The organism is Azospirillum endophyticum (assembly GCF_016595245.1).
Classification (GTDB): domain Bacteria; phylum Pseudomonadota; class Alphaproteobacteria; order Azospirillales; family Azospirillaceae; genus Azospirillum; species Azospirillum endophyticum.
Genome location: NZ_JAENHM010000051.1, coordinates 56,225 through 143,945, shown reverse-complemented (window position 1 = coordinate 143,945; position 87,721 = coordinate 56,225). Strand labels below are relative to the sequence as shown.

The 87,721-nt window shown below is 68.8% G+C and carries 80 protein-coding genes, 1 pseudogene and 1 riboswitch (1 of these 82 only partly in view); of the genes and pseudogenes, 37 read left to right on the top strand and 44 right to left on the bottom strand.

The window, feature by feature from the left end; translation table 11 throughout:
- Positions 1–205: 205 nt before the first annotated feature.
- The 5 genes from JHL17_RS17415 to JHL17_RS17400 form a co-directional block, all read right to left on the bottom strand.
- Positions 206–1,117: a metal ABC transporter substrate-binding protein gene (locus tag JHL17_RS17415; protein ID WP_200194886.1), complete on the bottom strand. Its 912-nt coding sequence runs from the start codon at positions 1,115–1,117 to the stop codon at positions 206–208.
- A 62-nt stretch (positions 1,118–1,179) separates the two neighbouring features.
- Complete coding sequence (locus tag JHL17_RS17410) at positions 1,180–2,064, bottom strand: metal ABC transporter permease (RefSeq protein WP_200194885.1); 885 nt, start codon at positions 2,062–2,064, stop codon at positions 1,180–1,182.
- Positions 2,061–2,843 carry a metal ABC transporter ATP-binding protein gene (locus tag JHL17_RS17405; protein WP_425599628.1) on the bottom strand — a complete coding sequence of 261 codons (783 nt, stop codon included), beginning with the start codon at positions 2,841–2,843 and terminating at the stop codon, positions 2,061–2,063. Before JHL17_RS17405 ends, JHL17_RS17410 begins: the two co-directional genes overlap by 4 nt.
- A complete protein-coding gene (locus tag JHL17_RS37660; RefSeq protein ID WP_282189325.1) occupies positions 2,840–2,971 on the bottom strand; it encodes a hypothetical protein in 132 nt (43 codons plus the stop codon). Before JHL17_RS37660 ends, JHL17_RS17405 begins: the two co-directional genes overlap by 4 nt.
- A 428-nt stretch (positions 2,972–3,399) precedes the next feature.
- Positions 3,400–4,209, bottom strand: a complete 810-nt coding sequence (locus JHL17_RS17400) for a helix-turn-helix transcriptional regulator (RefSeq protein ID WP_200194884.1) — start codon at positions 4,207–4,209, stop codon at positions 3,400–3,402.
- A gap of 120 nt (positions 4,210–4,329) precedes the next feature.
- Here JHL17_RS17400 and JHL17_RS17395 point away from each other — a divergent pair, with 120 nt between their 5' ends.
- The 5 genes from JHL17_RS17395 to JHL17_RS17375 are packed head-to-tail and all read left to right on the top strand — an operon-like array spanning position 4,330 to position 11,947.
- A complete protein-coding gene (locus JHL17_RS17395; RefSeq protein WP_200194883.1) occupies positions 4,330–6,507 on the top strand; it encodes a TonB-dependent siderophore receptor in 2,178 nt (725 codons plus the stop codon).
- A gap of 8 nt (positions 6,508–6,515) precedes the next feature.
- A complete protein-coding gene (locus JHL17_RS17390; RefSeq protein WP_200194882.1) occupies positions 6,516–7,448 on the top strand; it encodes an ABC transporter substrate-binding protein in 933 nt (310 codons plus the stop codon).
- Entirely contained in the window at positions 7,441–9,453 is a 2,013-nt protein-coding gene (gene fhuB, locus JHL17_RS17385) for a Fe(3+)-hydroxamate ABC transporter permease FhuB (protein WP_200194881.1), read from the top strand. Before JHL17_RS17390 ends, fhuB begins: the two co-directional genes overlap by 8 nt.
- Positions 9,450–11,174, top strand: a complete 1,725-nt coding sequence (locus tag JHL17_RS17380; protein WP_200194880.1) for a cyclic peptide export ABC transporter — start codon at positions 9,450–9,452, stop codon at positions 11,172–11,174. The genes fhuB and JHL17_RS17380 overlap by 4 nt, the downstream gene beginning before the upstream one ends.
- Complete coding sequence (locus JHL17_RS17375; protein ID WP_200194879.1) at positions 11,171–11,947, top strand: ATP-binding cassette domain-containing protein; 777 nt, start codon at positions 11,171–11,173, stop codon at positions 11,945–11,947. Before JHL17_RS17380 ends, JHL17_RS17375 begins: the two co-directional genes overlap by 4 nt.
- 24 nt (positions 11,948–11,971) lie before the next feature.
- Here the strand turns inward: JHL17_RS17375 and ubiV are convergent, their stop codons facing one another.
- The 5 genes from ubiV to JHL17_RS17350 form a co-directional block, all read right to left on the bottom strand.
- Positions 11,972–12,868 (bottom strand): ubiquinone anaerobic biosynthesis protein UbiV, encoded by an 897-nt coding sequence (gene ubiV / locus JHL17_RS17370; protein WP_200194878.1) that lies wholly within the window; start codon positions 12,866–12,868, stop codon positions 11,972–11,974.
- 13 nt (positions 12,869–12,881) lie between these two features.
- The gene (gene ubiU, locus JHL17_RS17365; RefSeq protein WP_200194877.1) at positions 12,882–13,868 is read right to left on the bottom strand and encodes a ubiquinone anaerobic biosynthesis protein UbiU; all 987 of its coding nucleotides are present in this window, start codon (positions 13,866–13,868) and stop codon (positions 12,882–12,884) included.
- A gap of 6 nt (positions 13,869–13,874) precedes the next feature.
- A complete protein-coding gene (gene ubiT / locus JHL17_RS17360) occupies positions 13,875–14,549 on the bottom strand; it encodes a ubiquinone anaerobic biosynthesis accessory factor UbiT (RefSeq protein WP_200194876.1) in 675 nt (224 codons plus the stop codon).
- Positions 14,550–14,651: 102 nt separating this feature from the next.
- Positions 14,652–15,098: a hemerythrin domain-containing protein gene (locus JHL17_RS17355; protein ID WP_200194874.1), complete on the bottom strand. Its 447-nt coding sequence runs from the start codon at positions 15,096–15,098 to the stop codon at positions 14,652–14,654.
- Between the two features lie 124 nt (positions 15,099–15,222).
- Positions 15,223–15,648 carry a VOC family protein gene (locus JHL17_RS17350; protein ID WP_200194873.1) on the bottom strand — a complete coding sequence of 142 codons (426 nt, stop codon included), beginning with the start codon at positions 15,646–15,648 and terminating at the stop codon, positions 15,223–15,225.
- Between the two features lie 215 nt (positions 15,649–15,863).
- Between JHL17_RS17350 and JHL17_RS17345 the strand changes: the two genes are divergently transcribed.
- On the top strand, positions 15,864–16,016 hold the full coding sequence (locus tag JHL17_RS17345; RefSeq protein WP_200194872.1) for a hypothetical protein: 153 nt from the start codon (positions 15,864–15,866) through the stop codon (positions 16,014–16,016).
- 57 nt (positions 16,017–16,073) lie between these two features.
- On the opposite strand, the gene JHL17_RS17340 is transcribed toward JHL17_RS17345, so the two are convergent.
- Positions 16,074–17,120 (bottom strand): DUF2252 family protein, encoded by a 1,047-nt coding sequence (locus tag JHL17_RS17340; protein WP_200194871.1) that lies wholly within the window; start codon positions 17,118–17,120, stop codon positions 16,074–16,076.
- A gap of 1,015 nt (positions 17,121–18,135) precedes the next feature.
- On the opposite strand from JHL17_RS17340, the gene JHL17_RS17335 reads away from it, so the two are divergent.
- A complete protein-coding gene (locus JHL17_RS17335; protein WP_200194870.1) occupies positions 18,136–18,750 on the top strand; it encodes a hypothetical protein in 615 nt (204 codons plus the stop codon).
- Positions 18,751–18,791: 41 nt separating this feature from the next.
- On the opposite strand, the gene JHL17_RS17330 is transcribed toward JHL17_RS17335, so the two are convergent.
- From JHL17_RS17330 to JHL17_RS37655, 7 genes are all read right to left on the bottom strand, one after another.
- Complete coding sequence (locus tag JHL17_RS17330) at positions 18,792–19,490, bottom strand: response regulator (protein ID WP_200194869.1); 699 nt, start codon at positions 19,488–19,490, stop codon at positions 18,792–18,794.
- Positions 19,487–22,240, bottom strand: a complete 2,754-nt coding sequence (locus JHL17_RS17325) for a sensor histidine kinase (RefSeq protein ID WP_200194868.1) — start codon at positions 22,238–22,240, stop codon at positions 19,487–19,489. The genes JHL17_RS17330 and JHL17_RS17325 overlap by 4 nt, the downstream gene beginning before the upstream one ends.
- Positions 22,241–22,653: 413 nt before the next feature.
- Positions 22,654–23,274: a K(+)-transporting ATPase subunit C gene (locus tag JHL17_RS17320; protein ID WP_200194867.1), complete on the bottom strand. Its 621-nt coding sequence runs from the start codon at positions 23,272–23,274 to the stop codon at positions 22,654–22,656.
- A gap of 11 nt (positions 23,275–23,285) precedes the next feature.
- The gene (gene kdpB / locus JHL17_RS17315) at positions 23,286–25,394 is read right to left on the bottom strand and encodes a potassium-transporting ATPase subunit KdpB (RefSeq protein ID WP_200194866.1); all 2,109 of its coding nucleotides are present in this window, start codon (positions 25,392–25,394) and stop codon (positions 23,286–23,288) included.
- Positions 25,395–25,408: 14 nt separating this feature from the next.
- Positions 25,409–27,118: a potassium-transporting ATPase subunit KdpA gene (gene kdpA, locus JHL17_RS17310; RefSeq protein ID WP_200194865.1), complete on the bottom strand. Its 1,710-nt coding sequence runs from the start codon at positions 27,116–27,118 to the stop codon at positions 25,409–25,411.
- 13 nt (positions 27,119–27,131) lie between these two features.
- Positions 27,132–27,221 (bottom strand): K(+)-transporting ATPase subunit F, encoded by a 90-nt coding sequence (locus JHL17_RS17305; protein WP_042698952.1) that lies wholly within the window; start codon positions 27,219–27,221, stop codon positions 27,132–27,134.
- A gap of 13 nt (positions 27,222–27,234) precedes the next feature.
- Positions 27,235–27,360 (bottom strand): hypothetical protein, encoded by a 126-nt coding sequence (locus JHL17_RS37655; RefSeq protein WP_282189324.1) that lies wholly within the window; start codon positions 27,358–27,360, stop codon positions 27,235–27,237.
- A 665-nt stretch (positions 27,361–28,025) separates the two neighbouring features.
- Here JHL17_RS37655 and JHL17_RS17300 point away from each other — a divergent pair.
- From JHL17_RS17300 to JHL17_RS17285, 4 genes are all read left to right on the top strand, one after another.
- The gene (locus tag JHL17_RS17300) at positions 28,026–29,744 is read left to right on the top strand and encodes a sensor histidine kinase (protein WP_200194864.1); all 1,719 of its coding nucleotides are present in this window, start codon (positions 28,026–28,028) and stop codon (positions 29,742–29,744) included.
- 757 nt (positions 29,745–30,501) lie between these two features.
- The gene (locus JHL17_RS17295; protein ID WP_200194862.1) at positions 30,502–31,212 is read left to right on the top strand and encodes a LuxR C-terminal-related transcriptional regulator; all 711 of its coding nucleotides are present in this window, start codon (positions 30,502–30,504) and stop codon (positions 31,210–31,212) included.
- 300 nt (positions 31,213–31,512) lie between these two features.
- Positions 31,513–31,872: a response regulator gene (locus JHL17_RS17290; protein ID WP_200194861.1), complete on the top strand. Its 360-nt coding sequence runs from the start codon at positions 31,513–31,515 to the stop codon at positions 31,870–31,872.
- Between the two features lie 681 nt (positions 31,873–32,553).
- Positions 32,554–34,830, top strand: a complete 2,277-nt coding sequence (locus tag JHL17_RS17285) for a PAS domain-containing protein (RefSeq protein WP_200194860.1) — start codon at positions 32,554–32,556, stop codon at positions 34,828–34,830.
- Between the two features lie 43 nt (positions 34,831–34,873).
- Here the strand turns inward: JHL17_RS17285 and JHL17_RS17280 are convergent, their stop codons facing one another.
- Entirely contained in the window at positions 34,874–35,710 is an 837-nt protein-coding gene (locus tag JHL17_RS17280) for an IclR family transcriptional regulator (RefSeq protein WP_282189323.1), read from the bottom strand.
- A gap of 180 nt (positions 35,711–35,890) precedes the next feature.
- Here JHL17_RS17280 and JHL17_RS17275 point away from each other — a divergent pair, with 180 nt between their 5' ends.
- The 7 genes from JHL17_RS17275 (at position 35,891) to hpaI (ending at position 41,806) form a co-directional block, all read left to right on the top strand.
- Entirely contained in the window at positions 35,891–36,502 is a 612-nt protein-coding gene (locus JHL17_RS17275; protein WP_200194858.1) for a flavin reductase family protein, read from the top strand.
- A gap of 73 nt (positions 36,503–36,575) precedes the next feature.
- A complete protein-coding gene (locus JHL17_RS17270; RefSeq protein WP_200194857.1) occupies positions 36,576–37,949 on the top strand; it encodes an MFS transporter in 1,374 nt (457 codons plus the stop codon).
- 51 nt (positions 37,950–38,000) lie between these two features.
- Positions 38,001–38,876 carry a fumarylacetoacetate hydrolase family protein gene (locus JHL17_RS17265; protein WP_200194856.1) on the top strand — a complete coding sequence of 292 codons (876 nt, stop codon included), beginning with the start codon at positions 38,001–38,003 and terminating at the stop codon, positions 38,874–38,876.
- A 3-nt stretch (positions 38,877–38,879) separates the two neighbouring features.
- Positions 38,880–39,683, top strand: a complete 804-nt coding sequence (gene hpaH / locus JHL17_RS17260) for a 2-oxo-hept-4-ene-1,7-dioate hydratase (RefSeq protein WP_200194855.1) — start codon at positions 38,880–38,882, stop codon at positions 39,681–39,683.
- Between the two features lie 48 nt (positions 39,684–39,731).
- Positions 39,732–40,115 (top strand): RidA family protein, encoded by a 384-nt coding sequence (locus JHL17_RS17255; RefSeq protein WP_200194854.1) that lies wholly within the window; start codon positions 39,732–39,734, stop codon positions 40,113–40,115.
- Between the two features lie 30 nt (positions 40,116–40,145).
- Entirely contained in the window at positions 40,146–41,036 is an 891-nt protein-coding gene (locus JHL17_RS17250; RefSeq protein ID WP_200194853.1) for an amidohydrolase family protein, read from the top strand.
- Entirely contained in the window at positions 41,033–41,806 is a 774-nt protein-coding gene (gene hpaI / locus JHL17_RS17245) for a 4-hydroxy-2-oxoheptanedioate aldolase (RefSeq protein WP_282189322.1), read from the top strand. The genes JHL17_RS17250 and hpaI overlap by 4 nt, the downstream gene beginning before the upstream one ends.
- A gap of 55 nt (positions 41,807–41,861) precedes the next feature.
- On the opposite strand, the gene JHL17_RS17240 is transcribed toward hpaI, so the two are convergent.
- Positions 41,862–42,947 (bottom strand): alcohol dehydrogenase catalytic domain-containing protein, encoded by a 1,086-nt coding sequence (locus JHL17_RS17240; RefSeq protein ID WP_200194852.1) that lies wholly within the window; start codon positions 42,945–42,947, stop codon positions 41,862–41,864.
- Between the two features lie 102 nt (positions 42,948–43,049).
- Here JHL17_RS17240 and JHL17_RS17235 point away from each other — a divergent pair, with 102 nt between their 5' ends.
- Positions 43,050–43,820, top strand: a complete 771-nt coding sequence (locus tag JHL17_RS17235) for a helix-turn-helix transcriptional regulator (RefSeq protein ID WP_200194850.1) — start codon at positions 43,050–43,052, stop codon at positions 43,818–43,820.
- Between the two features lie 43 nt (positions 43,821–43,863).
- Here the strand turns inward: JHL17_RS17235 and JHL17_RS17230 are convergent, their stop codons facing one another.
- From JHL17_RS17230 to JHL17_RS17195, 8 genes are all read right to left on the bottom strand, one after another.
- Positions 43,864–45,414 (bottom strand): DHA2 family efflux MFS transporter permease subunit, encoded by a 1,551-nt coding sequence (locus tag JHL17_RS17230; RefSeq protein WP_200194849.1) that lies wholly within the window; start codon positions 45,412–45,414, stop codon positions 43,864–43,866.
- The gene (locus JHL17_RS17225; RefSeq protein ID WP_247893610.1) at positions 45,407–46,576 is read right to left on the bottom strand and encodes an HlyD family secretion protein; all 1,170 of its coding nucleotides are present in this window, start codon (positions 46,574–46,576) and stop codon (positions 45,407–45,409) included. The genes JHL17_RS17230 and JHL17_RS17225 overlap by 8 nt, the downstream gene beginning before the upstream one ends.
- A complete protein-coding gene (locus tag JHL17_RS17220; RefSeq protein WP_200194848.1) occupies positions 46,569–47,045 on the bottom strand; it encodes a MarR family winged helix-turn-helix transcriptional regulator in 477 nt (158 codons plus the stop codon). The genes JHL17_RS17225 and JHL17_RS17220 overlap by 8 nt, the downstream gene beginning before the upstream one ends.
- A gap of 489 nt (positions 47,046–47,534) precedes the next feature.
- Positions 47,535–48,437 carry an SDR family oxidoreductase gene (locus JHL17_RS17215; RefSeq protein WP_200194847.1) on the bottom strand — a complete coding sequence of 301 codons (903 nt, stop codon included), beginning with the start codon at positions 48,435–48,437 and terminating at the stop codon, positions 47,535–47,537.
- 143 nt (positions 48,438–48,580) lie between these two features.
- Entirely contained in the window at positions 48,581–49,111 is a 531-nt protein-coding gene (locus JHL17_RS17210; protein ID WP_200194846.1) for a DUF2249 domain-containing protein, read from the bottom strand.
- A 109-nt stretch (positions 49,112–49,220) separates the two neighbouring features.
- Positions 49,221–49,721 (bottom strand): hemerythrin domain-containing protein, encoded by a 501-nt coding sequence (locus JHL17_RS17205; RefSeq protein WP_200194844.1) that lies wholly within the window; start codon positions 49,719–49,721, stop codon positions 49,221–49,223.
- Positions 49,703–49,954, bottom strand: coding sequence for a DUF1858 domain-containing protein (locus tag JHL17_RS17200; protein WP_200194843.1), 252 nt, complete (start codon positions 49,952–49,954; stop codon positions 49,703–49,705). The genes JHL17_RS17205 and JHL17_RS17200 overlap by 19 nt, the downstream gene beginning before the upstream one ends.
- Before the next feature lie 101 nt (positions 49,955–50,055).
- A complete protein-coding gene (locus JHL17_RS17195) occupies positions 50,056–50,772 on the bottom strand; it encodes a Crp/Fnr family transcriptional regulator (protein WP_200194842.1) in 717 nt (238 codons plus the stop codon).
- Between the two features lie 121 nt (positions 50,773–50,893).
- Between JHL17_RS17195 and JHL17_RS17190 the strand changes: the two genes are divergently transcribed.
- On the top strand, positions 50,894–52,042 hold the full coding sequence (locus JHL17_RS17190; RefSeq protein ID WP_247893609.1) for an NnrS family protein: 1,149 nt from the start codon (positions 50,894–50,896) through the stop codon (positions 52,040–52,042).
- Here the strand turns inward: JHL17_RS17190 and JHL17_RS17185 are convergent.
- The 4 genes from JHL17_RS17185 to JHL17_RS17170 all read right to left on the bottom strand — a co-directional run bounded on the left by JHL17_RS17185 (position 52,007) and on the right by JHL17_RS17170 (position 55,438).
- Positions 52,007–52,678 carry an alpha/beta hydrolase gene (locus tag JHL17_RS17185; protein ID WP_200194841.1) on the bottom strand — a complete coding sequence of 224 codons (672 nt, stop codon included), beginning with the start codon at positions 52,676–52,678 and terminating at the stop codon, positions 52,007–52,009. The two genes, JHL17_RS17190 and JHL17_RS17185, sit on opposite strands and share 36 nt — an antisense overlap.
- 28 nt (positions 52,679–52,706) lie before the next feature.
- Positions 52,707–53,708 carry a glutathione S-transferase family protein gene (locus JHL17_RS17180; protein WP_200194840.1) on the bottom strand — a complete coding sequence of 334 codons (1,002 nt, stop codon included), beginning with the start codon at positions 53,706–53,708 and terminating at the stop codon, positions 52,707–52,709.
- 248 nt (positions 53,709–53,956) lie between these two features.
- Positions 53,957–54,541 (bottom strand): YceI family protein, encoded by a 585-nt coding sequence (locus tag JHL17_RS17175; RefSeq protein WP_200194838.1) that lies wholly within the window; start codon positions 54,539–54,541, stop codon positions 53,957–53,959.
- 42 nt (positions 54,542–54,583) lie between these two features.
- Positions 54,584–55,438 carry a hypothetical protein gene (locus tag JHL17_RS17170; RefSeq protein WP_200194837.1) on the bottom strand — a complete coding sequence of 285 codons (855 nt, stop codon included), beginning with the start codon at positions 55,436–55,438 and terminating at the stop codon, positions 54,584–54,586.
- A 123-nt stretch (positions 55,439–55,561) separates the two neighbouring features.
- On the opposite strand from JHL17_RS17170, the gene JHL17_RS17165 reads away from it, so the two are divergent.
- A complete protein-coding gene (locus JHL17_RS17165; protein ID WP_247893608.1) occupies positions 55,562–56,536 on the top strand; it encodes a LysR family transcriptional regulator in 975 nt (324 codons plus the stop codon).
- Positions 56,537–56,595: 59 nt separating this feature from the next.
- On the opposite strand, the gene JHL17_RS17160 is transcribed toward JHL17_RS17165, so the two are convergent.
- Positions 56,596–58,443, bottom strand: a complete 1,848-nt coding sequence (locus JHL17_RS17160) for a DEAD/DEAH box helicase (protein WP_200194836.1) — start codon at positions 58,441–58,443, stop codon at positions 56,596–56,598.
- 301 nt (positions 58,444–58,744) lie between these two features.
- Here JHL17_RS17160 and JHL17_RS17155 point away from each other — a divergent pair, with 301 nt between their 5' ends.
- The 6 genes from JHL17_RS17155 to JHL17_RS17130 all read left to right on the top strand — a co-directional run bounded on the left by JHL17_RS17155 (position 58,745) and on the right by JHL17_RS17130 (position 66,037).
- On the top strand, positions 58,745–59,800 hold the full coding sequence (locus JHL17_RS17155; RefSeq protein WP_200194835.1) for a LacI family DNA-binding transcriptional regulator: 1,056 nt from the start codon (positions 58,745–58,747) through the stop codon (positions 59,798–59,800).
- A gap of 25 nt (positions 59,801–59,825) precedes the next feature.
- Positions 59,826–61,277: a xylulokinase gene (gene xylB, locus JHL17_RS17150; protein WP_200194834.1), complete on the top strand. Its 1,452-nt coding sequence runs from the start codon at positions 59,826–59,828 to the stop codon at positions 61,275–61,277.
- The gene (xylA, locus tag JHL17_RS17145) at positions 61,274–62,596 is read left to right on the top strand and encodes a xylose isomerase (protein ID WP_200194832.1); all 1,323 of its coding nucleotides are present in this window, start codon (positions 61,274–61,276) and stop codon (positions 62,594–62,596) included. The genes xylB and xylA overlap by 4 nt, the downstream gene beginning before the upstream one ends.
- A 239-nt stretch (positions 62,597–62,835) precedes the next feature.
- Positions 62,836–63,906, top strand: coding sequence for a D-xylose ABC transporter substrate-binding protein (gene xylF / locus JHL17_RS17140; protein WP_200194831.1), 1,071 nt, complete (start codon positions 62,836–62,838; stop codon positions 63,904–63,906).
- Positions 63,906–65,228, top strand: a complete 1,323-nt coding sequence (locus tag JHL17_RS17135; protein ID WP_200194830.1) for a sugar ABC transporter permease — start codon at positions 63,906–63,908, stop codon at positions 65,226–65,228. The genes xylF and JHL17_RS17135 overlap by 1 nt, the downstream gene beginning before the upstream one ends.
- An 11-nt stretch (positions 65,229–65,239) precedes the next feature.
- Positions 65,240–66,037, top strand: coding sequence for an ATP-binding cassette domain-containing protein (locus JHL17_RS17130; protein ID WP_200194829.1), 798 nt, complete (start codon positions 65,240–65,242; stop codon positions 66,035–66,037).
- A 19-nt stretch (positions 66,038–66,056) separates the two neighbouring features.
- On the opposite strand, the gene JHL17_RS17125 is transcribed toward JHL17_RS17130, so the two are convergent.
- On the bottom strand, positions 66,057–66,695 hold the full coding sequence (locus JHL17_RS17125; RefSeq protein WP_200194828.1) for an MSMEG_1061 family FMN-dependent PPOX-type flavoprotein: 639 nt from the start codon (positions 66,693–66,695) through the stop codon (positions 66,057–66,059).
- A 113-nt stretch (positions 66,696–66,808) separates the two neighbouring features.
- On the opposite strand from JHL17_RS17125, the gene JHL17_RS17120 reads away from it, so the two are divergent.
- Positions 66,809–67,459, top strand: coding sequence for a TetR/AcrR family transcriptional regulator C-terminal domain-containing protein (locus tag JHL17_RS17120; protein WP_200194826.1), 651 nt, complete (start codon positions 66,809–66,811; stop codon positions 67,457–67,459).
- Between the two features lie 4 nt (positions 67,460–67,463).
- Here the strand turns inward: JHL17_RS17120 and JHL17_RS17115 are convergent, their stop codons facing one another.
- From JHL17_RS17115 to JHL17_RS17100, 4 genes are all read right to left on the bottom strand, one after another.
- On the bottom strand, positions 67,464–68,384 hold the full coding sequence (locus tag JHL17_RS17115; protein WP_200194825.1) for a hydroxymethylglutaryl-CoA lyase: 921 nt from the start codon (positions 68,382–68,384) through the stop codon (positions 67,464–67,466).
- A gap of 41 nt (positions 68,385–68,425) precedes the next feature.
- Positions 68,426–69,811, bottom strand: coding sequence for a tripartite tricarboxylate transporter permease (locus tag JHL17_RS17110; protein WP_247893616.1), 1,386 nt, complete (start codon positions 69,809–69,811; stop codon positions 68,426–68,428).
- The gene (locus JHL17_RS17105) at positions 69,811–70,290 is read right to left on the bottom strand and encodes a hypothetical protein (protein WP_200194823.1); all 480 of its coding nucleotides are present in this window, start codon (positions 70,288–70,290) and stop codon (positions 69,811–69,813) included. The genes JHL17_RS17110 and JHL17_RS17105 overlap by 1 nt, the downstream gene beginning before the upstream one ends.
- 332 nt (positions 70,291–70,622) lie before the next feature.
- Positions 70,623–71,999: a hydroxymethylglutaryl-CoA reductase, degradative gene (locus JHL17_RS17100; RefSeq protein WP_345773829.1), complete on the bottom strand. Its 1,377-nt coding sequence runs from the start codon at positions 71,997–71,999 to the stop codon at positions 70,623–70,625.
- A 171-nt stretch (positions 72,000–72,170) separates the two neighbouring features.
- On the opposite strand from JHL17_RS17100, the gene JHL17_RS17095 reads away from it, so the two are divergent.
- Positions 72,171–73,541 (top strand): aminotransferase-like domain-containing protein, encoded by a 1,371-nt coding sequence (locus JHL17_RS17095; protein ID WP_247893607.1) that lies wholly within the window; start codon positions 72,171–72,173, stop codon positions 73,539–73,541.
- Positions 73,542–73,550: 9 nt separating this feature from the next.
- On the opposite strand, the gene JHL17_RS17090 is transcribed toward JHL17_RS17095, so the two are convergent.
- The 5 genes and pseudogenes from JHL17_RS17090 to JHL17_RS17070 all read right to left on the bottom strand — a co-directional run bounded on the left by JHL17_RS17090 (position 73,551) and on the right by JHL17_RS17070 (position 78,492).
- Positions 73,551–74,654 carry a TAXI family TRAP transporter solute-binding subunit gene (locus JHL17_RS17090; RefSeq protein ID WP_200194820.1) on the bottom strand — a complete coding sequence of 368 codons (1,104 nt, stop codon included), beginning with the start codon at positions 74,652–74,654 and terminating at the stop codon, positions 73,551–73,553.
- A 35-nt stretch (positions 74,655–74,689) separates the two neighbouring features.
- Complete coding sequence (locus JHL17_RS17085; RefSeq protein WP_200194819.1) at positions 74,690–76,348, bottom strand: hypothetical protein; 1,659 nt, start codon at positions 76,346–76,348, stop codon at positions 74,690–74,692.
- A 281-nt stretch (positions 76,349–76,629) separates the two neighbouring features.
- A pseudogene (locus JHL17_RS38000) lies at positions 76,630–76,782 on the bottom strand (DapH/DapD/GlmU-related protein); the annotation flags it as partial.
- Positions 76,743–77,153 (bottom strand): maltose acetyltransferase domain-containing protein, encoded by a 411-nt coding sequence (locus JHL17_RS17075; protein ID WP_425599629.1) that lies wholly within the window; start codon positions 77,151–77,153, stop codon positions 76,743–76,745. The gene JHL17_RS17075 and the pseudogene JHL17_RS38000, both read right to left, overlap by 40 nt.
- Before the next feature lie 148 nt (positions 77,154–77,301).
- Entirely contained in the window at positions 77,302–78,492 is a 1,191-nt protein-coding gene (locus JHL17_RS17070) for a plasmid replication protein (protein ID WP_200194817.1), read from the bottom strand.
- Positions 78,493–79,748: 1,256 nt separating this feature from the next.
- Between JHL17_RS17070 and JHL17_RS17065 the strand changes: the two genes are divergently transcribed.
- From JHL17_RS17065 to JHL17_RS17035, 7 genes are all read left to right on the top strand, one after another.
- A complete protein-coding gene (locus JHL17_RS17065) occupies positions 79,749–80,462 on the top strand; it encodes a helix-turn-helix domain-containing protein (protein WP_425599627.1) in 714 nt (237 codons plus the stop codon).
- Positions 80,463–80,488: 26 nt separating this feature from the next.
- Complete coding sequence (locus JHL17_RS17060; protein WP_200194814.1) at positions 80,489–81,154, top strand: hypothetical protein; 666 nt, start codon at positions 80,489–80,491, stop codon at positions 81,152–81,154.
- Positions 81,155–81,242: 88 nt separating this feature from the next.
- Complete coding sequence (locus JHL17_RS17055) at positions 81,243–82,313, top strand: apurinic/apyrimidinic endonuclease family protein (protein WP_200194813.1); 1,071 nt, start codon at positions 81,243–81,245, stop codon at positions 82,311–82,313.
- A 73-nt stretch (positions 82,314–82,386) separates the two neighbouring features.
- Positions 82,387–83,946: a PAS domain-containing sensor histidine kinase gene (locus tag JHL17_RS17050; RefSeq protein WP_345773827.1), complete on the top strand. Its 1,560-nt coding sequence runs from the start codon at positions 82,387–82,389 to the stop codon at positions 83,944–83,946.
- Positions 83,936–84,649, top strand: a complete 714-nt coding sequence (locus JHL17_RS17045) for a response regulator transcription factor (RefSeq protein ID WP_247893606.1) — start codon at positions 83,936–83,938, stop codon at positions 84,647–84,649. The genes JHL17_RS17050 and JHL17_RS17045 overlap by 11 nt, the downstream gene beginning before the upstream one ends.
- A gap of 124 nt (positions 84,650–84,773) precedes the next feature.
- The gene (locus tag JHL17_RS17040; protein WP_200194812.1) at positions 84,774–85,196 is read left to right on the top strand and encodes a response regulator transcription factor; all 423 of its coding nucleotides are present in this window, start codon (positions 84,774–84,776) and stop codon (positions 85,194–85,196) included.
- A gap of 163 nt (positions 85,197–85,359) precedes the next feature.
- Positions 85,360–86,097: a helix-turn-helix domain-containing protein gene (locus JHL17_RS17035; RefSeq protein WP_200194811.1), complete on the top strand. Its 738-nt coding sequence runs from the start codon at positions 85,360–85,362 to the stop codon at positions 86,095–86,097.
- A gap of 47 nt (positions 86,098–86,144) precedes the next feature.
- Here the strand turns inward: JHL17_RS17035 and ribB are convergent, their stop codons facing one another.
- Positions 86,145–86,807, bottom strand: a complete 663-nt coding sequence (ribB, locus tag JHL17_RS17030) for a 3,4-dihydroxy-2-butanone-4-phosphate synthase (protein WP_200194810.1) — start codon at positions 86,805–86,807, stop codon at positions 86,145–86,147.
- A 133-nt stretch (positions 86,808–86,940) separates the two neighbouring features.
- Positions 86,941–87,093: riboswitch (FMN riboswitch) on the bottom strand.
- Positions 87,094–87,329: 236 nt separating this feature from the next.
- Here ribB and JHL17_RS17025 point away from each other — a divergent pair.
- Positions 87,330–87,721, top strand: the start of a protein-coding gene (locus tag JHL17_RS17025) for an HlyD family secretion protein (protein WP_211113448.1). It continues 760 nt past the right edge of the window; the window shows 392 of its 1,152 coding nt (coding positions 1–392); it begins with the start codon at positions 87,330–87,332; its stop codon lies off the right edge, out of view.

The following is an 87,721-nucleotide window of genomic DNA, read 5'->3' as shown; positions in this document are numbered from 1 at the left end:
TTTCTCAACCCTGTGCGAGGGCGCTGCCCTCGCACGGTACTTGTGTTGATAGATTAGCCCCCCAGGGAGAGGGTTAGGGTGAGGGGGTCGCAAGGCGAGGATTCTCGGGATAGCCACGCGATGCATCCCCCTCACCCCGACCCTCTCCCCGGGGGGGAGAGGGGGATTCTCCTCCCCTGGACGAGGGCAAGAATCCCTCCCACCCTCACGAAGCAGGCGCCAGCGCCCTGGTGAACTGCTGCAGATTGTGGCGCATCATGTCGATGTAGGTCGCGGCCGGCCCGTCCGCCGCCGACAGCGCGTCGGAATAGACCCGGCCGCCGATGCGCGCGCCGGTCTCGCGGGAGATCTGCTCCAGCAGGCGCGGGTCGGCGATGGTCTCGACGAAGACCGCCTTGATCTTCTCCTTCTTGATCTGGCGGATCATCCTGGCGATGTCGCCGGCCGCCGCCTCCGCCTCGGTCGACATGCCGACGGGCGCCAGGAAGGTCACGCCGTAGGTCTTGCCGTAATAGCCGAAGGCGTCGTGCGAGGTGACGATCTTGCGGTCCTTGCGCGGGATCGGCTTCAGCGCCGCCTTGATCTCGGCCTCCACCGCGTCGAGCTTGGCCTCGTAGGCGGCGTGGTTGGCGCGCAGGGTGGCGGCCTTGTCCGGGGCGGCGGCGACGAGGCCCTTCAGGATGTTGTCGGCATAGATTTTGGCGTTCGCGACCGACTGCCAGGCATGCGGATCGAAGGCGCCGTGCCCGTCATGCCCGTGCTCCTCATGCTCCTCCGTGCCGGCGATCGGCTTGACGCCGCTGCTGGTGACGGTCACCGGCCCCTTGTAGCCGGACGCCTTGACCAGCCGGTCGATCCAGCCCTCCATCCCCAGACCGTTGACGACGACGAGGTTGGCGGCGCCCAGCGCGCGGGCGTCGGCGGGGGTCGGCTCGTAGACATGGGCGTCGCCGTCGGGGCCGACCAGGGTCGTCACCGCGACCTCGTCGCCGCCGATCTGGCGGACCATGTCGCCGAGGATGGTGAAGGTGGCGACCACCTTCACCGGTTCGGCCAGGGCGGGAAGCGCGAACAGCGCCAGCGCCGCCGTCACGGAGACGGCAAACAGACGTTTCATCGGTGATGCTCCTTGGGACGATGGAAAGCGGGGGAGGGGGAAAGCGGGGAAGGGGAGGGGGCTCAGGCCGCCGGATGGCGGCCGGGGAACCAGCGGGTCCGCAGGCTGCCGACCGGCCCCAGCGCCAGCGACAGCAGGTAGGCGGCCCCGGCGGCCAGGACGATGGACGGCCCGGACGGCAGGTTGAGGTGGAAGGACAGCAGCAGCCCGCCGATGCCCGACGCGAAGGCGAGCGCCATGGCGGTCAGCGCCAGCGTGGCGATCCCCTCCGCCCAGAAGCGGGCCGATGCCGCCGGCAGCATCATCAGCCCGACCGCCATCAGCGTGCCCAGCGCCTGGAAGCCGCCGACGAGGTTGAGGACGACCAGCACCAGGAAGACGAGGTGGCACAGCGCGCCGAGCCGGCCGCGCGATCCGCCGACCGCGCGCAGGAAGCCGGGATCGAAGCACTCCACCACGAGCGGCCGGTAGAGCAGCGCCAGGACCAGCAGCGTGACGGTGGCGATGCCGGCGACCAGCAGCAGCCCGTCGTCGTCCACCGCCAGGATGGTGCCGAACAGCACATGCATCAGATCGACGTTGCTGCCGCGCAGCGAGACGATCAGCACCCCGCCGGCCAGCGAGATCAGGTAGAAGGCGGCGAAGCTGGCATCCTCGCGCAAAGCCGTCACCCGCGACACCAGCCCGGCGAGCAGCGCCACCGCCAGCCCGGCGAGAAAGCCGCCGATCCCCATCGCCCACAGCGACAGCCCGGCGGCGAGGAAGCCGATGGCGGCGCCGGGCAGCACGGCATGGGACAGGGCGTCGCCCATCAGGCTCATCCGCCGCAGCACCAGCAGGACGCCGACGGGACCGCAGCCCAGCGACAGGGCGAGGCAGGCGGCGAGCGCCCGGCGCATGAAGGCGAACTCCAGGAAGGGATCCACCGCGAACTCATACAGGGTCATGGCTCTGCTCTCCGGCAGGGTCCGGCCTTGTCGTCCCCCTTCTCGGGCCAACCTTCCGCCATCGCGCGGGCGCGGACCAGGTTCGCCGGAGCCAGGGCGTCGACGGTGCGGCCCCAGGCGATGGGCTCGCGCGCCAGCAGAAGCGTGTCGGGGAAATGGCTGCGGACCTGCTCCAGATCGTGCAGGACGGCGATCACGGTGCGCCGCTCGCCATGCCAGCGCCGCACGACGTCGAGCAGGTCGGCGGTCGTCCGGGCGTCGATGGCGGTGAAGGGCTCGTCGAGCAGGATCAGCCGGGCGTCCTGCACCAGCATGCGGGCGAACAGCACGCGCTGGAACTGGCCGGCCGACAGGGCGGCGATCGGGCGCCGTTCGAAGCCGGACAGGCCGACCACCGCCAGCGCCTCCTCCGCCCGGCGCCGCAGCGCGCCGCCGATGGACCGGAAAATCCCGACCCGCCGCCAGTGCCCGAGCAGCACGGTGTCGAGCACGTCGATGGGGAAGTCTCGCTCGACCTCGGCCTGCTGCGGCAGATAGGCGATGTCGGCGGGGGTCAGGCCGTGCAGCGTCACCCGGCCGTCGAGCGGGCGCAGGGCACCGACCATCGCCTTCAGCAGCGTGCTCTTGCCGGCGCCGTTCGGGCCGACCACGGCGGTCAGCGAGCCGTCGCGGAAACCGCCGCTCAGATGATGGATCGCCGGATGGCGGCGGTATCCCAGCGTCAGGTCGCTCAGCCTGACGATGGAATCCGCCATTGCGTCGGAAAAGGGCAGGGTCACGCGGGGGCCCCCCATTTCAACGCCCAACCGACCGTCAGCCAGAGCACGGCGCACAGCAGGATCGCCGCGGCGATCCGGGTCGTCGCGGCAGCGGACAGGGGCGAGCGGAAGCGGTCAGGGACCATCATAGTCCAGGCAGCGCCGTCCGCAGGTCGGGGCGCCGGGTGACGGACAACGTGCTGGCCGCGCGGCACCGGGCGACATGCTCGGGTCCCTTCGGACCGCTGGGAGGGAGGGCGGCGGGGACCGGGGATTGGTAAAGGCTGGGCATGCGATCACGGAGAAAGGAAACATCGCATAAGTAATGTTATATCATAACATATAATGCAAGCACGGTTTCACCGCGCCCCGGAGGCAACCACATTCGAGAGGCGGATTCCGGTCGAGGGACTTCCGTCACCCCCCGCGAAATCGGCGACCATCAACTGCGATGCCGACGTGCAGCACGCGAGACGGCCGGCATCGCCGCCAAGGGCATCGGACCGGCCCGAAGGGCAAGAATGAAAACCGCGGGCCGATCGCCCAGCAAGGCGGAGGCGCCCTCCTCCGCCAGCCTTCATCCTGCGCAATGACGCGACGGATCGTCCCGATTGCCGGCGAAACGCGAGGGTGTGATGCCGAAGTGGCGGCGGAACATCGCGGTGAAGGCGCTGGGGCTGTCATAGCCGAGGTTGAGCGCCACCGTCGTGACGGGGGTGCCGGTCGTCAGCATCTCCGCCGCCTGGAACAGGCGCAGCCGCTGGCGCCACGCCGAGAAGCTCATGCCCGTCGCATCGGCGAAGCGCCGGGTGACGGTGCGCCGTGACAGCCCGACCGCGTCCGCCAGCGCGTCGAGCGACCGGTCGTCCGCCGGATCGTCGACGATCATGCGCGCGATCTGCGCCATTGCGCGGTCGGCCGGCATCGGCAGATGTTCGCGCTCCAGCGGCAGCGCCGCGATTTCATCGAGGACCACCAGCCCGAGCCGCTCCTCGCGCGTGCCGGGATCGCCGCCGTCCTGCCAGTGGCTGATGCGGGCGATCCCCTCCCGCAGCAGGCTCGGGGTGGAGGCGCTGCCGAAGCGGTCCGGCAGCCGGCCGCACATCTCCGGCGCCACATAGACGTACCAGCCGGAAAAATTCCCGCACAGCCTCAACGCATGCTCCTGCCCCGGCGGGATCCAGGCGCAATGGCCGCTCGGCACCATCCAGTTCCCCTGGCGGGTGTAGATCGTCAGCAGGCCGGTGGACACCACCACGGCCTGCCCGCGGGCGTGGCTGTGCCAGCGGATCGTCACCGGCTTGGTCACGCGCTCCCGCCCGATCGCCAGCACCGTCGGCTGTTCGGGCGCATCCAGGCTGGCAAGCGAATAATTCAGCAGCCGCATGGCCTCGTCTCGATAGTTCCTGTCCCACCCGCAGGAGCGGGATGCAATGAGGAATGATACTCATTCTCATCAGGAGCCGGTAGATGCTTCCGGCACGCGGCAGGACAAGCGACAGAGGATATGATGGGGCAGACGGTGCGGAACCGGGCGGCGGCGAGCCGGGCAAAGAAGAAGAGTCGGCGCAATGCCGCGATCCCGGCGATGCTGGCGGCGGCGGCGACCGTCTGGACGCCGGCCTGGGCGCAGGACGACGCAACGCTCAGCCTGCCGGCCGTGTCGGTGACGGCGAGCCCCGGCAACCCGGCACTGGCGGCCGACGGCTACGTCGCGCCCGCCGCGCTGGGCGCCACCAAGACCGGTACCACCCTGCTGGAAACGCCGCAGACCGTCACCGTCATCACCCGCGAGGAACTGGACGCCCGCCGGCCGCAGACCGTCCGGTCGGTGCTGCGCTACGCCCCCGGCGTGCAGATCAGCGAGGACGCCGACAACCGATTGGACAGCCTGACGGCGCGCGGCTTCGCGCTCGACCAGTATCTGAACGGGCTGAAGCAGCTTTCCGGCACCTGGGCGGTGCCGAAGACCGAACCCTACCTGCTGGAACGGGCAGAGGTGCTGACCGGCCCATCCTCCGTCCTCTACGGGCAGGCGTCGCCCGGCGGCATCCTCAACATGGTGGCCAAGCGGCCGACCGCCGAGCCGCTGCATCAGGTGGAGATCCAGTCCGGCACCGGCGCGATGATGCAGGGGGCCTTCGATCTCGGCGGGCCGGTCGACAAGGAGGGCCGCGTGCTCTACCGGCTGACCGGCGTCGGGCGGACCGCCGAGACGCAGACCGACCACACCCGGGAGCAGCGCATCGCCATCGCCCCGTCGGTGACCTGGAAGCCCGACGTCGACACCAGCCTGACCCTGCTGGCCGGCTACCTGCATGACCCGAAGGGCGGCATCTGGAACCTGCTGCCCTATTCCGGCACCCTGCAGCCCAACCGCTACGGCAGGATCTCGCCCAGCTTCTACACCGGCGACACCGGGTTCGAGAGCTTCAAGCGTGACCAGACCCAGATCGGTTACGAGTTCGAGCACCGCTTCGGCAAGGCGCTGACCGTCCGGCAGAACGCCCGCTACACCCATATCGACATCGATTACGCCTCGGTCCAGGGCCTGAACCTCCAGGCCGACCAGCGGACGCTGAACCGCCAGACCTACACCGCCGACGAACGGCTCGACAGCTTCGCCATCGACAATCAGGCGGAGCTGAAGCTCGACACCGGGCCGCTGTCGCACACGCTGCTGGCGGGGGTCGACTACCAGCGGATCAACTGGGACAATCTCACCCGCTTCGGCGCCGCGCCGACGCTGGACATCCTGGCACCCAACTACACTCAGGCCATCACGCTGCCCGGTATCTTCCAGAACGCTTACCAGACCCAGAGCCAGATCGGCACCTACCTCCAGGACCAGATCCGGCTGGGCGGCTGGTCGCTGCTGCTGAGCGGGCGCGAGGACTGGGCGACGACCGACAACGAGAACCGTGTCACCAACCGCCGGACCAGCCAGTTCGACCGCGCCTTCACCGGCCGGGTCGGGCTGACCTACCTGTTCGACAACGGCCTGGCGCCCTACGCCAGCTATGCCACCTCCTTCCAGCCGGTCGCCGGCACCAACCGGCAGGGCGCCGCCTTCGAGCCGACCAAGGGCAAGCAGGTCGAGGTCGGGCTGAAGTTCCAGCCGAAGGGCTCCAACAGCTTCGCCACCGTCTCGGCCTTCGACCTGCGCCAGACCAACGTCACCACGCCGGATCCGGTCAACGCGAACTTCAACGTGCAGACCGGCGAGATCCGCTCGCGCGGCGTCGAGCTGAGCGGCGTCGCCAGCCTGACCGACGGGCTGAACGTCCGCGCCTCCTACGCCTATCTCGACAACGAGATCACCAAGGACAATTCCGGCAATGTCGGTCACAGGCTGAGCAACGTGCCGGCGCACATCGCCTCGCTGTGGGCCGACTACACGATCCAGGCACAGGCGCTGAAGGGGCTGGGCTTCGGCGGCGGCGCCCGCTATGTCGGGCCGACCTACGCCACCAACACCAACACCGTGAAGATCCCCGACTACGCCGTGTTCGACGCGGCGGTGCATTACGACCTGGGACAGGCGCTGCCCGCCCTGCAGGGGACGCAACTGGCGGTCAACGCCTCGAACATCTTCGATCGGGAGTACGTGTCGGTCTGCTCGGCCGTCGGCTGCCGCTACGGCCTGGGCCGCACGGTCTATGCCAGCGTGCGTTACTCCTGGTGATGGGGAGCATGGTTCGCGGGGCACTTCCCTGGGCGCCTCCCTTGTCGCGGCGGCGCCTGCTGGGCGGTGCCGTCGCCCTGGGTTTTGGTGGAGGGCCGGGTGCAGGTCCGGCCTGGGCGGAAATTCGAGCGGAGGCGCCGCGCCGCGTCGCCGTGCTCGACTGGGGGCTGGCGGCCTGCTGCGTTGCGCTGGGCTGCGTCCCGGTCGGCGTGCCGGCGCCGTCCTGGTGCACGCGCTATGTCGGTGCCCCGGCGCTGCCGGCCGGGGTGGTCGATGTCGGCCTGCTGTTCACGCCGAACTTCGAGCTGTTGCAGGAGGTGAAGCCGGACGCGGTCCTGATCACGCCGGGGCTGGAGGTGATGCGCGGTCCGCTGGAGCGGGTTGCGCCGGTCTTCACCGTCGCCCTCGACCGGCCGGGAGCCGGGGTGCTGGAGCGGACGGGATCGGAGACGCGGCGGCTGGCCGCCTTCCTGGGCCTGGAAACGGTGGCGGAGGCGCTGACCGCCCGCGCCGAGGCGGCGCTCGCGGAGGCCGCCGACAAGCTGGCGCCGCTGGTGGACCGGCCGGTCTGGCTCGTCAACATTCTCGACCAGCGGCATGTCAACGTCTTCGCTGCATCGAGCCTGCACCATGCGGTGCTGCACCGTCTCGGGCTGCGCAACGCCTGGAGCGGGGAGCCGACGATGGGGGAATTCGTCACGGTCGGGCTGGAGCGGCTGGCCAAGGTGCCGGACGCGCGGCTGGTCAACGTGGCGCTCGGCGGTTTCGGCCGGCTGAAGGCCATGGCGGCCAATCCCTTCTGGCAGGCGTTGCCCTTCGCCCGGGAAGGCCGCACCCACGAGATCGGCTCCGTCCTCGGTTCGGCCGGCCTGCCGGCGGTGGAGCGGCTTGCCCGGCTGCTGGCCGCGGCGCTGGTTCCGGTGGAGGCGGGCCGTGGCTGACCGCATGGCGGAAGGCGGTTTCCGTTGCGGGGCGCAGCTCGCCCTGCTCGCGCTTCTCGCCGCCGCGCTGACGGCGGTGGCGGTGCAACCCTATCTGCCGGGGCCACCCTGGACGGCCGGCACATGGCGCTGGCTGCTGGAGGGCGACGGCGACGTGCGCCGGCTGATCCTGGCCGACAGCCTGCTGCCGCGCCTGTGCACCGGCCTGCTGTGCGGCGGCGCCCTGGGGCTGGCCGGGGTGCTGTTCCAGCAGGTCCTGCGCAATCCCCTGGCCGAGCCGTCGACCCTGGGTGTCGCCGGCGGTGCCCAGCTGGCGCTGATGGCGGCGGCGACGCTCCTCCCCGGCTTCGGCGGCTTCGGCGATCTCGGGCGCGGTCTGGCGGCGCTGGCCGGCGCCGCCGGGTCGGCGGCGCTGGTGGTCGGGCTGGCATGGCGGGCGGCGTTGGCGCCGGCCGTCGTCATCCTCGCCGGCCTCGCCGTCGGCCTGACCTGCAGCGCGCTGGCAAGCGGGCTGATGCTGTTCAACGGTGCCGGCTTCCAGGCCCTGTTCCTATGGGCAAGCGGGTCGCTGAACCAGAACGGCTGGGCGATCCCACTGGCGCTGGCTCCGCAACTGGCGCTCGGGGCCGTGCTCGCCCTGCTGCTGGCACGGCCCCTCGCCCTGCTGGATCTGGGGACGGAGGGCGCCGCCGGCCTCGGCATTCCGGTGCGGACCCTGCGGCTGGCGACGCTGGCTCTGGCGGTGGCGCTGAGCGCGGCGGTGGTCAGCGCCGCTGGCGTGATCGGCTTCGTCGGGCTGGCCGCGCCGGCGATGGCGCGGCTGGCCGGGGCCCGCAGCCTGTCGGCCAGGCTGGCCTGGGCGCCGCCACTGGGTGCGGCGCTGCTATGGCTGGCCGACGCGGCGGCGCAGGTGGCCTCGCAGATCGCCGGCGGCGGCCGCGAGCTGCCGACCGGAACACTGACGGCCCTGCTCGGCGCACCGCTGCTGCTGTGGCTGCTGACCCGGTCCGGCGGCGGGGGCGGTGGCCCGCCGCTGCCGGCCGAGACGCCTGCACGGCGGCTGGCACGGCCCGGCCCCTGGCTGCTGGCGGGACTGCTCGCCCTGCTGCTCGCCTCCTGGCTGGCGCTGGCGGTGGGGCAGGGGATCGGCGGCTGGCGCTGGAGCGGCTGGGCGGATCTGCAACCGCTGCTGTACTGGCGGGCACCCCGCATGGCGGCGGCGATGGCTGCGGGGGCGATGCTGGGCACCGCCGGCGTGCTGCTGCAACGGCTGACCGGCAACCCGATGGCAGGGCCGGAGGTGCTGGGCATCGGCACGGGTGCGGCCTTCGGCGTCATCCTGCTGTATCTCGCGGTTCCCGCCTTCCCGGTGGAGGCGCAGGTGGCCGCCGCCGGAGCCGGCGCGCTGGCGACGCTCTGCGCGGTTCTGCTGCTCGGCCGGCGGCACGGCCACGCGCCGGAACGGCTGCTGCTGACCGGCGTGGCGCTGACCACCGTCTTCGGCGCCGTGGTGGCACTGCTGCTGTCGAGCGGCGATCCGCGCGCCTTCACCCTGTTCCGCTGGCTGACCGGCTCGACCTATCTGGTGACCCCGGCCATCGCCGTCGCCGCCTGGGCCGCCGCCCTGCCGCTGGTGGCGGCGCCGCTGCTCTGTGCCCGCTGGCTGGAGATCCTGCCTCTGGGAGAGGAGGCGGCACGCGGGCTCGGCCTGCGGCTGCCGCTGGTGCGCGGGGTCGTCCTGCTGCTGGTCGCGGCGCTGACCACGGCGGCGACGCTGGTGGTCGGCCCGCTGAGCTTCGTCGGGCTGATGGCCCCGCATGCCGCCCATCTGTGCGGCCTGCAGCGGGCGGTGCCGCAACTGGCCGGGGCGGCGCTGGCCGGCGCCCTGGTCATGGTGCTGGCCGACTGGCTGGGCCGCGTCCTGCTGTTTCCCGCCCAGATGCCGGCCGGCCTGCTGGCGACCCTGCTGGGTGCCCCTTACCTTCTCTGGCTGTTGCGACGATGAACGACTCCGCTCCTTTACCCGGTGGCGATCCCGCCCGGGACCGCTTCGCGCTGCTCCGCGCGGCGCTGCGCCTGCTGCGCCCCTTCTGGCCGGCGACCCTGGCCGCGACCCTGCTGGGGGCGGCCGGCGGCCTTGCCACCGCGGCGCTGCTGGCGCAGGTCAACCGCGGCCTGCAGGCGGCCGACGGGATCGGCGCCGGCTTCCTCCTGGCCTTCGCCGGCCTGTGCGGGCTGAGCGTGCTGGGCAAGGCGGCGGCCGGCATCGGCAACAGCCTGGTCGGCCAGAAGCTGGTCGCGGCGCTGCGCAAGGACATCGCCGCCCGCATCCTGCGCGCACCGATCGCCGCCATCGAACGGCAGCGGACGCACCGGCTGGTCGCCTCGCTGGTCAACGACGTGGAGGCGGTGAGCATCTTCACCTTCAACGTCTCCGGCTACGCCGTGGCTTTGACGGTGACGCTGGGCTGCTTCGGCTATCTGCTGGCGCTGTCGCCCGCCTTGCTGCTGCTGGTTCTGCTGGCGGTGACGGCGGGCATGCTGGTCACCCACCATGCCCGCCGCGCCTGGATGGCGGATTACGCCGATGTCCGCGACGCCCAGGACGATCTGCAGAAGCAGTACCGCGCCATCACGGAGGGCGCCAAGGAACTGCGCGTCGACCGGCCGCGCCGCCGCCGGGTGTTCGGAGACCTGCTGGGCGGGGCGGTGGATCGCATCGCCAGCCGCAAGAGCCACGCCATGCGCCTGTTCTGGACGGCGGATGCCGTCGGGTCCGGCCTGTTCTTCCTGGTCATCGGCATCATGCTGCTGCTGCGCGACCGGCTGGCGCTGGAGCCGGCGGTGGTCAGCGGCTTCGCCATCGTGCTGCTCTACGTCAAGGGGCCGCTCGACCAGCTCGTCGGTGCCTTGCCGGCGCTGGGGCAGGCACAGGTCGCCTTCCGGCGGGTCGCCCGGCTCGCCGCCGATTTCGACGGGCACGAACCGGTGGCGCTGCTGGAACCCGGCGGACCGACGCCGGATCTGCGCCGGAGCATCGTGCTCGACGGCGTGCACTACGCCTACCCGCCGGCGGGAGAGGACGGCCGGCCGGGTTTCGCGGTCGGCCCGGTCGACCTGGAGATCCGGCGCGGCGAGATCCTGTTCATCGTCGGCGACAACGGATCGGGCAAGACGACGCTGATCAAGCTGCTGCTCGGCCTCTACGCGCCGCAGGCCGGCGCCATCCGGCTCGACGGGCAACCGGTCGGGGAGGAGGCGCGCGACGATTACCGCCAACTCTTCGCCACCGTCTTCACCGACTATTTCCTGTTCGACGAGGTCGGCACCCCCGGCGCCGGCCTGCCGCCGGAGGCGGAACGCTACCTGGAACGGCTGGACATCGCCCACAAGGTGTCGCTGCGCGACGGCGTCTTCTCCACCACCGACCTGTCGACCGGCCAGCGCAAGCGGCTGGCCCTGCTGAACGCCTGGGCGGCCGGCCGGCCGGTGATCGTCTTCGACGAATGGGCCGCCGACCAGGATCCCGGCTTCCGTCACCTCTTCTATACCGAGCTGCTGCCCGATCTGCGCCGCCAGGGCCGGGCGCTGGTGGTGATCTCGCATGACGACCGCTATTTCGGCGTCGCCGACCGGGTGGTCCATATGGCGGACGGGCGGATCGCGCGGGTTTGCACGCAAGCCGCGGAAGGCCCGGACGATATCGCAGGGAATGCCGAACGATGAGCACCAGCTTCTTCGACCTGGACAATGTCGGCGCGGCCGTCCCCGGCCGTACCCTGCTGCACCCGTTGAGCCTGGCGCTGGCTCCCGGACGGGTCATCGGGCTGATCGGGCACAACGGATCGGGCAAATCGACCCTGCTGAAGCTGATGGCGCGCCAGCTCGCCCCGTCCACCGGGACGATCCGCTTCGAAGGCCGGCCGCTCGCCGCCTGGGAAAGCCGCGCCTTCGCCCGACGGCTCGCCTATCTGCCGCAGCAGACGCCCGCCGCCCCCGGCCTTCTCGGACGCGAACTGGTTGCGCTCGGCCGCTATCCCTGGCACGGCCCGTTCGGCCGCTTCGGTGCGGCCGACCGCCAAGCGGTGGAAGACGCGATGACGCAGGCCGGCGTCGCCGACTTCGCCGGCCGGCCGGTCGATGCGCTGTCGGGCGGGGAACGCCAGCGGGTTTGGCTGGCGATGATGGTGGCGCAGCGGCCGGGCGCCCTGCTGCTGGACGAGCCGACCTCGGCCCTCGACATCGCGCATCAGGTCGAGGTGCTGTCCCTGATCCGCCGTCTCGGCCGCGACCATGGCCTCGGCGTGGTCATCGTGCTGCACGACGTGAACATGGCGGCCGGCTTCTGCGACGAGCTGCTTGCCCTGCACAGCGGCCGCCTGATCGCCCGCGGCGCACCGGACGACATCATGACTCCGGCGATGCTGGAGCGCATCTACGGCCTGCCCTTCGGGGTGATGCCGCATCCGGTTTCAGGCCGGCCGATCGGCTATGTCTGATGCCGCCCCTCGCCCGCCAGCCCCTCACGCCACCCGCAGCGCCCCGGCGGTGTCGTGGTAGAAGCCGTTGACCAGCGGCGCGTCGATCAGCCCGCCCAGCTCCGCCGCCACCTCGGCCCCGTCGCGCCGGCCGTCCAGCACCGCCCGGAAGGCTTCGGCGACCCGCACCATGTCCATCGCCTGCGGCGACAGGCGGAAGCGGCTCACCCCCATGTCCGCCAGCGCCGGCATCTCCGCCGCCAGACACAGGCAGCCGTGCGACATCGTCTGCGTGCCGTTGACGGTCAGGAAGGGCTGCCCGTCCATCGTCGTCACCGGCATGCCGTCCGGGTCCTTGCCGCAGACGAACTGGCAGCCGTCCTTGTGCAGCCCATGGGCGCGCGCGTGATAGCAGCGGGCCGAGATGGCGAGCGGCGCCCGCCCCCAGACCTGCACCTCGGTCTCCACCCCCAGCTCCCGCCCGGCCTTCGCCAGCACCGCGACGGTGGCGGCCGGCAGCTCCGCCGGCAGCGACACCGCCACCGCGCCGCGCTCCGCCATCCAGCCGAGCGTCGCCTCGTTGTAGACGTTGATCGTCGGTCCGACCGCATGCGGCCGCCCGGCCAGCAGGGCCAGCGCCCCCATGTCGTTCGCCTCCACAAGCCCGGCATCGGCGGTCACCAGATCGCGCATCGCCGCGCGTTCGCGCTCGCTGCCGACCAGGATCGGGCTGGCGAGCCACACCGTCTTGCCGGCGGCGGTCAGCCGTTCGATGACGTCCCCGATCGCCTCGGCGAAGAAGGGCGCCCGCTTGAAGCAGACGATCTCGCCGACGACCACGGTGTCCACCGGCGCCTCGTCGGCGATGCGGGCGTAGAAGTCGCGCCAGCGGTTGACCGGCCAGTTGAACAGCACCGGCCCCAGGGTAAGCGACGCAGTCATTCCGTAAAACTCCTCAGCGCCAAGCGCGGGTATAGGCCCCGGTGGTCTGGGTCCCGCCCTCGACCATCGCCTGCAGATCGATGTGCGGCACCGGCCGGCCGGCGGCGAAGGTCTCCAGCGCCTCGCGATAGGCGCGGACCACCGCGGCGATATAGGCCTTGCCGCGCTGCCGCCCCTCGATCTTCAGCGCCCGCACGCCGGCCGCCTTCAGTTCCGGCAGCAGGTCCATGGCGTTGAGGCTGGTCGGCTCCTCGAACAGGTAGGCCGGCCCGTCTCCGGCAACGAAGCGGCCCTTGCACAGGGTGGGATAGCCGGCCTGCTCGCCCTCGCCGAACACGTTGATGGTGAAGCCGCCCAGCGTCGAGGCCAGCGCGCCGCCGCGCTGTTCGTAGCGGACATGGCTGGCCGGCGAACAGACGCCCTGCTTGTTGGGCGACAGGCCGGTGGCGTAGGAGGACAGCGAACAGCGCCCCTCCGCCATCGGGCAGAGGCCGCCGAAGACGAACACCTCGGTCTCGATGTCGATCTCGGCGTTCAGCTTGGCGATCTCCGGCACCGTCAGCACGCGCGGCAGCACCACCCGGCGCACGCCGAAGGCATCGCGGTACAGCCGGATCGCCTCGACATTGGCGGCCGACGCCTGGACCGACAAATGCAGCCGCAGGTCGGGATGACGCTTGGCGGCATAGGCGAGCAGCCCCGGATCGGCCATGATGACGGCATCGACCTTCAGCCGCGCCGCATCGTCGACCGCCTTCTGCCAGGGGCCGAGATTGCCCGCCTGCGGATAGGTGTTGATGGCGACATAGACCTCGACCCGCCGGGCATGGGCGTAATCCACCGAGTCGGCGACATCCTGCCGGGTGAAGTTCAGCCCTGGAAAATTGCGGGCGTTGGTCTCGTCGCGAAAGCCGAGATAGACGGCATCGGCCCCGGCATCGACGGCGGCGCGCAGCGCGGCCGGCGTTCCCGCCGGGCAGATCAGCTCGAAATTATCCATGATCCCTTACGCCCTCTTATCCGGCAGCGTATCCGGCAATGTCCCGGCAATACGCGCCTCCACCCGCTCGATCCCCCGCCGCAGCGGCGGCGGCAGCAGCCGGCGCGCCGCCTCGATCCGGTCCAGCACCGGCCCGGCATTGCGCCGCAGCACCGGCAGGACGCGGGCCAGCGGCCCGGCGATGGAGGCGGCGTCGGCCACCAGATCCATCTCCTCCTCGCCGTCCAGCGTGTTGCGCAGGGCGAGGATCAGGGCGGTGTCGCCGGAGATGGCCAGCTCGCGCCGGAAGAACAGCGCGTCGCCGTCGATCCTTCCCTCCAGCAGGTCGAGCAGCCGGGCATAGGGTCCGCGGACCACCGCATCGGCTGCTCCCGCGTCGCCGACGCCACCGGCCCCGCGCGGCACGGCATGCAGCGACAGCTGCGGCCCGACGCGCATCAGCAGCGCGACCGGCGCGTCGACCGGCTCGATCAGCACGCGGGCATCCGCCATCTCGCGCAGCGCCGCGAAGGCACGCGGGTGGCGGTCGGCCAGCAGCCGCAACAGGCGGGCGAGCAGCGCGTCGCCGGCCCGCCGGCCCAGCTTGGGCACCAGCCCCAGCCCGGCCCGGCTCAGCCCGGTCTCGAACCGGCGGGCACGCTCGTCGGCAACAGCATTCGGTGCGACATCGGGATCGCGCATGGGCGGCTTCCCTCCTCATCGGTCATTCCGCCGCCCATGAAAGCCGGTAACCGCCTGACGTCATTGACCTCGGTCAAGTTCAAGCTTCAAAAAGCCCTTGCGTCAGGCCGCACTCGCCATCCCGGCGCGGTCGATCAGGTCATACAGCTCGCGGTCCTCGCGGCCGATGCGGTGTTTCAGCGCGGCGACCACGTCGCGGGTCTCGCGGACGAAGGCGGCCGGGTCCTTGGCGACCGCCACCGGACCGGGCCAGCGGGTGCGGTACAGGTCGAAGCGCGCCCTCAGATTGCCCATCTCGGTCTGGAATCGCGCCGCCGTGGCCCGCACCCCGGCGTCGGGATGGGTCAGCAGCCGGGGATAGAGCGCGCTGTCCTCCAGCGACAGGTGGACGGCGAAGATGCCGAACAGCTCGCGCACGGTGGCGATCAGCGCCGCCGGGTCCGATTCCACCGACCGCGAGGCCAGCAGGGCTTCGATGCGGCCGGCCAGTTGGCCGACATTGGCATGATGGTCGCGATAGAGCGCGGTGCTGACGCTGGCATTGGTCATGATGCTGTCTCCAACCGGTGCCGTCCTTGATCGAACGGCGTTGAAGCCAGGATGCCGGCCGCGCGCCGCGGCATCGTTGCGCCACCGCAAACAACTCTTCGCCGGCCGAGTCCAGTGACGGAGTTCAGTAATTGTCCCATAGACCGGGCGTCACCAGCTCGACCAGATGGCCGTCCGGATCGCGGACGTAGATGCTGCGAGCGCCCCGGGGCCATGCGACGATGCTTTCGACGGCGACGCCATGCCCGGCGAGCCTCGCCAGCCAGCCGTCCACATGCTCCGCCGAAATGGCGAAGGCATAATGAAGGCTGCCGCCTCCGCCATGGGGCGGGATCGTCCCGCCGGGCGTGTCGAGAGGCTGGTCGGTCAGTCCTTTTTGAAACAGCAGCAGCACGCTGCCCGGCCCCACGGGATAGGCGGCGAGCCGGTCGCCGAGAAGCATCGACCGCAGCCCCATGACTCCCTCGTAAAAGGCGCGGGCCTTTGCCAAGTCGTCGACATAGAGGCCGGTCTCGACGACGCCGTTCAGGGTGGGGGCGGTATCCGCCATCGGAATCCCTCATGCCGGTCGCAGTCATGGTGCCGGGAGACGCAAGCTTATTATGGGACCGACGGTCGCTCAAGCCGCGGCGAACGGTCCGGATCGGACATGGGATGTGGGGCCGCTCACAGCCTCGGGACGGAAATGCGCTCACGATCGCTGCCACGCCGCGGACGACCTTCGGGCGGTGCCAGGCTGAGACATTCTCCGGACGGAGCGAATCCATGACCGTTCTCTGCATCACCGCCGCCACCTCGATCCTGAGCATCGGGCTGCTGGTCGGCTTCGATCTCTGCATCGATCTACCGTCGGGCATGGCCGGGACATGGGCCGCCCGCTCCGACCGCGACCGGTCCAGCGAGGATATGATGGGGTAGGGGCTGCCGGTCAGGCCTCTCGGCTTCGCAGTCGGCGGCGCAACCGGCATGCCTGGATCAGCGGTAGCTGTGCCATTCCTCGACCGTCCAGCCGGCCACGGCCTGCGCCGTGGCGGCGAGCCAGCCCTCCGGTTGCCGGTGGAGATCGCGCTGGATGGCATCGGTGTCGGCATCGGCGGCATGGACCGCCGCCAGCTCGGCCGCCATCGCGGCGACCAGCTTGTTGCGCCGGGATCTCGCGATTTCGTCGAAGTCGAGCTTGCGGTTATTGGGCGACAGCCGCCGGACGACGTGGCCGGGGCCATGGACGAGCGTCGGATCCGGCGAGCGGTATTGCCCGGTCGCCATGCGCTGCGCCAGCCCCGCTTCACGGCCCATGACCCAGCAGGATGGCATCACGCCCTTGACCTCGGCGGCGACCGGGCCGCCGCGGTGGATGCCGGAGGCTGCGAAGCGCGGCCGCCCCAGACCGCTGGCGCCGGCCGTGCGGGGCGCGATCTTCCGGTCGGACAGCTCGTCCGGCAGCGCCGCGAGCAGCAGCGCCTCGAATTCGGGCGGTTCGACCGGAGCGGGCGGTGCATCGCGCAGCTTGTTCCAGAACTCGACGCGATCGTCGTTCTTCGCCTCGAACAGGTCGCGCAACCAGCCGGTGCCGCCCTCCAGGACGACCGGCTGCGGGGTCCTCAGCGCCGTTGCATAGGAGTCCAGGGCGATACCGGCCACATCGCCAGCGTCCTGCGCGTCGTCTGCCACCAGAATGCTGGCGCACAGCCGGACCAGATCGAGCGCATAGGGCAGGCGGGCGGCTTCGTCGTAATCGTTGATCCCCCAGACCAGCCTGAACTGGGCGTCGCGCCACAGGCCGAAATTGCCGGCATGGGCGTCGCCGACCGAGGCCGCCACCGGTGCCGCCATCAGGTCCGGACAGAGTGCCGCCGCGCATTCGGCCCAACGCCAACAGGTCGCGCGCAGGAAAAGGAAGGCGTTCCTGCGCATCTTCTCATGTTTGAGGTCGAGATCATCCCGGCGAAGAGCGGCGCCGAACTGCCTCCCGAGTTCGGCTTCGTAGCGGTCGATGGAGGTGGTCAGGTCGGATCGGGACATCTGCGCTTCTCCTGTACGAACTCCGAAACGGCACTCCGGACCGACCGGGCCGGAAACGATACCGGCCCAGCTTTGCCATATTGCGCCGCATGTGCATCTTGACGGCAGACAGCAGCGAATGCTTTCAACCATGCGTCGGATGAAAGCGGGCCATCGAAATTTCCGGGCGGCATTTCCATTTTCTCGGTATCTTCAGTAAAGGGCTAATCCGATTCTCAAATCAGCATATTGTGCTTCCGCTGCTTTATATTGTTAATTCAGGGCAAAATTTGGCAAATAAACGTAATATCGGCAATCTATACGGCCATCTAATAATTTGTTTGCAGAATTCTTCAAGACGTTATTGAAAGGAGAGTTCCTTCTGCCCTTGCCGCCCAACCAACAGTCTTACCGCATATGGATCCAAGATCCACTTCGGCAGAACTTACGCGCCATAAGGTTTGCCTGGAGCATTTCGCTCTCATAGAGGGCATATTCCTGCTAAACTCCACCATCGGCTGACAAGGCGAAGCAGAACGGACATGCCGCCGATCCTCCCATGCATGAGCAGTGAAACATCCGACTGTGATTACACGGTGGGCGATGATCCGTCGGAGGTTCTTGATCCGGCCACCGCACTTGCCAGGGGAACGATGGGATATGACAAAACAAAATCAGATAACAGGATTCGGCGAGCATCGATTTCAAAATAATTGAGATGCAATTCGGAAAGGTATCGTCATCAGGAGAATGGAAGCCAATGACCATATCGAAAGTCAACCATAGCCATGGTCATGCAAGAACTGAACTATCATCCTATGCAAGATTTGTCGCAATTAAGGTCAATCGCCTAATTCCTGGAAGACGAGCGTCATCGGATCACATCCATGACCTTATGATATACATATCAATATGGATTGGAGTTGCATCATTAGGTTTAATATTATTGATTGTTCTAGTTTTGCTATATCTACTTTTTGGAGAAACACGACCTCCGCTTAACCTTGCCTTTCTATCTGGATATTTCGGATTGTACATGGCAGCTATAGGATTTATGGTGAAAACGATTGGGATGACGATTGAGAGTGCGACGAAAAGACTTGGCTTTGCCGATATGTTCGTTGCCGACATCCTGGCCATCTGCAACGTTATCGACCAATTTGATCTATGGAAACGCTTTGAAGCTCTGTATGGCGAGTTGGATTACGCGGGCATTGATGCGTCACCTTATCAAGCAAGGTCGGAGAACTACTTTGATCTGTGGCAAAAGCACAGCCATGAGATCGGCGCACTCGACCAGAAATCCATAAAACGCATCACGCGATTTTACACCTACCTCAAAGCCTCAAGAGACGCGACATTGGAGCTCAGATACTGGAATAAAGATACTCCTATTCCCGTCAAACAAATATGCATTAGAAACATCCTGCTTACACTGGCGCTTTCCTTGAAAAATGCCCGATTATCCTTAACAAGCCTCGTTGACAAAAACGAGCTCGAAAAAGAAAATGGATACTCTTACATCAAGAAACAAAATGGCATGGCAACCAGAGTGTTAATCAATATAGGGATTGATCATAGAACAATAAACAATCTTGGCCTGACTTTCGATGAAGATGGAAAAGAAATCACTCTGCATATTCCAGAATAGACGACGATAAAAGCAACATCACCAGCCCCGAATCTTGTCCATCAGTCCGGCCCCCGCAGCCGGTAGCCGACCCCGGTCTCGGTCAGGATGTGGTGGGGGCGTTCCGGATCGGGTTCGATCTTCTGCCGCAGCTGGCGGATGTAGATCCGCAGATACTGGATGTCGGTTTCACCGCCCCACACCTCCTTGAGGATCAGGCGGTGGGTCAGCACCTTGCCGGCATGTGCCACCAGAAGCCGGAGCAGGTCGTATTCGCGCGGCGACAGCTTCACCTCCTCGCCGCGCACGGTGACGATGCGGCGGACCAGATCGACCGTCAGGTCGCCGCTGCGGAACAGCGGCCGTTCCCCCTGCTGCTGCAGCTTGTGGCGCATGGCCGTGCGGATGCGGGCCAGCAGTTCCTCGACCCCGAAGGGCTTGGTCACGTAATCGTCGGCTCCGAGGTCGAGCGCCTCGACCTTGCCGGCCTCGTCCACCCGGCTGGACAGCACGATGATCGGCAGGGAGACACCGCTGCCGCGCAGGCGCCGGATCACCTCCAGCCCGTCGATGCCCGGGAGCCCGAGATCGAGCACCAGCAGATCGGGAGACCGCCGGCGCACCTCCTCCAGCGCCTTGGTCCCGTCCTCGGCCTCGACGATGTCGTATCCCTGGGCGGTCAGGCTGGTGCGCAGGAAACGCCGGATCGGCGGCTCGTCATCGACGACGAGAACGCGCAACGGGTTCGAGTCCGATTTCATGCTGCGGCTTCCTCCTCGTATCCGGACAGGTCGGCGGCCTTGGGAAGGGTCAGGGTGAAGACGGCGCCGCTGCGGTCCCGGCGGTTGCCGGCGGTCACGGTCCCGCCCATCGCCTCGACGAAGCCCCGGCAGATCGCCAGCCCCAGCCCGGTGCCGGCGCGCTGCCGGTCCTGGGCGTGGACGCGGTAGAACTTGTCGAAGATCCGCTCGACATCCTCCGGCGGAAGGCCGCCACCCTCGTCCAGAACCTCGATGCGGACGAAGCCGCCGTCCTGCCGGCCCCGCACGGTGATCAGCGAACCGGCCGGCGCGTATTTTCCGGCATTGTCCAGCAGGTTGAACAGCGCCTGCTCGATCAGCACCGCATCGATGTCCACCATCGGCAGGCCGGCGGCGAGATCGACCTCCACCCGATGGCCGGCGAGGATGCGCGACATCCGCTCCAGCGCGCTGCCGACCACCTCGGACAGGTCGACCGCCCCGGTGCGCGGCCGGATGGCCCCGGATTCCAGCCGCGTCATGTCGAGCAAATTGGCGATGAAGCGGTTGAGGCGTTCCGCCTCCTCCTGGATCGTCGCCGCCAGATCCCGCCGGTCGGCCTCGTCCATCATCGGCCCGTAGCTGACGAGGCTGGTCGCCGAGCCGAGGATGGAGGCCAGCGGCGTGCGCAGGTCGTGCGAGATGGAGGTGAGCAGGGCCGAGCGCAGGCGCTCGGTCTCGGCCGCCAGCTTGGTGCGGTCGACATCCTCGGCCAGCGTCACCCGCTCGACCGCCAGCGCCGCCTGATCGATCAGGGCGTCGAGAAGCCTGCGTTGATCCGGTGTCAGGAAGCCGCCCGCCCGTCCCTTCCCACCGCCGGTGTCGATGCCGACCACGCCGACGACGCCCCGCCCGGTGCGCATCGGCAGGAACAGCCACTTGGCGCCGGGCAGCGTGTCGGCTCCTTTGCCGGTCGGCCGGTTGTTCTCCCACGCCCAGACAGCCGCGGCCAGATCGGCATCCTCGATGACATCCTCCGGCGGATAGCCGGCCCGGACCGCCAGGCCACCCTCCCCGGGGCTGCCCTCGGGCAGCAGCAGCACGACATGGACCTTCAGCATGGCGGCGATCTGATAGGCGGTGGCCCACAGCAGGTCGTCCATGGTGACCACGCCGGCCAGCTTGCGGCTGAACCGGTAGAGGTCCTCCGTCGTCCTGGCGCGCAGCCGCGCCGTCACCGCCTGGGCGCGGACACGGGCGGTCAGGTTGCTGGCGATCACCGAAACGACGGCGAAGACCAGCAAGGCGACGATGTTCTCGGGATCGGAAATGGTGAAGGTGTAGAGCGGCGGCAGGAAGAAATAGTTGAAGGCCAGGACGCTGATGACGCTGGCATAGAGCGACGGCGCCAGCCCGCCGGTGACGGCGCTCGCCAGCACGGCGGTCAGGAAGACCAGCGCCATGTTGTTGAGGGCCAGCACCCGGTGCAGCACATGGCCGACACCGAGCGCCGCCGCGACATAGCCGGTGCTGGCGGCATAGGGCCACCAGGCGAAGGCCCGCTGCCCGGCCGCTTCGGTCCTGACCGTCCTGGCGGGAACCGGCGCGTCGGCACCGGCGGCGATCACATGCACGCTGATGTCGCCGGCCCGGCGGATCAGGCTGTGCGCCACCGAGACCTGCAGCAGTTCGGACCAGCGCGAACGCCCGGACTTGGCGATGACGATGTGCGTGACGTTGTTGGCCAGCGCATGCTCGACCACGGTGTCGGCGACATCGCTGCCGGGGACCGTGACCGCCTCGCCGCCCAGCCGTTCGACCAAGCGCAACGTGTCGGCGATGCGGTCGCGCTCGGCCTCGCTCAAGCGCAGCGCCCGGCTCGTCTCGACATGGATGGCGCCCCAGCGGGCGCGCAGCCGCTCGGCCTGGCGCCGGGCATAGCGGACCAGGGCGACGCCGCCGGCATCCTCGTTGACGCAGACCAGCAGGCGTTCGCCGGCCGCCCAGGGTCCTGGGATCGCGTGCGCCTGCATGTGGGTCAGAAGCTGCTCGTCGACGCGGTCGGCCGTGCGCCGCAGTGCCAGTTCGCGCAGCGCGGTCAGGTTGCCGGGCGAGAAATAATGGCGGATCGCCCGCTCGGCCGTGCGCGGGACATAGACCTTCCCCTGTTGCAGGCGCTGGATCAGGTCGTCGGGCGCGATGTCGACGACCTCGATGTCGTCGGCCCGGTCGAGGATCGAATCCGGCACCGTCTCGCGGACCCGGACGCGGGTGATCTTGGCGACGACGTCGTTCAGGCTCTCGACATGCTGGATGTTCAGGGTGCTGTAGACGTCGATGCCGGCCGCCAGCAGCTCCTCGACGTCGAGATAGCGCTTGGGATGGCGGCCGCCGGGGGCGTTGGTGTGGGCCAGCTCGTCGACCAGCACGATCTTCGGCCGGCGGGCGAGGATGGCGTCCACGTCCATCTCGCTCAGGACATGGCCCTTGTGTTCGATCCTGCGGCGCGGAACGATTTCCAGCCCGGCGACCAGCGCCTCCGTCTCGCGCCGGCCATGGGTTTCCACCACCCCGACGACGATGTCGGCGCCGTCGCGCCGCTTGGCATGGGCGGTCTGTAGCATCTCGAAGGTCTTGCCGACGCCGGGGGCGGCACCGAGGAAGATCTTGAGCCGCCCCTGCGCCTCCTTCGCCGCCTGGCGCAGCAGCGCGTCGGGGGAGGGCCGTCCGGTACGGTCGCCATGGCCGCGGTCAACATGTTCATCGCTCATGGCATCGTCCCATTGCGGCCTCGGCGCCCGTTCGTCCCGTCGGCACCTTTAACTGATAGCCGATTCAGTGTTCGGCCGAAATGTAACCGTGGCCGACACGGCGGTCGCATAGCCTATGTCGCCCTCTCCCGGGGCGGGCTACGGCATGCACAGATCTCGCTTCTGCGAACGAGATGCAACTTTCTCTAGCGAATAGCCCTTCTCCCCTCGCGGGAGAAGGGTTGGGATGAGGGGCCGGCCGGCCGGAGGTCGGTGGAAATCAAACTTGCGCCCCCTCACCCCAACCCCTCTCCCGCGAGTGGAGAGGGGCTGCACGCAATGTTAAGATGCTTTTCCTGCCGCAAGCGCGAGATCTGTGCATGCCGTAGCCCGGGGCGGGAGAGGCCATTTATCGCCGCCCCGTTGACAGTCCGCTACCGGATTCCCGCGGCCTTCCCGGCCGCCCCATCCAGGGCGAGGTTGAGCGCCAGCACGTTGACGGTCGGCTCGCCGAGGAAGCCCAGCCGGCGCGGCGCGGTGGTGTCGGCGACCAGCTTGCGCACGGCGTCTTCCGGCAGGCCGCGGGCCTTGGCGACGCGCGGTACCTGGAAGTCGGCGGCGGCCGGCGACAGGTCGGGGTCGAGGCCGCTGCCCGAGGTGGTCACCAGCTCCACCGGGACCGGCACGCCGGGATTCTCCGCCTTCAGCTTTTCGGCGTCGGCCTGGACCCGGTCGACCAGCGCCTTGCTCGTCGGGCCGAGGTTGGACCCCATCGAGTTCGCCGCGTTGTAGGGGGCGGGTAGGGTCTTGGTGGGATCGGCCGGGTCGGCGCCGGTGGTCGCCGACGGGCGCGGGTGAAAATAGCGCTCGCCGGTGAAATCCTGCCCGATCAGCGCGGAGCCGACGATAGCCCCGTTCCGCTCGATCAGGCTGCCGTTGGCCTGACGGGGGAACAGGATTTGCGCGGCGCCGGTGACGGCCAGCGGGTAGGCGAGCCCGGTGATCGCCGTCAGCGCGACGGTCATCACCAGGGCGGGACGCAGGTCCTTCAGCATAGGGAAGCTCCTCAAACCAGGCCGGCGGCGGTGACGATCAGGTCGATCGCCTTGATGCCGGCGAAGGGCACCACGAGGCCGCCGAGGCCGTAGATCAGCAGGTTGCGGCGGAGCAGCGAGGCGGCCCCCACCGCGCGGTAGCGCACGCCGCGCAGCGCCAGCGGGATCAGCGCCACGATGATCAGCGCGTTGAAGATGATCGCCGAGAGGATGGCGCTCTCCGGGCTGTGCAGCCCCATCACGTTCAGCGCCTGGAGCTGCGGATAGAAAGCGAGGAACATCGCCGGGATGATGGCGAAATACTTCGCCACGTCGTTGGCGATCGAGAAGGTGGTCAGCGCGCCTCGGGTCATCAGCAGCTGCTTGCCGATCTCGACGATCTCGATCAGCTTGGTCGGGTCGCTGTCGAGGTCGACCATGTTGCCGGCCTCGCGCGCCGCCACCGTGCCGGTGTTCATCGCCACCCCGACATCGGCCTGGGCCAAGGCCGGCGCGTCGTTGGTGCCGTCGCCGCACATGGCGACCAGCTTGCCCTTCGCCTGCTCGTCGCGGATCAGCTGCAGCTTGGCCTCCGGCGTCGCCTGGGCGAGGAAATCGTCCACCCCGGCCTCGGCGGCGATGGCGGCAGCGGTCATCGGGTTGTCGCCGGTGATCATCACCGTGCGGATGCCCATCTGGCGCAGGGCGGCGAAGCGCTCGCGGATGCCGCCCTTGACGATGTCCTTCAGATGGATGACGCCGAGCAGCCGGCCGTCGCGCGCCACCGCCAGCGGCGTGCCGCCAGCCTTGGCCACCCGTTCGGATATCGCGAGGATCTCGCGCTCCGCCGGGGCGGCGGCCGGATGCAGGGCCGCGACAGAACGGCCGCCGGCCACCGCGACGCGCTGCGATCCGCCGACATGGGCCAGCACCGCATCCACCGCGCCCTTGCGGATCACCGTGCCGCCGGTGTCGATGCCGCTGATGCGGGTCTGGGCGGTGAAGGGGACGAAGTGGGCCTGCATCTCCTCCATTTTGCGGGCGCGGATGCCGTATTCCTCCTTGGCGAGCACGACGATGGAGCGGCCTTCCGGCGTCTCGTCGGCCAGCGAGGCGAGCTGGGCGGCGTCGGCCAGTTCCTCCTCGCCGACGCCGGCGACCGGCAGGAACTCGGCGGCCTGGCGGTTGCCCAGCGTGATGGTGCCGGTCTTGTCGAGCAGCAGCGTGTCGACGTCGCCCGCCGCCTCCACCGCCCGGCCGGACATGGCAAGCACGTTGAAGCGGACCAGACGGTCCATGCCGGCGATGCCGATGGCCGACAAGAGCGCGCCGATGGTGGTCGGGATCAGCGTGACGAACAGCGCCACCAGCACCAGCACGCCGACCGAGCCGCCGGCATAGGCGGCGAAGCTGGGAATCGTCGCCACCGCGATGACGAAGACGATGGTCAGCCCGGCCAGCAGGATGTTCAGCGCGATCTCGTTGGGGGTCTTCTGGCGCTGGGCGCCTTCCACCAGCGCAATCATGCGGTCGAGGAAGGTCGAGCCGGACGCGGCGGTGATCCGCACCGTGATCCGGTCGGACAGCACCTGGGTCCCGCCGGTGACCGCCGAGCGGTCGCCGCCGCTCTCGCGGATGACGGGGGCGGATTCACCGGTGATGGCGGCCTCGTTGACCGAGGCGACGCCCTCCACCACCTCGCCGTCGGACGGGATGATGTCGCCGGCCTCGACCAGCACGAGGTCGCCGGGCTTGAGGGCGGTGGCGGGCACCATGCGGATTGTGCCGTTCTCCAGCTTCCTGGCGCTGGTCTCGGTGCGGGTCTTGCGCAGGCTGGCGGCCTGGGCCTTGCCGCGCCCCTCCGCCACCGCCTCGGCGAAGTTGGCGAAGATCAGCGTGAACCACAGCCAGACGACGATCTGGACGGCGAAGCCGGAAACCCCGGCTCCGGTGACGGCATCGCGCAGGACCAGCAGGGTGGTGAGCGCCGCCACCACCTCGACGCAGAACATCACCGGGTTGCGGATCATCTGGCGCGGGGAGAGCTTGGCGATCGAGCCGCCGATGGCCGGCACCAGGATGGCGGGGTCCAGCAGGGTGCTGGCTGAAGACCGGCCCAACCGTTTGCTTTTGGCATGCATGGGAGCGTTCCCGATCAGAAGAGGGTGCCGGCGGTCATCGCCAGATGCTCGACCACCGGGCCGAGGGCGAGAGCCGGGAAGAAGGTGAGGCCGCCGACGATCAGGATGACGCCGACCAGCAGCCCGACGAACAGCCCGTCATGGGTGGGGAAGGTGCCGGCCGAGACCGGGGCACGGGCCTTGGCCGCCAGCGAGCCGGCGATCGCCATCATCGGCACGATGACCAGGAAGCGGCCGACCAGCATGGCGACGGCCAGCGTGACGTTGTACCAGGGCGTGTTGCCGGTCAGCCCGCCGAAGGCGCTGCCGTTGTTGGCGGCACCCGAGACATAGGCGTAGAGCGCCTCGGAGAAGCCGTGCGGCCCGGCATTGGCCATCGACGCGGTGCCGGTGTCGAGCACCACCGCGACGGCGGTGAAGCCCAGCATCATCAGCGGCAGGCAGAGGATGGCGAGCATGGTCATCTTGACCTCCTTCGCCTCCAGCTTCTTGCCGAGATATTCCGGGGTGCGGCCGACCATCAGCCCGGCGACGAACAGCGCGACGATGGCGAACAGCAGCATGCCGTAGAGTCCGGCGCCGACGCCGCCGACGATGATCTCGCCCAGCATCATGTTGATCATCGGTACCATGCCGCCCAGCGGCATGAAGCTGTCATGCATGGCGTTCACCGCGCCGCAGGAGGCGGCGGTGGTGACGGTGGCGAACAGCGCGGTCGCGGCGATGCCGAATCGGGTCTCCTTGCCCTCCATGTTGCCGGCAGCCCCGTCGATGCCGAAGGATGCGAAGGCCGGGTTCGCCTGGGCCTCGGCCCAATAGGCGACGCAGACGCCGGCAACGAAGAGCAGGCCCATGGCGGCGAGGATCGCCCAGCCCTGGCGCTCGTCACCGACCATCCGGCCGAACAGGTTGGTCAGCCCGGCGCCCAGCGCGAAGATCGACAGCATCTGGACGAGATTGGTCAGCGCGTTGGGGTTCTCGAAGGGATGGGCGGAATTGGCGTTGAAGAAGCCGCCGCCGTTGGTGCCCAGCATCTTGATCGCCTCCTGCGAGGCGACGGGGCCGAGGGAGAGGGTCTGCTTCGCCCCCTCCAGAGTGGTGGCGTCGACGGCGCCTGCCAGCGTCTGCGGCACGCCCTGCCAGACCAGGAACAGCGCATAGACGAGGCACAGCGGCAGCAGGACGTAGAGGGTGCAGCGGGTCAGGTCGACCCAGAAATTGCCGACCGTGCGGGCCGACGCGCGGGCGAAGCCACGGACCAGCGCCACCGCCAGCGCGACGCCGGTGGCGGCCGAGACGTAGTTGTGGAAGGTCAGCCCGGCCATCTGGACCAGATTGCCCATGGTGGTCTCGCCGCCGTAATTCTGCCAGTTGGTGTTGGTGGTGAAGCTGGCCGCGGTGTTGAAGGCGAGGTCGGCCGGCACCGCCGCCATGCCCAGCGGGTTCAGCGGCAGCACGTCCTGCAGGCGCTGCAGGGCATAGAGCAGCAGCATGCCGGCGGCGCTGAACAGCAGCATCGACACGGCATAGGTCACCCAATGCTGCTCGGCGCGCTCGTCGACGCCGGCCAGCCGGTAGAGCCCGCGTTCGACGGGGCCGAGGATGGGGGAGAGCAGGGTGCGCTCGCCGGTGAAGACGCGCGTCATGAAGCCGCCCAGCGGCCGCGTCACCGCGACGACCAGGGCGAGGAAGACCAGGATCTGGATCCAGCCGTTGACGGTCATGGGATGGGACTCCTCAGAACCGTTCGGGGCGGATCAGGGCATAGACCAGATAGGCCAGCAGCCCGGCGGTCACCAGGCCGGCCAGGGCATAGTCGAGGGTCATGGCGCCGTCCCCCTCACAGCCGGTCGCAGGCATGGACATAGGCGACCGCCGCTGCGAAGAAGCCGACGGTGAGCGCCAGGAACAGGATGTCGAGCATGGTTCGGGTCTCCGGGATTGCGCTCCCCCTGGCCCCGATCATCGCGCCGCTTCGGTGCCGGCGGGATAACATGGGTCAAGCGGAACAGGGCCGGAGCCTCCCCTCGCCATGGCGGCGGCGGGAGGTCCGGCCCTGCGAAGATGAGCCGGAGCCGCGTATAAATTCGATGGGGGGCGGCGGTGCCGGAAAATATACGGCCCCTATATGCCACCGCCCGGCTCGGCGCGCGGCTTGGCCGCCACGCCGCCGGCATCGGGGTCAGCCCCCGAGCCAAAGGCCCAGCATCTGCAACGCCAGAGCGATCAGCAGGAAGACCGCGACGGTCAGGCCCGCTTCGCCGAGGACCTCGCGCGGGGAGGGCGCGGAGGATATCGGACCGGAAGCGGCCTCTCCCGGCCTGTCCGGATGGCCGAACTTCCTTCGTGCCGAAGACCGGACATTCCCGACGGTCGATGCGCGAGCCGGTTTCGCATGCATGGCAGCCTCGCAATCCAGTGCCCGGACCCGATGCCGGGACTGCCGTCAGAAGACGGCCGACGCACATAGGAATGCGATGGGGGACGTGCGGCCCGGAAATATAGGGTTTGCATATGCCGCCAAGGGGCGGCCGGGCCCGGACGTTCCGCCGATGTCCCTACCTTTCGCAGAGAATTCATGCGAAATTGCGGGCTTGCTGAAACGACCTTCGCCAGAGAGAATCGTCGTCCATGGATCAGCGATCCAGACCTTCCACGCCGTTCGCCACGCTCGCGAAGGCGCTCACGCAGATATCGCGGGCCCGGAGCACGGACGAGGTCGTCGCGACCATTCGCGCGAGCGCACGTTCCCTGATCGGGTGTCAGGGCATCGCCATCGTGCTGAAGGACGGCGGCCTCTGCCATTACGTGGAGGAGGACGCGATCGGCCCGCTCTGGAAGGGGCAGAAATTTCCCGCCTCCGCCTGCATCAGCGGATGGTCGATGATCAACCGGAAAACCGCCGTCATTCCCGACATCGCCCTGGACGACCGCATTCCCCACGACCTCTACCGCGCCACCTTCGTGCGCGCGCTGGCGATGGCGCCGGTGCGTGTCGACGATCCGGTCGCGGCGATCGGGGCCTACTGGTCGCAGCCCTACAGCCCGGAAGGCTGGGAGGTCGAAACGCTCGAGGCGCTGGCGGAAGCCGCCGCGACGGCCCTGGAAAACGCCCGGGTGATCGCAGCGCTGAAGACCGCCCAAGCCTATCCTCGGACAGCGGGACACGAAACCACCGCCGAGGACATCGCCGGGACCGTCGGGAAAATCGCCGGCATCGCCGCCGTGCCGACCATCCTCGACGTCGTGCTGCGCATGACCGGCATGGGCTTCGCGGCGGTCGCCCGCGTGACGGAGACGCGCTGGGTCGCCTGCCAAGTGCTCGATCCGCTGGGTTTCGGCCTCAAGCCCGGCGACGAATTGCCGGTCGAGAGCACCCTCTGCACCGAGGTGCGGAGCGATCGCCGGACCATCGTCTTCGAGGACGCCGCCGCGGATCCCCGGTATCGCGACCACCATACCCCCCGGATCTACGGGCTGCGGAGCTACATCTCCGAACCGATCATCCTGGCGGACGGCGAGTTCTGGGGAACGCTCTGCGCCATCGATCCCAATCCCACCAAGATCGACGACCCGGAAGTGCTGGGCGCCTTCAGGCTGTTCGCCGAGCTCATCGCCCACCATCTCGATGCCGATGCCCGCTTCAGAGCGGCGACCGCGTCGCTCGAACGGGAGCGTGAGCTGGCGGAGCTGCGCGAACGGTTCATCGCGATGGTCGGGCACGACCTGCGCAACCCCGTCGCGGCACTGGACGCCGGGACGACCCGCCTGCTGCAGGACGGCTGGACCGGGCAAAGCCCGCTGGTGCTCGAGCTGATGAAGGCCAGCCTCTTGCGAATGACCGGGCTCGTCGAAAACGTGATGGATCTGGCGCGGGCGCGGATGGGCGGCGGGATCGCGCTGGCGATGACGGACGGCGATCTGGCGGCGATGCTCCGGCATGTCGTCGCCGAAATGCGGATCGCCCATCCGGACCGCGAGATCTCCGCGGTCTTCGGCCTGCCCGCCACCGTCGTCGCCGACCATCTCCGGCTCGCCCAACTGGCATCCAACCTGCTGTCGAACGCCGTCACCCACGGCGCCGAAAGCACACCGGTGCGGATCGACGGAACCGTTGTCGAAGGTGAACTGGCCATTTGCGTGACCAACGCCGGCCACCCCATCCCGCCCGACGGGGTCGACGCGCTCTTCCTGCCGTTCAAGCGGGGGGAAGGAACCGCCGGGAGCCAGGGACTGGGGCTGGGGCTCTACATCGCCTCCCAGATTGCCCAGGCCCATGGCGGCAGGATCGACGTGCGCTCCGACGCCGACGAGACAAGCTTCACCTTCAGGATGCCGCTGAAGGCGTGACGGCGGCGGGATAGGCGGGAGGCTCCGGATTTCGGCAGACCTCCCGCACATGCGCTTTGTTGGAGTGGAGCCCGCCTTCGAGTTTGTGAAGAAATCGGGTATTCGCTGAGAGAGGCCTCAAGTTTAAAGCGCTTTGCGTCCATCGCATCGCGTGCTTACCTCGGCCGTCATTCCCGCGAAGGCGGGAATCCAGCCTTTACAAGCACTTGTGTTGGAAATCCTGGTTCCCCGCCTCCGCGGGGATGACGAGTGGGAGATGTGCACGCCTGCCAGATCAGGGCTTTCTCATATAAGTTCGATTTCTTCATAGGCTCCTTTGCGGAAGTGACGGTCGACAGGGCACGCTCTCGGCTGCAATGACGGCAAGCCTGCCGAGGCCAGCGCATAGACGCGAAACTGGGAATTCGGCCGCTTCAAGCCCCTGGACCGTAACCTCGTTTCCTTGCGGCAGCCGGGCTCAAGGCCGCAAAGCAGACAACCCATGCCACAAAAATATCACAAAAGACCTGAAGGCGGATACCAGCGAGAAAATTTTGGCCGACACGAGAAACAGCGCGCTTTTTAAAATAAAAATCCCCAATAGACGAGAGAAGAACGCAGCATCGCCGAACAACTCGTATCGCCGCCCTGCGCGCCTGCGTCGACTTCCGACGGAATAAACCGACGGACCGCACCGTTCCTTTTCCGTTGCCAGCTTGGCTGGAAGGTGCCCCGACATCCGAGGCACGCCCGGCCACCCACCTGAGGACGGCTTCGAATGACGAGTGCCACCGCCACCATCCTCCTTGTCGATGCCAGCCGATTGCATCGCCACATTCTTCGGCTTCTGCTCCAGGGAACGCCGCTCTCCGTCATCGGTGAATGCGGCAATCCTGCGGAGGTGGGGAACCGGATCGCAGAGGCCGGGCTGGTCCCGGACATCATCCTCATGGACATCTCGGCGGTTGCCGACGACGATCTCATCCGGTTCGTCACCATGCCCCCGACCACACCGGCCAGCCATCCGGTCGTTCTCGACGCCGTCCTCTGCCCCCGTCGCCTTGCAACGGCCTTCAATGCCGGGGTGCGTGGATATCTGGTGAAGGAGATTTCTCCCGCAGCCCTGGTGCAATCGCTGGAACTCGTCCTGACCGGCGAGCGGGTCTTCCCGACGGAGTTGGCCCATCTGCTGGTGAAGCGCACGCAAGCAGGATCAGCCGCCGCCGCGGCGTCTCCCGAAGGACTGGGCGACGACGACACGGTGATCTTGGGCCATCTCATGAATGGGCATTCCAATAAGGAGATCGCCAAAAGCCTCCGGACGAGCGAATCCCACGTCAAGGTCATTCTCAAACGTGTCCTGCGGAAGATCAATGTAACCAATCGCACGCAGGCAGCGATCTGGGCCAAGCGCAATGGAGTCTTATCGGAACAATATTCGCATGCGGACGAGATCGCCGATGGCATGGGCCTGGCTCGATCCTCATAGGAAATACACGATCTTTCTCTGCTTTTCCCTCCACACGGAATGTCCGGAGAGATTGCGGCACGAGCTTGACAACCTCATTGACAGGTTTGTTTTTTATGGACTGCATTTAGAAAACACCTGAAGCAGCCACATAGGCATGGATTCGCACGCGGCGCCCCCCTGCGCCGGTGATGCACCGATGCAACATCCCGATTTTTCCGCAGGGCGCACCGGAACGAACCGGTCCGAGTCCCTTCATCGCCTGTTGTGCTCCCCAAGCGGCGGTGGCGGCGATCTTCAAACCCTGTGGAAACGAGTGTCATGGACCGGCAGCCTCACATCCTCGTCGTCGACGATGAAGACCTTGTGGCGTTTGCCCTGTCCCTTGCGCTGCAGGACGAAGGTTTCCGGGTCACGGTGTGCCATGACGGCCGGGAAGCGTTGATCGCGGAGTGCGAGGATCGCTCCGATCTTCTTCTGACCGATCTTCGCATGCCCGGCATGGGCGGCCTGGAGCTGATCCGGGAGGTCCGTCAACGTCGCCCCCATGCCCGGATCATCGTCATGAGCGGATACAGCGAGGGCTACCCGCCGGAAGAGGGCGGGCGCCTGACGGTGCTACGCAAACCGTTTCCGATGCACACCCTGGTGACGACGGTCAAGGGCATGCTGGATGGGTGAGCGGCTGTGATGCAACCGAGGACTCGCTGAGAGAAGCCCCAAGTTCGAACCACGTCGCGTTGGATCGCATCGTGCGCTTCTCTCGACCGTCATTCCCGCGAAGGCGGGAATCCAGTCTTCACAAGCACTTGTGTTGGAAATCCTGGTTCCCCGCCTCCGCGGGGATGACGAGTGGGAGATGTGCACGCCTGCCAGATCAGGGCTGTCTCATATAAGTTCGATTCCTTCACAGCCTCCTTCACGGCACTGACGGCCGGGAGAGGGGCATCCTGGGGTCCGGCGTGCCGCGCCTCGAACGTCGACCCTCGACCCGCAACATCCCCATGGGCTCACGAACCCCGAGCGGCGCCGTCATCGGTCCACTCGGAACCCGGCCTTACGCTTCGCCCCGACCGTTCCCGCCATGGCGCTGAAGCAGGCCTTCCGTCGGAAGCCTTCCGGAGGTCATCGTCCGAAAAGTCGCGCCTTTCCCGGCAGGGCGGTGGACCGATGAAGCCGCGGCCCTGTTGAGACGGCACGTGGGCGCGACCAGGATGGCCCGCTTCGCAGGCTGGCCTCGGCGCCCCGCACATCCGTCCGCTGGCCCGTACCAGCGGGTGCAACCCGCACGAGAGTCGCCGCATGCCGCAAGACGTGTTGACTGCCCATCGTGATCACCCGTGGCCCTGCGGAGGCGGCGCCATGGGTGCGCTACTGCGGGGCGGCGACTGGTCGACGAGCCGCCTCGGGCCTGTCGACGCTTGGCCGCAGAGCCTGCGCACGGCCGTCGATCTCATCCTCGGTTCGCCCAACCCGATGTGTGTCCTGTGGGGAGCCGACCTCGTCCAAATCTACAATGACGGCTTTGCCGCCATGGCCGGGGCCAAGCATCCGGACATCCTCGGTTGTCCCGCCCATGAGTGCTGGCCCGACCTGTTCGCCCTGATCGCCCCGATCCACGAGACCGTGCGACAGGGGGAGGCACGCTCCCGCAAGAGCCAGAAGCTGATCGTGGAGCGCCATGGCGGTCCGGAGGACGCGTGGTTCGATCTGACCTACAGCCCCCTGCGGAACGAAGCGGGGGCCGTCGCCGGCATCCTGGTCACCGCTTTCGAAAGCACGGCGGAATACCAAGCGATCCGCGCCCGGAAAGGTGCGGAGGACCAGCTGGAGAATGTCCGCGGAAGCTATCGTCTGACCGTTCGTGCCGGCCGTCTCGGGACGTTCGTCTGGCATGTGCCGACCGATCGCTTCGTGGCGAACGCCACCTTCTGCGACCTGTTCAACCTCGATCCCGAGCAGATGGAGCGCGGCGTGCCGCTCTCGGTCGTGACGGCGGCCATCCATCCCGCCGACTGGTCCGCCGTCAATGCGGCGATCCAGGAGGCGATGCGCACCGGCGACGACTACGAGGTCGAATACCGGGTGTTCGGGCGGGGAGGGGAGCAACGATGGGTCCTGGTGCGCGGGGCTTGTGAGCTGGATGCGAACGGCCGGCCCCGGCGCTTTCCCGGCGCGGTGGCCGACATCACCGACCGCAAGCGGGCCGAAGCCGCCCTGCAGGCCCAGGCGGTCGCCGAGAAGACCAGGCACATCGACGCCGAACGCCAGCACCTGCGGCGGCTGTTCGCGCAGGCCCCCGGCTTCATCGCCATTCTCGACGGTCCGCAGCATGTCATCGAATTGGTGAACGACGCCTACTACCAAGCCGTCGGCCGCCGCGACATCATCGGCAAGCCGGTCCGCGAGGCCCTGCCCGAGATCGAGGGACAGGGTTATCTCGAGCTCCTCGACCAAGTCTATGCCTCTGGAGAGCCGTTCGTCGGCCACGGCGTCCGGGTGCTGCTTCAGCGGCAACCCGGCGGTCCGCCGGCCGAAGTCTTTCAGGACATCGTCTACCAGCCGATCACCGGTCCCGACGGACGAGTGTCCGGCATCTTCGTCCAGGGCCACGACGTGACGGCCCGCAAGGCGGCCGAGAGCAGCCAGAGCCTGCTGATGCGCGAGGTCGACCACCGGGCCAAGAACGTGCTCGCCGTGGTCCAGGCCGTGATGCGCCTCACCAAGGCGGAGACGGTGGACGGCTTCATCGAGGCGGTTGAACGGCGGGTCGGCGCGCTCGCCCGCACCCACCAGCTCCTCGCCCGGCACCGGTGGACCGGCTTGGCCCTGCGCGAGGTGATCCGGGAGGAGTTGGCACCCTATCTCGGCGGCGAGGCGAGCGGGCGCCTGCGGATGGCCGGGCCGGAGCTGACGGTCGCGGCCGATACGGTTCAGGCCGTCGGCATGGTGCTGCATGAACTCGCCACCAACGCCTCCAAATACGGCGCCCTGTCGCACCCGCAAGGCCGCGTCGAGGTGGGCTGGAGCCGGAGCGGCGACGGCGCCGCCCGGATCGACTGGCGGGAGGTCGACGGCCCGCCGGTGTCGCCGCCGGGCCGCACCGGCTTCGGCACCCGGCTGATCACCGCGACCGCCGCCGGCCAGCTCGGAGGATCGGCGGCCTTCGCCTGGGAGCCGGCGGGACTGCATTGCACCGTCGTCGTCGCCGCCGACCGTCTCATCCACAGGGAACCGGCAAGCGCCCCGCAACCGGCGAAGGCCGCGGCTGCCCCCGCAACCGGCCTGGACGGCTCCCAGGTGCTGGTCGTCGAGGACGACGCGGTGCTCGCCATGGTGACGCAGGACGCCCTGGAAGCGCTGGGCTGCACGGTCATCGGCCCGGCGACCACCGTCGACGAGGCGCTCCGCCTGGTCGCGGCGGAGCCCGAGCTGGATTTCGCCATCCTGGACGTCAATGTGCAGGGCCGGCAGTCCTTCCCGATCGCCGACATCCTGTCGCTGCGCCAAGTCCCCTTCCTCTTCGCCACCGGCTACGGCAAGGACATCGCCAGTGGGCGGGCGGCACCGGTGCTGGAGAAGCCCTTCACGCCGCGTCAACTGGAGCAGGCGGCAAGAGCCTTGCTGCTCAAGTCGTGAGCCGTCGCAGGCGGGCCCGGGTGCCCGGGCTTCGCCCGTGCCCTCACGGCTTCCCACCTCCCAGCCCGGCCATGATCGCCCCCACCCCGTCCCGCAGCCTCTCGACCACGTCCCACTCCCGCCTTGCGGTCAGCCGCCGCTGCACCGCGGCGAGGGTCAAGGCGGCCTGGAGGCTTCCGTCCGGTCCGGTGAAGGCCACGGAGATCGCCTTGGTCCCCGGCACCAGCCCGATGTTGCGGATGCAGAAGCCCAGCCTGCGCGCCTCGGAAACCTCGGCGGCGGCGGTCCCCTCGGTCGCGCGGTAGCGCTTGAACCGCTCACGGTTGCGTTCCAGGATGTCGGCCGCCTGTTCGGGCGGTATCAGGGACAGCAGGGCGATGCCGGCACTGCTGACACCCAGGGGCCGGCGCGTGCCGACCTCCAGCGAAATGACCTGGATCGGGAAAGGGCCGATGCGGCGGGCGACGCACAGCGTGTCCAAGCCGGTGCGGATGGTCAGGAACAGGGTGTCGCCCAAGGCCTGCGACAGCTCGTCCAGGGGACGCTGCGCCGCCGCCAGCAACGGCGACCGCGACGATCTTGCCAGGGCCAGCAGCGGCACCTGCTCGCCGATGGCGTAGCGCCGGCTTCTCGGCTTCTGCTCCACCACCCCCTCTTCAAGCAGGACACGGACGATCCGGTGCACCGTCGGACGGCTGATCTCGGTGACACGCGCCACCTCCGACAACGACACGCCGGCATCGCGACCTTCGGCGATGATCCGCAGGATCGTCAACGCCCGGCGGATGCTCTGCGCGCCGTCGGCCGGCCGGATGTCTACTGGCCGGACATCCGTTGGCCGATCCGCCGGATCCCCATGGCCGTCATCGGGCCCGCCCATTGCCGCACCCCCGCCTGCCTCACGTCGAGTCCATATTATGGACAGTTTTGCCGCTTTTCAATTGGCTGACCCAGCCAAGCGTGGAATCCTGCAATCAGCAGAACAGAATAATCGCAATACAAACAATCTTTCCGCAGCGGTGGCCGGCGGATCGCCCCCCGGTTTCCGCGGAGAAAAACCATGCGCATTGCCGTCGAGGATCTGGATGCGGAACGGTCCTATCGCCTGATTACTGGCCTGGTCGTTCCCCGTCCGATTGCCTGGGTGACGACGATTTCGCCGGCGGGCGGCGTCAACCTGGCTCCCTTCAGCGCCTTCACGTTCGTGGCGCCCAAGCCGCCGATGCTCGCCATCAGCGTCGGCCACAAGGCCGGCCGCTACAAGGACACCGCCAACAACATCCTGCGCACGGGCGAATTCGTGGTCCACATCGCCGACAGTCCGCTGATCGAGGCCGTCCACCGCAGTGCCATCGAATTTCCGCCCGACGTCAGCGAGGCCGAAATGCTCGGGCTGGACACCGTGTCCGGCGAGCGGATCGCGGTGCCGCGCCTCGCCGCGGCGCCGGTGGCGATGGAATGCCGGTTCCGGCACTGCATCGAGTTCGGCGAGACCCGCAGCCGCCTTCTGGTCGGCGAGGTGCTGGTCATCCATCTCCGCGACGGGCTGGTCGTCGACGGCAAGGTCGAGACGGCGGCGCTCGACCCGATCGCCCGGGTCGCCGGTCCCACCTATGCCCGGCTGGGCGACCTCATCCGCATGCCGTCGATTCACCAGACGTCGAAAAGCTGAACCCGGGCAACGAGGTCCGGACAAATCCGCAGCGAATCAAGAACAACACGCTGCAATCGGGAGAAATGCCCTTATGCCGGAGTCATCCGCGAACACCTACACCTCCTTCCAGCGCACGGCCATCATCGTCTCGTGCATGCTCGGCTTCGCGCTGGACCTGTACGACGTGCTCATCATGCCCTACCTGATGCCGTCGATTCAGCACTCCCTCTCCATCTCGCTGACCGAGGTCGCCAGCATCACCAGTTGCACCCTGTTCGGATCGGTCGTCGGCGGGGCGCTTTTCGGATGGCTGGGCGATCGCATGGGCCGCAAGGCGTCCCTGCAATTCACGCTCGGTCTCTTCGCCGTCGGTTCCGTCGCTTCGGCCTTCGCCTGGGACTACTGGTCGCTGGCCATCTTGCGCTTCATCGTCGGGATTGGTCTCGGTGGCGAGTGGGGCGCCGGCATGGTGCTGTTCAACGAGACCTGGAACCCGCGCCGCCGCGGCCTGGGCAGTGCCCTGATCCAGGGATCGGCGGTGGTCGCCTCCTCCTGCGCGTCGATCGTCGGCATCTGGGCGATCGCCAGGTTCGGGCAGGACATGGGATGGCGCGTCGGTCTGCTGACGGGGGGCGCGCCGCTGATCCTGATGATCTTCATCCGCTTCTGGATGCCGGAATCAAAGGCCTGGATCGAGTTCGACCGCAAGCGCAGGAGCGGCGAGGTCCCCGCCGCGGTGCGGACGGCCAACCCGCTGGCGACCCTCTTCCGCGGCCGTCTGGCCTGGGTCACCACCGTCTCGCTGGTTTGGCTGATCGGTTACATGTTCTGCTATTACAGCATCATCGTCTTCATGCCGACTCTGATGCTGAAGGTGCTGGCGACGCCGCCGGAAGCGGTGCAGGTCACCATGGTCGTCGCGTCGGTGGTGGGCGGCGTCAGCTACATCGTGATGGGCTGGTGCAACGACCGCTTCGGCCGCCGCTTCGGCGCGGTGGTTCCCTGCCTGGCATGGCTCGGCAGCCTGGGACTCCTCTATGCCGCCAACGGCACGCACTATGCCGGCTCGCTGCTGTCCTGGCCGCTGCTGTGGATCGCCGTCCTGTTCGCCGTCGGCAACTCGGCCCTGGGCGTGGTCGGCGCCTGGCTGTCGGAACTCTATCCCATCAACGTGCGCGCCACCGCGGTCTCGACCATCTACATGGCCGGCCGCGCCGCCGGCAGCCTCGCCCCGGTGTTCGTCCCGGTCGCGGCCTCGGCCCTGGGCGGACAACTGGCCGACGGCATGCTGATCGCTCTGCCGGCCGCCGTCCTGTTCCTGATCGCCTCGCTGATCCTGCCGGAAACCCGCGGCCGTTCACTGGACGCCGATGCCGCGGACGCGGATTTGGCCGGCGCCCCAGGCGGCATCCCGGATGCGGGCGGGCGGGGCGACCGGATCGCGACCAAGTCCCAGCACGCCTGACCGACCAGGAACTCCCCGGGCACTCCCCAGGCACACAATGGAAAAACCGCCATGAAACTGCTGAGCTTCCTGCCGCCGGGATCTCCGGACGGCCCGGCCCGCTACGGCGCCGTGACCGACCGCGGCATCGTCGACCTGACGGCCCGGATCGGCGCTGACTTCCCGAGCCTGCGCGCCCTGATCGCCGCCGATGCCCTGGAGGCCGCCCGCCGCGCGATCGCCGCCGCGACCGGTGCCGATCACGATCCGGCCGAGGTGACCTTCCTGCCGCCGGTTCCGGAGCCGCAGAAGATCTGGTGCATCGGTGTCAACTACCGCGACCGCAACGCCGAGTACCGCGACAATTCCGACCTGCCGAAATATCCCAGCCTGTTCGTCCGGGCGCCGACCTCCTTCGTCGGCCACGGCCAGCCGGTGGTGCGGCCGCGCCAGTCCGAACAGCTCGACTACGAAGGCGAACTGGTGCTGGTGATCGGCAAGGCCGCCCGCCATGTGACGGCCGAACGGGCGCTCGACCATGTCTTCGGCATGACCCTGGCGAACGAGGGCACGGTGCGCGACTGGCTGCGCCACGGCAAGTTCAACGTCACCCAGGGCAAGAACTTCGACCGTTCCGGCAGCATCGGCCCATGGATCGTCACCGCCGACGAACTGTCGCTCGACCGGCCGCTCGACATCCGCACCAGGGTCAACGGCGAGCTGCGCCAGCAGGACGACACCGGCCGCCTGATGTTCCCGTTCGCCGATCTGCTCGCCTATCTGACCAGCTTCGCGACGCTGATGCCGGGCGACCTGATCCTGACCGGCACGCCCACCGGCGCCGGCGCCCGCTTCGATCCGCCGCGCTGGCTGGTGCCGGGCGACCGCGTGGAGGTCGAGTGCACCGCCATCGGTACCTTGCGCAACGACGTCGTCGACGAGGACTGACCCATGCTGCCTGAAACGACCATCGCCGGGCTGGCCCGGCGTCTCGACGACGCCGAACGGACCGGCACGCCGCTGCGGATGTTCACGCGCGAGCATCCGGAGATGACCCTGCGGGACGCCTATGCCGTCCAGCGCGCCTGGGCCGACCTGAAGATAGCCTCCGGACGCGTGGTGAAGGGCCACAAGATCGGCCTGACCTCGCGCGCCATGCAGATCGCCGTCGGCATCGACGAGCCCGATTACGGCGTGCTGTTCGACGACATGGTCCATCACGACGGCGACGTGATCGCCGCCTCGCGCTACCGCGAACCGCGGGTGGAGGTCGAACTGGCCTTCATCCTCGACAAGCCGCTGCGCGGGCCGGGCTGCACGCTCTACGACGTGCTGGACGCCACCCGCTACGTCACGCCGGCCCTGGAGATTCTGGACGCGCGCATGCACCGCCGCGATCCCGAGACCGGAGCCGGCCGGACGGTGGTCGACACCATCTCCGACAATGCCGCCAACGCCGCCCTGGTGCTGGGCGGCCGGCCCGTCCGGCCGGCGGAGGCCGACCTGCGCTGGATCGCGGCGCTGCTGTTCCGCAACGGCCGCATCGAGGAGACCGGCGTCGCTGCCGGCGTGCTCAACAACCCGGCGATGGGAATCGCTTGGCTCGTCGACAAGCTGGCCGCCCATGGCGAGTCGCTGGCCGCCGGCGAGATCGTCCTCGCCGGCTCCTTCACCCGGCCGATCGACGTGACCGCCGGCGACACCATCCATGCCGACTACGGCCCCTACGGGTCCGTTTCCTGCCGCTTTTCCTGAGGAGCCCGCCCCGTGTCCTCCGCCGAATCCTCCGCCAGATCCCCCGCTATGTCCCGCCGGACCAGCGTCATCGTCCACGGCTTCAAGCACGTCAACCCGATCCCCAACGCCTCGCGCATCGGCAACCTGCTGGTCTCGGGCGTCATCCTCGGGGTCGATCCGGCCACCGGCGCTGTGGCGGAGACGCTGGAGGCGCAATGCGCCCACATGTTCGCCCATGTCCGGGCCATCGTCGAGGCCGGCGGCGGCAGCACCGACGACATCATCAAGATGACGGTCTGGCTGCGCGACCGCTCCCGGCGCGAGGCCCTCAACGAGGAGTGGATCAGGATGTTCCCGGATCCGGCCTCGCGCCCGGCCCGCCATGCCCAGCCCCTGGCCGCCGACGGGCCGTCGCTCGTCCAATGCGATTTCATGGCCGTGATCGGCTGACCACGCCAACAGCTTCATGGGTTCTCCGCCATGCCGGACTATTTTCCGTTCGATCCCAATCCGCGCACCCCGTCCGTAGCGTTGCCGCCGCTCTCCTGCGACAGCCAGTTCCACGTCTTCGGCCCGCGGGAGCGCTATCCGGTCCAGCCGGGCGCCGTCTACGAGATGCCGTCCGCCACCATCGAGCGCGCCCTGGCGCTGCACGCGACGCTCGGGCTGCAGCGCGGCGTCATCGTCCAGGCGACGACCTACGGCGCCGACCATCAGGTGGTCCTCGACGGCCTCGCCGCCGCCGGCCCCAACTACCGCGGCTGCGCCAACGCATCGGTGCTGAAGACGGCGCCGGAGTCCTATCTCGACCGCCTGGACGCCGCCGGGGTGCGCGGGGCACGCTTTTCCCGCGCCGGCCTCGGCATCACGCTGAGCCCGCAGGACATCGACCGCGCGCTGGGCAAGGTGCGGGAGCTGGGCTGGTACGTCAAAGTCCAGCCGCATCCCGACGATTTCCTGACCGCCATCGCGCCCTTCGAGAAACTCGACGTCCCGGTGGTGATCGACCATATGGGGCGTCCGGATCCGCAGCGCGGCCTGGACGATCCCAACCTGCGCAAGGTGCTGGAACTGCTGGATACCGGCACCGTCTGGGTCATGCTGTCGCTGGGCGAGAAGACGTCGAAGGCCGGGCCGCCCTGGGACGACGTCGTCCCGCTGGCCCGGGCGCTGATCGAGGCGGCGCCCGACCGCTGCATCTGGGGCAGCGACTGGCCGCACCCGGTCTCCACCCGCCAGCCGCCCAACGACGCCGACCTGATGGAACTGCTGTTCCGCTACGCCCCGGACGAGGAGCAGCGCAGGCGCATCTTCGTTGACAATCCCGCCGCGCTGTTCGGCTTCCCGGCGGCGGGGGAGGGGGGGCAATGATGGAGAACGGCTTCAAGGCCGCACTGCGCGCGGCGCGGCCGCAGATCGGACTGTGGCTCGCGCTGGCCGAACCCTACTGCGCGGAGATCTGCGCCACCGCCGGCTTCGACTGGCTGCTGATCGACGGCGAGCATGCTCCCAACGACCTGCGCGGCATCCTGGCCCAACTCCAGGCGATCGCTCCCTACCGCAGCCATCCGGTGGTCCGACCGCCCGTCGGTGATCCGGTTCTGATCAAGCAGCTGCTGGACATCGGCGCCCAGACCCTGCTGGTCCCCATGGTCGATACCGCGGAGCAGGCGGCCGGGCTGGTCGCGGCGACGCGCTACCCGCCGAACGGCAGGCGCGGCGTCGGCAGCGGGCTGGCGCGCGCCTCCCGGTGGGGCGGCATCTCCGGCTATCCCGGAAAGGCCGACGGGGAGGTCTGCCTCCTGGTTCAGGTGGAAAGCCGCGAAGGGTTGGACAATCTCGATGCGATCGCCGCCACCCCGGGCGTCGATGGCGTGTTCATCGGCGCCGCCGACCTTGCCGCCTCCTTCGGCCATCTCGGCAATCCCGGACATCCGGAGATTTGCCGGCGGGTCGACGATGCCATCGTCAGGCTGACCGCGGCGGGCTGCCCGGCCGGCGCCCTGACCGGCGATCCGGCCCTGGCACGGCATTATCTCGGACTGGGCGCGACGTTCGTCGCCGTCGGCACCGACGTCTCGGCGCTGGCCGGCAGGACGCGCGAGCTTGCCTCCGGGTTCGGAGTGGGCGGGAAGCGCTGAACGTGGCGGGCGCTTCATCCGCCGACCGCGGAATGCCTTGAAACAGCACGCAGCGCTACGGCGCCGGCCGCAGGACCGTGAGTTTGAAGGGACCGGCGTTGGCCGCCGCATGCGCGACGGCCTCGTTCGCATGCTCCAGGGGGAATTCGGTCACCGCATAATGATCGAGATCGAGCAGGCCGCCGCGGATAAGCCCGACCATGCCCGCAGCGGCGTCCGGCCGGTACATCCATTGCCCCAGGATCGAGATGTTGTTCCGCATGATCCAGGGATATGGCAGCGCAAGATCCTCCCCGCCCAGCATGCCGACGCCTCCCATCAGCACGGCGCGGCCATAAGGTCTCACCGTCATGATGGCGAGACGGGCGACGCTTGCCGGGACGGAAGGAGGGAGGAAGTCGAGAACCGCGTCGATGGGGGCAGGGGCGGCCCGCCTCATCGCTTCGCCGTCGCGGTCCGCCTCGCCGGAGAGCCGTACCGGGACGAGTCGCTCACCGAAACGGCGCCTCAGGTCGTCCAGGATTTTCTCGTTTCTCCCCGGTGCGATGACCGAGCGAGCCCCCATCGCCAGGGCGATCGCAACCGTGGCGCTGCCGAAATTGCCCGTGGCGCCGCTGACGAGCAGCGTTTCGCCGGGCTTGAAATCCATGGCGAGCAAGCCGCCATAGGCGATCATCAGCGTGTTGATCGCGCACCAGCGGCCGGCCTCCGCCGGGTCGAGGTCGCCGACGGGAATGGCGTTTTCGGTCGGTACGCGGATGCGTTCGGCAAAGGAACCATCCCTGAAATACCGCTGGAGCTTCTTGCCACCGTCTCCGCGGGCGCTCCAGCCCTGAAGAGTGATGTCCGGCATCAGGGCATTGTCGCGCGAACGCACCGTCGGATCACAGAAGACCCAGTCGCCGATCTTCAATCTCGTGGCATCGGGACCGGCTTCCCGAACCTGTCCGATCGCCCCGCACCCAGGCACGACGGGTGTCGGAAGAAGATAGTTGCGCGCTCCGCTGAACACCTCGTCGGCATAGGACAGCACCGGCGCGGCCACGACATCGACGATGACCTCTCCCGTGCCGAGCGTCGGATCGGCGATCTCCCCGATCGTCAGCGGTGATCCGAATTCTCTCAGAATGGCTGCCTTCACGATCGATCTCCTCGTTGGTGGTGAAGGAGAGTAAGGGGCGGGACGAGGTTAAACAGAGCCGGTATGATACTGGTACTCATGCGTACCACGCTCGGAGCGGGCATGAAGACCAACCAGGAGCTTGCCGATTTCCTGCGTTCGCGCCGGTCGCGGCTCCAGCTTGACGGCGGCGCGCTGGCGGTCCATCGCCGCCGGCGCACACCGGGGCTGCGGCGCGAGGAGGTGGCCCAGCGTGCCGGCATCAGCGTCGAGTGGTATGTGAAGCTGGAACAGGGCCGCGCCGTCTCGCCGTCGGACGAGACCATCGAAGCCCTGAGCCGTGCCCTTGAACTGGATGCGGTCGAACAGGCGCATCTGCGCTCGCTGGTCGGCAAGGAGAAACGACCTCCCTTCCTGCGGGAGGTCGCGCCGGCCTCGCTCCGGCGTCTGGTCGCAAGCCTGCCGCATCCGGCCTATGTGACGGGTCGGCGCTGGGATGTCCTGGCCTGGAACGATGCGGCCGCCGAGCTCTTCGGCGACTTCGCCCGTATACCGGTCAAGGACCGCAACATCCTGCTTTTCATGCTCACCGATCCGAAGGCGCGGCGCCTGTTCGGCACCGGCTGGACCAAGGAGGCCAAGCGCATCGTGTCGCTCTTCCGGGCCGCGCACGATCATTGGGCCGGCGACGCGGCATTCCGTGATTTGGTCGAGCGGATCCGCGCCGGATGCTCCGAGTTCAGCGCCTGGTGGCAGCTCCATGACATCGGTGCCCCGGTTTCCGGCACCAAGCTGCTGCACCATCCGGTGGATGGACCCGTGCCTTATGAATACACGACCTTCCAGGCCAATGATGACCCGAGGCTGAAACTGGCGATCTATCTCAAGCGTTGAGGGTCGATCCAGGGGGAATTGCCCGGACAGGGAGGCGCCGGTCTCACTCCATCACCGCGCTGTGATCCAGCTGCGCCGGCTTGGCCGGCCTGCGCAGCAGCAGCACCAGCGGCATGACCGCGAGCGACAGCAGCATCAGCAGCTTGAAATCATTCATGTAAGCGATGATGGTCGCCTGCTGGGTGATCAGCTGCTCCAGCGCCGCCCGGCCGCCGGCGGTCAGCGGGCTGAGCCCGGCCGCCGCCGGGGCCTCGAACAGACGGTTGAAAGGGGTGACATGGACGGCGATCTCGGCATGGTTGATCTGAACGTTGCGCGTCAGCAGCGCCGCGACGATCGAGATGCCGACCGCCGAGCCGATGTTGCGCGACAGATTGTAGAGACCGGTTCCGTCCCCCCGCTTCTCCGGCGCCAATGTCGAGAAGGTCACCGTCGTCAGCGGCACGAAGAGGAAACCAAGCCCGGCGCCCTGGATGAAGCCGACCTGGATGATCGTCCATTGCGACACGTCGGGCGTCCACCCGGTCATGTCGTACATCGCCCAGGCGGTGATGGCGAGCCCGGTCAGCAACAGCCAGCGCGTGTCGACCCGGCCGATCAGCTTGCCGACCAGGAACATGCAGACCATGGTGCCGAGGCCGCGCGGCCCCATGACGATGCCGGCAGTCACCACCGGATAGCCCATCAGCGTCTGTAGGTAAGGCGTCATCAGCGCCAGCGAGGCGAGATAAGTGACGCCGACGATGAAGATGAAGAGCATCCCGACCGAGAAGTTGCGATCGAGGAACAGTCCCGGCTTCACGAAGCCGTTGCGGGCGGTGAAGGTGTGGACCAGGAACAGGTAAAAGGCGCTGGCGCAGATCAGCGCCTCGACGATGATCTCACCCGAGGAGAACCAATCGAGCTGCTCGCCACGGTCCAGAAAGAGCTGCAGCGAGCCGATCGCCACGCTGAGAAGTCCAAAGCCCAGCCAGTCGAGCTTGGCGCCGAGGTCGCGCCGGCTCTCCGTGACGTAGGCCGAGATGCCGCCCAGCGCCAGCGCGCCGATCGGCACGTTGATGTAGAACACCCAGCGCCAACTCACGTGGTCGGTCAGCCAGCCGCCGATGACCGGCCCCAACACCGGCCCGACCATCACCGAGACGCCGAACAACGCCATCGCGGAGCCGCGTTCCTCCGGCGTGTAGATGTCGAGCAGGATCGACTGCGACAAGGGCACCAGCGCCGCACCGAAGAAGCCCTGGAGCAGCCGGAACAGCACGATCTGCACCAGCGACTGCGACAGGCCGCAGAGCACCGAAGCGACCACGAAGCCGGCGATCGCGACGTTGAGGATGCGCTTGCGACCGAAACGGGTTGCCAGATATCCGGACGGCGGGGTCATGATCGCCGCCGCGACGATGTAGGAGGTCAGCACCCAGTTGATCTGGTCGGCGCTGGCCGAGACGCTGCCCTGGATGTAGGGCAGCGCCACGTTGGCGATGGTGGTGTCGAGCGCCTGCATGATCACCGCCAGGATCACGCAGGCGGTGATGGCCCCCCGGTTGGGGACCGGGGCCGCCTGCCTCCCGGCGGACACGCCACCGCTACTCATGGTTCTTGGCCTGGGCCATGCCCTTGGCTTCCGCCGTTCCGAACAGCCCGGCGGCGAAGGTCGGCAGGCCGCGCGGGTGACCGGTGTCGACTTCGACGGTGACGCTCATGCCGACGCGCAGCGGCGGCTTGCCGGCCGGGGTGTCGAGATGGACCCGCATCGGGATGCGCTGCACCACCTTCACCCAGTTGCCCGACGTATTCTGCGCCGGCAGCAGCGAGAAGCTGGCACCCGACGCCGGACTGATGCTCTCCACCGTGCCGGTCCATTCCTCGCCCGGGTAGCTGTCGACGGTCACCGTTACCGGTTGTCCGGGCTGGACATGGGTCAGTTCGGTTTCCTTGGGCGAAGCCTCGACCCAGGCATGACCGGTGGCGACGAGGCTGAAGGCCGCCGTGCCGTCGGACAAGTACTGGCCGACTTGCAGGGAGCTGACCTTGGCGACCACGCCGTCCATCGGCGCGCGTACGACGGTGTGGGCAAGCTGACGGGCGACCTCGTCGCGGGCGGCGACGGCGTCGCGGTAGCGTGGGTGTTGCTCCACCGGAGCGGTCGGGTCGCCGTTGAGGTTGGCGGCGATCCCGCCGAGCTGCTGGGTCAGCGACGCCAGCTTCTGCTGCGCGGTCTGGACGTTGTGACGCGATTGGTCGTAGGTGGCGCGCGAGGCGAAGTTGCTGGAGGCGAGCTGCTTCTGCCGATCGAGATCGGTGGTGTAGAAGGCGATGTCGGCCTGGGCCGAGTCGATCTGCGCCTGCATGTCGCGGTAGCTGGCCTGGAGCGCCGCCAACTCGTTGCGAACGATCCCGATCTGCGCCTCGGCGCGCGCCAGCGACAGGCGGAACGGCAGATCGTCGAGCCGGAACAGCACGTCGCCGGCCTTCACCGTCTGGTTGTCGTGGACGGCGATCTCCGTGACGATGCCCGAGACGTCGGTGGCGACGCCGACCATGTCGGCCTGCACATAGGCGTTCTCGGTTTCCATGATCCGCCCGCCGGTCACATACTCGTAGCCACCCGCCACGAGGGCGATCGGCAGAAGCGCGAACAGCAAGCGGCGCAGCCAGCTCCGCCTCGGCCGGCTGCTCCGCATCCCGGACGCATCGTCGCCGTTGCGGGCTCCGACCGCAGAGCCGGGCTCCTTGACCGCCTGTGCGTCAGCCATGTTCCACAGACCTCTTCTGTTCGCCGATCGGGCGATCGCACGCCGCGACGAGGTTGGATTTTATCGTGTTCAGCAGCCGGATCAGCGTCTCGCAATCCTCCGGCGACAGGCCCTCCAGGGCCTCGGCGCGGGTGATCTCGCCCAACTCGCGCGCGGTGACCAGCAACGGGTGCGCTTTTTCGGTCAGGTGGAGCAGGCGCAGGCGGCGGTCGGTCGGGTGCGGCCGCCGCTCGATCAGCCCGATCGCCTCCAGCTTGTCGAGCAGCCGGACCAGCGTGATCGGTTCGAGGTCGAGCCGGTCGGCCAAGCCGCCCTGGTGGATTCCCTCGCAAGTCGAGAGAAGGGCCAGAACCTGCCATTGCGAACGGGTCAGCCCGAGATGGCGGGCGCGTTGCTCGAACCTCTTGCGCAGCAAGCGCGCGGCGTCGTGCAGCAGGAAGCCCAGTGTAGGAACGGATCGCGGCGTCATACAAGCACACCCATAATGAGTTTGCTTATGATACGCTAGCTTTCGAAGACGGCAAGCCCGTCGTGCGACGAACAATGCACCTATGACCGGTCTGCATTCGCATCAATATGAGAAAAATCTAATTTTCCCGCTGCGCGCGGCCGAGGCGTGAGGATCGGGTCCCGCGACGTGGTCGGCAGCGGGAATGCGCGCGTGATCTCCGGCGTGTCTGGCTGGGATGGTCAGGCGGCTATGCCGGGCAGGCTGACGGGGGGATCATCGCCGAGCGAAGCGACGCCTTGCCCAGCTTGGGCATGGGCCGCTCGACGGTACCGGCCCATGCCTCCCAGTCGCGACCCCGACAGCCCCCGCCTTCGCGCATGGACGTCTTTGGGACGGCATGCGGTTTGTGCCGGGTCGACGGTCCCGGACCAAGGTCCGGAACGTCGATTTCCCTCTCGCCCGGACCCCGCGTTAGGTGTCCCCCGGACGACCGCCCGGCTCGCCCCCTTACGGCTGGCCGCTGCCGCCGGCGGCGCCATAGACATGGCCGGTGGTGAAGCTGCCGTCCTCCGCGGCGAGCTGGACATAGATGCCGGCAAGCTCGGCCGGCTGTCCGGGACGGCCGAACGGGGTCCGGCTGCCGAACTGCTTCAGCTTCTCCTGGCTGGCGCCGCCGCTGACCTGCAGCGGGGTCCAGATCGGGCCGGGGGCCACGCCGTTGACGCGGATTCCCTTGTCGGCGAGCTGCTTGGCCAGCGACTTGACGTAGTTCATCGTCGCCGCCTTGGTCTGGGCATAGGCGTACAGGTCCGGCGTCGGGTCGTAGGCCTGTTCCGACGTGGTTCCGATGATGACGGACCCCGGCTTCAGGTGGGGCAGGGCGGCCTTGATGATCCAGAAGGGGGCGTAGATGTTGGTCTTCATCGTCGCGTCGAATTCCTCGCTGCTGATGTCGAGGATCGACGGAAAGGCCTGCTGGCGCGCCGCGTTGCAGACGAGGATGTCGAGCCCACCCAACCCGGCGACGGCATCAGCCACCAGCGTCCGGCAGAAGCCCTCGTCGCGCAGGTCGCCAGGGATCGCCACCGCCTTGCGGCCGGCCTCCTCGATCAGCGCGACGACGTCCTGGGCATCCGGCTCCTCGGTCGGGAAATAATTGATGGCGACGTCGGCGCCCTCGCGGGCATAGGCGATGGCGGCGGCCCGGCCCATCCCGGAATCGCCGCCGGTGATCAGCGCCTTGCGCCCGGCCAGCCGGCCCGAGCCCTTGTAGCTGGTCTCGCCATGGTCGGGCGGCGGGTCCATGTCGCGGGCCAGCCCCGGCCAGGGCTGCGACTGGCCGTTGAAGGGCGGGCGCGGGTATTTGTGGCGCGGGTCCTGCGGCGTGACGGTGTCGTCCTTCCGGTCCATGCCTGTCTCCTTGGTCGGCGCGCTGTGTGCGATGCGGTGAAGCGTCACACACAGAACCGGACAGGCCCGGAATGGTTGCCGCAACCCTGGCCCTCAGTGGTACGCGGGTCCCCAGCGGTATATTTTGGCGGTACGGGGAGGCCTCAGCCGCACATTCCCCCACAGCAGGACCCGTTGCGCCGGGCCAGCAGCCGCTCGTAGGCGATGCTGACCACGCCGGCCGGCGGGATCACGCCCTGCAGCAGCGTCAGCACGTCGGCCTCCGGCGTGCCGGGCGGGACGTCCGTCACCTCGCAGACCGAAGCGCCGCTGCCGTCCGGTCCCAGCCGCGCGTCGGCCGCCGCAACCGTCACGTCGCCGTTGCGGTCGATCCGCACGCGCAGGCTGGTCGCCGACGCCCCTTCGGGGCGGGCGATGCGGACCTGCCAGACCTCGGGCCCCTGCTGCAGATACTCCCAGGAGAAGCCGGCGCCGAACAGGCTGAGCAGCTGGTGGTGCAGCGGACGCGGGTCATGATCGTTGACCAGCGAGAAGCCGTCGCCCGGCGTCAGATCCTGCACCGACTGGAAGATCAGCTGGTGGCGCTGATAGGGCGGGATGGCGCGGAGGTCGAGAACCGGCTCGGCTTGGCTGGTTTGGGCTTGGCTGATGCGGGGGGCGGTGGTGGTCGGCATCGTCGTCCGTCTGGGCTGTGGGGAAGCGGCAGGATCGCCATGCCCCGCTGTACCCCGGATCGCCGCCCCCTTCTTTGCTCCAGCACAAACGCCGGAGCGGGTCGGACGCTCAGCCGGCCGCCATCGCCATCGCGGCGGCGAAGATCCGATCCTCCTCGGCCGACAGCAGGGCGTCGGTCGCCGGCACCAGCGTCGTCTCCTCCTTCTGGATGTGCAGGACCAGAGCCCGGACCAGCTCCTCGCCGAAGCCGCGGAAGACCGGCCAGCTGTCCCAGTCGAACCCCTCCCGCAGGGCGGGCGCGCAGAGCCGGCCGAGCCGGCGGGCGATCGGGCGCATATGCGCATGGTCGTCCAGCAGGTCGGCCGTCCATTCATGCCCACCCGCCGCGGCCAGCGCCGGGAACAGCGCCTCCTCCGCCGCGAAATGGCTCTCCAGCGCGCCGTCCAGCTCGGCCGCCAGGGCGGCGACGGTATCCCGGTCCTCCGCCGTCAGCACCGGCAGGCTGTCCTCGCCATGGCGCGCGAACAGAGCATCGAGCCGGTCCAGCAACTCCATCACCCGGTGGTGGTCGTCATGCAGGATCCGGCCGGTCAGGCTGTCGGTGTGCATCGGACGGTCTCCGTCGAAGAGGCCGGCCGGCCGGCCGCAGCGGCGAGCTCGTCCAGCAAGGCGCAAAGCTCCAGCCCATAGGCCTCGGCCGCCTCGCGCACCGTCATGAAGGGCGCCATGGCGCAGCCGGGACAGGCGAGGCCGTGGCGCAGCAGGACCGGCACCACCGCCGGCCGGCCGCTCATCAGCGCGGCCATGGTCATATCGGAAAGCTCCGGATCGGAAACCTTCATAGCGGCATGCTCCAGCGCCGGGGACAGGCCGCTACCCTAGCCGCCCGGCCGGCGGCGGTCTTTGCGCCACCGCAACCCCCGAACAATCGAATGGGCGACGGTCACTCCCTCCTGGGAACCGGCGGCAGATCCTCGGCGATGGCGACCAGCGCGTGCGGCTTGCGGATCACCACCTGCTGCCGGCCGCTCTCGACGATGCCCTGGCTTTCCCAGGCCGACAGGGTGCGGCTGACGGTGTGCAGCGTCGTCCCCGTCATCTCCGCCACATCCTGCCTGGACAGCGGGAAATCGATCTCCACCCCCGCCTCGACCCGCCGCCCGGCCTGGCGGACGAGGCGCAGCAGGGCATGGGCGATGCGGCGCTCCACCCGTTCGGTCGCCACCTCGCGCAGGCGGTTCTGCAGCTCGCGCAACCGGCCGCCGACGATCGACAGCGCGTTGCGGGCGATGGCCGGATGGCGGTCCATCAGCTCGGTCATGGTGGCCGCCGGCCAGGACAGCTCGACGCAGTCGGCCACGGCCACCGCATCGGCCGGATAGAGCCCGTCGGTGAAGATCGCCAGCGTCCCGAACATCTCGCCGGGACCGATGAAGCGCATCACCACCTGCTGCCCGTCGGGACCGGTCTGCACGATCTTCACCCGCCCGTCGATCAGCGCATGGCCCGCCGCCGCCGGCTCGCCCTGGGCGAAGACGGCGGTGCCGCGGGCATGGCGGCGCGGCCGGGCCAGCGCGACCGCCTCCGCCAGCGCGGCACCGTCCAGGCCGGCGAACAGCGGCATGCCGCGCAGCGAAGCGGGATCGGGGGGCGGGGTCATGGCGGTCGTCCTGGCTCGGTCCGGGGGCTCATACACTCTATCCGGCCCAGTGTAGCCATTCGTGCGCGAATTTGTTGCGGCTCAAAGCGCGGCTCTCCATCCATCGGCGACACTGGCGCGCTTGCCCCTGCCGAAAGCCATCGCCATGCCCGCCGCCTCCCCCGTCACCAGCGTCCACCGGCTGATGTATCCGGCAGCGGCCCTCTACGCGGCCCTCGCCGTCCCGCTGTGGCTGGCGCAGCTCGCCGGCCTGCTGCCGCCGGGCTGGTCCCCGGCGGTCCATGCCCACGAGATGACGCTGGGCTATGCGCTGGCGGTGGTCGGCGGCTTCCTGATGACCCGGCTGACGCGCCGGATGGCAGCGGCGGCCCTGCTGTCCTGGCTGGGCGGGCGGCTGGCGCTGCTGTGCGGCCTGCCGGCGGCATTCTCCCTGCCGATCGGCTTCGCCTATCCCGTGCTGCTGTTCGCCGTCGCCGGCCTGCCCTTCCTGCGCACCAGCCGCAGCGGGCACAATGCGGTATTCGGTCCGCTGATCGGCGCCTTCCTGGTTGCCGAAGCGCTGTTCTGGACGTCGGAACTGGGCCTTGTCCCGACCGGCGGCCGGCCCGTCGCTCTGCTGCTGATCGCCACGCTGCTGCTGACCATGGGCGGGCGCGTCATCCCCGCCGCGACGGCCGGCGCCCTGCGCCGCCAAGGGATCACCCTCGCACACCGCGTCCAGCCGCGGCTGGAGGCGATGGGCATCGCCGGAGCCGGCCTCTGCCTGCTGTCGGCCGCCACCGGCCTGCTGCCGCCGCTCGGCTCCGCCGGGGCGGCGATGGCGGGGGCGAGCGCGCTCCTGCGGCTGGCCCGGTGGAAGCCGCATCTGCTGCTGCGGCAGCCGGAGATCGCCAGCCTGCATCTGGGATATCTCTGCCTCGGCGCTGGCTGGCTGCTGACCGCCGGTGCGGCGCCGTTCGGCCTGCCGCCCGCCGCCGGCTGGCACATGCTGGGGGTGGGCGCCCTCGGCATCCTCGCCAGCACCATGATGATCCGCACCACCCTGCAACGGGAAGCGGAGCCGGAGCGCTTCCCGCCCGCCGCGACCGTCGCCGTCGCGCTGATCGCCATGGCGGCGATGCTGCGCGTGTCGGCCGTCTGCTGGCCGTCGATGACGCTGCTGACGGCAGCGGCGGTCTGCTGGACGCTCGGCCAGCTGCTGACCGCCGCGGTGCTGCTCACCCGGCCGCGACGGTCACGCCGACGGCAGGACGCGCTGCAGGAAGCTTAGGCCGAGCTGCGCCCCGGCGGCGGTGATGGTGTGGGGAACGCCGCGCAGCAGATGCTCCTCCACCGCAAAGCCGGATGAGCGGAGATGCACCGCGGCGGCCTGCACCACGGCGGGCGGCATGATGCTGTCCGCCGCACCGCCGACCATCAGGACCGGCGGACGCCGGGCCGATCCGTCCGGTGTCAGAACCGGCGCGGCGATGCGGCCGGCGAAGGCGAGGACCGCGCCGCATCGCTCCGGGCTGGTCATGGCGAAATGCAGCGCCATGATGCTGCCCTGGCTGAAACCGATCAGCGCAACGTCGGCCGGAGTGACGCCGGCCCGCAACCGTTCGGCCTCGATCAGCCCGGCCAGGGCGGGCAGGGCGGCGGCGACGCGGCCGGGACGGTTCTCCTCCGTCACGCCGGCGATGCTGAACCATTGATGGCCGTTGCCCATGTCGAACGGGTATGGCGCGTCCGGTGCCGCGAAGGCGGTGCCGGGCAGCGCCTGCCGCCAGGACTGGGCGAGCGGCATCAGGTCGGCGCCGGACGATCCGACGCCATGCAGCAGGATGACCAGTCGCCGCGCCGCCGCACCCGAGGCCGGGGCCAGGCGCAGGATATCGTCGGAGCCCTCTGCGATGCTGCTGCTCATGAAATGCGTCCTTCCTGCCGTTGGGGCGTCACCCGCGCTGCCAGATCCCCTTGCCCGGCAGCCGGTCGCGGTCATGGCTGCGGTCGAAGTCCAGCGCCGGCCCCTTCGGCACGATCAGCGTCGGGTTGATTGCCGGGTTGGTGTAGTAGCCGGCCTTGATGTGATCGAGCTTCACCGTGTCGCGGATGCCCGGCCATTGGTACAGCTCGCGCAGGTAGGCCGACAGGTTCGGGTAATCCTCGATCCGCCTCAGGTTGCACTTGAAGGCGCCGTGATAGGCGGCGTCGAAACGGACCAGCGTCACGAACAGGCGCCAGTCGGCCTCGGTCAGATATTCCCCCGCCAGATAGCGGCTGGCCGACAGCCGCTCCTCCAGCCGGTCGAGCGTCGCGAACAGCCCGTCGAAGGCCTCGTCGTAGCTGGCCTGCGACTTGGCGAAGCCGCAGCGGTAGACGCCGTTGTTGACGCTGGCATAGACCGTCTCGTTCCAACGGTCGATCTCCGGCCGCAGCGGCTCGGGATAGAGGTCCAGCCGGTTGCCGGTCAGGCCGTCGAAGGCGCCGTTCAGGATGCGGATGATGTCGGCCGATTCGTTGTTGACGATGCGGCCTTCCTGCCGGTCCCACAGAACCGGCACCGACACCTTGCCGGTGTAGGCCGGGTCGCTCGCAACGTAAAGGCTGTAGTGATGGCGGAAGCGGCCGACGCGCGGTCCGCCGTCCTGTTCCTCGGCACAGACCCAGCCGTCCTCGCCCAGCACCGGCTCGGCGGCGGACACACCGACCACCCCCTCCAGCCCTTTCAGCACGCGGAAGATCAGCGTGCGCGAGGCCCAGGGGCACAAATAGGAGACATAGAGGTGATAGCGTCCGGCCACCGCCGGCACTGTCGGCTTCCCATCGGCATCCGGCGCGCCGTCCGGCGTGATCCGGTCGCGGAAGCGGGTCGGCTCGCGGTGGAAGGCGCCGCCCTTGATCTCGCTGGCCGCGATGTCGCCCTTCACCCAAACGCCGTTCACGAGCTGCGGCATCGCCGGTCCTCCTGTCCATCCTGCAGATATGCGAAGGGGCCGGCGAACCGGCCCCTCCATCCTACGACAATCGGTAACAGCCCTCTCCCGTCCCGGGAGAGGGAGGGGACCCACGAAGTGGGGAGGGTGAGGGGTGGTCCAAGACTCCCGAACCGCATGGCTCCGTGCCTAATCCCTCACCCTTCCCACCGCTTCGCGGTAGGCCCCTTCCCTCTCCCGGGGCGGGAGAGGGAGACATATACAGGCGATCAGGACTTGACCGCTTCGACCTCGATCAGCAGCTGGATGTCGTCGCCGATGGCCGGGGCGCCGTACTTCATGCCGAACTCGGTGCGCTTGACCGTGCCGCGGGCGGAGAAGCCGGCGGTCTCCATCTTGCTGGCCGGGCTGACGCCGTCCTTGTTGAAGGTGACGTCCAGCACCACCGGCTTGGTCACGCCCAGCATGGTCAGGTCGCCGTGCAGCTTGCCGGTCTTCTCACCGGTCTTCTCGATCTTCGTGCTCTTGAAGGTCATCTTCGGGAACTCCTTCGCATTGAAGAAGTCCGGCGAGCGCAGGTGCTCGTCACGCTTGGCGTGGTTGGTGTCGACGCTGGTGGTGTCGATGGAGACGGTGACCGTGCTCTTCTCGACGGCGTCCTTGTCGAACACGACGTCGCCGCCGACCGTGTTGAAGCGGCCGATCACGTTGGAGAAGCCGACATGGTTGACGATGAAGGCCACCGCCGTGTGCGCCGGGTCGATCTTGTAGCTGACCGGGGCGGCGAAGGCGGGGGAAACGGCACCGGTCGCCGTCGCGACGAACAGGGCGGCGGCAAACAGGGTCTTCTTCATGAACTGGACTCCGGAAAACAGGATGGATTGATGGAAGGGGGATCAGTAAGGCGAGGCTTCGCCGTCGGTCAGCGCATAGGCCGCGCCGATGGCGACCAGCGCCGGCAGCACCGCGACCACCGTGACGGCGGCCGTCGAGGCGGCCCGGCCGACGAGACCATGGCCCTGGGGGAGGAAGCGGCGCAGATGGCCGGCCAGCAGGGCCGGCAGCGCCAGCAGCAGGACGGCGGTCTGCGCCTGGGTGAAGAGGGTCAGCACGCCGGCCAGCAGCACGGCGATGCCGGTCGCCACCTGGCCCGACAGGCCCCAGCCATGGCGTTCCACCGGCCAGTTCCACAGCAGGAAGCCGCCGGCCGAGGCCGCCAGCGCCAGCGCCATCTGGGCGATGGAGGCCGAGGAGCCGATCAGCGCGGTGCCGCCGACGGCCAGCGCCAGCGCCAGCAGCGAGGCGGCCGGCGCGGTCGGGCTTTCGCCCCTCTCGGACCCTTGCGTCTGCGAACCGCGACCAAAAGCGACCCACATCGCGGCGGCGAGCAGAAGCACGACGCTGACGGCCGCCGCCAGGGAGTCGAGGGCGGGCAGGGCGATCCACAGCAGCGATGCGGCCAGCCAGACAGCCAGCAGCGCCGAGGCGGCCCGGCCGCGGACACCGGCGGTATCGGCAACGATGCCCAGCAGCAGACCGGCGGCCGACGCCCAGAACAGCTTGCCCATGCTCGACGGCGGCGGCAGGGCCGGCAGGCCGACCACCAGCGCGAAGACCGCGAGGAAGCCGGCCGCGATCCCGGCCGCCGCCAGCGGACGCCGCAGCAGGTGCAGGACACCGACCAGGACCAGGCCGACCAGCAGGGGCAGGATGCTGGATTGGACGAAGGGATCTTGAAGCAGCTCGGACATAAGGGACAGCCGGATTTGGGTGGAGTGGCGCAGGCTGCGCTTGGTTGCGACCCTAACCTGTGCTTTGGTGAGCGCAAATTGGCGAGTTTTGCAAAAAGCATCTGCATGGATGAGCGGGAATAAATGGTAAGCGGAAATAATTGGGACGATCTGCGGTACCTGCTGGCGGTGGCGCGGCACGGCTCGCTGTCGGCGGCGGCCCGCGTGCTGGGGGTGAACCACAGCACGGTGCTGCGCCGGGTGACGGCGTTGGAGCAGGCGATGGGCGCCCAGCTGTTCGACAAGATGCCCGGCGGCTATGTGCTGACCTCGGCCGGCGACGAGATGCACCGGGTGGCGCAGAAGATGGAGGAGGATCTGGCCGCCGCCAACCGGTTGCTGTCCGGCCGCGACACCCAGATCGGCGGCAGCCTGCGCGTGACCACCGTCGACATCCTGACGCTCTACATCCTGCCGCGCCACGTCGCCGCCTTCCGCCGACGCCATCCCGAGCTGCGGGTCGACCTTGTGGCGGCGGAGGCCTCGCTCAGCCTGACCCGGCGCGAGGCCGACGTGGCGATCCGCGCCACCAACCGGCCGCCGGAAAATCTGGTCGGCCGGGCGGTGTCGGGGCTGGCCTTCGCCGTCTACGGCGCAACCTCCTACCTGGAGCGGGCGGGGGGGGCCGGCGCCCCCGGTCCCGGTGATCTCGACCGTCATCCCTGGGTCGGGCTGGACGAGTCCTTCGACCACACCAACCTCGCCCATTGGATGAAGCGCATGGTGCCGGCCCCGTCCGTCGGCTACCGCGTCAACTCGGTGGCGGGTGCGGTGGAGGCGGTGCGGGCCGGGATCGGCCTCGGCCTGTTGCCCTGCGGGGTGGTGGACCGCGACCCCGCCTTCCGCCGCATCGGCGATCCGATGGCGGAGGCCGACGCCAAGCTCTGGCTGCTGACCCACGAGGATCTGCGCCACATGGGCCGCGTCCGCGCCTTCCTCGACTTCATGGCCGACGCGCTGACCCGCGAACGCGACCTGCTGGAAGGACGGTGTCCGTGGCGGGAAGACCGGTTAACGCCCTCTCCCGTCCCGGGAGAGGGAGGGGACCCACGCCGATAGGCGTGGGGAGGGTGAGGGGTAAAGCAAGGCTCCCGAACCGCGGTTCCTTGCACCACCCCTCACCCTTCCCACCGCTTCGCGGCGGGCCCCTTCCCTCTCCCGGGACGGGAGAGGGAGCTATACGGAATGGTCTGCCCCCGCCGCCGGGTGGACCAAGTGAACTGCGGATCGTCAGCGATCAGGTGGCGGTGGTCGGACAGCCGGTTGCGCTCCAGCCAGCCGACCGTCGCCTCCAGCTCCGACAGCGTCATCTCGGAGCGCGCCTTCTTCATCAGCCGCTTCAACACCGCGTTGTAGATGTGGTAGCCGGTCGGCCCCTCGGCGACGAGGTTGTTGTCCTCGTCCTCGATCACTTGCGCGGCGACCAACTGGCCGATGCGCTGGCGCAGGTGATGCTCCGCTGCGCTCGGCGTCAGCGGCAGCTCTCCCGGATCGCGTGCGTGGGACCCGAAATCCGGCCCCGGCGCCACCACGGCGAAGCTCAGCGCGGTGGCGTTGGACTCCAGCGGGATGATCTCCGGTTCGCGCTCCGCCGACCGTTCGAAGGGCAGCTCCTGCTGGGGCCGGCGGGTCTTCACCATGGCGCGGGTGCCCTGCTGGGTTTCCACCATGGTGCGGAACTGCTCGAACAGCGCGTCGGACGGATGGTAGATCAGCGCCCGCTGCCGGTCGTAGGGACCGCCATGCGGGTCCACCCGCGTCGCCCGCGCGATCGCCTGCTCCAGCCAGGGGCGGGAGCGGATGTGGGTCAGGCAGGCGACATGGGTGATCGACGGCGCGTCCAGCCCCTCATAGGCCATGGCGACCGAGACCAGCACCGCCGGCTCGGGCCGCAGGCGGAAGGAGGCCACCACCTCCTGCGCGTCGCGGCATTCCGAGATAGCGAGCCGCGCCATGCGCCCGGCCTGCGCCTTCGGCATCCAGCCCTGCAGCGTCTCCAGATAGAAGCGTGCCGTCCCCTGGTCCGGGGCGATGACCAGCAGCTTGCCCAGCCCCGGATCGTCGCGGCCCGCCGGAAGCTTCAGTTCCGCCCGCCGCTTCGCCCGATGCTCCCGGCAGGAGCGGTAGGCCTCGCGCAGCATCGCCTGGGCGAAACCGGTGCGCAGCGCGGTGAACAGGGCGTCTCGCGTGTTCTCCCCCGCCTTGGACAGGGCATCGACCCAGCGGTTGGTCCGCTCGGCGTCCAGCCAGGAGGCCGACCCGTCCATCGCGCCGAAGGTGACCGGCAGGATCGCCTTTTCCGCCAGGGCCTGCCGGCGCGAATAGCCGACCACCGCCCAGCCCGGCGCCTTGAAGTCGATCTCCCGCACCTTGCGGGTTCCCTGCGGCGCGCGATAGGGCAGCCACAGGATCGGCCGGCCATCGGCCCGCTCCAGCGTACCGCTCATCAGCAGCCGGGCCGAGGCGTTCTCCAGCAGCGGCAGGATCGACCGGCTCCAGGCCGTCTCCTCCTCCACCGCTGCCATCCGGTCGGTATCGAAGACCGCCGGCAGATGGTGCAGCTCGTCCACCGCCAGCAGGTAGCGGTGACGGCGGAACTCCTGCAGATGCAGGTCGGGGGCGGCGGCGACCGCCTGGTAGGTGGTGATGTAGCCCTGCAGGCCCCGGCAGAGGTCGCGCCCGTTCTCCGCCGCGCGCAGGGCGATGGTGTGTCCCAATACCTCGCGCCAGCGCGGATCGACGAAGGCCTCCTCCGCCTGCTGGCGCAGGCTGTCGCGCGGCACGATCCAGCAGACGCGGTCGATCCGCCCGGCCTTGTGCAACGCCGCCGCCATGATGACCGGCAACAGCGATTTCCCCCCGCCGGGCGTCACCGCCGCCAGAACGTCGCGAACTTCCGTCTGCTGCTGGCCGATGGCGTCGGCGATGGCGCTGACCAGTTGCTGATGGGTTCTCAGCTGCGGCATTCCACCCTGCTGCGTGTGCCACGAGGGAGGAGCAAGCCTAAATTCCCGCGAGTTCCCCGGTCATGGGTGCAATCGAAGGTAAAGTGCCCCATCGGGAGTAGCGCGGTGCCCGGTCGGGGGCAGCGATTCGCGCCGCCTAAGCCCATTGATGGCGGCCGGCCGACGCATACTGACGTACGTACCTGAGCGGCTCCGGCAGTCAGACAACTCAACATCCGGGCGGTTCGGCCGAAAGGCGATGCGCGAACTGCACCTCAATTTTTGAGTTGCGCACCTCAAATCGCAGGAATATGTTTGCTGCATGAACAATCATGCCAACGATGCACCCCCGACCCTGCGCGACGTGGCGGCGGCTGCCGGCGTCAGCCTCGCGACGGCCGACCGGGTCGTCAACGGCCGGCCCGGCGTCAGCGCCAAGACCGCGCGCAAGGTGCATGAGGCGGTGCAGCGGCTGGCCTTCCGTCCGCTGGCAGCGGCGGCGGAGCTGGCCCGGTCGCGCTCCTGGCGCTTCGCCGTGGTGCTGCCGGGCGGCGGCAACCGCTTCATGATGGACATCGCCGACAATGTCCGGGCCCAGGCCGACTGGCTCCGTGCCCGGCGCATCGGGGTGGAGATCGTCGAGACCGACGTGTTCGACGCCGACAGGCTGGCGGCGGAACTGGCGGCGCTGCCGGGCCGCTTCGACGCGGTGGCGCTGGTGGCGCTCGACCATCCGCGGATCCGTGCGGCCATCGACGATCTGGTCGAAGCCGGCATGGCGGTGGTGACGCTGGTGTCGGACGCCCCGTCCTCGCGGCGCCAGCATTATGTCGGCATCGACAACATCGCCGCCGGCCGCACCGCCGGATCGCTGGTCGGCCGCTTCCTCGGTCCGCCGCGCGGCAATGAACGGGGCGCCGTCGGCATCGTCACCGGCGCGGGCAGCCTGCGCGACCATGCCGAACGCCGCTTCGGCTTCGGTCAGGTGCTGGCGGAGGAATATCCCCAGCTGATCCGGCTGACCCCGGTGGAAGGCCGCGACGATCCCGACCGCAACCGCGAGCTGGTCCGCCGCATGCTGGCCGACACGCCCAACCTGGTGGCGATCTACAACACCGGCGAAGGCTCGGTCGGCATCGGCGAGGCACTGGCCGAGGCCGGGCTTGCCCGCAGGATCCTCTGCGTCGGGCACGAGTTGACGCCGGCCACCCGCCGCATGCTGCTGGACGGCACCTTCGCCGCCCTGGTCGCCCAGGATCCGGGGCACGAGGCGCGCTCGATGGTGCGGGTGCTCCACGCCCTGGTTGCGGGCCAGGAGATCGTCGCGGCGCAGGAGCATATCCGGGTCCAGGTCATCCTACGCGACAACCTGCCCTGACGGGCATCAAGGAAGGTCGATAGTCATGTTTCTCGGGATCGACATCGGCACGTCGAGCGTCAAGGCGGTTCTGACCGACGCCGACGGGTCCGTCACCGGCAGCGCGTCCCGCCCCTGCACCGTCTCCCGCCCCCATCCGCTGTGGTCGGAGCAGGAGCCGGAGGATTGGGTCGCCGCCGCCATCGCCGCGGTCGACGAACTGGCCGAACGCCAGCCGTCGGATCTCGCCGGCGTGCTCGGCATCGGCTTCTCCGGCCAGATGCATGGCGCGGTGCTGCTGGGCGCCGACAACCGGGTGCTGCGCCCCGCCATCCTGTGGAACGACGGCCGCTCCCACCGCCAATGCGCGACCCTGGAGGAAACCCTCCCGACGCTCCGCGTCCTCAGCGGCAACATCGCCATGCCCGGCTTCACCGCGCCCAAGCTGCTGTGGGTGGCGGAGGAGGAGCCGGAGGTCTTCGCAGCCCTCGCCAAGGTGCTGCTGCCCAAGGCCTATGTCCGCTGGCGCTTCACCGGCGCGATGGTGGAGGAGATGTCGGACGCCTCCGGCACCCTGTGGCTGGACGTCGGCCGGCGCGACTGGTCGGACGACCTGCTGGCCGCCACCCGCATGACCCGCGCCCACATGCCGGATCTGGCCGAAGGCTCCGACGCCGTCGCCCGGCTGTCGCCCGATCTCGCCCGCCGCTGGGGCATGCGGGAACAGCCGGTGGTGGCGGGCGGGGCGGGGGACTGCGCCGCCAGCGCCGTCGGGCTCGGCGCCATCACGCCCGGTGACGGTTTCCTCAGTCTCGGCACCTCCGGCGTGGTGTGGCGGACGACCGACCGTTTCCTGCCCAACCCGGCGATGGCGGTCCATGCCTTCTGCCACGCGCTGCCCGGCGTCTGGCACCAGATGGGTGTCATGCTGTCCTCGGCCGCCTCGCTGGCCTGGGCCGCCTCCACCCTCGGCGCGCCGGAGCCGGAACTGCTGGCCCCGCTGGGCGATGCGGTGGACGGCCCCTCGCCAGTCGCCTTCCTGCCCTACCTGTCGGGCGAACGCACCCCCCACAACGACGCCACCGTCCGCGGCCTGTTCGCCGGCCTGTCGGCGGAGACCGGGCGCGACGCGCTGGTGCAGGCGGTGCTGGAAGGCGTCGCCTTCGCCGCCCGCGACAATCTGGTGGCGCTGGGGGAGGGCGCCCCCACGGTTTTCGACCTTGCCGGCGGCGGTTCCCGCTCGCGGCTGTGGGCGCGCATCTGCGCCGACGCGCTCGGCGTCACCATCCACCGCATCGAGGACGGCGAGGTGGGCGCGGCCTTGGGCGCCGCCCATCTCGGCCGCATGGCGGCGACCGGGGAGGCCCCCGCCACCGTCTGCCGCAAGCCCCGCCGCCTGGAGACCTTCACCCCCGATCCGGCCCGCGCCGAAGCGTACAGCCAGGCCTGGCTGCGCTGGCGCCGGCTCTACCCCCTTGCCAAGGAGTTCGCGTCTTGAGCACCGCCCCATTCTTCGGCGACCTGTCCCCGGTGGCCTATCGCGGACCGGACAGCCGCGACCCGCTGTCCTACCGTTGGTACGACAAGGACCGCGTGGTGCTGGGCAAGCGGATGGAGGAGCATCTGCGGCTCGCCGCCTGCTACTGGCACAGCTTCTGCTGGCCGGGCGGCGATCCCTTCGGCGGCGAGACCTTCCAGCGCCCCTGGATGCGCCCCGGCCAGGACCCGATGGCGGCGGCGCGCGCCAAGGCCGACGTCGCCTTCGAGATGTTCCGCCTGCTCGACATCCCCTTCTTCTGCTTCCACGACCTCGACGCCGCCCCGGAAGGCGCCACGCTGGTCGAGAGCGTCGACAACCTGAAGGCCGTCACCGACCTGTTTGCGGCGAAGATGGAGACCGCCAAGGTCCGGCTGCTGTGGGGCACCGCCAACCTGTTCTCCAACCGCCGCTACATGGCGGGTGCCGCGACCAACCCCGACCCGGACGTCTTCCTCTACGCCTGCGGTCAGGTCCGCGCGGCGCTGGAGGCGACCCATGCGCTGGGCGGCGCCAACTACGTCATGTGGGGCGGGCGCGAGGGCTATGAGACGCTGCTGAACACCGACTTGAAGCGAGAGCTCGACCAGATGGGCCGCTTCCTGGCGATGGTGGTGGAGCACAAGCACAGGATCGGCTTCGACGGCCCGATCCTGATCGAACCGAAGCCGCGCGAGCCGACCAAGCACCAGTACGACTTCGACGTCGCCACCGTCTACGGCTTCCTGGAACGCTACGACCTGCTGGCCGACGTGCGGGTGAACATCGAGCAGAACCACGCCATCCTCGCCGGCCACAGCTTCCAGCACGAGGTGGGATTGGCGCTGGCGCTCGGCATCTTCGGCTCGCTCGACATGAACCGCGGCGACGCGCTGCTGGGCTGGGACACCGACCAGTTCGCCAACGACATCGGCGAGCTGACGGTGGTGATGCACGACATCCTGAAGGGCGGCGGCTTCACCACCGGCGGCCTGAACTTCGACGCCAAGATCCGCCGCCAGTCGCTCGACCCCGCCGACCTGCTGCACGGCCACATCGGCGGCATCGACTCTTGCGCCCGCGCCCTGCTGCAGGCGGCGCAGATGCTGGAGGACGGCGCCCTGACCAAGCCGCTGGCCGAGCGCTACGCCGGCTGGGACGGCGCCGAGGGGCAGGCGATCCTGTCCGGCAAGCGCGACCTCGCCACACTCGCCGACCGGGCGCTGACCTCCGGCCTCAACCCCCAGCCGCGCTCCGGCCGGCAGGAGTATCTGGAGAACGTCGTCAACCGCTACGTCTGAGCCGAAACGGAGTCCTCTCCGGGACAGTATCCCCTCTCCCCCCCGGGGAGAGGGTTAGGGTGAGGGGGTCGCACGGCAAGGATCTTCAAGAATCCCCCTCTTCGCGCTCTCCACCGAATCCACGTTTCGCATCCCCCTCACCCCGACCCTCTCCCCGGGGGGGGAGAGGGGGATTTGGGAGACTTCTCGTCGATCAACAAGGCCGCCGCAACCGGACGGCCACACAGGGAGGAAACACGATGAAGCACCGCCTCACCACCGCCATCAAGGGCACCGCCGCCGGCCTGTTCCTGACGCTGGCCGCCGCCGCCACCATGACCTCGACGGCGGCGCTGGCCGCCGGCGCCACCGTCGGCGTGTCCTGGTCCAACTTCCAGGAGGAGCGCTGGAAGACCGACGAGGCGGCGATCAAGGCCGTGATCGAGAAGGCCGGCGGCAAGTATCTGTCGGCCGACGCCCAGTCCTCGCCGGCCAAGCAGCTGTCGGACATCGAATCGCTGATCTCGCGCGGCGCCAACGCGCTGATCATCCTGGCCCAGGACAGCGACGCCATCCGCCCGGCGGTGGAGAAGGCGGCGGCCGAGGGCATTCCGGTCGTCGGCTACGACCGGCTGATCGAGATCCCGTCGGCCTTCTACATCACCTTCGACAACAAGGAGGTCGGCCGGCTCCAGGCGCGCAGCGTCTTCGCGATGAAGCCCAAGGGCAATTACGCCTTCATCAAGGGCAGCTCGACCGATCCCAACGCCGACTTCCTGTTCGCCGGCCAGATGGAGGTGCTGAAGGCCGCCATCGACCGCGGCGACGTGAAGAATGTCGGCGAGGCCTACACCGACAAGTGGCTGCCGGCGATCGCCCAGCAGAACATGGAGCAGATCCTGACCAAGACCGGCAACAAGGTCGATGCCGTGGTCGCCTCCAACGACGGCACCGCCGGCGGCGCCGTCGCCGCGCTGGCGGCCCAGGGGCTGGCGGGAACCGTGCCGGTGTCGGGCCAGGACGGCGACAAGGCGGCGCTGAACCGCATCGCGCTGGGCACCCAGACGGTGTCGGTGTGGAAGGACGCCCGCGAGCTCGGACGCCGCGCCGCCGAGATCGCCATGGATCTGGCCGGCGGCAAGAAGATGACCGACGTCGCCGGCGCCACGACCTTCGACGGCGGTCCGAAGAAGCAGAAGATGACCTCGCTGTTCCTCACCCCCATCGCCATCACCAAGGACAACCTCGGCCAGGTGATCGATGCCGGCTGGGTCACCAAGGACGTGGTGTGCCAGGGTGTGAAACCCGGCAGCGTCAAGGCCTGCAACTGATGGCGGAACCGTCCACCACCCTGTCCCCGGCACCCTCCTCGGAAGCGCCGGTAGGACGGCGGGCCGGCATCGGCGACGCCCTGCGCGCGCTGGAGCTGGACACCCGCATGGTCGGGATGATCGGGGCGCTGGCCATCGTCTGGATCAGCTTCGACATCCTGACCGGCGGCGCCTTCCTGACTCCGCGCAACCTGTGGAACCTGTCGGTGCAGACCGCGTCCGTCGCCGTGATGGCGACGGGCATGGTCCTGGTCATCGTCACCCGCAACATCGACCTGTCGGTGGGCTCCATCCTGGGCTTCACCGGCATGGTGGTGGGCGTGCTCCAGGCCCGCATTTTGCCGGAGATCTGGGGCTTCGAGAATCCGCTGACCTGGGTGGTGGCGGTGCTGGCGGCGGTCGCCGTCGGCGGGGCGGTGGGGGCGGTTCAGGGCGCCATCATCGCCTATCTCGGCGTGTCCTCCTTCATCGTCACGCTGGGCGGGCTGCTGGTCTGGCGCGGCGCCGCCTGGTGGGTGACGACCGGCCAGACGGTGGCACCGATGGACGGGGCGTTCAAGCGGCTGGGCGGCGGGTTCGAGGGCGCCATCGGCGCCGGGCCGAGCTGGATGGTCGGCATCGCCGCCGTCCTGCTCTCGGTCGCCGCCATCCTGGTGACGCGGCGCCGACGGGCCGGCTTCGGCTTCCCCGTCCGGCCGCTGTGGGCGGAGGGGGTGGTGATCCTGCTGGTCGCCGCCGCCATCGTCGGCGCGGTGCTGGTGGTCAACGCCTATCCGCTTCCCGTCCCGGTGGTCCGCCGGATGATGGAGGCGCAAGGGCTGTCCACCGACGGCGGGCTTCCCTTCGTCGCCCACGGCTTCGCCATCCCGGTGCTGATCGCGGTGGCGGTGGGGGTGGGGATGACCTTCCTGTCGCGGCGCACCCGCTTCGGCCGCTATGTCTTCGCCATCGGCGGCAATCCCGAGGCGGCGGAACTGTCGGGCATCAACACGAAGCGGGTGATGGTGATGGTGTTCGGGCTGATGGGGGCGCTGTGCGGCCTATCCGCCTGCATCGCCACCGCCCGGTTGAATGCCGCCACCAACGCCAACGGCACGCTGGACGAGCTGTACGTCATCGCCGCGGCGATCATCGGCGGCACCTCGATGGCCGGCGGCGTCGGCACCATCCTCGGCGCGATGCTGGGTGCCATGGTGATGCAGTCGCTGCAATCCGGCATGGTGCTGCTGGGGGTGGACGCGCCGATGCAGAACATCGTCGTCGGCCTCGTCCTGGTCGCCGCGGTCTATGTCGACACGCTCTATCGCAAAGGCCTGAAATGATGGGGGCTCAAATGACCGCTCTCGCAACGGCAATCCCGGCGACGCCCCCGCTGGTGGAGATGCGCGACGTCTCCATCGCCTTCGGCGGCATCAAGGCGGTGGACGGCGTCAGCATCGACCTCTACCCCGGCGAGGTGGTCGGGCTGCTCGGCCACAACGGCGCCGGCAAGTCGACGCTGATCAAGATCCTGTCCGGCGCCTATGCCGCCGACCATGGCGAGATCCGGGTGAACGGCGAGCCGGTCCACATCACCAGCCCGCGCGACGCCAAGCGCTGCGGCATCGAGACGATCTACCAGACGCTGGCGCTGGCCGACAATGTCGACGCCGCCGCCAACATCTTCCTCGGCCGCGAGAAGCTGACCGCCTGGGGCACGCTGGACGACCACGCGATGGAGGCGGAGGCGCGCAAGGTGATGGGCCGCCTCAACCCGCATTTCCGCCGCTTCAAGGAACCGGTGAAGGCGTTGTCCGGCGGCCAGCGCCAGTCGGTCGCCATCGCCCGCGCCATCCATTTCGACGCCCGCGTCCTGATCATGGACGAGCCGACCGCGGCCCTCGGTCCCGCCGAGACCCAGCAGGTGGGCGAGCTGGTGAAGCAGCTGAAGCAGGAGGGGATCGGCATCTTCCTGATCTCCCACGACATCCACGACGTGTTCGACCTGGCCGACCGCATCCATGTGATGAAGAACGGCAAGCTGGTCGGCACCGCCCGGGTGTCGGACATGACGAAGGACGAGGTGCTGGGGATGATCATTCTCGGCAAATGCCCGCCGGGTGCCGTTCCCGGACCGGGCGCCGCCGCCTGACCAGGCTCCCCCTGCGGCATCAGTGCTCCGGCTCGCTGTAGAGCTGTTCGGACAGCGCCGTCTCGTACATCGCGTCGATCTGCTCGACCGACAGCTCCGCCAGCCCCGACTGGTCCTTCACCATCTGGCCGGGCGACGGCATGTCCTGCGGCACCGACCAGGCGTCGGGCTGCCACAGGTGCGACCGGCGCAATGCCTTGCCGCAATGGAAGAAGGCTTCCCGCACCGACAGGCGGATGGCGGCCTTGGGCATGCGCCCCTGCTCCGTCAGCCGGCCGAGCAGGGCGGGGTCGGTGGTGACGGTGGCGACGCCGTTGACCCGTAGGAAGACATCCGTCCCGGGCACCAGGAACACCAGCCCGCACGCCCCGTCGGAGGTCAGGATGTTGGTGATCGACGACAGCTTGTTGTTGCCGGGCCAGTCGGGCAGGGCCAGCGTGCGGCGATCCTCGGCAAGGACGAAGCCGGGACGCCCGCCGCGCGGCGAACAGTCCATGCCGCTTTCCGCCAGGGTGGCGACGAAGACCAGCGGCGATTCCGCGACGAAGCGCAGGCAGTGATCGTCCAGGAACGGAAAGCTCATCTTCACGATGCGCTCGGTCGGCATGTCGTAAAGCCGCCGCAGCGCCTCGACCGTGTGGATGCGATGGGGATCCATGATGCCTCCTCTGCCGGGCCGCGATGCGGCGCCGCTGCCAAACTAACGTTGTTAGATTTCATCTAACGCCGTTAGATTGTCAACCGTTGCGGAAAGGGCAGGGGAAAATGGCGATGCGCGTGCAGCGACAGGACATCATCGACGCCGCGATGGCCCTGCTCGACGACGGGGGAGTGGATGGGCTGACGATGCGCCGGCTCGCCGCGGCCCTGCGGATTCAGGCACCGTCGCTCTACTGGCATTTCGCCGGCAAGCAGGCGTTGCTCGACGCGATGGCCGACGCGCTGCTGGCGGAGATGGTTCTGCCCGAAGAGGAAATGCCCTGGGATGGGTGGCTGCGGGCGGTGGCGACCGAGTTCCGCCGTGCCCTGAAGTCACGGCGCGATGGGGCACGGGTCTTTGCCGGAACCTTCCCGGCGCTGGACAATGTGCTGCGCATCAGCGACCGGATCATCGCGAAACTGCGCGCCGCCGGTGCCGATGAGCGGCTGGCCGTCCGTACGCTGTTTACGGTGCAGTATTTCGTGCTCGGCTTTACCATCGAGGAGCAGGCGGCGACGCCGCCTCCCGGCGGGCACGGGCACGAGGAGGGGGAAGGGGTGGACCTGATGCAGGTCGCACAACGGCTGACGGCGGAGCAGGCGGCGCGCTATCCAAACGCCGCCATCACCGTAAAACTACTGGCCTCGGACGACGACGACGCCCGCTTCCGCTTCGGCCTGGACCGGCTGATCGACGGGTTGAAGGCCGTCATGCCCTCCTGACCGTTCAGGCCGCGCCCTCCGAAGCGGTCCTGGCGAGAAACGCGCGGGCGACCTTCGAGCCCGGCTCGCGGCCGAGTTCCCGCGAGATGAAATCGGCGGCAGCCACCAGCGCCGGAAGATCGACGCCGCTGCGGATGCCGAGCCCGTCCAGCAGATAGACGACGTCCTCGGTCGCGACGTTGCCGCTCGCCCCCTTGGCGTAGGGGCAGCCGCCGAGCCCGCCGACGGCGCCGTCCACCACGGCGACCCCCAGTTCGAGACAGGCATGGATGTTGGCCAGAGCCTGTCCCCAGGTGTCGTGGAAATGGACCGCCAGCCGCTCCACCGGCACATGCTCCGCGACGGCGCGGACCATCGCCTGGGCGGCGGCCGGCGTGCCGACGCCGATGGTGTCGCCGAGCGAGATCTCGTAGCAGCCGAGCGCCGACAGGCGCCGCGCCACCGCCGCCACCGCCGACGGGGCGACCGCGCCCTCATAGGGGCAGCCGAGCACGCAGGACACATAGCCGCGGACCCGGATGCCGGTGCGCGCCGCCGCCGCGACGACCGGGGCGAAGCGGTCGAGGCTCTCGGCGATCGAGCAGTTGATGTTGCGGCGGGAGAAGCCCTCCGAGGCGGCGGCGAACACCGCGATCTCCTCCGCCTGCGCGGCCAGCGCCGCTTCGAAGCCTGTCATGTTGGGGACCAGCACCGGATAGGAGACGCCGGGCAGGCGGCGGATGCCGGCGAGCACCGCGGCGCTGTCCGCCATCTGCGGCACCCATTTGGGCGAGACGAAGCTGCCGGCTTCGATGGTTCGCAGCCCGGCGGCGCTGAGCCGGTCGATCAGCGCGATCTTGGCGGCGGCGGACACCGGCTGCTTTTCGTTCTGAAGACCGTCGCGCGGACCGACCTCGACGAGGCGGACATGGGAGGGGACAGGCATGAAAACTCTCGCTTCTTTTCGGAAGGTCCGCGCGGCAGGCGTCAGACGCCGATCAGCTTGGTGAGGGCGGGAACCGTCAGGACGGCGGTGTAGTAGCCCATGAACTGGACCCCGGTGTTGAAGCCCAGCGTCCGGTAGAGCAGCCCGCCGACCAGCCCGATGGCGAGGATCACCAGCAGCCCCATCAGCCCGCCTTCCCACACGCCGATCACCAGGATCAGGCCGGAGAAGGTGGCGATGATCGCCTCATGGCTCAGGCGGCGGGCGACGAAGGCCGCGGCGCTGCGGGCGTAGTTCATGGCGAAGGGGTAGGAGACCAGCGCCGCCAGCGCGACCGCCAGCAGCCCGTAGCCCAGGAACTCCCAGTTCGTCAGCAGATTGTGCAGGTTGTTGACCTGCCCGGTCGCGGCATCGACGCTGAAGCGCGGCGGCGCGTTGAACAGCGGGGCGGCCGGACCGGCGGCGACGGGGCTGAGCGGCAGGCCGAAGGCGATCAGCGGGATCAGCGCTTCGGCGATGTAGGTCGATTCCGTGACGCCGTTGCGGGCGGTCAGCACGGTGGTCATGCGGTGGTAGACATGGCGGACCCGCGATCCGACCACCTCGCCCAGCAGCACGGTCATGGCGACCGGGCTGAAGACGAAGGTGGCGCTGGACACCGCCGCGGTGCCGAGCGTCCAGCGGATTTGCGAGGCGTCCAGAACCTTGAAGGGGTTGGGGAAATAGCCGCCCCAGCTCTTCACGTCGGGAGCCAGCGCGAAGCTGCGGACGCGGTCGCGCTCGATCCGCTTGCGGTCGGCCGGCGACAGGACGGAGAAGAGGTCGGCCACCAGCGGCCCGATGGCGATGCCGAGAAAATAGCTGATGCTCAGCTTCACCCCGAACTTGGCGGTCAGCCCCTGCAGGGCGACGATCACCAGAACGAAGGGGAACAGGGCGACGACCGACGCCCAGCGCCCGGCCGAGAAATAGGCGATGGCGACGGCGGCGGCGACGAAGATCCAGGGGGCGGCCTTGGTGATCGACGGCCCGAAGGGGGCCAGCAGGACGGCGAACAGCACCGCCAGCGGCACGGCGACGAAGGCGGCGATGATGGCGCCCGACACCATCTTGCGCAGGGCGATGTGTGGAACGCCCAGGTTGCGCAGCACGCCCGCCTGCTGCATCAGCGGGATCGCCATGGTGTCGCCGGGAATGCCGAGCAGCGCCGTCGGCACCGCATGCGTCATGTGCTTGGCGACCGCGCTGGCGAGGAAGAAGGTGAAGACGCCGGCCGGCGGCACGCCGAGCAGGACGACCAGCAGGGTCAGCGGCGCGATGGTGGTGGTCTCGTCGGTGCCGGATACCAGCCCGATGCCGGCGAACAGCACGGCGCCGACCAGCCCCATGCCGGCGGCCCAGAGAAAATCGTTCAGAAGAAGTTCCATCACGCCCGCGCCTCCCGCGCCGCCGGTTCTGCACGAAGGCTGTCGGAGCGGAGGGCCGGCCCGCTCTGGGCGGTCGCCGCCGCTTTTTCCTCCGCCGCGAACAGGTCGTAGAGTCCCATTTCCTTCAACTCGGCGACCGCCGCCGGGGGCAGGTCGGCAAGCCGGCCGAAGCCGCCCGGTTCCGCCCGCAGCTCGGCCATCAGCGTCTCCCGCCAGGCCGGATCGGCGGCCCGGTCGACCACCTCGCGCTTGGGCGGGAACAGGCGGGCGCACAGCGCGCCGGCCATCAGGCAGCCGGCCAGCCCGACCAGCATGGAATAGGCCCGCGCCATCTCCGGCGCCGCGACGAGGCCGGCCAGGATGCGGTTGGCCAGCAGGAAGGCACCGAGGCTGATGGCGCAGCCGATCGCCATCGCCCAGCCGAGATGGACGCTGTCGACCGTGTCGCCCCAGACCTCTATCAATCGTCCCGTCTTCATTGCGTTTCCTCTTCATTGGGCTGGACCGCGCCGCAGTGAAACCGCCCGGCCCCGCCGGTTGCGTTAGCCCCAGTCGCAGGCATTACATCCCTCTCCCGCCCCGGGAGAGGGAAGGGGCCCATGGCATCGCCATGGGAAGGGTGAGGGGTGGTCCAAGAAACCATACGGTTCCGGATTCTCGCATTCCCCCTCACCCTCCCCCCGCCTTCGGCGCGGGTCCCCTCCCTCTCCCGGGACGGGAGAGGGCGCTTATCGCCAGTTACGACCACCCTATAAAAGGTCATGGGGGCTGGCTGCCGGGTCCTTATACGAATCTGCTCGTTTGGCCCCGCTTACCGGGCCGCCGCGCGCATGTCCTCCAGGATCGCCTGGGCGACGTCCTGGCGGACGGTGCCGCGCTCCACCAGGATGCGGGCGACACGGTCGATCTCGCCGCCGACCGCCCCCGCCATCATGGCGATGTTCTGGGCGTGCAGCGCCATGTGGCCCTTCTGGATTCCGGTGGTCGCCAGCGCCTTCAGCGCCGAGAAGTTCTGCGCCAGACCGACCGCGGCGATGACGCGGGCCAGCCGCTCGGCGCTGGCGACGCCGAGAATCTTCAGGCAGGCCTGCGCCGTCGGGTGGGCCTTGGTGGCGCCGCCGATCAGCCCGACCGCCATCGGCAGTTCGATCGACCCGCTGAGATCGCCGCTGGCGGTGACCTCGAACCGGGTCAGGCTGCGGTAGCGGCCGTCGCGGGCGGCATAGGCATGGGCGCCGGCCTCCACCGCGCGGGTGTCGTTGCCGGTGGCCAGCACGACGGCGCTGACGCCGTTCATGATGCCCTTGTTGTGGGTGGCGGCGCGGTAGGGGTCGGCATCGGCGAAGTGATAGGCGCTGACGATGCCGTCGCGCACCGCCTCGCCGCCGATCTGGTCGAGCGGCCACACCGCATGCGCCCGCGCCAGACGGCGGTCGGCGAGGTTGGACAGGATGCGCAGATAGACCCGGCCGCCGGTCCATTCGGCGATGTGGGGAGCCAGCTTTTCCGCCATGCTGTTGACGGCGTTGGCGCCCATGGCGTCGCGGGTGTCGACGATCAGGTGGGTGATCAGCATCGGCCCGCCCTGGCTGTCGAGCACCCGCACCTCGACGTCGCGGAAGCCGCCGCCGAACTTCAGCAGGATGGGGTCGCAGCCGTCGCACACCGCCTTGATTTCGTCGCGCCGGCCGAGGATGCGCAGGCGCGCCGCATGGGGATCGGCGACGCCGATCGCCTGGATCTGCGCGATCATCAGCGTGCCGGACATCGAGCTGGTGAAGCCGCCGGCGTCGTAGCATTGCCGCGCCGCGTTGCAGACCGCCGCGACGACCGACGATTCCTCCGTCGCCATCGGAATCAGCAGTTCCTCGCCGTCGACCTTCATGTTGGTGGCGATGCCGAGCGGGATGTTCATCGACCCGACGACGTTCTCGACCAGCCGGTCGGCGAGGTCGAGGTCCAGGTTGCCGGTGTCGGAAAGCTTCGCCGCGGCCGCGCCGCCGAGACCGGCGAACTCGGAGACGATCGCCAGCCGCTCCGCCGGCGACTTCTTGTGGAATCCGGAGATGCGGGAGCTGCGGTGGGATTGGGACATTGCTGAACCTTGCTGTCTTGCGGGGCCGCGACCATGGAACCGTCCCCGGACGCCTTGGAGAGGCGTCCGCTGAGGGGGACGGTCGGTGGGGATATGAGGGAAAGCCTTCCCGGCGGAATGCCGCGGGAACGCCGTTCGCAGGCGGAATGATCAGTGATACAAAGGGACAGATCAAGGGACAGTTTGCCGGAATCTCCGGGACACTGTCCCAGTGATTCCGATGGGACACTGCAACGAAAGGCCGGCTGCCGGATGACGCGCGAGATGACCAGGGTGGCCAGCATCGTCGACAGGATCACCGGCCTGATCGGCGACGGGCTGCTGAAACCGGGGGAGCGGCTGCTGTCGGTCCGGGCCGGCGCCGTCGAGCATGGCGTCTCCAAGAATACGATGGCGGAGGCTTACGACAGGCTGGTGGCGCTGGGCTATCTGGAGGCCAAGCAGGGCTCCGGCTATTACGTCGCGCGCGTGCGCCGGGCTTCGGCCGAACAGCAGCCGGCCCATGTCGCCGAGGCGGTGGATTTCGTCTCGCTCCTGCGCGAGCAGCTGGTGCAGAGCTACGCCGTGCGCATCGGCGACGGCCGCCCGCCGCCCAGCTGGATGGAACGCTTCGAGATCGGCAGCGCCCCGCGCTTCATGGCGGCGGTGCGCGGGCTGGCGTCGGAGCACGGCTACGGCTCCCCCTGGGGCTTCCTGCCGCTGCGGGAAAGGCTGGCGCTGACGCTGGGCGAACGCGCGATCAAGGCGTCGCCCGACCAGATCCTGCTGACCCAGGGCGCCAACCACGCGCTCGACCTCGTCGCCCGCCAGATGCTGGAGCCGGGGGACACGGTGCTGGTCGACAGCCCCGGCTATTACCCGCTGTTCGGCAAGCTGCGGCTGTCGCGCATCGCCATCGTCGGCGTGCAGCGCCGCCAGGACGGCCCGGACCTCGACGACCTCGCCGCCAAGGCCGCCGCCCACAAGCCCAAGCTGTTCTTCACCCAGTCGCTGGCCCACAACCCGACCGGCGGCTCGATCACGCCGTCCGTCGCCCACCGCCTGCTGCAGGTCGCCGGCCAGCACGGCTTCTATGTGGTGGAGGACGATCCCTTCGCCGACGTGCTGCCGGCCGCCAGCCCGCGGCTGGCGGCGCTCGACCAGCTGGACCGGGTGATCTATGTCGGCACCTTTTCCAAGACCCTGTCGGCCAGCCTGCGCGTCGGCTATGTCGCGGCCAAACGGCCCCTGATCGACCGGCTGTGCGACGTCAAGATGCTGACCATCGTCAGCACCTCCGATTACGTCGAGCGGATCGTCTACGGCTTCATCGCGTCGGGCCATTACCTGCGCCATCTGCGCCGGCTGAAGACGCGGATCGAGGACCATGCCGAGAAGGCGATGCTGGCGCTGGGGCGCATCGGGGTCCGGCTGCCGCCCGCCGCCTCGGGAAGCTATTACCTGTGGGGCGAGCTGCCCGGACAGATCGACGAGCTGGGGCTGACCCACCGGGCGGCGGAACGCGGCATCTTCCTGGCGCCGGGCAGCCTGTTCCTGCCGGCGAAGGCGCCGACCGCGCCCGCCATGCGGATCAACATCGCCTATGCCGACGATCCGCGCTTCACCGACTTCCTGGCGGCGGAGCTTCGCGCCTGACGCCGCCTCCTACTGAGGCGAGCGCGCCTGCCACAGCAGGAACTGCTCGAACAGCTTCTCCGCCTGCTGGGGCGGGACGCCGCGCTGTTCGACGAAGGTCCGGAACTCCTCCTTCCTGGCGGCGGCGGTCTGCGGCTCCTTCGCCGCCGACGCCTGGCGCAGCCACTGCTCCGCCGGTTCGAAGCGGGTCCAGCCGGGGACGTCGGCGGCCAGATTGACCTCCTTCCATTTCGGATGGCGCGGCGGCTTCAGGAACTCGTCGAACTTGCTGAAGAAGGCGTCGACGAAGCGGGCGACCTTGCGGTGCCGCTCCAGGTCGCGCTCCCAGCCATAGACCGCCATCACCGCACCGACCGCGACGGTGTCGACCTGCTCGCCGGGTGCGATCAGCCCGTCATAGTCGGCGTTGCTCAGCCGCGACGGCAAATAGGTGTCGAGTAGCGCGGCGCTCATCGGGATCGACAGGAAATGCAGGCCATCCCCGGCCTTCAGGTCGCGGAACAGCCGGGTCGGCTTGCCGGCGACATAGGCCATCGCCGCAATCTCCCCCTTGCGCAGCTTTTCCAAAGCCAGCGCCTGGTCGTTCGCCTGCGGCTCCACCTTGATGCCCAGCATGTCGAAGACCAGCGAGGCGGTCATCGAGGTCCCGCTTCCCTGGACGTCGACATTGACCTTGCGGCCGGCCAGATCCTCGATCCGCGTCACGTCGGGTCCGGCGAGGATGTGCAGTTCCTCGTTGTAGAGCTTGGCGATGTATTTGATGCGCCGGTCGAGGTTGGGCAGCAGCCGTTCGCGCTTGGCATAGGCCAGCACGTCGGACTGCACGATGCCGACGTCGATCCCCTTGAGCAGCACGATGTCCTTCAGGTTCTGGACCGAGCCCTTGCCCAGCATGGGCATGACGCGCAGCGTGTCGCCGTCGTCCAACACCGACGCGAGGTCGGCGGCGATGCGCACATAGGTCCCCTCGACCCCGCCCGATACGATGCCGACGGTTCCGCTGTTGGCGTTGACTCCGCGCGGATCGGCGGCCGATGCCGGACCGGCAAGGCCGAGCGTGCTGGCGAGGATGCACGCTCCCAATGCAAGCTTGCGGACGAACGATGCCTTCATGATGCTCCCCCCTCGATGGCTCCGCCTGTGCCCGGCTATCTGGACCCCGACGATTTGGACCCCGGCGATCCAGACTTGGCAGCGAGCCAGTCGGTCAGTTTCTTCAGTTGCTGTTCCGCGTCGCCGCTGCCGGCGGCAACGGCCCGGCGATACCATGACGCCGCCTGCTCCGGATCGGGTGGCAACCCGCGGACATGCAGCCGCTCGTGCACCAGCGGGTCATGGGTCCGGCCGAGCGCGAAGGCCGCCTTGGCGCTGCCGGCTCCGGCCGCCATCTCGTAATAGAGCCGGGCTCCCGCCAGATCTCCCTGCGCGAACAGGTCGTCCCCCCGCTTCATCAGAGCCGCTTCGGGAATGGCGGACGGGGGCTTGGGCGGTCTTTGCACCGCCGCCTCCTGCGGCAACGCACGGTCCGGCGCCGGCGCCAGTACAGGCGCCGACGGAGGGGCGGTCACCGCCGGAACGGCGGCAAGGGCGATCCTGGAGTCCGGCGGTTCGGGCAGGGGCGCGGCGACGGCCTTCTGAAGGGCGGTCTCGATGGCCGTCTGAATGGCTGCGGGGGGGACGACCTCGGTGAGCAATGCTGCCAGCGGCTCAGGCGCGGGCTGGACCATGGCGTCGGCAACCCGATCGGACTGCGCGTCGGGCGTCTCGCCGGCCGGCGGGGAGGGCGGCATCGAACTCCCGGAAATCGCCGGAGGGTCTTCGGCCTTGGTACCCGGTCCACTCTCCACCGGAAGCGCGGCGGCATCGAGGCCTTGCGACGAGCCGCCTTGCGCCGGCGCCGCCGTCTTGTCCGCGTCGGGCGGCGCCGCGGAGGCGACGTCGATTGCTGGGCGGTCTTTATCGGATTGACCCTGGTCGGATTGGCCGCCATGGGATGGAACGGTCTCGGATTGGCCGGTGGCGGGTGGGTCGCCGGCGGCCTGAAGGATCGGAATCCTCAGGTCCTTGCTCTGCCTGGCGACGACGCCGCCGCCATGATCGGTCACCGCGGTGACCGACAGCGCCACCGGACCCGCGACATCCGGTGGAATGGTCAGGGTAAGACCGGCCAGCCCTTCCAGGGGCACTTGCCATGTGCCGTCTTCGACCTCCTTGCCCTGCGACAGGGCGGATCTGGCCGGCAGGTTGGAAATCAGCACATAGGTGATCGCCTCGTGCTGCGGGTTCGGTTGCCCATATGGCGAGGTGACGACGATCGACAGCAGGATCGGCTGTCCCGCGACACCATCGGATGCCTGCGCCGCCACGAACGGAATCAGCCGCCAGTCGGTGTTCGCCTCGCTCTCCTTCTGAATCACCGTCGTATGGGTGGCGACGGTGGCCGGTGGCGGCAGAGATAGGGGCAGGGACGGCGTGGTGGGTAGCGTGGAGGATGGCTTTTCATGGACGCCGAGCCAGGATTCCAGCGTGCTGTTCCCCGTATCCGCATTGTCGGCCAGCACAAGGCAGCACATCCGGTCCGGACCCGTGGATTGGGCATCGAACCGCAGCGTCACCTCTTGCGGTTGAAGCGGGAATGCAAGGGCTGCCAACATGGCGAAGCTTGGATGGATACGGCCCGACTTAGTGAATATAGAGCACATACTCTTCCGCCTGCTTCCCCAATGTAGAAAATGGGACCGTACTTCGCGCATGACGGCGTCCTCCCAGACAAAATCCGCCTGATCCCGCCTTATCGGCGAGGTCACATTCCCGGATTTTTCAAAGACATGCGGAAGCGATTTCCGCTGAGCGTTGTTTTGATTTTTTTATTATCTTGGCGGCAAGCCAAGGTCTTTTTATTCTATTCAGCGGGAGAAGAAAAACAACCATCCCGTAGAGGGCGTTTCCAGCCTTACGGCAAAGGGGGAATTACTTCGTAATATTCCAACATGGGCCGAAGGGAGAGTCCTCGATACCGCTGGCGGGATGTGCCGCCGGAATGGGGTGCCGCCGACGGCCTGGCGCCACCCCCGTCCGCGACGGGCGATCAGCGGACCCGGGCCGGATTTCCCATCACCGTCGCACCGGCCGGCACGTCGCGGGTCACCACGCTTCCGGCACCGACGATGGCATCGTCGCCGATGGTGACGCCGGGCAGGATCAGCGCGCCGCCGCCGATCCACACGTTGCGGCCGATATGGATCGGCTCCCGAACTCCAGCCCGGCCTCCCTGGCGGCGCCGTCGCGCGGATGGTCGGCGGTCAGGATCTGGACCCCCGGCCCGATCTGCGTCTTGTCGCCGATGGTCACCGCCACGACGTCGAGGATGACGCAGTTGAAGTTGAGGAAGACCCCGTCGCCGAGGTTGATGTTGTAGCCGTAGTCGCAGTGGAAGGGTGGGCGGATGACGGCCCCGTCGCCCACCGCGGCAAGCCGCTCCTGCAGGAGCTTCCGCCTCTCGCCGGGCGGCAGGGCGAGCGCCGCATTGTAGCGCACCATCCAGTCCTTGGCCGCGGCTTGGTCGGCCTGGATCTCCGGCGCCGAGGCGTCATAGAGATCGCCGGCCAGCATCTTTTCCTTTTCGCTGCGTCCATCGGACGTCTGCATCGCTCATCTCCTGCATCGAATACCATCTGGCGGCCATATCCGAAGATTGTCCGCCGACGGCGCCCGATTAGAGCAGAAGCCGGCGCGCTCCGCGCCGACGCGTGAGGATGGGTCAGCCTTCGCCCTGGCCGCCGCGCGCGCCCAGCAGAGTGCCGCGGCGGCGGCGCAGCTCGACGCTCTGGCCGGGGGTGATCGGCAGGAACTCCCGCGGGCGCTCGTCGCTGCCGACAATGGTGCGGTAGGTGGCGGCGTTCGCCTCCTGCACGTCGTTGCCGCGGCGCACCTGATCCAGGAACTTCTTGCTCGGCATCATGATGTATTCGATGTCGTTGATGCGCCGGCCATCCTTCGACACCGTCTTCTCCACCTGGTCGAGGATGCCCTCCTCCACCAGGGAATCGACGGCCAGGGTCACGGTGCGCAGGGTGTCGCGCCGCCGGCTCCACTCGTTCATGCCGCTGTTGTTGATGATGTCGTCGGCCGACAGGGTCATCGGCGGCACACTGTCGGTGCCGTCGGGCAGGCGGGTCAGGTCGAGGTCGCCGTATTCGATGGACAGGCGGTTGTAGAGCCAGCGCGCCACCGGGCTCTTCAGCCGCATGATCCATTGGTAGGAGATCGGCTTGAATTCCAGGTTGCGGATGGCCGAAGCGACCAGCGCGTTGAACTCCAGATAGGTGTCGTTCTCGTCCTCCTCGCCGCCCTCGCCGGTGCGCGGGCGGATGTAGAGGGTGGGGAAGACCGAGGATTCCAGGACGGGCCGCGCCGACTTGCGGCCGTTCTCCGGCGCCTTGCTGATGATCATGCGCGTGCGGGCCAGGATCTCCAGCGCCTCGCGGATCTCGGCGGTGTCCATGGTGCGGTTGACCGCCCGCAGTTCCCGCCGGATCTCGTAGAGCGAGAAATGGACGCGCACCCGGTCCTGCTTGTCGCCCATCAGCGACAGGCGCGAGCGGTCCATGGCAAGGCGGCGGACCACCTGTTCGACGATCTGCTCGCGCTCCGACGGGAACACCTCATACTCGACCATGCGCTTTTCGGCCGGATCCTCGCCGGGACCGGGCTTGGCCGGCCGATAGATGCGGGCGGGCTGCAGCGTCAGCGTGAACAGGGCGTCCTTGAAGGGGAATTCCTTGTGGACCGACTGGACGAACGCATTGGCGGCCGGCAGCTCCGGCTCGGTCCCCCGGCCCTTGGACACGAAGACGAAGCGCGGCGCCGTGTCGTAAAGCGCGATCATATGGGACTGACTGCGGTCCTCCATCTCGAACAGCGTCAGCTGGACCGCGTTCGCCTTGCTCATGGCTCATCCCTCCTCGCCCGAAGGGCACGATAGGCGCCGGCATCCGGCCGAAGCAACCGGTGGCTCGGGCATGCCGCCAAGCCCTGTGTCCCGTTTGGCCGCGCTTGTGTAGGAAATGGCCGCGCCTGTGTCCCGAATGCCCGCGCTTCGTCCGCACCGGCTGGAATCGCGCCGTCGCCATGATGCCGGATCGGCGCGATCCCTGCGAATCGGGCACGGAACTGCGAAGCGCGAGCATATGGGATAGGGTCGGACGAGGCCCGCATCGCCCGCCCACCCCGACGAAGCGCGAGCAAACGGGACAGATCGGACGCTATGGAATCGGTAAACGCGAGCATTCGGGACATAGGGCGGACCGGGTGGCGGAGGCTCGAACGTCCAAGCGCGGGCAAATGGGACCGATTCCGCGGCCGGCAGGGGGCGGTCGACCTCAAGACAATCGCTTTCCCCAAGAAACGGCCCTCTCCCAGGGCTACGGGATGCACAGATCTCGCGCTTGCAACAATGCATGCAGTCTGGCGTTGAGCAAAGCCCCTCTCCCCTCGCGGGAGAGGGGTTGGGGTGAGGGGGCAAACTGAATTTCCCAGGCCTCTGGCCCGCCGGCCCCCTCATCCCAACCCGCGGGTCGGCAAAATGCCGTTGGCGTTTGGCCGATCCCGCCCCGCAAGGGGAGAAGGGCCACTTGCAACCATAGGATGCATTTCCTTCGCGAATGCGAGATCTGTGCATCCCGTAGTCTCCCAGGGCGGGAGAGGCAGCGCTTCGGCCCGCCGGCACCAGCCCCAAACGCGGGCAAGTGGGACAATCCGCCCCAGGGTCCTATGGACGGCACGTCGGCAAAGCGCGGGCAAACGGGAGCGAGTCCGATTCGCGAGGCTGGCGCGGCCAAAGGGGACCCATCCGCGACCAAAACCGATACAGGCGCGGGCCGACGGGACACAGCCGCGGGTTAAGGGGACACAGCCGATTGGGTCCCATTTGCCCGCGATTCGACGTCTGCCCCGGCCGGCGGAATCCTTCGCGCATGTTCGTCGGCCGTCCGGCTGGGGGTTCCCCGGCCTGACTGCCGCAGGTCCCGATTCTTCGCGGAGTTCACCATGTCGCCATCGGCAGCGTCCCGATCCATAGCACGGCCAGCCACGGAACGGCCCCCCACGGAATCGCCGGCAGACGGCCACCCGCTCGACAATCGCCGATGGGGGCGGATCCCCGCCTGGTGGCTGGACCACCCCGGCCTGGACGCCGACGGCTTTGCCGTGCTGGCCGCACTCGCTACCTTCGCCGACGACGGCGGCCTGTGCTGGCCGTCTCAGTCGACGCTCGCCGCCAAGCTGAAGCGGTCGCGCCCCACGATCAACCGCATCATCCAGGGCTTGAGCGACCTGGGACTGGTCGGCGTCGAGCATCGCCGCGGCCGCGACGGCGCCCGGCTGTCCTGCCTCTACCACCTGCGCTTCACCCCGCCGGACGCCCTTTTGCCGGGCGCAATGGACCCGATCCGCCCTGTTCCGGCTGCCGACAGGGATGACTCCCCCACGCACATCCCCTGTCCGCCGACGAGTCAGGAACAGGTCCATTCCAAACAGAATCCTGACTCGCACGCTTCGGGCGAGCGCATGGACAGGCGCGATGCGGCGCAGGAGGTTCCACAGGATTGGATGCCGACCGCCGACGACCTCGCCTGGGCCAAGGCCCGCCATGCCGAGACCGACCTCGGCCGCCATGTCGAAGGGTTCATCCTGCGCTGCCGCGCCCATGGCTATCGCTACCGCGACATTTCCGCCGCCTGGAGAGCCTGGCTGTCGCAGGACGCTGCGGTCGGCAAGGCCCCCGTCCTGCGTGATCGCCCGCCGATCACCGCCGCCGTGGCCCCCCGTCCGTCCGGTACGGCGGAGCTGCGTCTTGGCGCCTGGAGCGCCGCCGCCGCCGAACTGCGCCGCCGCGCCGCCGTCGCACCCTCCTGGTCATGAAGGACCCGCTCATGAAGGGAAAACCGATGATGGCAAGACCCCGAAGCGCCACCGTCACCGCCCTGCCACGGACCTCCGTTTCCACGTCCGCGGCTGCCGCCTTCGACCCGGATCTGCCGGCTCCCCAGCGCCGGATCCGGCTGATGGCCGCGCTGCCGCCCCCGCTTCGCGAGCTTCTGGTGCAGGGCCGTACCGACCGGCGCCCGCGCTTCGGCGAGGATGGCTTCGACGGCATGATCGAGCTGTGGTCGCCGCCGGACGGCGTCACCGCCGCCCAGGCGGCGCTCGCCCGGCAGGCCCTGGAGCAGCTTTCGGCCACCGTTCTGGCTCCCGCCGACAGCGACCATCTGCTCGGCCGCGTGCTGACCCTGCTCAGCCATTTCCCGGCCAAGGGACTGTCGCCCGAGGTGGAGCGGATGATGGCGCTCGACTGGGCCGAGGATCTGGGGGAATACCCGGCCTGGGTGCTCGACGCGGCGGCCCGCAGCTGGCGCCGCAGCCGGAAATGGCGCCCGTCCATCGCCGAGATGCGGGCCCTGTGCGAGGAGCTGTGCGCCCCGGAACTTGCGCTCGCCGCCCGGTTGCAGGCGCTTGCCGACGCGGCTCCCCACGAGGCGGGCAACGCGGACCTGCGGGCGGATCCGGGATCGATGGCGACGGGGGCGCTGCGCCGGATGGGCCGGATGGGATGATCCTGCCCTCCGGCTCGCGCACCGTGTGGTGGACGTGCAGGACTTGCGGTCCATATTGAGCGGCCCGTCCGCTTCCAGATGCCGACCGATGTCCGACAGCGCCCCCATGCTCCCCGCCTCCGCCGCTCGTTTCGGCTGGTGCTGCCAGTTCGTGCCGCCCGATGGCGATACCGGACTTGCCAAGCGCATGAATCCGGGCACCGTTACCATCGCGACGCTGAGCAAGCTGAACCCCGCCCGCGCCGAGGAGAAGCTGACGGAGGTGCTTCGCCGCAACCTCCAGGCCCTGCACCTGCAACTGGACGAGGTCGCCCGGCATCCGGCCTATCGCCGCCTGCTGCGCGTCAACAGCGGTCTGCTGCCGGCCTATACGCACGAGGTCGGACGGCCGCTCTACCGGCAGCCGGGCGTCGAGGCCCTGGTGCGCAGCGGACTGGAGCATGCCGGCCGCAAGGCGGTCGAGGCGGGAATCCGCATCGGACTGCACCCGGACCAGTATTGCGTGCTGAACAGCGCGACCCCCTCGACCCTCGACAACGCGGTGGCCGAGCTGGAATACCATGCCGATATCCTGCGGATGATGGGGCTGGCCGGCGGCTGGCACCCGCGGGGCGCGCACGTCAACATCCATGGCGGCGGACGGGGGGAGGGCATCGCCGGCTTCCGCCGCGGCCTCGCCCTGCTGTCGGAGGATGCCCGCAACCTGCTGACGGTCGAGAACGACGAGATGTCCTTCGGCCTGGACGATCTGCTGCCGCTGGCCGACGCGGTGCCGATCGTGCTCGACCTCCACCACCACTGGGTCCGCACGCAAGGCGACTATCTGCGGCCCGAGGATCCGCGCATCGGCGTGGTCGCCGGGTCCTGGCGCGGGGTGCGGCCGGTCGCCCATATCAGCGTGTCGCGCGAGGACCTGCTGCCCGACTGGCCGGCCGACAGCCTGCCGGATTACGCGGTGTTGGCGGCACGCGGGCTGACGACCAGGGATCTGCGCGCCCATTCCCAGCGCATGTGGAACCATGCGGTCAACCGGCTGGTGGCGGAGCATCTGTCCTGGGCCGATTTCGAGGTGGAGGCAAAGGCCAAGAACCTCGCGGTCGACGACCTGGAGCTGGACGCCCTGCGCAGCGGGGCCGTCGCCGCCGGTCACCTCCCCTGATCGCCAGCCTTGACCCATGGTTGCACTCAACTACTGTGTGGCTGAGGAATGACGAGAGGTCGAGGGTTGGGACGTGGCCGACGATAACCGGGACGAGAACCTGGGCGCTCTGTCGCAGTTGCAGGCAATGCTGGACACCGTGCCGGACGGGATCGTCATCATGGACGCCCAGGGCCGGATCAGGACCTTCAACCCTGCCTGCGAACGGCTGTTCGGCTGGGCCGCGGCGGAGGTGATCGGCCGCAACGTCAAGATGCTGATGCCCTCCCCCTACCAGGAGGAGCATGACGGCTATCTGGAGCGCTATCAGCGGACCGGAGAGCGGCGGATCATCGGCATCGGGCGCGAGGTGACCGGCCTGCGCAAGGACGGCTCCTGCTTTCCCATGGACCTGTCGGTCGGCGAGGCGAGCCAGGACGGCGCCCCCGTCTATATCGGCATCATCCGCGACCTGACCGCGGCCAAGCAGGCGGAGACGGCGCTGCGCGAGCGCGAGGCACGGCTGACCTCCATCCTGGAGACGGTACCGGAGGCGATCATCGTCATCGGCGAGACGGGACTGATCGAATCCTTCAGCCCGGCGGCCGAGCGGTTGTTCGGCTATGCGGCGGCGGAGGTCATCGGGCACAACATCAACATGCTGATGCCCTCGCCCTACCGCGAGCAGCATGACGGATATCTTGAGCGCTACGGGCGGACGGGGGAGCGGCGGATCATCGGCATCGGCCGCATCGTGTCGGGCCAGCGGCGCGACGGATCGGTGTTCCCGATGGAACTGGCGGTGGGGGAGGTGAGGCTCGCCGGCCGGCGCTGCTTCACCGGTTTCGTCCGCGACCTGACCGAGCGGCAGGCGACCGAGCGGCGGCTGCAGGAGCTGCAATCGGAGCTTCTGCATGTCAGCCGGGTCAGCGCCATGGGCCAGATGGCCTCGACGCTGGCCCATGAGCTGAACCAGCCGCTGACCGCGGTCATCAACTACGCCAAGGCCGCCAAGCGCCTGATGGAGCGTCCGGAAGCGGTGTCGAAGGCGATGGACATGGTCGACAAGGCCAGCGCCCAGGCCACCCGCGCCGGCCAGATCATCCGCCATCTGCGCAGCTTCATCGAAAAGGGCCGAACCCACCGCTCCGTCGAATCCCTCAACAAGGTGGTGGAGGAAGCGAGCGCCCTCGCCCTGGTCGGTGCCAAGGAGCGGGCGCTGCATGTGCGCTTCGACTTCGACGCCGACGACCCGCCGGTGCTGATCGACAAGGTCCAGGTCCAGCAGGTGATCCTCAACCTTGTCCGCAACGCCATCGAATCCATGGCGGCGGAGCCCCAGGGCGACCGGCGCGTGCTGACCATCCGCACCGGCCCCGACCCGGACGAAGCCGACTTCCGCCGCGTTTCCGTCAGCGACAGCGGCCCCGGCGTGCCGGAAACCGTGCGTGCCCAGCTGTTCCAGCCCTTCGTCACCACCAAGACCGGCGGCATGGGGCTCGGGCTGTCGATCTGCCGGTCGATCATCGAGGCCCATGGCGGACGCCTGTGGCTGGAGCCGGCGGCGGTCCCGCCGGCCACCGGCGCCAGCTTCGCCTTCACCGTTCCGCTCTCCGTTTCCCTGTCCGCATCGGATGCCGACGATGCCTCCTGAGGCCAACCCCGACTCTATGCCCGACATGGCCGCCGACGACCTGACCGTCTTCATCGTCGACGACGACGACGCCATTCGCGATTCCCTCCAAATTCTCCTGGAATGCGCCGGCTTCCGGGCGGAAAGCTTCTCCACCCCGCTCGCCTTCCTGGACTCCGAAGCGCCGTCGCGGCCGGGCTGCCTGCTGGTCGACGTCCGCATGCCGCAGATGAGCGGCCTCGACGTTCAGGAGCGGCTGGCCCGGGACGGCCATGGCATCCCGGTGGTGGTGATGACCGGCCACGGCGACGTGCCGCTCGCCGTGCGCGCCATGAAGGCGGGGGCGGTCGATTTCGTCGAGAAGCCGTTCGAGGAAGAGGCGCTGCTCGCCGCCGTGCGCTCCGCCCTCGCCCGCGCGGTCGACAGCCGCAAGGCGGAGGCCGTCCCGTCGGCTGCGTCGCCGGAGCAGCCCGCGGCCGTGCCGGCCGTCTCGGCCCCGCCGGAGGTTCTGGCCCGCCTCTCGGCCCTGACGCCGCGGGAACTCGACGTGCTGCGCTGGCTGGTGGCGGGCAAGTCGAACAAGATCATCGCCTTCGAACTGTCGATCAGTCCGCGCACCGTGGAGATCCACCGGGCGCGCGTGATGGAGAAGATGCAGGCCGACAGCCTTCCTACCCTGGTGCGCATGGCGATCGCCGCCGGCGTGGTGCCGGGCGGCGGGTGATCTGCATCAAAAGCGGGCCGCATACGCAATGGTCCGTATATCGGCACCATCCTCCGCCTTTTATCTTTCATGACACGCCGCACGCTCGGCGCTGTTGTGTTTGCATGGAAGGTCGGAGGTTGTGATGGATCACTTGGACGACGGGCCGGGCGGGGGGCCAGGCAGGGGGCCGGGCGCCGGGATCGTCCACATCGTCGACGACGATGAGCCGGTCCGCGACTCCCTGAAGGCCCTGCTGGAAGCCTTCTCCTTCGACGTGCGGGATTTTTCGTCCTGCGGCGACTTCCTCGACCGCTTCGACGGCAATCCGCGGGGCTGCCTCGTCCTCGACCTGCACATGCCGGTGATGAGCGGGCTGGAATTCCTGGAACGCCATCGCGGTGCCCTGCACGGCATGCCGGTGATCATGGTCTCCGGGCGCGGCGATCCCGCGACTTTCGCCCGTGCCAGGGAAGCCGGCGTGATCGCCGTGCTGGAGAAGCCGTTCGACGAGGACCAGCTGATCGACATGCTGAACGGGCTGATGCCGTCGTCGGCGGCCGCCTGACGCCGGGCTCCCTGCGGCGGTCTCCGTAGGTACAGTTACGTACGCAAACTTCCTTAGGTACATCACCGAACTGCACAGGACCACGGCGGACGGATAGCTTCGGGCCATCGGATGCACCCCGGAACAACCGGACCGCATCGCACCGTCAAGGCCGAGGTCCACCATGTCCACGCACGCCGCCATTGCCGCCCACACGCACCGCGCCGTTCCTGGTTACCTGGTCTCCGCCCTGGCGATTTCGCCGAATGCCGGCATCGGTTCCGCCGTTCAGCCGCGCAATCCCGCCGACCCGCTCGCCAGCCTGGGCCATTCCAAGGTCTATGAGCGCGAGAGCACGGTGTTCGGCGAAGGCGATGCAGCGGGTTCGGTGTTCCGCGTGATGAGCGGCATGGTCCGCCTGTACAAGATGCTCCCCGACGGCCGGCGCCAGATCATCGGCTTCCTGCAGGCCGGCGACATGATGGGGCTGGCCTTCGCCGCCCAGTATCTCTACACCGCCGAAACGGTGACGGCGACGACGATCCAGCGCATCCCGCGCCTGGAACTGGACGCCCTGATGGACGCCCAGCCGGCCTTCGCCCGCAAGCTGCTGTCGGCGACCACCTCGGAACTGATGGCGGCGCAGGACCAGATGGTCCTGCTGGGCCGCAAGACCGCCGCCGAAAAGGTCGCCACCTTCCTGCTGCGTCTCAGCGACCGCAAGGGCGGCAAGGGCGACGAGCACACCATCGACCTGCCGATGGGCCGCAGCGACATCGCCGACCATCTCGGCCTGACCACCGAGACCGTGTCGCGGACCCTGACCAAGCTGAAGTCGACCCGCCTGATCCGCATCCTGGTCGGCGGCAAGCTGGAGCTGCTGGACCGCGACGCCCTGGCCGACCTCGCCGGCGGCTTCTGATCCCGACGGGTCGGGATACAAGGCCGCCGGCATAAGGCCGAACCCGATCAGCGCTCCGATTGCAGGCCGCCGTCCGCCACCAGATCGGCGATGCTCACGATCGGCATGGACTGTTCCTCGGCGAACACCATCAGTTCCGGCAGGCGGGCCATGGTGCCGTCCGGATTCATCACCTCGCAGAGAACCCCCGCCGCCTTGCGCCCGGCCCGCGCCATCAGCTCGATGGTGGCCTCGGTATGGCCTCGGCGCGCCGCCAGACCGTCCGGATGGGCGCGGAGCGGGAAGACATGGCCCGGCCGTGCCAGATCCTCTGGCCGGCAATCGGCGGCGATGGCGGTGCGGATCGTCGTCACCCGGTCGGCGGCCGAGACGCCGGTGGTGACACCCTCACGGGCTTCGATCGACACGGTGAAGGCGGTTCCGAACCGCGAGCTGTTGGCCGGCACCATCGCCGGCAACTCCAGCCGGCGCAGATGCTCGTCGGGAAGGATCAGGCAGACGATGCCGCTGCAGGCGCGGATCAGCAGCGCCATCTGTTCGACGGTGATGCTGTCGGCCGGGTAGATGATGTCGCCCTCGTTTTCGCGGTCATCGTCATCGACGACGATCACCCCCTGGCCTTGCCGAAGGCTGTCGAGGGCGCGGGCGACCCGTTCGGCCGGCGTGCCGAAGCGGGAAAGAAGATCGTTCTGGCGGTAGATCTGATTCATGGTTCTCACATCCACTGAAGGGTGAGCCTGAATCAGGGCGCAAAGAGACCTCCGGCATGCCGGACCGAAGCCCGACGCACCGGCGCGAACCGACGACGGCGGGCCTGCTCGCGGCAAGCCACCGGCGCGGTCTGCTCATTCTCTTCCATCCGGACTGTTACCGTCGGCCCCGGCATCGCACCGGGTCTGCTGACCTCACCGCCGAAGGCTGGTGAGCGCTCGCGGGCTCCCCTTCTGTCGAAGGGATACCGCCGGTCGGGAGTTTCACCCTGCCCTGAGAACAAGCTTGGAATCGCCAACCGGGATCGGTCGACCGGCCCACCATTCCGCAACCCGACAGCCGCTGTCAAGGAGGAGGGTGGACCGCCCGGCATCGCGGCGGCATCGTCCTGTCCTGACCGGTCTCAAGCGGGGCTAGACCTTGGTGCAAGGCGCCTTTTCGCAGGCTATCGCGTAGGGTCGGGCGACCGAAGCGCTCCGGCCGGAGCGCTTCGGAACGCCGATTCCGAAAAGGGCCCCCGCATGACCGATGCCGCAGCGCCACCCCAGCAAGCGGTCCAGCAATCCCCTCCGGCTCCGCCGCCACCGGCCGCCCCGGCGCCGGTGGCCTGGAGCCCTTGGGTGGTGCGGCTGGCGGTGCTGGGGCTGGCGGTGGTGCTGGTGGTGGCCTTCGCGACGCGCTGGGACCGCTGGATCGGCTCCGCCGCGCGCCAGACCACCAACGACGCCTATCTGCAATCCGACATCACCCCGCTGTCGGCCCAGGTGACGGGCGTCGTCCGCGACATGCCGGTCGGCGACTTCCAGCGGGTGCGGGCCGGCGACCCGGTGGCGATGATCGTCGACGACGACTACCGCGCCCGCGTGCAGCAGGCGGAAGCGGCGCTGGAAGCCGCCGACGCCGCCATCGCCCA

What these genes read in the sequence shown, in the direction of transcription:
- JHL17_RS17415 (WP_200194886.1), bottom strand. Translation starts at nt 1,117, where the DNA reads ATGAAACGTCTGTTTGCCGTCTCCGTGACGGCGGCGCTGGCGCTGTTC.
- JHL17_RS17410 (WP_200194885.1), bottom strand. Translation starts at nt 2,064, where the DNA reads ATGACCCTGTATGAGTTCGCGGTGGATCCCTTCCTGGAGTTCGCCTTC.
- JHL17_RS37660 (WP_282189325.1), bottom strand. Translation starts at nt 2,971, where the DNA reads ATGATGGTCCCTGACCGCTTCCGCTCGCCCCTGTCCGCTGCCGCGACG.
- JHL17_RS17400 (WP_200194884.1), bottom strand. Translation starts at nt 4,209, where the DNA reads ATGCGGCTGCTGAATTATTCGCTTGCCAGCCTGGATGCGCCCGAACAG.
- JHL17_RS17395 (WP_200194883.1), top strand. Translation starts at nt 4,330, where the DNA reads ATGATGGGGCAGACGGTGCGGAACCGGGCGGCGGCGAGCCGGGCAAAG.
- JHL17_RS17390 (WP_200194882.1), top strand. Translation starts at nt 6,516, where the DNA reads ATGGTTCGCGGGGCACTTCCCTGGGCGCCTCCCTTGTCGCGGCGGCGC.
- JHL17_RS17380 (WP_200194880.1), top strand. Translation starts at nt 9,450, where the DNA reads ATGAACGACTCCGCTCCTTTACCCGGTGGCGATCCCGCCCGGGACCGC.
- JHL17_RS17375 (WP_200194879.1), top strand. Translation starts at nt 11,171, where the DNA reads ATGAGCACCAGCTTCTTCGACCTGGACAATGTCGGCGCGGCCGTCCCC.
- ubiV (WP_200194878.1), bottom strand. Translation starts at nt 12,868, where the DNA reads ATGACTGCGTCGCTTACCCTGGGGCCGGTGCTGTTCAACTGGCCGGTC.
- ubiU (WP_200194877.1), bottom strand. Translation starts at nt 13,868, where the DNA reads ATGGATAATTTCGAGCTGATCTGCCCGGCGGGAACGCCGGCCGCGCTG.
- ubiT (WP_200194876.1), bottom strand. Translation starts at nt 14,549, where the DNA reads ATGCGCGATCCCGATGTCGCACCGAATGCTGTTGCCGACGAGCGTGCC.
- JHL17_RS17355 (WP_200194874.1), bottom strand. Translation starts at nt 15,098, where the DNA reads ATGACCAATGCCAGCGTCAGCACCGCGCTCTATCGCGACCATCATGCC.
- JHL17_RS17350 (WP_200194873.1), bottom strand. Translation starts at nt 15,648, where the DNA reads ATGGCGGATACCGCCCCCACCCTGAACGGCGTCGTCGAGACCGGCCTC.
- JHL17_RS17345 (WP_200194872.1), top strand. Translation starts at nt 15,864, where the DNA reads ATGACCGTTCTCTGCATCACCGCCGCCACCTCGATCCTGAGCATCGGG.
- JHL17_RS17340 (WP_200194871.1), bottom strand. Translation starts at nt 17,120, where the DNA reads ATGTCCCGATCCGACCTGACCACCTCCATCGACCGCTACGAAGCCGAA.
- JHL17_RS17335 (WP_200194870.1), top strand. Translation starts at nt 18,136, where the DNA reads ATGGCAGCTATAGGATTTATGGTGAAAACGATTGGGATGACGATTGAG.
- JHL17_RS17330 (WP_200194869.1), bottom strand. Translation starts at nt 19,490, where the DNA reads ATGAAATCGGACTCGAACCCGTTGCGCGTTCTCGTCGTCGATGACGAG.
- JHL17_RS17325 (WP_200194868.1), bottom strand. Translation starts at nt 22,240, where the DNA reads ATGAGCGATGAACATGTTGACCGCGGCCATGGCGACCGTACCGGACGG.
- JHL17_RS17320 (WP_200194867.1), bottom strand. Translation starts at nt 23,274, where the DNA reads ATGCTGAAGGACCTGCGTCCCGCCCTGGTGATGACCGTCGCGCTGACG.
- kdpB (WP_200194866.1), bottom strand. Translation starts at nt 25,394, where the DNA reads ATGCATGCCAAAAGCAAACGGTTGGGCCGGTCTTCAGCCAGCACCCTG.
- kdpA (WP_200194865.1), bottom strand. Translation starts at nt 27,118, where the DNA reads ATGACCGTCAACGGCTGGATCCAGATCCTGGTCTTCCTCGCCCTGGTC.
- JHL17_RS17305 (WP_042698952.1), bottom strand. Translation starts at nt 27,221, where the DNA reads ATGACCCTCGACTATGCCCTGGCCGGCCTGGTGACCGCCGGGCTGCTG.
- JHL17_RS37655 (WP_282189324.1), bottom strand. Translation starts at nt 27,360, where the DNA reads ATGATCGGGGCCAGGGGGAGCGCAATCCCGGAGACCCGAACCATGCTC.
- JHL17_RS17300 (WP_200194864.1), top strand. Translation starts at nt 28,026, where the DNA reads ATGGATCAGCGATCCAGACCTTCCACGCCGTTCGCCACGCTCGCGAAG.
- JHL17_RS17295 (WP_200194862.1), top strand. Translation starts at nt 30,502, where the DNA reads ATGACGAGTGCCACCGCCACCATCCTCCTTGTCGATGCCAGCCGATTG.
- JHL17_RS17290 (WP_200194861.1), top strand. Translation starts at nt 31,513, where the DNA reads ATGGACCGGCAGCCTCACATCCTCGTCGTCGACGATGAAGACCTTGTG.
- JHL17_RS17285 (WP_200194860.1), top strand. Translation starts at nt 32,554, where the DNA reads ATGGGTGCGCTACTGCGGGGCGGCGACTGGTCGACGAGCCGCCTCGGG.
- JHL17_RS17280 (WP_282189323.1), bottom strand. Translation starts at nt 35,710, where the DNA reads ATGGGCGGGCCCGATGACGGCCATGGGGATCCGGCGGATCGGCCAACG.
- JHL17_RS17275 (WP_200194858.1), top strand. Translation starts at nt 35,891, where the DNA reads ATGCGCATTGCCGTCGAGGATCTGGATGCGGAACGGTCCTATCGCCTG.
- JHL17_RS17270 (WP_200194857.1), top strand. Translation starts at nt 36,576, where the DNA reads ATGCCGGAGTCATCCGCGAACACCTACACCTCCTTCCAGCGCACGGCC.
- JHL17_RS17265 (WP_200194856.1), top strand. Translation starts at nt 38,001, where the DNA reads ATGAAACTGCTGAGCTTCCTGCCGCCGGGATCTCCGGACGGCCCGGCC.
- hpaH (WP_200194855.1), top strand. Translation starts at nt 38,880, where the DNA reads ATGCTGCCTGAAACGACCATCGCCGGGCTGGCCCGGCGTCTCGACGAC.
- JHL17_RS17255 (WP_200194854.1), top strand. Translation starts at nt 39,732, where the DNA reads ATGTCCCGCCGGACCAGCGTCATCGTCCACGGCTTCAAGCACGTCAAC.
- JHL17_RS17250 (WP_200194853.1), top strand. Translation starts at nt 40,146, where the DNA reads ATGCCGGACTATTTTCCGTTCGATCCCAATCCGCGCACCCCGTCCGTA.
- hpaI (WP_282189322.1), top strand. Translation starts at nt 41,033, where the DNA reads ATGATGGAGAACGGCTTCAAGGCCGCACTGCGCGCGGCGCGGCCGCAG.
- JHL17_RS17235 (WP_200194850.1), top strand. Translation starts at nt 43,050, where the DNA reads ATGAAGACCAACCAGGAGCTTGCCGATTTCCTGCGTTCGCGCCGGTCG.
- JHL17_RS17230 (WP_200194849.1), bottom strand. Translation starts at nt 45,414, where the DNA reads ATGAGTAGCGGTGGCGTGTCCGCCGGGAGGCAGGCGGCCCCGGTCCCC.
- JHL17_RS17225 (WP_247893610.1), bottom strand. Translation starts at nt 46,576, where the DNA reads ATGGCTGACGCACAGGCGGTCAAGGAGCCCGGCTCTGCGGTCGGAGCC.
- JHL17_RS17220 (WP_200194848.1), bottom strand. Translation starts at nt 47,045, where the DNA reads ATGACGCCGCGATCCGTTCCTACACTGGGCTTCCTGCTGCACGACGCC.
- JHL17_RS17215 (WP_200194847.1), bottom strand. Translation starts at nt 48,437, where the DNA reads ATGGACCGGAAGGACGACACCGTCACGCCGCAGGACCCGCGCCACAAA.
- JHL17_RS17210 (WP_200194846.1), bottom strand. Translation starts at nt 49,111, where the DNA reads ATGCCGACCACCACCGCCCCCCGCATCAGCCAAGCCCAAACCAGCCAA.
- JHL17_RS17205 (WP_200194844.1), bottom strand. Translation starts at nt 49,721, where the DNA reads ATGCACACCGACAGCCTGACCGGCCGGATCCTGCATGACGACCACCAC.
- JHL17_RS17200 (WP_200194843.1), bottom strand. Translation starts at nt 49,954, where the DNA reads ATGAAGGTTTCCGATCCGGAGCTTTCCGATATGACCATGGCCGCGCTG.
- JHL17_RS17195 (WP_200194842.1), bottom strand. Translation starts at nt 50,772, where the DNA reads ATGACCCCGCCCCCCGATCCCGCTTCGCTGCGCGGCATGCCGCTGTTC.
- JHL17_RS17185 (WP_200194841.1), bottom strand. Translation starts at nt 52,678, where the DNA reads ATGAGCAGCAGCATCGCAGAGGGCTCCGACGATATCCTGCGCCTGGCC.
- JHL17_RS17180 (WP_200194840.1), bottom strand. Translation starts at nt 53,708, where the DNA reads ATGCCGCAGCTCGTGAACGGCGTTTGGGTGAAGGGCGACATCGCGGCC.
- JHL17_RS17175 (WP_200194838.1), bottom strand. Translation starts at nt 54,541, where the DNA reads ATGAAGAAGACCCTGTTTGCCGCCGCCCTGTTCGTCGCGACGGCGACC.
- JHL17_RS17170 (WP_200194837.1), bottom strand. Translation starts at nt 55,438, where the DNA reads ATGTCCGAGCTGCTTCAAGATCCCTTCGTCCAATCCAGCATCCTGCCC.
- JHL17_RS17165 (WP_247893608.1), top strand. Translation starts at nt 55,562, where the DNA reads ATGGTAAGCGGAAATAATTGGGACGATCTGCGGTACCTGCTGGCGGTG.
- JHL17_RS17160 (WP_200194836.1), bottom strand. Translation starts at nt 58,443, where the DNA reads ATGCCGCAGCTGAGAACCCATCAGCAACTGGTCAGCGCCATCGCCGAC.
- JHL17_RS17155 (WP_200194835.1), top strand. Translation starts at nt 58,745, where the DNA reads ATGAACAATCATGCCAACGATGCACCCCCGACCCTGCGCGACGTGGCG.
- xylB (WP_200194834.1), top strand. Translation starts at nt 59,826, where the DNA reads ATGTTTCTCGGGATCGACATCGGCACGTCGAGCGTCAAGGCGGTTCTG.
- xylF (WP_200194831.1), top strand. Translation starts at nt 62,836, where the DNA reads ATGAAGCACCGCCTCACCACCGCCATCAAGGGCACCGCCGCCGGCCTG.
- JHL17_RS17135 (WP_200194830.1), top strand. Translation starts at nt 63,906, where the DNA reads ATGGCGGAACCGTCCACCACCCTGTCCCCGGCACCCTCCTCGGAAGCG.
- JHL17_RS17130 (WP_200194829.1), top strand. Translation starts at nt 65,240, where the DNA reads ATGACCGCTCTCGCAACGGCAATCCCGGCGACGCCCCCGCTGGTGGAG.
- JHL17_RS17125 (WP_200194828.1), bottom strand. Translation starts at nt 66,695, where the DNA reads ATGGATCCCCATCGCATCCACACGGTCGAGGCGCTGCGGCGGCTTTAC.
- JHL17_RS17120 (WP_200194826.1), top strand. Translation starts at nt 66,809, where the DNA reads ATGCGCGTGCAGCGACAGGACATCATCGACGCCGCGATGGCCCTGCTC.
- JHL17_RS17115 (WP_200194825.1), bottom strand. Translation starts at nt 68,384, where the DNA reads ATGCCTGTCCCCTCCCATGTCCGCCTCGTCGAGGTCGGTCCGCGCGAC.
- JHL17_RS17110 (WP_247893616.1), bottom strand. Translation starts at nt 69,811, where the DNA reads ATGGAACTTCTTCTGAACGATTTTCTCTGGGCCGCCGGCATGGGGCTG.
- JHL17_RS17105 (WP_200194823.1), bottom strand. Translation starts at nt 70,290, where the DNA reads ATGAAGACGGGACGATTGATAGAGGTCTGGGGCGACACGGTCGACAGC.
- JHL17_RS17095 (WP_247893607.1), top strand. Translation starts at nt 72,171, where the DNA reads ATGACCAGGGTGGCCAGCATCGTCGACAGGATCACCGGCCTGATCGGC.
- JHL17_RS17090 (WP_200194820.1), bottom strand. Translation starts at nt 74,654, where the DNA reads ATGAAGGCATCGTTCGTCCGCAAGCTTGCATTGGGAGCGTGCATCCTC.
- JHL17_RS17075 (WP_425599629.1), bottom strand. Translation starts at nt 77,153, where the DNA reads ATGCTGGCCGGCGATCTCTATGACGCCTCGGCGCCGGAGATCCAGGCC.
- JHL17_RS17070 (WP_200194817.1), bottom strand. Translation starts at nt 78,492, where the DNA reads ATGAGCAAGGCGAACGCGGTCCAGCTGACGCTGTTCGAGATGGAGGAC.
- JHL17_RS17060 (WP_200194814.1), top strand. Translation starts at nt 80,489, where the DNA reads ATGATGGCAAGACCCCGAAGCGCCACCGTCACCGCCCTGCCACGGACC.
- JHL17_RS17055 (WP_200194813.1), top strand. Translation starts at nt 81,243, where the DNA reads ATGTCCGACAGCGCCCCCATGCTCCCCGCCTCCGCCGCTCGTTTCGGC.
- JHL17_RS17045 (WP_247893606.1), top strand. Translation starts at nt 83,936, where the DNA reads ATGCCTCCTGAGGCCAACCCCGACTCTATGCCCGACATGGCCGCCGAC.
- JHL17_RS17040 (WP_200194812.1), top strand. Translation starts at nt 84,774, where the DNA reads ATGGATCACTTGGACGACGGGCCGGGCGGGGGGCCAGGCAGGGGGCCG.
- JHL17_RS17035 (WP_200194811.1), top strand. Translation starts at nt 85,360, where the DNA reads ATGTCCACGCACGCCGCCATTGCCGCCCACACGCACCGCGCCGTTCCT.
- ribB (WP_200194810.1), bottom strand. Translation starts at nt 86,807, where the DNA reads ATGAATCAGATCTACCGCCAGAACGATCTTCTTTCCCGCTTCGGCACG.